This window comes from Hahella sp. NS-SX17, assembly GCF_057367735.1.
Genome location: NZ_CM170632.1, coordinates 57,672 through 169,390, shown reverse-complemented (window position 1 = coordinate 169,390; position 111,719 = coordinate 57,672). Strand labels below are relative to the sequence as shown.

At 56.1% G+C, this 111,719-nt stretch carries 119 protein-coding genes and 1 riboswitch (2 of these 120 cut by a window edge); of the genes, 49 read left to right on the top strand and 70 right to left on the bottom strand.

Annotation, left to right across the window (positions count from 1 at the left end; all coding sequences use genetic code 11):
• The 25 genes from AC2IBB_RS00845 to AC2IBB_RS00725 form a co-directional block, all read right to left on the bottom strand.
• Positions 1 to 726, bottom strand: the start of a protein-coding gene (locus AC2IBB_RS00845; RefSeq protein WP_486331035.1) for a phage tail protein. The gene continues 1,461 nt to the left of window position 1, outside the view; the window shows 726 of its 2,187 coding nt (coding positions 1–726); its start codon is at positions 724 to 726; its stop codon lies off the left edge, out of view.
• Positions 716 to 931 (bottom strand): hypothetical protein, encoded by a 216-nt coding sequence (locus tag AC2IBB_RS00840; RefSeq protein ID WP_486331034.1) that lies wholly within the window; start codon positions 929 to 931, stop codon positions 716 to 718. Before AC2IBB_RS00840 ends, AC2IBB_RS00845 begins: the two co-directional genes overlap by 11 nt.
• A complete protein-coding gene (locus AC2IBB_RS00835; RefSeq protein WP_011399368.1) occupies positions 928 to 1,161 on the bottom strand; it encodes a hypothetical protein in 234 nt (77 codons plus the stop codon). The genes AC2IBB_RS00840 and AC2IBB_RS00835 overlap by 4 nt, the downstream gene beginning before the upstream one ends.
• 9 nt (positions 1,162 to 1,170) lie before the next feature.
• Positions 1,171 to 1,980: a phage BR0599 family protein gene (locus AC2IBB_RS00830; protein ID WP_486331033.1), complete on the bottom strand. Its 810-nt coding sequence runs from the start codon at positions 1,978 to 1,980 to the stop codon at positions 1,171 to 1,173.
• The gene (locus AC2IBB_RS00825; RefSeq protein ID WP_486331032.1) at positions 1,977 to 3,668 is read right to left on the bottom strand and encodes a hypothetical protein; all 1,692 of its coding nucleotides are present in this window, start codon (positions 3,666 to 3,668) and stop codon (positions 1,977 to 1,979) included. Before AC2IBB_RS00825 ends, AC2IBB_RS00830 begins: the two co-directional genes overlap by 4 nt.
• 2 nt (positions 3,669 to 3,670) lie before the next feature.
• A complete protein-coding gene (locus tag AC2IBB_RS00820; protein WP_486331031.1) occupies positions 3,671 to 4,603 on the bottom strand; it encodes a hypothetical protein in 933 nt (310 codons plus the stop codon).
• Positions 4,603 to 5,847, bottom strand: a complete 1,245-nt coding sequence (locus AC2IBB_RS00815) for a discoidin domain-containing protein (protein WP_486331030.1) — start codon at positions 5,845 to 5,847, stop codon at positions 4,603 to 4,605. Before AC2IBB_RS00815 ends, AC2IBB_RS00820 begins: the two co-directional genes overlap by 1 nt.
• Before the next feature lie 9 nt (positions 5,848 to 5,856).
• Entirely contained in the window at positions 5,857 to 9,066 is a 3,210-nt protein-coding gene (locus AC2IBB_RS00810; RefSeq protein ID WP_486331029.1) for a tape measure protein, read from the bottom strand.
• Between the two features lie 2 nt (positions 9,067 to 9,068).
• The gene (locus AC2IBB_RS00805) at positions 9,069 to 9,716 is read right to left on the bottom strand and encodes a DUF6441 family protein (protein WP_486331028.1); all 648 of its coding nucleotides are present in this window, start codon (positions 9,714 to 9,716) and stop codon (positions 9,069 to 9,071) included.
• Complete coding sequence (locus AC2IBB_RS00800; protein WP_486331027.1) at positions 9,706 to 9,897, bottom strand: hypothetical protein; 192 nt, start codon at positions 9,895 to 9,897, stop codon at positions 9,706 to 9,708. The genes AC2IBB_RS00805 and AC2IBB_RS00800 overlap by 11 nt, the downstream gene beginning before the upstream one ends.
• Positions 9,894 to 10,283: a hypothetical protein gene (locus AC2IBB_RS00795; protein WP_486331026.1), complete on the bottom strand. Its 390-nt coding sequence runs from the start codon at positions 10,281 to 10,283 to the stop codon at positions 9,894 to 9,896. The genes AC2IBB_RS00800 and AC2IBB_RS00795 overlap by 4 nt, the downstream gene beginning before the upstream one ends.
• 111 nt (positions 10,284 to 10,394) lie before the next feature.
• Entirely contained in the window at positions 10,395 to 11,147 is a 753-nt protein-coding gene (locus tag AC2IBB_RS00790) for a phage tail tube protein (protein WP_486331025.1), read from the bottom strand.
• A 2-nt stretch (positions 11,148 to 11,149) separates the two neighbouring features.
• Entirely contained in the window at positions 11,150 to 11,329 is a 180-nt protein-coding gene (locus AC2IBB_RS00785; RefSeq protein ID WP_486331024.1) for a DUF7210 family protein, read from the bottom strand.
• A 136-nt stretch (positions 11,330 to 11,465) separates the two neighbouring features.
• Positions 11,466 to 11,783: an STAS domain-containing protein gene (locus AC2IBB_RS00780; protein WP_486331023.1), complete on the bottom strand. Its 318-nt coding sequence runs from the start codon at positions 11,781 to 11,783 to the stop codon at positions 11,466 to 11,468.
• Between the two features lie 118 nt (positions 11,784 to 11,901).
• Positions 11,902 to 12,216: an STAS domain-containing protein gene (locus tag AC2IBB_RS00775; protein WP_486331022.1), complete on the bottom strand. Its 315-nt coding sequence runs from the start codon at positions 12,214 to 12,216 to the stop codon at positions 11,902 to 11,904.
• A gap of 48 nt (positions 12,217 to 12,264) precedes the next feature.
• Complete coding sequence (locus AC2IBB_RS00770) at positions 12,265 to 12,576, bottom strand: STAS domain-containing protein (RefSeq protein ID WP_486331021.1); 312 nt, start codon at positions 12,574 to 12,576, stop codon at positions 12,265 to 12,267.
• Between the two features lie 86 nt (positions 12,577 to 12,662).
• Positions 12,663 to 13,088 carry a hypothetical protein gene (locus AC2IBB_RS00765; protein ID WP_486331020.1) on the bottom strand — a complete coding sequence of 142 codons (426 nt, stop codon included), beginning with the start codon at positions 13,086 to 13,088 and terminating at the stop codon, positions 12,663 to 12,665.
• Positions 13,085 to 13,384 carry a head-tail joining protein gene (locus AC2IBB_RS00760; protein ID WP_486331019.1) on the bottom strand — a complete coding sequence of 100 codons (300 nt, stop codon included), beginning with the start codon at positions 13,382 to 13,384 and terminating at the stop codon, positions 13,085 to 13,087. Before AC2IBB_RS00760 ends, AC2IBB_RS00765 begins: the two co-directional genes overlap by 4 nt.
• Positions 13,381 to 14,382 (bottom strand): major capsid protein, encoded by a 1,002-nt coding sequence (locus AC2IBB_RS00755; RefSeq protein ID WP_486331018.1) that lies wholly within the window; start codon positions 14,380 to 14,382, stop codon positions 13,381 to 13,383. The genes AC2IBB_RS00760 and AC2IBB_RS00755 overlap by 4 nt, the downstream gene beginning before the upstream one ends.
• 22 nt (positions 14,383 to 14,404) lie before the next feature.
• Complete coding sequence (locus AC2IBB_RS00750; protein ID WP_486331017.1) at positions 14,405 to 14,776, bottom strand: head decoration protein; 372 nt, start codon at positions 14,774 to 14,776, stop codon at positions 14,405 to 14,407.
• Positions 14,777 to 14,779: 3 nt separating this feature from the next.
• Complete coding sequence (locus AC2IBB_RS00745; protein ID WP_486331016.1) at positions 14,780 to 16,003, bottom strand: S49 family peptidase; 1,224 nt, start codon at positions 16,001 to 16,003, stop codon at positions 14,780 to 14,782.
• Between the two features lie 7 nt (positions 16,004 to 16,010).
• Positions 16,011 to 17,483 carry a phage portal protein gene (locus AC2IBB_RS00740; protein WP_486331015.1) on the bottom strand — a complete coding sequence of 491 codons (1,473 nt, stop codon included), beginning with the start codon at positions 17,481 to 17,483 and terminating at the stop codon, positions 16,011 to 16,013.
• Positions 17,483 to 17,686, bottom strand: coding sequence for a phage head-tail joining protein (locus AC2IBB_RS00735; protein ID WP_216740652.1), 204 nt, complete (start codon positions 17,684 to 17,686; stop codon positions 17,483 to 17,485). The genes AC2IBB_RS00740 and AC2IBB_RS00735 overlap by 1 nt, the downstream gene beginning before the upstream one ends.
• A 7-nt stretch (positions 17,687 to 17,693) precedes the next feature.
• The gene (locus AC2IBB_RS00730) at positions 17,694 to 19,661 is read right to left on the bottom strand and encodes a phage terminase large subunit family protein (RefSeq protein WP_486331014.1); all 1,968 of its coding nucleotides are present in this window, start codon (positions 19,659 to 19,661) and stop codon (positions 17,694 to 17,696) included.
• Positions 19,658 to 20,170, bottom strand: coding sequence for an elements of external origin (locus AC2IBB_RS00725; RefSeq protein WP_486331013.1), 513 nt, complete (start codon positions 20,168 to 20,170; stop codon positions 19,658 to 19,660). The genes AC2IBB_RS00730 and AC2IBB_RS00725 overlap by 4 nt, the downstream gene beginning before the upstream one ends.
• 105 nt (positions 20,171 to 20,275) lie before the next feature.
• Here AC2IBB_RS00725 and AC2IBB_RS00720 point away from each other — a divergent pair, with 105 nt between their 5' ends.
• From AC2IBB_RS00720 to AC2IBB_RS00700, 5 genes are all read left to right on the top strand, one after another.
• Positions 20,276 to 20,788: a DUF3489 domain-containing protein gene (locus AC2IBB_RS00720; protein WP_486331012.1), complete on the top strand. Its 513-nt coding sequence runs from the start codon at positions 20,276 to 20,278 to the stop codon at positions 20,786 to 20,788.
• Positions 20,789 to 20,864: 76 nt separating this feature from the next.
• Entirely contained in the window at positions 20,865 to 21,140 is a 276-nt protein-coding gene (locus tag AC2IBB_RS00715; protein ID WP_486331011.1) for a hypothetical protein, read from the top strand.
• Positions 21,141 to 21,199: 59 nt separating this feature from the next.
• Positions 21,200 to 21,481: a hypothetical protein gene (locus AC2IBB_RS00710; RefSeq protein ID WP_486331010.1), complete on the top strand. Its 282-nt coding sequence runs from the start codon at positions 21,200 to 21,202 to the stop codon at positions 21,479 to 21,481.
• A 163-nt stretch (positions 21,482 to 21,644) separates the two neighbouring features.
• A complete protein-coding gene (locus tag AC2IBB_RS00705) occupies positions 21,645 to 21,995 on the top strand; it encodes a hypothetical protein (protein WP_486333910.1) in 351 nt (116 codons plus the stop codon).
• 95 nt (positions 21,996 to 22,090) lie between these two features.
• Positions 22,091 to 22,447, top strand: coding sequence for a hypothetical protein (locus tag AC2IBB_RS00700; protein ID WP_486331009.1), 357 nt, complete (start codon positions 22,091 to 22,093; stop codon positions 22,445 to 22,447).
• Here the strand turns inward: AC2IBB_RS00700 and AC2IBB_RS00695 are convergent.
• The 17 genes from AC2IBB_RS00695 to AC2IBB_RS00615 all read right to left on the bottom strand — a co-directional run bounded on the left by AC2IBB_RS00695 (position 22,423) and on the right by AC2IBB_RS00615 (position 35,984).
• Positions 22,423 to 23,679, bottom strand: a complete 1,257-nt coding sequence (locus AC2IBB_RS00695) for a DNA modification methylase (protein WP_486331008.1) — start codon at positions 23,677 to 23,679, stop codon at positions 22,423 to 22,425. The two genes, AC2IBB_RS00700 and AC2IBB_RS00695, sit on opposite strands and share 25 nt — an antisense overlap.
• Complete coding sequence (locus AC2IBB_RS00690; RefSeq protein ID WP_486331007.1) at positions 23,658 to 24,077, bottom strand: HNH endonuclease signature motif containing protein; 420 nt, start codon at positions 24,075 to 24,077, stop codon at positions 23,658 to 23,660. Before AC2IBB_RS00690 ends, AC2IBB_RS00695 begins: the two co-directional genes overlap by 22 nt.
• Before the next feature lie 874 nt (positions 24,078 to 24,951).
• Entirely contained in the window at positions 24,952 to 25,347 is a 396-nt protein-coding gene (locus tag AC2IBB_RS00685; protein ID WP_486331006.1) for a DUF6362 family protein, read from the bottom strand.
• A complete protein-coding gene (locus tag AC2IBB_RS00680) occupies positions 25,340 to 25,552 on the bottom strand; it encodes a hypothetical protein (RefSeq protein ID WP_486331005.1) in 213 nt (70 codons plus the stop codon). Before AC2IBB_RS00680 ends, AC2IBB_RS00685 begins: the two co-directional genes overlap by 8 nt.
• A gap of 13 nt (positions 25,553 to 25,565) precedes the next feature.
• Positions 25,566 to 26,114 (bottom strand): antA/AntB antirepressor family protein, encoded by a 549-nt coding sequence (locus AC2IBB_RS00675; RefSeq protein WP_486331004.1) that lies wholly within the window; start codon positions 26,112 to 26,114, stop codon positions 25,566 to 25,568.
• Entirely contained in the window at positions 26,111 to 26,578 is a 468-nt protein-coding gene (locus AC2IBB_RS00670) for a crossover junction endodeoxyribonuclease RuvC (protein WP_486331003.1), read from the bottom strand. Before AC2IBB_RS00670 ends, AC2IBB_RS00675 begins: the two co-directional genes overlap by 4 nt.
• Positions 26,575 to 26,859: a hypothetical protein gene (locus AC2IBB_RS00665; RefSeq protein ID WP_486331002.1), complete on the bottom strand. Its 285-nt coding sequence runs from the start codon at positions 26,857 to 26,859 to the stop codon at positions 26,575 to 26,577. Before AC2IBB_RS00665 ends, AC2IBB_RS00670 begins: the two co-directional genes overlap by 4 nt.
• Before the next feature lie 149 nt (positions 26,860 to 27,008).
• Positions 27,009 to 29,294 carry a phage/plasmid primase, P4 family gene (locus tag AC2IBB_RS00660; RefSeq protein WP_486331001.1) on the bottom strand — a complete coding sequence of 762 codons (2,286 nt, stop codon included), beginning with the start codon at positions 29,292 to 29,294 and terminating at the stop codon, positions 27,009 to 27,011.
• A complete protein-coding gene (locus AC2IBB_RS00655; protein WP_486331000.1) occupies positions 29,291 to 30,037 on the bottom strand; it encodes a PD-(D/E)XK nuclease family protein in 747 nt (248 codons plus the stop codon). Before AC2IBB_RS00655 ends, AC2IBB_RS00660 begins: the two co-directional genes overlap by 4 nt.
• Positions 30,034 to 30,318 (bottom strand): DUF6511 domain-containing protein, encoded by a 285-nt coding sequence (locus AC2IBB_RS00650; RefSeq protein ID WP_486330999.1) that lies wholly within the window; start codon positions 30,316 to 30,318, stop codon positions 30,034 to 30,036. Before AC2IBB_RS00650 ends, AC2IBB_RS00655 begins: the two co-directional genes overlap by 4 nt.
• Before the next feature lie 238 nt (positions 30,319 to 30,556).
• Positions 30,557 to 31,417 (bottom strand): P63C domain-containing protein, encoded by an 861-nt coding sequence (locus AC2IBB_RS00645; RefSeq protein ID WP_486330998.1) that lies wholly within the window; start codon positions 31,415 to 31,417, stop codon positions 30,557 to 30,559.
• A gap of 10 nt (positions 31,418 to 31,427) precedes the next feature.
• On the bottom strand, positions 31,428 to 32,039 hold the full coding sequence (locus AC2IBB_RS00640) for a hypothetical protein (protein WP_486330997.1): 612 nt from the start codon (positions 32,037 to 32,039) through the stop codon (positions 31,428 to 31,430).
• Positions 32,036 to 32,911, bottom strand: a complete 876-nt coding sequence (locus AC2IBB_RS00635) for an ATP-binding protein (RefSeq protein WP_486330996.1) — start codon at positions 32,909 to 32,911, stop codon at positions 32,036 to 32,038. Before AC2IBB_RS00635 ends, AC2IBB_RS00640 begins: the two co-directional genes overlap by 4 nt.
• Entirely contained in the window at positions 32,908 to 33,378 is a 471-nt protein-coding gene (locus AC2IBB_RS00630) for a hypothetical protein (RefSeq protein WP_216740102.1), read from the bottom strand. The genes AC2IBB_RS00635 and AC2IBB_RS00630 overlap by 4 nt, the downstream gene beginning before the upstream one ends.
• A complete protein-coding gene (locus AC2IBB_RS00625) occupies positions 33,375 to 33,590 on the bottom strand; it encodes a helix-turn-helix transcriptional regulator (RefSeq protein WP_216740101.1) in 216 nt (71 codons plus the stop codon). The genes AC2IBB_RS00630 and AC2IBB_RS00625 overlap by 4 nt, the downstream gene beginning before the upstream one ends.
• Positions 33,591 to 33,858: 268 nt before the next feature.
• Positions 33,859 to 34,812, bottom strand: coding sequence for a hypothetical protein (locus AC2IBB_RS00620; protein ID WP_486330995.1), 954 nt, complete (start codon positions 34,810 to 34,812; stop codon positions 33,859 to 33,861).
• Positions 34,809 to 35,984, bottom strand: coding sequence for a hypothetical protein (locus AC2IBB_RS00615; protein ID WP_486330994.1), 1,176 nt, complete (start codon positions 35,982 to 35,984; stop codon positions 34,809 to 34,811). Before AC2IBB_RS00615 ends, AC2IBB_RS00620 begins: the two co-directional genes overlap by 4 nt.
• A 251-nt stretch (positions 35,985 to 36,235) precedes the next feature.
• Between AC2IBB_RS00615 and AC2IBB_RS00610 the strand changes: the two genes are divergently transcribed.
• Both AC2IBB_RS00610 and AC2IBB_RS00605 read left to right on the top strand, forming a co-directional pair.
• Positions 36,236 to 36,571 (top strand): helix-turn-helix domain-containing protein, encoded by a 336-nt coding sequence (locus tag AC2IBB_RS00610; RefSeq protein ID WP_486330993.1) that lies wholly within the window; start codon positions 36,236 to 36,238, stop codon positions 36,569 to 36,571.
• Positions 36,572 to 36,864: 293 nt separating this feature from the next.
• Entirely contained in the window at positions 36,865 to 37,776 is a 912-nt protein-coding gene (locus AC2IBB_RS00605) for an NYN domain-containing protein (RefSeq protein ID WP_486330992.1), read from the top strand.
• Positions 37,777 to 38,120: 344 nt separating this feature from the next.
• On the opposite strand, the gene AC2IBB_RS00600 is transcribed toward AC2IBB_RS00605, so the two are convergent.
• A complete protein-coding gene (locus AC2IBB_RS00600) occupies positions 38,121 to 38,279 on the bottom strand; it encodes a hypothetical protein (protein ID WP_486330991.1) in 159 nt (52 codons plus the stop codon).
• A gap of 35 nt (positions 38,280 to 38,314) precedes the next feature.
• Here AC2IBB_RS00600 and AC2IBB_RS00595 point away from each other — a divergent pair, with 35 nt between their 5' ends.
• The 4 genes from AC2IBB_RS00595 (at position 38,315) to radC (ending at position 41,557) form a co-directional block, all read left to right on the top strand.
• Positions 38,315 to 38,806, top strand: coding sequence for a DUF2924 domain-containing protein (locus AC2IBB_RS00595; protein ID WP_486330990.1), 492 nt, complete (start codon positions 38,315 to 38,317; stop codon positions 38,804 to 38,806).
• Complete coding sequence (locus AC2IBB_RS00590; protein WP_486330989.1) at positions 38,803 to 40,158, top strand: recombinase family protein; 1,356 nt, start codon at positions 38,803 to 38,805, stop codon at positions 40,156 to 40,158. Before AC2IBB_RS00595 ends, AC2IBB_RS00590 begins: the two co-directional genes overlap by 4 nt.
• Positions 40,155 to 40,592, top strand: a complete 438-nt coding sequence (locus AC2IBB_RS00585) for a LacI family transcriptional regulator (RefSeq protein ID WP_486330988.1) — start codon at positions 40,155 to 40,157, stop codon at positions 40,590 to 40,592. Before AC2IBB_RS00590 ends, AC2IBB_RS00585 begins: the two co-directional genes overlap by 4 nt.
• Before the next feature lie 413 nt (positions 40,593 to 41,005).
• On the top strand, positions 41,006 to 41,557 hold the full coding sequence (radC, locus tag AC2IBB_RS00580; RefSeq protein WP_486330987.1) for a RadC family protein: 552 nt from the start codon (positions 41,006 to 41,008) through the stop codon (positions 41,555 to 41,557).
• Positions 41,558 to 41,626: 69 nt separating this feature from the next.
• On the opposite strand, the gene AC2IBB_RS00575 is transcribed toward radC, so the two are convergent.
• On the bottom strand, positions 41,627 to 41,869 hold the full coding sequence (locus AC2IBB_RS00575) for a hypothetical protein (RefSeq protein ID WP_486330986.1): 243 nt from the start codon (positions 41,867 to 41,869) through the stop codon (positions 41,627 to 41,629).
• A 239-nt stretch (positions 41,870 to 42,108) separates the two neighbouring features.
• On the opposite strand from AC2IBB_RS00575, the gene AC2IBB_RS00570 reads away from it, so the two are divergent.
• The 6 genes from AC2IBB_RS00570 to AC2IBB_RS00545 all read left to right on the top strand — a co-directional run bounded on the left by AC2IBB_RS00570 (position 42,109) and on the right by AC2IBB_RS00545 (position 47,363).
• On the top strand, positions 42,109 to 43,518 hold the full coding sequence (locus tag AC2IBB_RS00570) for an ACT domain-containing protein (protein WP_486330985.1): 1,410 nt from the start codon (positions 42,109 to 42,111) through the stop codon (positions 43,516 to 43,518).
• A gap of 42 nt (positions 43,519 to 43,560) precedes the next feature.
• Positions 43,561 to 44,013 carry a hypothetical protein gene (locus tag AC2IBB_RS00565; protein ID WP_486330984.1) on the top strand — a complete coding sequence of 151 codons (453 nt, stop codon included), beginning with the start codon at positions 43,561 to 43,563 and terminating at the stop codon, positions 44,011 to 44,013.
• A gap of 30 nt (positions 44,014 to 44,043) precedes the next feature.
• On the top strand, positions 44,044 to 44,997 hold the full coding sequence (locus tag AC2IBB_RS00560) for a DUF4123 domain-containing protein (protein WP_486330983.1): 954 nt from the start codon (positions 44,044 to 44,046) through the stop codon (positions 44,995 to 44,997).
• Positions 44,998 to 45,007: 10 nt separating this feature from the next.
• The gene (locus AC2IBB_RS00555; protein ID WP_486330982.1) at positions 45,008 to 45,670 is read left to right on the top strand and encodes a hypothetical protein; all 663 of its coding nucleotides are present in this window, start codon (positions 45,008 to 45,010) and stop codon (positions 45,668 to 45,670) included.
• Positions 45,671 to 45,706: 36 nt separating this feature from the next.
• Positions 45,707 to 46,306, top strand: coding sequence for an Imm5 family immunity protein (locus tag AC2IBB_RS00550; RefSeq protein ID WP_486330981.1), 600 nt, complete (start codon positions 45,707 to 45,709; stop codon positions 46,304 to 46,306).
• 436 nt (positions 46,307 to 46,742) lie between these two features.
• Positions 46,743 to 47,363: a hypothetical protein gene (locus AC2IBB_RS00545; protein WP_486330980.1), complete on the top strand. Its 621-nt coding sequence runs from the start codon at positions 46,743 to 46,745 to the stop codon at positions 47,361 to 47,363.
• Between the two features lie 506 nt (positions 47,364 to 47,869).
• Here AC2IBB_RS00545 and AC2IBB_RS00540 read toward each other — a convergent pair.
• Both AC2IBB_RS00540 and AC2IBB_RS00535 read right to left on the bottom strand, forming a co-directional pair.
• Positions 47,870 to 48,064 carry a hypothetical protein gene (locus tag AC2IBB_RS00540; protein WP_486330979.1) on the bottom strand — a complete coding sequence of 65 codons (195 nt, stop codon included), beginning with the start codon at positions 48,062 to 48,064 and terminating at the stop codon, positions 47,870 to 47,872.
• Between the two features lie 136 nt (positions 48,065 to 48,200).
• The gene (locus tag AC2IBB_RS00535) at positions 48,201 to 48,362 is read right to left on the bottom strand and encodes a hypothetical protein (protein ID WP_486330978.1); all 162 of its coding nucleotides are present in this window, start codon (positions 48,360 to 48,362) and stop codon (positions 48,201 to 48,203) included.
• Between the two features lie 1,165 nt (positions 48,363 to 49,527).
• Between AC2IBB_RS00535 and AC2IBB_RS00530 the strand changes: the two genes are divergently transcribed.
• The 4 genes from AC2IBB_RS00530 (at position 49,528) to AC2IBB_RS00515 (ending at position 52,160) form a co-directional block, all read left to right on the top strand.
• On the top strand, positions 49,528 to 49,944 hold the full coding sequence (locus AC2IBB_RS00530; protein WP_486330977.1) for a hypothetical protein: 417 nt from the start codon (positions 49,528 to 49,530) through the stop codon (positions 49,942 to 49,944).
• A gap of 106 nt (positions 49,945 to 50,050) precedes the next feature.
• Positions 50,051 to 51,001 (top strand): endonuclease domain-containing protein, encoded by a 951-nt coding sequence (locus tag AC2IBB_RS00525; protein ID WP_486330976.1) that lies wholly within the window; start codon positions 50,051 to 50,053, stop codon positions 50,999 to 51,001.
• Between the two features lie 99 nt (positions 51,002 to 51,100).
• Positions 51,101 to 51,511 (top strand): hypothetical protein, encoded by a 411-nt coding sequence (locus tag AC2IBB_RS00520; RefSeq protein ID WP_486330975.1) that lies wholly within the window; start codon positions 51,101 to 51,103, stop codon positions 51,509 to 51,511.
• Positions 51,512 to 51,797: 286 nt separating this feature from the next.
• The gene (locus AC2IBB_RS00515; RefSeq protein WP_216740223.1) at positions 51,798 to 52,160 is read left to right on the top strand and encodes a hypothetical protein; all 363 of its coding nucleotides are present in this window, start codon (positions 51,798 to 51,800) and stop codon (positions 52,158 to 52,160) included.
• Between the two features lie 24 nt (positions 52,161 to 52,184).
• Here AC2IBB_RS00515 and AC2IBB_RS00510 read toward each other — a convergent pair whose 3' ends face one another.
• Positions 52,185 to 52,670: a DUF433 domain-containing protein gene (locus tag AC2IBB_RS00510; RefSeq protein WP_486330974.1), complete on the bottom strand. Its 486-nt coding sequence runs from the start codon at positions 52,668 to 52,670 to the stop codon at positions 52,185 to 52,187.
• Positions 52,671 to 53,625: 955 nt separating this feature from the next.
• On the opposite strand from AC2IBB_RS00510, the gene AC2IBB_RS00505 reads away from it, so the two are divergent.
• Complete coding sequence (locus AC2IBB_RS00505) at positions 53,626 to 55,059, top strand: aminotransferase-like domain-containing protein (RefSeq protein ID WP_486330973.1); 1,434 nt, start codon at positions 53,626 to 53,628, stop codon at positions 55,057 to 55,059.
• A gap of 6 nt (positions 55,060 to 55,065) precedes the next feature.
• Here the strand turns inward: AC2IBB_RS00505 and AC2IBB_RS00500 are convergent, their stop codons facing one another.
• Positions 55,066 to 55,671, bottom strand: coding sequence for a hypothetical protein (locus AC2IBB_RS00500; RefSeq protein WP_486330972.1), 606 nt, complete (start codon positions 55,669 to 55,671; stop codon positions 55,066 to 55,068).
• A 106-nt stretch (positions 55,672 to 55,777) separates the two neighbouring features.
• Positions 55,778 to 56,053, top strand: a riboswitch (cobalamin riboswitch).
• A gap of 78 nt (positions 56,054 to 56,131) precedes the next feature.
• Here AC2IBB_RS00500 and AC2IBB_RS00495 point away from each other — a divergent pair.
• The 6 genes from AC2IBB_RS00495 to AC2IBB_RS00470 all read left to right on the top strand — a co-directional run bounded on the left by AC2IBB_RS00495 (position 56,132) and on the right by AC2IBB_RS00470 (position 64,184).
• Positions 56,132 to 57,013, top strand: coding sequence for an ABC transporter substrate-binding protein (locus tag AC2IBB_RS00495; protein ID WP_486330971.1), 882 nt, complete (start codon positions 56,132 to 56,134; stop codon positions 57,011 to 57,013).
• Positions 57,003 to 57,974: a FecCD family ABC transporter permease gene (locus tag AC2IBB_RS00490; protein WP_486330970.1), complete on the top strand. Its 972-nt coding sequence runs from the start codon at positions 57,003 to 57,005 to the stop codon at positions 57,972 to 57,974. Before AC2IBB_RS00495 ends, AC2IBB_RS00490 begins: the two co-directional genes overlap by 11 nt.
• Entirely contained in the window at positions 57,971 to 58,753 is a 783-nt protein-coding gene (locus tag AC2IBB_RS00485) for an ABC transporter ATP-binding protein (protein WP_486330969.1), read from the top strand. Before AC2IBB_RS00490 ends, AC2IBB_RS00485 begins: the two co-directional genes overlap by 4 nt.
• Positions 58,750 to 59,535 carry an energy transducer TonB gene (locus tag AC2IBB_RS00480; protein WP_486330968.1) on the top strand — a complete coding sequence of 262 codons (786 nt, stop codon included), beginning with the start codon at positions 58,750 to 58,752 and terminating at the stop codon, positions 59,533 to 59,535. Before AC2IBB_RS00485 ends, AC2IBB_RS00480 begins: the two co-directional genes overlap by 4 nt.
• Positions 59,536 to 59,710: 175 nt before the next feature.
• Positions 59,711 to 60,727 carry a LacI family DNA-binding transcriptional regulator gene (locus AC2IBB_RS00475; protein ID WP_486330967.1) on the top strand — a complete coding sequence of 339 codons (1,017 nt, stop codon included), beginning with the start codon at positions 59,711 to 59,713 and terminating at the stop codon, positions 60,725 to 60,727.
• Between the two features lie 286 nt (positions 60,728 to 61,013).
• Positions 61,014 to 64,184: a glycoside hydrolase family 3 protein gene (locus AC2IBB_RS00470; RefSeq protein WP_486330966.1), complete on the top strand. Its 3,171-nt coding sequence runs from the start codon at positions 61,014 to 61,016 to the stop codon at positions 64,182 to 64,184.
• Positions 64,185 to 64,281: 97 nt separating this feature from the next.
• On the opposite strand, the gene AC2IBB_RS00465 is transcribed toward AC2IBB_RS00470, so the two are convergent.
• On the bottom strand, positions 64,282 to 65,652 hold the full coding sequence (locus AC2IBB_RS00465; protein ID WP_486330965.1) for an MATE family efflux transporter: 1,371 nt from the start codon (positions 65,650 to 65,652) through the stop codon (positions 64,282 to 64,284).
• 532 nt (positions 65,653 to 66,184) lie between these two features.
• Here AC2IBB_RS00465 and AC2IBB_RS00460 point away from each other — a divergent pair.
• The 3 genes from AC2IBB_RS00460 to AC2IBB_RS00450 all read left to right on the top strand — a co-directional run bounded on the left by AC2IBB_RS00460 (position 66,185) and on the right by AC2IBB_RS00450 (position 69,779).
• Entirely contained in the window at positions 66,185 to 68,413 is a 2,229-nt protein-coding gene (locus tag AC2IBB_RS00460; protein WP_486330964.1) for a hypothetical protein, read from the top strand.
• Positions 68,414 to 68,512: 99 nt separating this feature from the next.
• Entirely contained in the window at positions 68,513 to 69,628 is a 1,116-nt protein-coding gene (locus tag AC2IBB_RS00455) for a hypothetical protein (RefSeq protein WP_486330963.1), read from the top strand.
• A 22-nt stretch (positions 69,629 to 69,650) separates the two neighbouring features.
• Positions 69,651 to 69,779, top strand: coding sequence for a hypothetical protein (locus AC2IBB_RS00450; protein ID WP_486330962.1), 129 nt, complete (start codon positions 69,651 to 69,653; stop codon positions 69,777 to 69,779).
• 1 nt (position 69,780) lies between these two features.
• Here the strand turns inward: AC2IBB_RS00450 and AC2IBB_RS00445 are convergent, their stop codons facing one another.
• The 5 genes from AC2IBB_RS00445 to AC2IBB_RS00425 form a co-directional block, all read right to left on the bottom strand.
• Positions 69,781 to 70,737, bottom strand: a complete 957-nt coding sequence (locus AC2IBB_RS00445; protein WP_486330961.1) for an ABC transporter substrate-binding protein — start codon at positions 70,735 to 70,737, stop codon at positions 69,781 to 69,783.
• 106 nt (positions 70,738 to 70,843) lie between these two features.
• On the bottom strand, positions 70,844 to 71,860 hold the full coding sequence (locus AC2IBB_RS00440) for a hypothetical protein (RefSeq protein WP_486330960.1): 1,017 nt from the start codon (positions 71,858 to 71,860) through the stop codon (positions 70,844 to 70,846).
• Between the two features lie 62 nt (positions 71,861 to 71,922).
• Complete coding sequence (locus AC2IBB_RS00435) at positions 71,923 to 72,906, bottom strand: carbohydrate kinase family protein (protein WP_486330959.1); 984 nt, start codon at positions 72,904 to 72,906, stop codon at positions 71,923 to 71,925.
• Positions 72,907 to 73,229: 323 nt separating this feature from the next.
• Positions 73,230 to 73,991: an SDR family NAD(P)-dependent oxidoreductase gene (locus AC2IBB_RS00430; RefSeq protein WP_486330958.1), complete on the bottom strand. Its 762-nt coding sequence runs from the start codon at positions 73,989 to 73,991 to the stop codon at positions 73,230 to 73,232.
• Positions 73,992 to 74,002: 11 nt separating this feature from the next.
• Positions 74,003 to 75,016 (bottom strand): NADP-dependent oxidoreductase, encoded by a 1,014-nt coding sequence (locus tag AC2IBB_RS00425; protein WP_486330957.1) that lies wholly within the window; start codon positions 75,014 to 75,016, stop codon positions 74,003 to 74,005.
• A gap of 345 nt (positions 75,017 to 75,361) precedes the next feature.
• Here AC2IBB_RS00425 and AC2IBB_RS00420 point away from each other — a divergent pair, with 345 nt between their 5' ends.
• Complete coding sequence (locus tag AC2IBB_RS00420) at positions 75,362 to 76,135, top strand: substrate-binding periplasmic protein (RefSeq protein ID WP_486330956.1); 774 nt, start codon at positions 75,362 to 75,364, stop codon at positions 76,133 to 76,135.
• A 39-nt stretch (positions 76,136 to 76,174) separates the two neighbouring features.
• Here AC2IBB_RS00420 and AC2IBB_RS00415 read toward each other — a convergent pair whose 3' ends face one another.
• From AC2IBB_RS00415 to AC2IBB_RS00405, 3 genes are all read right to left on the bottom strand, one after another.
• Positions 76,175 to 77,275, bottom strand: coding sequence for an acyltransferase family protein (locus AC2IBB_RS00415; RefSeq protein WP_486330955.1), 1,101 nt, complete (start codon positions 77,273 to 77,275; stop codon positions 76,175 to 76,177).
• 295 nt (positions 77,276 to 77,570) lie between these two features.
• Positions 77,571 to 78,461: an NAD(P)-dependent oxidoreductase gene (locus AC2IBB_RS00410; protein WP_486330954.1), complete on the bottom strand. Its 891-nt coding sequence runs from the start codon at positions 78,459 to 78,461 to the stop codon at positions 77,571 to 77,573.
• Between the two features lie 30 nt (positions 78,462 to 78,491).
• The gene (locus AC2IBB_RS00405) at positions 78,492 to 78,905 is read right to left on the bottom strand and encodes a VOC family protein (protein ID WP_486330953.1); all 414 of its coding nucleotides are present in this window, start codon (positions 78,903 to 78,905) and stop codon (positions 78,492 to 78,494) included.
• Positions 78,906 to 79,009: 104 nt separating this feature from the next.
• Here AC2IBB_RS00405 and AC2IBB_RS00400 point away from each other — a divergent pair, with 104 nt between their 5' ends.
• Positions 79,010 to 79,966, top strand: coding sequence for a LysR substrate-binding domain-containing protein (locus AC2IBB_RS00400; protein WP_486330952.1), 957 nt, complete (start codon positions 79,010 to 79,012; stop codon positions 79,964 to 79,966).
• Positions 79,963 to 80,436, top strand: coding sequence for a hypothetical protein (locus AC2IBB_RS00395; protein ID WP_486330951.1), 474 nt, complete (start codon positions 79,963 to 79,965; stop codon positions 80,434 to 80,436). Before AC2IBB_RS00400 ends, AC2IBB_RS00395 begins: the two co-directional genes overlap by 4 nt.
• Here AC2IBB_RS00395 and AC2IBB_RS00390 read toward each other — a convergent pair.
• A complete protein-coding gene (locus tag AC2IBB_RS00390) occupies positions 80,430 to 81,308 on the bottom strand; it encodes a substrate-binding periplasmic protein (protein WP_486330950.1) in 879 nt (292 codons plus the stop codon). The genes AC2IBB_RS00395 and AC2IBB_RS00390 overlap by 7 nt on opposite strands.
• Before the next feature lie 169 nt (positions 81,309 to 81,477).
• Here AC2IBB_RS00390 and AC2IBB_RS00385 point away from each other — a divergent pair, with 169 nt between their 5' ends.
• Positions 81,478 to 81,933: a GNAT family N-acetyltransferase gene (locus tag AC2IBB_RS00385; protein ID WP_486330949.1), complete on the top strand. Its 456-nt coding sequence runs from the start codon at positions 81,478 to 81,480 to the stop codon at positions 81,931 to 81,933.
• An 8-nt stretch (positions 81,934 to 81,941) separates the two neighbouring features.
• Here the strand turns inward: AC2IBB_RS00385 and AC2IBB_RS00380 are convergent, their stop codons facing one another.
• Complete coding sequence (locus AC2IBB_RS00380) at positions 81,942 to 82,706, bottom strand: zinc ribbon domain-containing protein (RefSeq protein ID WP_486330948.1); 765 nt, start codon at positions 82,704 to 82,706, stop codon at positions 81,942 to 81,944.
• 143 nt (positions 82,707 to 82,849) lie between these two features.
• Here AC2IBB_RS00380 and AC2IBB_RS00375 point away from each other — a divergent pair, with 143 nt between their 5' ends.
• Positions 82,850 to 84,406, top strand: a complete 1,557-nt coding sequence (locus AC2IBB_RS00375) for a cryptochrome/photolyase family protein (protein WP_486330947.1) — start codon at positions 82,850 to 82,852, stop codon at positions 84,404 to 84,406.
• On the opposite strand, the gene AC2IBB_RS00370 is transcribed toward AC2IBB_RS00375, so the two are convergent.
• Positions 84,407 to 85,285, bottom strand: a complete 879-nt coding sequence (locus AC2IBB_RS00370) for a metal-dependent hydrolase (protein ID WP_486330946.1) — start codon at positions 85,283 to 85,285, stop codon at positions 84,407 to 84,409.
• 162 nt (positions 85,286 to 85,447) lie between these two features.
• On the opposite strand from AC2IBB_RS00370, the gene AC2IBB_RS00365 reads away from it, so the two are divergent.
• From AC2IBB_RS00365 to AC2IBB_RS00355, 3 genes are all read left to right on the top strand, one after another.
• Positions 85,448 to 86,431, top strand: a complete 984-nt coding sequence (locus tag AC2IBB_RS00365) for an AraC family transcriptional regulator (protein ID WP_486330945.1) — start codon at positions 85,448 to 85,450, stop codon at positions 86,429 to 86,431.
• 72 nt (positions 86,432 to 86,503) lie between these two features.
• Positions 86,504 to 88,276 (top strand): gamma-glutamyltransferase, encoded by a 1,773-nt coding sequence (gene ggt / locus AC2IBB_RS00360; protein ID WP_486330944.1) that lies wholly within the window; start codon positions 86,504 to 86,506, stop codon positions 88,274 to 88,276.
• 178 nt (positions 88,277 to 88,454) lie between these two features.
• Positions 88,455 to 90,071, top strand: coding sequence for an NINE protein (locus AC2IBB_RS00355; RefSeq protein ID WP_486330943.1), 1,617 nt, complete (start codon positions 88,455 to 88,457; stop codon positions 90,069 to 90,071).
• Between the two features lie 19 nt (positions 90,072 to 90,090).
• Here AC2IBB_RS00355 and AC2IBB_RS00350 read toward each other — a convergent pair whose 3' ends face one another.
• A complete protein-coding gene (locus tag AC2IBB_RS00350; protein WP_486330942.1) occupies positions 90,091 to 90,642 on the bottom strand; it encodes a TetR/AcrR family transcriptional regulator in 552 nt (183 codons plus the stop codon).
• A gap of 131 nt (positions 90,643 to 90,773) precedes the next feature.
• On the opposite strand from AC2IBB_RS00350, the gene AC2IBB_RS00345 reads away from it, so the two are divergent.
• On the top strand, positions 90,774 to 91,214 hold the full coding sequence (locus AC2IBB_RS00345) for a nuclear transport factor 2 family protein (protein ID WP_486330941.1): 441 nt from the start codon (positions 90,774 to 90,776) through the stop codon (positions 91,212 to 91,214).
• Positions 91,215 to 91,217: 3 nt separating this feature from the next.
• Here the strand turns inward: AC2IBB_RS00345 and AC2IBB_RS00340 are convergent, their stop codons facing one another.
• A complete protein-coding gene (locus AC2IBB_RS00340; protein ID WP_486330940.1) occupies positions 91,218 to 92,144 on the bottom strand; it encodes an isopenicillin N synthase family dioxygenase in 927 nt (308 codons plus the stop codon).
• 407 nt (positions 92,145 to 92,551) lie between these two features.
• Here AC2IBB_RS00340 and AC2IBB_RS00335 point away from each other — a divergent pair, with 407 nt between their 5' ends.
• Both AC2IBB_RS00335 and AC2IBB_RS00330 read left to right on the top strand, forming a co-directional pair.
• Positions 92,552 to 93,346, top strand: coding sequence for a DUF4349 domain-containing protein (locus AC2IBB_RS00335; protein WP_486330939.1), 795 nt, complete (start codon positions 92,552 to 92,554; stop codon positions 93,344 to 93,346).
• Between the two features lie 174 nt (positions 93,347 to 93,520).
• Positions 93,521 to 95,176, top strand: coding sequence for a glycosyl hydrolase family 8 (locus AC2IBB_RS00330; RefSeq protein ID WP_486330938.1), 1,656 nt, complete (start codon positions 93,521 to 93,523; stop codon positions 95,174 to 95,176).
• Positions 95,177 to 95,191: 15 nt separating this feature from the next.
• On the opposite strand, the gene AC2IBB_RS00325 is transcribed toward AC2IBB_RS00330, so the two are convergent.
• On the bottom strand, positions 95,192 to 98,314 hold the full coding sequence (locus AC2IBB_RS00325) for a transglycosylase domain-containing protein (RefSeq protein ID WP_486330937.1): 3,123 nt from the start codon (positions 98,312 to 98,314) through the stop codon (positions 95,192 to 95,194).
• A gap of 316 nt (positions 98,315 to 98,630) precedes the next feature.
• Here AC2IBB_RS00325 and AC2IBB_RS00320 point away from each other — a divergent pair, with 316 nt between their 5' ends.
• The 3 genes from AC2IBB_RS00320 to AC2IBB_RS00310 all read left to right on the top strand — a co-directional run bounded on the left by AC2IBB_RS00320 (position 98,631) and on the right by AC2IBB_RS00310 (position 101,447).
• Positions 98,631 to 99,779 carry a hypothetical protein gene (locus tag AC2IBB_RS00320; RefSeq protein WP_486330936.1) on the top strand — a complete coding sequence of 383 codons (1,149 nt, stop codon included), beginning with the start codon at positions 98,631 to 98,633 and terminating at the stop codon, positions 99,777 to 99,779.
• The gene (locus tag AC2IBB_RS00315) at positions 99,776 to 100,543 is read left to right on the top strand and encodes a hypothetical protein (RefSeq protein WP_486330935.1); all 768 of its coding nucleotides are present in this window, start codon (positions 99,776 to 99,778) and stop codon (positions 100,541 to 100,543) included. The genes AC2IBB_RS00320 and AC2IBB_RS00315 overlap by 4 nt, the downstream gene beginning before the upstream one ends.
• A 136-nt stretch (positions 100,544 to 100,679) precedes the next feature.
• Entirely contained in the window at positions 100,680 to 101,447 is a 768-nt protein-coding gene (locus AC2IBB_RS00310; RefSeq protein WP_486330934.1) for a hypothetical protein, read from the top strand.
• Between the two features lie 103 nt (positions 101,448 to 101,550).
• Here AC2IBB_RS00310 and AC2IBB_RS00305 read toward each other — a convergent pair whose 3' ends face one another.
• Positions 101,551 to 102,426: a LysR family transcriptional regulator gene (locus AC2IBB_RS00305; protein WP_486330933.1), complete on the bottom strand. Its 876-nt coding sequence runs from the start codon at positions 102,424 to 102,426 to the stop codon at positions 101,551 to 101,553.
• 113 nt (positions 102,427 to 102,539) lie between these two features.
• Here AC2IBB_RS00305 and AC2IBB_RS00300 point away from each other — a divergent pair, with 113 nt between their 5' ends.
• The 3 genes from AC2IBB_RS00300 (at position 102,540) to AC2IBB_RS00290 (ending at position 106,296) form a co-directional block, all read left to right on the top strand.
• Complete coding sequence (locus tag AC2IBB_RS00300) at positions 102,540 to 103,745, top strand: MFS transporter (protein ID WP_486330932.1); 1,206 nt, start codon at positions 102,540 to 102,542, stop codon at positions 103,743 to 103,745.
• A 66-nt stretch (positions 103,746 to 103,811) separates the two neighbouring features.
• Positions 103,812 to 104,687: a substrate-binding periplasmic protein gene (locus tag AC2IBB_RS00295; RefSeq protein WP_486330931.1), complete on the top strand. Its 876-nt coding sequence runs from the start codon at positions 103,812 to 103,814 to the stop codon at positions 104,685 to 104,687.
• 274 nt (positions 104,688 to 104,961) lie between these two features.
• Entirely contained in the window at positions 104,962 to 106,296 is a 1,335-nt protein-coding gene (locus tag AC2IBB_RS00290; RefSeq protein WP_486330930.1) for a reverse transcriptase family protein, read from the top strand.
• A gap of 22 nt (positions 106,297 to 106,318) precedes the next feature.
• Here the strand turns inward: AC2IBB_RS00290 and AC2IBB_RS00285 are convergent, their stop codons facing one another.
• Entirely contained in the window at positions 106,319 to 106,684 is a 366-nt protein-coding gene (locus tag AC2IBB_RS00285; protein ID WP_486330929.1) for a thiol-disulfide oxidoreductase DCC family protein, read from the bottom strand.
• 19 nt (positions 106,685 to 106,703) lie between these two features.
• Positions 106,704 to 107,153: a tellurite resistance TerB family protein gene (locus tag AC2IBB_RS00280; protein ID WP_486330928.1), complete on the bottom strand. Its 450-nt coding sequence runs from the start codon at positions 107,151 to 107,153 to the stop codon at positions 106,704 to 106,706.
• A 116-nt stretch (positions 107,154 to 107,269) separates the two neighbouring features.
• On the opposite strand from AC2IBB_RS00280, the gene AC2IBB_RS00275 reads away from it, so the two are divergent.
• Positions 107,270 to 108,205 carry a hypothetical protein gene (locus tag AC2IBB_RS00275; protein WP_486330927.1) on the top strand — a complete coding sequence of 312 codons (936 nt, stop codon included), beginning with the start codon at positions 107,270 to 107,272 and terminating at the stop codon, positions 108,203 to 108,205.
• A 6-nt stretch (positions 108,206 to 108,211) separates the two neighbouring features.
• Here AC2IBB_RS00275 and AC2IBB_RS00270 read toward each other — a convergent pair whose 3' ends face one another.
• The 4 genes in view from AC2IBB_RS00270 to AC2IBB_RS00255 are tightly spaced (at most 47 nt apart) and all read right to left on the bottom strand, a layout consistent with a single transcriptional unit that may run on beyond the window.
• Positions 108,212 to 108,682, bottom strand: a complete 471-nt coding sequence (locus tag AC2IBB_RS00270; RefSeq protein WP_486330926.1) for a DUF411 domain-containing protein — start codon at positions 108,680 to 108,682, stop codon at positions 108,212 to 108,214.
• Positions 108,683 to 108,729: 47 nt separating this feature from the next.
• Entirely contained in the window at positions 108,730 to 109,089 is a 360-nt protein-coding gene (locus AC2IBB_RS00265) for a cupredoxin domain-containing protein (RefSeq protein ID WP_486330925.1), read from the bottom strand.
• On the bottom strand, positions 109,086 to 111,698 hold the full coding sequence (locus tag AC2IBB_RS00260; protein ID WP_486330924.1) for a heavy metal translocating P-type ATPase: 2,613 nt from the start codon (positions 111,696 to 111,698) through the stop codon (positions 109,086 to 109,088). The genes AC2IBB_RS00265 and AC2IBB_RS00260 overlap by 4 nt, the downstream gene beginning before the upstream one ends.
• Before the next feature lie 17 nt (positions 111,699 to 111,715).
• Positions 111,716 to 111,719, bottom strand: the final stretch of a protein-coding gene (locus tag AC2IBB_RS00255) for a MerR family transcriptional regulator (protein WP_486330923.1). Its footprint extends 434 nt past the window's final position; 4 of the gene's 438 nt are visible here — the last part of the coding sequence; the start codon falls outside the window, past its right edge — the gene reads right to left on this strand; it ends in the stop codon at positions 111,716 to 111,718.

Genomic DNA, 111,719 nt, shown 5'->3' with positions numbered 1-111,719 from the left:
CACAGTGTTCGGACCAAAAACCGGTAAGGCTGACTGCGTATAGTTGGCCCGCACCAGCTTCAGCACAAAGCGCCCATTGGTGGGAGAGGTCGTCAGAACGCCGCCAATATGATCCAGCACCTCTTTCACAAACTGCTCGATTTTACTTTGCTGCGACCAGATCAGGCTTAACCCAAAGCCTTCCTGATACAACGCATCAGCCGCCGCCCGAAAACCACCGTCATCCAGACTGATGGCGGGATATCCCATGCCCCATACGGAATTGGTCAGACACTCGTAAAGGATATGGGCGGGGTTGGCGGCGCCATCGATTTCCGCCTTGTCGGGATACCAGGCCCTAAAGCAACGCTTCACCCGCACCGCCCAGGGTTTGATATAGGGATTGTTGGCGGCGAGGCAGACCTGCCTGAGAATGAGGCTGAACAATCCGCGATAAGCGGGCTGAGGATCTCCCTGGACGGCTTTAAGGTAGTCATTGGGTTGTTGCGTCTCTTCCCCAAACGCCGCATCCACGGAGCCATAGACGCCGCCCTCACGCTTGTCGCCGCCAAACAACTCTTTCTCGTTGAGCTGAAGTCGTCCACTACTTTTGAGGTCGCCTTTCCAGGCTTGGCGATCGCCGACCTGAATTTCGGTGAGGGCGTCCACCGGGCCGTGGCAGATCGCCAAATGCATCCCGAGGTAGTAGCGATACCCAACGGTGACCGACTTACTGCTACCGCCCATCCTGTTCCTCGTCTTGGCGTATTCGCGCCTGAGCCACAACCGCTTGGGCCATGACGTCGCCGGTGGCCAGCAATGTCCGCGCCGGCACTCCCGCTTCCAAAAACCGGGACCAGTCCAACCCATGGCGAGCGAACCAGGCGCGGCCGCCGCGATTGCAATAGCCCAACGCCCGCATATCGGCGTGGGTGACCGTCAACGACGTCATTTCTTACCGCCTTTGGATTTGATGGGCGTGGTGCGCAGATCTCCATACCAGACCACATTGGCGCTACGCACCAGCACTGTCCCAAACACCACGGGAATGGGACGCCCCTCGTCGGCGGTGGGCGCGTCTAGGTCCTTTAACTCCGCCGCCGGCGGTTGCGGCGGCTTGGGCGCCAGCGCGTACTGAACCAGTGTGGCGACAATCCACACAACGATTTGCATCCAAGGCATGAAAGGTCCTCAGTAAATTGGGCTGCCGCCGAAGGGATTCTTGGAGGGAATAAAGGGAAAGCCGCCGTAATTCAGACTGTTGCCAAACTTGGCGTCACAGGTCGTCAACGTGTGATCGCAGCCTGGGTACAACATCACCGCTGCGCCAACGCGAAGACCCGGCGGCGCAGTGGATAGCGTGATCGCGTCGCCACTCTGGCCGATGATCATGCGCTTTTCCGTCAATCCCTCGGCTGACCAGGTGGCGAATCCTCCCGCGAAATAGCCGTCCGCATAGTCGGCCGCTGCGGCGACGCGAATGACGGGGCCTTCCTGCGCCATCACGTTCCCCTTGATGCGATGCGCCGTGGGACTGGCGCCGCAGGCCGCGCCATAAAGCGCATGAGGACAATTGCGTTGATACAGACGACGCAAGCCTGTTCGCTGCAAACTGGTATAGACAGGCTCGCAATTGAACTCCACTTCAGAGCCGCGCCATTCCGCATTCAGCACCCGTCCCATCCACACGGGAACCGTCTCCGAGTCATCCCGATGCCGTCGGTATACGGTCAACAACGTCACTTCAGAGGGCGGCGTGGAAATAAACGCTTGAGCCACCGCCACATCCCGAGGCAGGGTGACGCGAAAGCCTGCGCGTCCGCTTTGCGCGCTGCGCTCGATGGGACCGCGTTTAATGGCGATGGCGAAATAAACCATGGCGTTATACGCTTCATCCTGGGCCGTACTGGTGTAGCGCCAGGCACGCGTTCCGCGCCGAAACTCATATAACTCAACCGGACTGGCGGCATCCATCGACACTTCGCGTTCTGCGTAACTCATACATCATCTCTAAGGGTAACAAGGGACAGGGTGACTTCCGCCAACGCATCGGTATGATGGGTGATTTCCACCGCGTCGGCGTCCAACCGCACCAGGGTGAGGAAGGAGATCCGTAAAAAATCCGTCGTCGCCATGGCCGAGCCAAGGGGGGATTCCATGGAAATTTGCTCACTCGCAGCGTTCATTTCCGAGGCCCCGAGGATACGTCGATAAAAACGGGTTCCGGAAACGGTGTGAAGCAGTAAATCGCGACGTCCCACCGCGGCGGCGGGCCCAGTCGCGTAGCCCCGATTCTCCACCGTCAGGGACGTATCCTGGGCGCCAACCGGCGCGACCACCACGAGATCGGATTGGAAACTGGGCAGCCAGAAGGGCTTCAAACGCCCAACCCTGGCCGCCAGCCAGCGGCGGAAATCAGAAATGGCGGCGCGCCCGACCAACAACCAGCGATGCGCACGGCGGCGGCGATCCACACCACTGAGGTCATCAATCACCCGACGCCCAGTCAGGTAATCCAGTTCACGCCAATCACGCCCCACACCGCCATCGAGATCCTCGCGCCAGTCCGGAGGCGTGAGCAGCACCGGATAGCCCAGGTAGTCATCCCCTTCCGGCAGCGCCGTCAGAGAACCTTCCTCCTCCAGACGAAACTGAGTCTTGGCCGCAACGATGACGTCGGTCACATACGTCAGACTCTGGTCGTTGCGCACTCGCGCCAGACACACTGGGGCAATACGGGAGCCAACAGGCCATGTTCGTTCCAGTGGCCGTTTAAGAGTCAGCTGATGAGGTTCCACAGACTCGATTTCCGCAAACTCCGCGCGCAGGTCATACATCACTCCCAGCAGCCCACCCACGGCGAAGTCACGGTGTGTGGCGTCCACAGGGAGCGTTCGCGTCCCGGCGGGAATCGCCATCGCCGACGCCACCGCGTCTGTCCACCAGGGCAGACCATAAACTCGCGCCTGCCAGGATATGAGCAGGTTCTCCATCAGCACGCGGGACCGGTCCGTCCCAGTCAGAATTCGATATTCCAGACTTCGCCTCGGCTGCGCCCGCAAACGCACCCGTTGTTCAACGCCTGACTGGGAACGCATTACATCAGTGAGCCACTCCAAGCGTTCAATTACTGGTTCAGACCAGTCTGGCGGCAGCGTCCAGCCCACGATGCGTCGTCCAATCACCCGCAGCGTTGGCGAATCCTGTGCGAACAGGAACTTAAACAACGCATCCATCTGGGGTGGACCGTTGGGAGATACCGATAGCGTATAACGTCGCGCTTCCAGAGCGCCGAAAACGGTAGGCGTCGATGCTGGTCCCGCCAAGGTCACGCCTTCAGACGTCTCACGTTCAACATCACTCAGAACGTGACTTTGAAGGTACGCATTCCAGACTTCAATCTCACGCATCTGCACCGAAGCCACGCTGCCCAGGTCAATGCGCTCAGGCAGAACATGCACCCGGTGATACCAGTCCACGCCAAAGCTTCCGGCGATCGCCCCTTCTCGGGGGATTCGCGGCGTAAACGTGGCGGCTTTGAGTTGGGAGCGTGTCGACGCAGGACTGGCGATCGCGCTCACGTCGGGCGGCCAGGCAGGCAGCGTGAGATGCTCCATGGCCTGCGCCAGGCGTGGGTTGTTCCATACGGCGCTACAGGACGCGGGGATAAAACCTTCTACAGCGGTCATGGTCAGGGGCCGTCATAGCGTACGGCGAAACCAAAGGTGCCCGTCGACAGACGCGACCCCGCAGAACTGCCGTAGGAGCCATTAGGGCTCTGTATGTCTTTTTCCCACCAGGGGAACACTTTCCAGCGCTCGCCCCCTAATGTGAGGATATCCCCGGCGTTGTAGTAATTGAGCCGCAGGCTGCGCCAGTGCTCCAAATGCCCTAACAATGAAATGTAACCGTCTGAGCGCGGCAGCCATAACCACATCGGCGTCATCACCGATTGCTGGCTCCAACTGTTGGGTTGGCGCATCTGAATGGGATGCGCGTACTGGGGAAAAGACGGCCAGACCGTATTGTTGGCGTTCGCGCCGGGCCAGATATTTCCGTCCACCCGACAGTGCAGAAAGCTCGCCCGATAATGCTGAAAGCCGTTGGAATGAGAGTCTGTATTACGAGTGTTCCAAAACGGCGCCGCCGGTGAGCGCCAGTAGCCCGCTCGGTATTGGCCTTCTCCCGCCTGCGTTGGGGTGAAATAGAACCCGTTCGTCGATTTGGCGGCCATGCAGTGGGAGGCCGCAAACCAGTTGCCGCCCTCCCAGGCGCCATACTTCTGAATGTCGCCAAAAGCCATCCACTGATGCCGGGATACGGAGTAATTCACGACACAGAGCATCAGGTCGGGCGACTCATGGGCGAACAAATGGTAAGTGGCGGGCCACGCGGAGCTGGGAAGCCAGATACGCGCCTTTTGCGGACAAGGATCGACGCTCAAATCCGCGCTATTGGCGCCGGCAATGACCACCTGGTCGGGATCAGCCAATGTCAGACTCACATGATTGACGCCTTTACTGAGCGAATCCCCCTGAATGCGCCAGCCATTGGCTTCGGCAAACAGCATCATGGCGTCCTTCAGCGCGGAGTTAGAACCGACCTGACCGGTTTCATACGCCATTACGCCAACCTCAACGCAAAGTAGTCGCGCACGCCTGTGCGAAACACATCCTGGACCACCAGATGCTCGACGCCATCGGCAACGACAGTGTTTTCCACGGCATTAGCGAAGCCCGGCACAAAATACACGCCGTCCAGTTCGCCATAGGTATTGGCGGGATCATTGAGCACAATCGGCATGAGCGGATAATGGCCTTCCGTGTCGCGGGTGATCACGCTGTTATTCCAGGGCCAGCTTTCTGGCTGACGCCATTCGCCGTCGATAAAGCGGAATTTGAAGTTCGCGCGATTGCCTTTGTAGGGTAAAACCAGCGAACCATCCGAATAGCGGGTCAATGCATCGGTGGGAGTCATACCCGCGGCCAGCAAGGGATAAGGAAACTGCCCCGGTGTGGCGTAAGGGAGAAACTTGCCCAGGTAAAACGTCATGTACGACGTATCCACTTTCACCACGCAGACAATGCGTTGGCCGTTGGCGACGAACCAATACGGCATCGCCGCATTCCACAAGGGAAATCCCATCATGGGCGACGCGCCGGGCTGTTTGCTGAAACCATTCGCCTCAACGAACCCCGAAAAACCCATCAGGCGCCAGTTGTAGATATCGGTGGTTGGCGACGCATAGGTTTCCACGCCCACAAAGACAGCTTCCTTACCGGACAGTCCTGGCCCCTGCAGAATCAACTGCGCGGGGACGCCATGGCTGATACGGGAGGTCTCCAGCGTTTCCAGCAGATCAAAATCCCGCAGCCCGCTGTAACCCCAGTCGCCGTTATTGGCGTGAATCAGGATGCGCCAATGGGTCTTCGCGCCAATGCTTGGCGCACTGACGCTGTATTCCCGAAACTGCGCGTTACTCCAACTCTGGTCATTCCAGGTTTCCTGAGCGATCCACACCTCGCCATCGTCCGACCCTTCCAAGGTGAAGGATTTGGGGGAACGCGAGGCTTTGCCCGCCCCCCTTAGAGTGAAGGCCCGCACTTCCAGAGGGCGCACCAGTTCCAGCCCCAAATGAGACGGCGCCGCCTGACTTTGCGCGGTTAACCATTCGCTGGCGCTGTCCGCGTCGAAGCCTCTGAAGGCCTCATAACCGCCCAGTTCGCTGCTGCAAAAAATGCGCTTATATCCAATCCAACGCAGCGCCCGCCAACGCTGTTCAACGGGCGTCATCGTTTGCGTCACGAATTGGTATAAACGCATCAGCAAGTCAATGTAATCGCTCGCCGTGCCGGATTCGTAGGCCATAAAAAAGTCTCAGCTTAATAATTGCCGCACCGCGCCCGCGTTGCGTTGCAGAATATTCAGGATGGTTTTTTCACCAGAGGAGGATGTGAGGTAGTCGGCCGCCATCGCCGGATCGACGACATTCACGATGCGGACAGCGGAGCCGCCATTCGCGCCGGGCGCCCCTGCCGCAGCGCTCGCCGACGGACGCGCGCCAGTGGGAACCAAACCGCCGCTGGCGAAGCCCAAGGCGCCGCCCTGCAGGCGAGGACCGGCGGACAGGCCGTTGATGGAGTGCAATAAACCCACGCCGACACGGCGTACGGCGGCGGCATTGACGACGAACTCCCCGGCGGACAAGCGCGCAGGAATGGAGTCGCTGGTGGACGTTCCAGGTCCGCTGACATAGCCGCCTTGGGCAAAGCCTTTGAACAAGGAAGACAACATCGCGCCGGGACCACTGGCGGAGCCGACGGAGCCAAACAGACCGCCAAACAACGACTCAGCAAGTTTTTGCGAAGCCATGCGTTGTATCGTCCCCAGTACGGAACGGCCAAAATCCGCAAACGCGGCGCTGGCGCTCTTGGCCCCAGAGCCCACCGACTCGAACAGATTCGCCATCCCGTCGCGCAGTGAGCCGTCAAAGGACACCGCCACCTCATCCACGACCTGATTCACCCGGGCGATTTCGTTTTTCCAAGCCTGCACCCGCGCCAATGCGTCCGGCCCGATCGCGGAAGCCGCCGCCTCTAACTTGGGCAACATGGATGTAAGCGCTTCTCCGGTCGCCTGATGCAACGCTAACAGTTCGCGTTGAGCCTGCGCCTCCCCCAATTGTCCCGCTTGCCGCTGCAACTGAATGGCCTGCTCCGCGGCATTCATGTTCGTCAGGGTTTGATTAAAGCGCTGCTCCCAGGCCGCCAAATCCGCCTCCGCCGCCTGCACGTCTATCAGCCGGTTCACCAGGGCGGCGCCTTCCTGATCGCCTTCCGCCTGCAGTCTCGCCACCAGGGACTGATAGCGCTGGGCCACTTGCGCGCGTCTGTCCGCGCTATCGGCGACGCCCGTTAACTCTCTTAACTCGGCTTTGACGCGCGCAAGCTCGTCGCCGAGCTCTTTCTCCGCCTGCGCCGCCCGACGCGCATTGGCGACTTCCGCCTCCGTCCGCTGTCGGTTGAGCAGGGTCAGCTCCGCTTCCAGTTTCACCAGATCCGCTTGCGCCTTGGCGCGCCCTGCAACGTCCTGGTTCGTCTTTAGCAATGCGCTCTGACGCTGTATCGCCGCACGCCCCCGCTCGATGTTCGCGTCGATGTCGCGCTGTGCGAGCCGCGTTTTTTCGGCGTAATACTCCCGCAATGACAGCTGACGTTCCGCCAAAGCGCGATCCAATTCGGCGTTTTCCCGCGCCAACGAATCTTTGAGCAAGCGCAGTTCCGCGTCGGCGCGCGCCTGGTCCAGGGTCAGCCGTGCGCCTTCTGCGCCCGGCGCCGCGCCTGCCGGTTGGTTGCGTCCAAATACGCCCGGCTCATGAGTTTCTGGTTTGATGCGTGACGCGATCGCCCGCGTCGCCTCGCCGACATAGTCCCGGGAGAAGGACTTGCGTAGCTCCCGCGAAACTTGCCGCCCGTAGACGCCCACCTCCCCAAGTTGACGCGTCATGGTCGTCTTTAGAGACTGCATGGAGAAGTCGCCCTTGAAAGCCGCGTTCACATCGCGTCCCAGCGCCCTCGCCATTTCTCCGATATTGGAGAAGGCGCGCCGAAACCTTGTGACCAGAAAAGCCGCTGTGATTCCCGCCACGCGTCCGACCGCCGTAAAGGTTCCAAGCACCAGGTTGATTCCGTTACGGACCGACGCGCCAAGTTCCCGCAGTTCCCTGATCGCCGCCTCACGCACTCGCCGCCAGCCGACTTCGCCTGCGCCCATGAACTGCCCCAGCGCCTCGATGGCGGCGCCGATTTTCTCGGTGACAAGGTCCCAGGTCGCCGCCGCAATCTGCTTGAGTGTGGCGGTCTTGCCGCCGAATTGAACGGTGGCGTCACGGGCGGAGTACAGCATGCCCGCCACCACGCCCAAGGCCGTCACTAAGGCGCCGACGGGGCCGCCTAACAAGGCCAGCGCGCCGCGCAGCCCCGTCAAAACCCGTCCCCAAAGCGTGGCGGAGGCGGCCGCCTGGGCAAACGCGGAAGACACCGCCATCGCCTGGGTGCGGGTTTTCGCCACATCCGCGACCAAGGCCGCGGTCGCCACGCCTTGCGCACGGGCCTGGGTCAATGCCGCCAATGCGCTTTGATGCCGGGCCGCCGCCTCCGCCGCCAGGATTTTCAGGCTGGCCAGGCGCGCTGCGTTTTCCGCCCGGGTGGCGGCAAGGCTCGCCGTCATAGAGGCGATCATGCGCCCCATGGCGGCCACCAGCGCCACGCCGGCCAAATCGATCAACGCCTCCAAATGCTGCGCCAGAAACTGCAGGCTTTGGGCCAGCGCGGCGGTCACGCCGCTATGGGAGTCCCGTTCGCCAAACGCGCGTAGAAACGCGTTTTTCAGGCGCACCAACGCGCCCGACACCGTATCCGGTAAGCTCGCCATTTCCAGCGTCAGGCGCGCCTTTTCATTTTTTAGCGCATCCATGACCGCCTTGGCGGTGATCTTGCCTTCCTGCGCCAGAGCACGCAGTGCGCCCATGGGAACGCCCATGCCATCGGCAATCGCCTGCGCCAATCGCGGCGTCTGTTCCACGACCGCGTTAAACTCCTCGCCGCGCAGCTGCCCTGACGCAAACGCCTGACCCAACTGCAGCAGCGCCCCGGCGGCGGCTTCGCTGGAGGCGCCGGATAAAGCGACCGCCTGACTGATGGTCTCCGTCACCGCCAAGGCTTCGCTTTGCTCCCGCCCCAGAGCGCGTACGGAGGGCGCCAGTCGCGCATACAGCGTGACCGTCTCCGCCAACGGCGCGCGGTTGCGTTGAGAGATCGCGTAGAGCTCGGCGTCGGCGCGATTGAACTCTTCCTGCGAGGTGACGGCGAGCTTGAGTCGCGCCTGCAGGTTCTTATATTGGTCGGCCGTCTCCGTCAGCTCGCGTACGCCCAGTCCAAGCCCGATCAATCCGCCCAGGCGGGAGAGCAGATCCCCTAGCTGGTTGGCGTGTTCACGAAGGTGCGAGAGGCTGCCGTTGACGGAGGTGAATGCGCGCCGCGTATCATCGACGGCGGAGATAAGGATTTGAGCCCGTGGTGAAGCCATGGTCAGAGTCGTTTAAGGATGACGCGCAGCGACGCGGTCAATCGGGGCAGTTCCGCGCGCACTGACTGCTGCAGGTCGAAGCGCTTTTTCAAGGTGACGTTGGAGACCAGGACCGCGATGGGAATGGCTTCGCTGCGGGTCAGTCGACGAACGCCTCGTCGCTCACGCTCGGCGCGCCGAAAGCGAGACAAAACCCGCGACGACTCTGGCGTGCTGTGCGCCATCAGAATCAGTTTGCCGTGACGCTTAACGAAGGCGGTGAGATTGGCCCGTCGTAAGTCGTCAACCAGGCGCGCGAAGGCCTTGCGTCCGATGCGTTGATGCGCGGGCAGCAAAGGGATCAACATGCGTCCCCGTATCACCTTGCCGCGCTCATGAACGCCCAGCCAGGGAATCTTGGACCCCACCCACAAGGCGGGTAATTGGTTTGATTTGGCGTCATACACTTTGGCGCGCACGGAACGCAGCAGCGCCGGCGATGTGCGTGAGAAACCGCGACGCATGTCATCACGCACCCGCGTCACCATATCCCGGCCGGAAGCGCGCATGACTTTGCCCACCGCCGAATGCACCGCTTGACGCTTTTCTTTGCGCCAGGCGTTAAATCTCCGCCGATCCAACAGGCCATCCGCGACCAGATCAATCCGCAAGGCGTAACGCCTCTCGCAAACGACTCACATCCTCAGGGCCGCCCTGGGCCGCGATATTCAACACCGTCAAATGCGCCAGCATCCGTTCGTTTTCATAACGCTGGTCCGCAATAAGAAAAGTCTGGATTTGGGCGGGGGTATAGGTGAGCAGATCCGGGTAGCGGTGGCCTGCGCGAATCAAACGGGCGATGGCGTCGCTCCAGGTAATCGGGCGGCCAGTCGTTGCGCCAGCCGGTCGAATCCCGGCGCCACCCTTTGCATGAAAAAATCGGCGTTCACCTCGAACAGCGCCGCGGCTAATTTCAAGGCGTCATCCAGCGCCAACGCCTCCACCCAGGGTAACGGTTGCCGGCTCGCTATCGCCAGCGCAGTCAGTACCGACTCGCCGTGATCGCACAGTAGCGCCAGCCAATCCGGCGCAACGCCAAGCTGCGCGATAAAAGGCCTTACCGACCTTATCAACGAGGGGAGTTCACCCAACGTCAATGGCGAAAGAGTCAACGTATCCCCTGCCACGTCCAGCGTTTGAACGGGCGGAGCCAGTACGTCACAGTCAAAAGGCGTCATAAGACTTCTCCATCGTGTAGCAGTTAATGGAAGTGAATGTGTTATGACAATCTTTGGGAGTATATGGACCAGAGGCGGTAAAACTCATCACACATTCAATCGCCCTTCTCGTCATAAGAGTACGATTCTGCCGAACTGACCCAGGTCGCCCTGCGCTGACTTCAGCGTGTCCGCCAATACCTGGCCGGAAAGTTCGAATTTCATCAGTTCGTCGGTAATGATCGACAACTCTTTGGCGGGATTGATCGCCACCCGGTACAGGTCGATGACGACCTCGCGATTGCCGTCGGCGGTGTTCAGTCCCTCAAAGCGAATCCAGCGCTCGGGCAGCGGCTGGGTGAACATGGCGGTGCTCTGCGCCGTTCCGTAGCTGTAATCCACCTTGAAGGGCTCGACAAAGGGGCCATTCTCGGATTTATCGAGCACTGTCAGGGAGCCATGTTTGGCGTTCACGCGGTATTGCGCCTGCGCCAGGGTTTTCACTGGCGAACCGGAGTCTTTGATCACCACTTCGGACAGATTCTGCTTCGCCAGCAGGTATAACTCGCCCGGATTCAACGGATTCGGCAGTGTCTCCGCAGTCACCGTGCCGGCGGTTTGCTCCGTGGAGACGCCATAAAGACCTAACGCCAAGTTGGACGGAATCAACTCCTCCAATGTGCAGGCGAATTCGCCTTTCTTGGTTTTGATCAACTGCAGATCCGTCAACCGTTGTCCGCTGACGGATTCCTGATGTTCCAGAGTTTCCACCGACAGCGACACTTTCAGCTCAGGAACGTTGCCCACGTAGCTGAGTCCTAAGGGATGGCCGAGGGGATCGCGTGCGCCGATATAGACGCGCCCCTGGCCGGAGAAATACGACATGTTTAGTTTCCTTTTGGGTGGGGAGTGCGATCTTTGGCCTGGGCCGTTTTCGTCGATGTGATGGCTTCAGCCACGCCAAGCTCGATCAGCCAACGGGCGGCGGCCGCATCGACCTCGATACAGTCGCCGGGGCCATAGGCGACGCCGGCATGGATGTGCGGGCATAGAAGTTTTAACTTCACAGAGAGTTTTCCCCTGTCAGGGCTTGATGTAGGGTTAAGAGTGAAATGGCTATTAGCTGGGTCTGAAAAGGCGGAAGAGCGTCATAATGCCCTTCCTATTTCATATGGATTTGTAAAGATCTGGAACAAGTTTTATTCAAGATTTAGGAATGAAATCTATCGAAAACTTACTGCCAAACTTTGCTATTTCAAGGATTTTCTGAATGTAAGTATAACTGGTGATAATACTAACCTTGGCGCGATTCCCATCTAAATAATTGTGCATATTCAGCAATATGCCTAATGCAGAGCTATCCATGTACTCTGTATTACGCAAATCTACAGAGAACTTAGTGTCCTTGGGGAACGCTTCATATGAAGCTCTAAACTGATCAAGCAGGTAGATATCAAAACGACTATTAACGATGATAGTGACAACAGAGCCATCATCTGACACGGATGTCTTAATTTTCATAGTTCCCAACCAATAATATTTAACTAACTCAGCTCATCTTAGTTCTACCGCTTAAAGCATTGGGGAATGGTTTAATCCCCTGCGTCAGATAAGCGCCAGGAACCGGATCAGGTTTACATCACGAAGCGATCACTGATTCTATTAAGAACTTCTTCTCGAATTTCGCCATTTCAAAAATCTTTCGAATTTCAGGCGAGCAATTGATGAGTTTGATTTTGGTCCTCTCCGCGTCGAGATAGTTGCGCATATTCAACAACATCCCCAATGCGGAGCTGTCAATATGCTCAGTTCGCCTCAAGTCGACGCAATAGCAACGTCCTTGCGCATGATCCTCGTAGGCTTTTCTGAACTGATTGACAAGGCTGAAGTCGAAATATCCGGAAATGCTGATCGTGACCAAGCCATCAGTCGATAATTTTGTCTCCACGCTCATAGTCGCTCCTTGCTTCCGCGCACTGCCCTTGCCGGTTGCTAGGTTAGGTTATGCAACCGATTTTATAGAAAATTTCTTGTCAAACCTCGCGGTATCAAGAATTTTGCGAACGCCGGGAGAACAGTTGATAATTTCAATTCTGGGACTGTTCTGACCTAGACGGCTATGCATACCCAACAACACGCCCAGCCCTGAGCTGTCGATGTGGTCGGCTTTTTCCATATCGATTCGGAAATGGGAGGCTTGCAAATTGGCCTCATAGGCGTCCCTAAACCGATTGTAGAGAAAGATGTCGAATCGACCACTAATAGCGATGGTGACGACAGAACCACCCGCCGAGGCGGTGGTTTCTATTTTCATGACCCACTCCTCAGCTTCCAGAAAGTGTTATCTTCCACATAAGAGGCGCTATCTCGGACTATCTGCTCAATTATAGAACAGTATTCTTACTCATTCCGGGTCAGATCGTGAATATGCGTGCGATACCGCACTTCATAACGCAATGGCAGTGCGACAGCCCCGGCATCGGCGTCTTCCGCATCCCACTCCGCGTCGATTTCCAGTAATGCGTAAGCCAGTCCGCCCACATTCGCGTCGCGCATCAGCGCCGTATGGGCTGCCACCGCCAGTCGATCTGCTTGTTCAAACGCATCCCGGCCGCGGGTGATCGCCACCAGACGAATACTCAGTGCGCGTTCAACCCGGTCATTCACGCGGGCGAGGACGATGTCCGACTCCGTCATCAGCAGCAGCGCAGGGCTTGCTTCCCGATTGATCGGGGCCGTGGGATAACGCCAGACAGGGACTGGAGCCAGCGCCTTCTTGAGCGTGTCCAGGCATGTGCGTTGAATGCGTTCACGAATGGAATTCACCTGAGCGGCTCCAACCGGGTCAGATCCGCCCGTCGTTCAGCGCCATCGCCCACTGCCCGAATATCACGCACCTGATACCAAACGCCTGCGACGACGATTTCGTCATCGATAGCCAAAGTGGGAAGCGCCGAGACTGGGTAGCGAATGGCGTAGTCGGCGGACAGCGCCAGTCCCTCGAGCACGGGCTCATCCGGCGCCCGGAACTCCACTGACGCCGAGCCCCCGTCAGTCTCTGCGCGAACCAACAGGCCTGCTCGATCAGCGGCGTCATACAAGGCCTCCAAACGTGTGATCATGCGGCTAAGCGCACCAGGACGCCTGGGCGTCGGCACATTGGCAACGGATTGGACTGGGTGTGCAAATCCGTGCCGCGGCCAAACTTGCGCGGCTCATGTTTCGCATACAGCGGTTTACCGATGGTATTGACGGTTTCATTGAAGTCCGCTGGCGCGCAATGTGTGGCGAAGGTGTCGATCGTGCCTACCGGAAACGCATGCGCTTCGCCGGGCGCGATAAAGCGTCGCGCGGCGCCATCGATATCGTTGGCCTGGCCGCGATACTCTTCGAAGACGATGCCGCCGAAGGTGAATCCGGAGCGCACGTCGTTAATCAATATCGCGCCGTCCTGCCAACGCTCGTAGGCTTTCTCCACTTTGGCGTGGCCCGTCAGCGCCGCGAAAAACTCCGGTGAGCATAAGCAATGCACCCCTGTCATGAACTCACCGCGAAGGTTGTCCTCAATGTGAGCCAACACTTTGATGCAGCGATCCTTAACCGCCGTACCGGCATTGCCCAGATTAAAAGGGATGGTGGTCGGAGCGATATCGAACTCGTCGTACAGGTCGTACAGCACCGATCCGTCGGCGTCCAGAATGACGCCTTTTAAGGCGCCCATCCGCAGGTGCTCCAGCGTGATGGCGTGCTTGTTGCGCATGGTTTGCAGGTTGCGCGCCATGATGCCAGCGATGGTCTCCATATCGGTTTCAGATCCGAAGGCGCGCACGCCTTGCACCTCATCCGGCAACACGACGTCGTCATGGGGAATGTGCGGTATCACGAAAGAACGCAGCGAGCGCTTGCCGCGACGTCCCACGGTGCCGGGCGAACCCGGCGGCAGGGTCGGCAACAGGTTCAGCACGCCGTTCATTTCTTCCACGATGATCTGACGCGTGCGAACCGGCTGCATCGGCATGAGCTTCATCGATTCCAGGCGCCCATATCGGTTGGGCAGAATATTAATGGCCGCCGTCAACGCGGCCATGGAAAAGGCGGGGGTATCAAAGGGATTCAGCATGAACTCTTTCTCAGGAGGGACGTCAGGCGCTCGCGCGCACCAGCACGCCGCGCGCTTTCAGTTGCGCCATCGCAGCGGCTTTTTGTTCGGGGGTAATGTCGGAAGGCCAGATCAGCGCATCACTTGCGACCACCGCGTGACGGGCGATAAAAAGCGCGTCATGTCGCTCCGCGCTGGTGGCGTCGATGCTTACGGCCAGAACGCCGACGGCCGTATCGCCGCCCTCGGCCGCTGGCGTCAGCGCTTTCAGTCGTCCCTCCGCATCCAGAGAAACAACCGCTCCCAGCGCCAGCTTTTGTCCGACCGCTACGCTGGCCACATCGCGGGAATAGAGATTAGGGGCTTCGAACTTGAGCAGATCCCCTAGATTGTTGGTTTCGTGAATGGCGGGCATTGACTACGCCTCTCCCGCCAAACGCTTGACCGCGGCGACAACCGGGCTGTGCTCAGGACGCAGCTGCGTCCCGGTTTCCGCTGTAATGCGCGAGGCGATTTCAGGCTGCTCCGCCCGCGCGCTCAGCAAGACCTGCCGGACCTGCGTCTCACTGCTGCCCGCGGCGAGAAACTCGGCGGTGCGTTGGGGAACGCCAGCAATCAAACAAAGCTCGGCAATGGCCTGCGCCTGGGCGTAAGGCGGCGCCTGCACCGGCGGCGAAGCCGGCTCGATAGACGCTTCCACGACAGGATCGTCAACGTGAGTGGGTAAGGTTTCTGGGGGGACTTCAGACACAATAAGCTCCTTGGACGAGCGGGGGTAAGCGTGCGCGTTGCGACGTTCACGAGGCGTGAGTGCGCCTTGACGTCGTAGCGCATCGGTGAATTCAGAGAGGGTTTGATCAAAGCTTGAGACGGCGTCCGCCAGTCCCAACGACACGGCTTCTTCGCCAAAGAACAGGCGCGCTTTCGTATTGCGCACGTTGTCCTCGCTCAGGTTGCGCATCTGGGCGACCTGGCTGACGAAAATCCGGTACAGACGATCCACTTCCGCCTGAAGAGAACTGGCGGCTTCCGGCGATAGCGGGGCATGGGGAGACAGATCGTTTTTATGCTCGCCGGCGTACAGCGCCGTGTACGCTAATCCGTCGCGGGCGTCTTTCGCTGACTGGTCTACGTGCAGCGCGATCACGCCCACCGAGCCCACGCCTGCGGTCTGCGACAAGCTGAGCCGACCCGCGCTTGCGGCGATGGCGTAGGCGGCGGAGAAGGCGGAGTCATTGGCGTGCGCCCAGACCGGCTTGCGGGCGTTCGCCGCGCGGATGCGTTCAGCCAGCTCAAAGACCCCGCCGGCCTCACCGCCCGGCGAATCAATGTCGAGTAAAACACCCGCCACCTGTGGGTCGGCCACGGCGGCATCCAGGCTTTGCGCGATCTGGCCATAGGAAGACAGACCGGACGCGGCTTCAAGGCCCAGCGTGCGCCGCACCAGCGAACCATGCACGGGGATAACCGCAATGCCGGGCGCGCTGTCTTTGCGCGCTCGCGGCGCCGGCGGCGTGAGACTCACGCCCGGGTTGGCCAGTCCTATCCGACCACCCACCACCGCCAGGATCACATCCAGTTTGCAGCGGGCGATCAGTAGCGGCGTCCCGATCAAGCGGGACGCTAAATGAATCATGGGCATATGTGGTTTAGTCTTCTGAGGAATCGGAAGGGGCGGCGTCGGTCGCTGCAGCGGATGGTCTGGGATCGGAGTCGAACGTCAGACCGAGTTCGTCTGCGCGCGCGTTATCAGCGGCAATTTCTCTGTCGATGGTTTCCGCGTCATAACCAAACGCGGAGATGGCTTCAGAGCGGGACAGTAACCCGGCGCGAATGGCCACAATCAGCGCATCGAATTCTTTCTTGGGATCGACCCACTGCCATCCCTGGGGCACCCATTTGACGGCGAGATAGTCACGCCGACGGTTGGCGAAATCGGGCGCACGCAAAGCGCCTTCCAGCACCGCTTGAGTCATCCATGCGCGCCAGATGGGACGGCAGAGCTGATGGACAATGACGCCGTGTTGAATCGCTTCGCAGCGACGTCGAAACTCCAGCAGGCCGGCGCGGATCGAGGAGTAATTTACCTGGGTCAAATCGCCAGTGAGCATCTCGTAGGTGATGCCCATCGCTGCGGCGACGGCGCGAAACTGTTGACGCATGAAGTCCGCATAGCTGGCGCCGACGTCCGCCGGTTGCGAGAACTTGATGTCCTCGCCAGGCTCGAGAATCTGCAACGCCCCGGGCTCCAGTCCCGCCAGCGCGGCTCCCTGTCCGTCCGGCGCGCCTTCGCCCATCAGGTTGTCCTCCGGGCCGATGCGCGTGATGAAACCGGCGAACATCGCCGCGGTTTTCTTGCGCACCAGTTCGGCGTCGTCGTATTGATCCAGCTCGTTGAGCTTGACCAGGGCGCGGGCCAGCCAGGGTTCGCCGCGGATCTGACCCGGTCGCAGCGGCCGGAACACATGTAGGATTTCGGTGGCGGGAACCCGCACTGTTTCCAAGTCCGTCGCGCCGGACGCTGGGGCGAGCAGACCGTCTCCTGGATGCGTGCGATACAGATGGTAGGCGACACGCCGCCCCAGGCGATCGAACTCAATGCCGGCGCGTACGGTATGGCCGTTGGGGAGGTCCTGATTCAGCGTCGGGTCCAGATGCTCCGGCTCCAGCACCTGCAGTTGCAGACCAACCGGCAGATCGTCTTCTGGACGGCGGTAACGTAGCCGCACCAAGCACTCGCCGCCCTCCAGCATGGCGCGACACACCAACGCCTGCAGGCCATAGAAATCCGTCAGTCCGGCGGCGTCGGCGTCTTCGCACCAGTCGCGCCACAGCTCATGAATGGCTTCCCGCAAACGAGGATCTTTGACCAGGGACTGGGGTTTGACGCCGACGCCGATGGCATTGGCGACGTAGGCTTCGACGCCCGCCGCGGCCCAGACATTGCGGCGGGCCAGATCCCGGCTTTTGGCGCGCAGCTCATTCTGGGTGAACGCCAACGCCGCCACCGCACCGGGATTGCCCACTTGCCAGGCGAGCGCCCGACGGCCGCCGCCGACCCCGTCATAGGTTGGCGCGGTCTGCCCGAACAGCCCTTTGCGCAGACGCGCGAACCAGGCCATCAGGCGCCTTTGCCCGTCGTCATATAAATCCGTCTTACCCGCGGCGTATGTGCGTGTCGGGAAATCTCCGCCTCCACAGTGCGTATCGCCGCCTGCAGCTCGGCCACCGAACGGTACTCCACCGTTTTGTCGCCGAAGCTCACCCGGCGCTCGCCGGTGGCCAACGCCCGCTTCAAAACATCAAGTTGCTCTTGGGTATACATGGGTCTCTTATCGTGTCAGCCACGCGCTCTGAATGCGGCGTCGACTTGGGGATCGGGATTTAGAAACGACAAGGCCGCCTTCGAGGGCGGCCTTGTCGTCATAACGCGCCATAGGAGGTTCTGGCGTATCTGGCGGACGCAGTGTTTTTTCGAGCTCGCGCCAATGGCGTTCTTCAAAGCGATCCAACCCCGCCGCACAGGCCGCTGCGCGGGCGTATACATAGCAGTCCAACGCTTCATTGCGCTCACGCATCTTGCGCCATTCGCGCACCGGAAAACCGTTGCGGTCCCGGCGCGTCACCAGCTGCTCCGCACAGAGCTGCTGCAGGAATTCGGCGTCGACCCGGGGTAAGTGAATGTAGCCGGCCGGATAGACGGGAGTGACCCCATCCTCCGCCATGTCCGCGTGTTTGCGCAGGTTGTTGTATAACTCCAGTTTGGCGATGCTCACCGCCACCGAGAACAGTTTGACGCCCCGACGCAATTTGCGACCGCCCTGGGTGACATCCACCGCCGTGGGCGATCCGACCAACGCCGCGCCACGCGCTCGTCCTTTGACGGCCATGAGACGTGGATCGCGACGGGCGCGCACGAACGCATAGGCTTCCTGTGTGGCGAAGCCGGTATCCAATGCAAATCGAGTCAGGGGGATTTGCGCGCCATCCTCATGGCTCCAGGTTTCATCAAGTAACGCCGCCAAACGTCCCCAGACGTCCTCGCGCGCGGTATCGCCCATCAGCACGCGATGCTCAACCAGCCACGCTGTCTTGCCGCGACCAAAGGCCCATATCGACGCTTCGATGCGATCCTGTTGTACGTCCGCGCCTCCCACCAGCAGGAGGCCGCCGGCGGGTACGCAGCCGATTGGATAATCCTCACGCCGCTCGGCCAGCTGTTGCCAATCTGGCGTTTCGCCTTCCTCCACCCAGGTCTCGCCAAGCTCCGTATTTTTAAAGGTCTTGATCGCGGCGTTGGAGCCTGACTCTTTGTTGACGGCGCTCTCCCAGGCGTAGGCGATATCCGCCCAGGTGCGCCAGCCTATCGGGCTGTACAGGGAAGATAAGTGAAAGCCTGCAGTCTTGGTTCCGCGCCCGGGCGCCATCGCTCGCCACTCGCCACGCTCCAGCATCCAGGTTTTGTGGTGCTCGGCGATGGGGACGGCGCACGCTTCGCACACGTAGGCGGCAGTGTCGGGACGGCCACGCTCCCATCGCAACTGCTCAAAGCGCAGCCACTGCGGGTGGCTGCAATGTGGACAAGGCACGACATATCGCCTTTGGTCGGACGCCTCGTATTCGCGCTCAATCGCGCTGGCTCCGGCGATGGTCGGTGTGGACACAATGAAGATCTTGCGGCGGGAGAAGGTGCGCGTGCGCGCTTCCGCCAGAGTGATGGCGTCGCCTTCGCCCTCCACATCCACCGGGTAGGCGTCCACCTCGTCCAGGAACAAATAACGCACTGGCATGGAGCGCAGCCCCACCGCGGAGTTGGCGCCGGTCATGACCAATACGCCGCCGCGATACTCCTTCGACAAGATGGTGTTGCCTGAGTCTCTTGATCTCGCGGGGGCGACCAATTCAGTCAGCGCCGGCGTCTCCTCCAGCAAGGGATCTATCCGCTGCTTGGAGCTCCGCTTCGCCATATCCACGGTGGGCCAGACCGCCATCATGGGACCGGGGGAATGATGAATAACGTAACCGATCCAGTTAGTGCCCGCCTCAGTGCCGCCGACCTGCGCGCCTTTCATAAACACGACACGTTCAACTGGCGAGGTCGGGGAGAGACAATCCATGATCTCTCGCAGGTAGGGCGTGCGCTGGGTGCGCCAGCGCCCGGGTTCCGCGGAGGCTTTGCTGGACAGGACCCGGTGGTGATCGGCCCACTCCGACAGGGAGAGCAATCGCTCTGGGGTCAGTCCCTCACGCCACGCCCGTTCGATATCCGCCGCCCCGTCATAATCCGGGCCCGAAATCATCCATCCACTCGGGGACGCAGCTCGCCAAGTTCTTGCAAATGCTCGCGCACCGCCGATTCCAGCGCCACATGGAACGTATGTGGATCAACGCCAAGATGGGCCGCCATATGGGGGGACACTCGCGAGGGCCAGTTCAGCCAGGCGTCGCGTTCGGTGCGCGCCAACTGAAACACATGGGCGATCGCCTGCGAGCGATCCACCAATTCACCTTTTAGTCGCGCCAGGCGAACCTTGTTCGTCTGCGCCTTGACCACCTCATTGACGGTGCGCGCCTGCAGAAGAGAGGCATTCCCGTTACTAGAGATTTCTTCGGGCGTTCGCGCTTTGACGACGCCCCGGCGCGATCCAACCTTGGGCGATTCGGTATTGCGCTCCCACTCCCGATCCGCCTGTTCCTGATCCAGCGTTCCGTCTTGCTCGGGAGTAATGCGCCCCGTCTGAATCGCCTTACGAACGGCGGTATCGGAGACGCCTCGATGACGCGCATAGGCGCGAATGGAAATTCCCATGAGCTGTATCAATCACATCGAAAAAATAACGCTGAATCCACTTGGCTTCCTTCTCGAATGAAGCGTTCATGTCGGCGTCTTAACCCACTCGCCAAGGAGCTTTTTATGAGTCACACATTGACGCCCACACAACACGCTGTTTTGTCCCACGCTATCGATCACCGCGAGGGTCGCGTCGACTGGTTTCCAGGCCACATCAAAGGCGGCGCGCGTAAGAAAGTGCTGACCAGCCTGATGAGGCTAGAATTGATTCACGCTGAGGGAGATACATGGCGAATCAATGACGCCGCCTACGAGGCGCTGGGACGCGCCAAGCCAAGTCCTGTAGAGCCCGCGCCTAACTCCCTCGACATGGAGCGGGACGAAGCCCAAGCAGAGCCACAGCGCCAGCCACCCCGCCTCCGCGCTAACAGTAAGCAGGCCCTTGTTATCCAGATGCTAGAGCGCCCGGAAGGGGCCACCATCGACCAGCTCAGTCACGCCACTGGTTGGCAAAAGCATACGGTGCGCGGAACCCTCTCAGGGGCGCTGAAAAAGAAGCTGGGACTCAACGTGATCTCAGAGAAATCCGCAGATGGCGAGCGCATTTATCACATCGCCAAAACAGATCACCCATAACGCTCTAAATCACTTGCTAAGCCGGCGCTATGAAGCGTTCATAGCGCCACACGAACCACCCAAAAGGAGCGAAAAAATGGGAACCTGGAGCCAACCCAACACCGAAGAAAAAGCCGCCAAACTGGAACGCCTGATGGCCAAGCCGCTGCTGAAGAAAGACGCCAGCGACATGCTTTACCACCTGACCGGCGACGATGACCTTTTTGATTTTTTTGAAGAGTTTGAGGAGGACGCGGATGTCCGCCTCCTGGTGCGCTTTCACCTTGAGCGGGCGCTGGACAACCTGCACCTCTCCTACGTGACCTGGGACGAGGCGGCCATCGCCATCTGCAAACGCATCATCGACGCCTGATCCAAGCATTTACCCGGCGGCCCAACACAGCCGCCTTACCCCAAAAAGGAGAAGCCCAAATGGAAACCATCCACCAACCACACACCGAAGAAAAAGCCCTTGCTCTGACGCGTCTGATGTCGGAGCCGCTCCCCAAGCGCGAGGCGATCACCAAGCTGCAGGGGTTGCTGATCGATGAACGCCTTGCGCGCTACCTGAGCAAACTTGAGGAAGACGAAGACGCCCGGTTACTGATCCGGTTTCATCTCCTCGGCCTGCTATCGGACGCTAGCCGCCTTATCGCCCCCTGGGAGGACATCGCCTTAAAGCTGTGTTGGCGGCTGATTGATCGCCCCTCCTGAACGCTTACAGCCGGCCTCTGTCGCCGGCTTTTTTCGTTCGCCGCCCCTGACGCAAAAAACCGCGGCTATCCCTCCAGATTCAACTTGGCTTTCCGCTCATATGAAGCGTTACTAGGGGCGTCAAGATTAACGACGCAACACAAGGAGAAAGACTGTGAAAACCATGACCCTCACCATCACCCGAACCCCTCGCACTCTCATCGTTGACGGCGCCAGCATTGAGGTGGAGGAGCTGGGCGTCCGTTTGCCCTTCGCCAGGAAGCCGGTCGATCTGAACGAGGTCGGCGGTTACGGACAACACAGGATCTACGTTACCGAAACCCGGGAAATGACGACGATTGAGTTTGACGTGTTCACCAACCACCTCAGCGCACGTCGGGATTGGCTGCGCGGCAAAGGGGGAAGCGTTCACGGCGGTGAGCTTTGCATCGAAGTCACCGCCCCGGGCCGCCCCTACCTCTACATCAACCCCGATCATGGAGATTACCCTCGCTACGTCGCCAGACTTGGGTAGCGATTTACTCAAACGGAAGCCGAGGATTAACTTGGCTTCCCGCTCATATGAAGCGTTACTAGGGACGCAACAAACTGACCCAAAGGAAATCAAAGATGGAACGATCAACACCCATGCCCACCACCCAAAACGTCGCCTGGGGCTTCTTCGGAACGATGAATGAGGAGGCCAATGTCGCTTGGCCTCTAGCCATGACAGCCATTTCGAAGGCGACGGGGCAACCGCTTGAATCCATCCGAAACTTTTTGGATAGCCGCTACGGAAGACGCTTTGCGGATGAGCTTCGAGGCAATCAGCTAACGGGGCTTACTCTTGAGGCCGGCATTGACGCAACCACCCAAAGCTGGATGAAACGCACCATAGGACGAGTCACCAGCGTACAGCGCGGCATCCCTTACGGGTTGCCTGAGCTGGTTGGGTATGTCATTCATTGCGAGGTGGTTGAGGCCTGATCATCAAAGGCCGTCCCATCACTCTTGCGGACGGCTTTTTCACCCGTCCAATCCTGCCAGCGGCGCACGATTACATCCACGTACTTGGGATCAAGTTCGATCAGACGCGCGACGCGTCCGGACTTTTCCGCTGCGATCAATGTGGAGCCTGAACCGCCAAATGGGTCAAGCACCATATCTCCCGGTCGGCTGGAATTGCGGATGGCGCGCTCCACCAGTTCCACCGGCTTCATGGTGGGATGCAGGTCGTTTTTCGCCGGCTTTTTAATTTGCCATACGTCGCCTTGATCGCGATCGCCGCACCAGTGTCGGCGTGCGCCTTCCGGCCAGCCGTACAGAATCGGCTCGTATTGGCGCTGGTAGTCTGAACGTCCCAGCGTGAAGGTGTTCTTGGCCCAGATGATGAACGTCGACCATTTGCCTCCCGCTTCCCGAAACGCCGCCTGCAGGGTGTCCAGCTCGCTGGATGACATAGCGATGTAGATTGCGCCCCGACAATGTGCAAGGGTTGAGCTCAACGCCGCCAACAAGAAATCGTAAAAGCCGTCGCCGAGATTGTCGTTTAAGATCGCGCGATTCTTACCGCGCAGCTTGTCTTTGGCGCTGTTCGCGTAATTCACGTTATAGGGAGGATCGGTAAACACCATATCCGCCTGCTTCCCATCGCTGAATAATTCGGTGTACGCATCCGGTGAGGTGGCGTCGCCACAGAGGACGCGATGTTCGCCACACAACCAGACGTCGCCGGATTGGGAGACTACGGCCGCTTCCTCTTCGGGAACCGAGTCGTCGTCAGTTTGACCCACTACCTCGGTTTCCTCCGCCTCCAGCAACGCCGCCAGATCGTCCGCGTCGAATCCGGTCAGATCCAGGTCGAAGCCCGTTTCGGAAATTTCCGCCAGCTCCAGTGCAAGGAGCTCATCATCCCATTCGGCCCAATTGACCGAACGGTTTGCGAGTAGGCGGAATGCTTTGATCTGGGTGTCGGTCAGTTCATCGGCGAGCACCACTGGCACACTCGTGAGATTCAGCTTCCGGGCGGCTTTGAGGCGAAGGTGGCCGTCTACGACCTCACCGTTGCTTTGCGCCACAATCGGAATTCGGAAACCGAACTCGACGATCGCGGCCGCCATCCGATCAACGACATGATCGTTTCTGCGCGGGTTACGCGCGTAGTCGATCAGCCGGTCAATGGGCCAGTGCTCTAGTTTTAAATGGGAAGATGGGTCCATGTCTTGCCTTTGATTGCGTCAAACGCGGTGGCCTTGGCTATGCCGTAGGCATGGGCGATGTCAGTGATGGAGCCCCCTTGTCTGTAATGGGCGCGAAGTTCCAGAACGATTGAGTCTGTCAGGATGGCCTGGTGATGCTTTTCACCTCTCAACAAGGTCCAGCGACCGTGTCGGGCGCGATCAGCTGCGTTCTCGACTGGTGTTGCCCAGCGCAGATTTTCCAGATGGTTGTTTAACGGATTGCCGTCGTAATGTGCGACCTCATGCGCCGGTGTGGGCGGAGGTCCAAGAAAGGCGAGCGCCACCAGGCGATGTACGCCGACCCAAGAGGGACGCCCTGCTTGACTTAACGTGACCTGCAAGTATCCGAACCGAGTCAGTTTGGGCTTGAGCCGCATTCCGGCCGGATAGTGCCGGAAAGGTGTTTTACGGCGGATCTCACCTTGATTGGAGACTTCGTAGTTTGGATGCCCGGGAATGGACAGCCAGATGCATGTTGTCTGTTCGCCATGTTTTGCCGAGTCCTCATTACCAGCGACAGACGCTTTTTCCTCACGGCGCCCGACTTGGAGTGTGGTCAGAATGGGGTCCTCAAATAAAAAACCGCCGACGGAAAACCGTGGACGGGTTCGTGAAAATTCAGGGGTGCGAACCTGTGATTACAGGCGTCAACTTCATGGGCTTGCAGGGCCTGATTTGCGGTCAGGTTTGCAGGCAACATCCAGAAAAAAAGAAACCCGCCGGTGAATCGCTTCACGGGCGGGTAAAGGGAAGTACGTTGGAATCGGACCTGCGAACCGCAAACCCTGCAAACCTCGTTTTTAGCGCTGACGCTAAACAAACGCGGCGCTCACGCCCCCCGCTTCAATTCATGGCCAGGAAGGACCCATCGGGAGCCCAAAAGGCGCCCAGATAGGCCAAATAATCGCCTGGCGGCTGCCATAGCGGGGAGGTGCGCCCACTGTTACGAGGAGCGGCGCTTATGGTAGCAAAACCACACGCTCGCGCTACCTCTAATTTCACGCCAACCCTGCAGCAGCCTTACGCTTTCCGCGGGAGCCGTTTAAAACTATCTCAAACTAATTCTTTCCTCGGAATCGTAAAAACGGTCGGTCGTCCTAGAGTGCGGCTTGTGTCCAGGACGACGCGACGCGCTGTTCGTTCTTCTCCAACAATAGCGCCAATACTAGCAAAAAACCGGGCAAACGTTACACCCCTGATTTTGCGCCAATCCCGCGCCAGCACTACGTTTCCTGCAGGAACCGTTTATAACTATTTATAACTAATCCTTTCCTCGGGATCGTTAAGTCGGACAGCCACCGCGGACAAGACCGCCTTCCAGCGACGCCATCCCGTGGTGCGGTCCATACCGAAGTGCGCGCAGACTTCTTTCCAGGGACAGCCATCCGCCCGCATCCACACCAGGTGACGTTGATCTTCGCTCAGCCATTTCACCCAACGAAAGGTCTCAAGCATGCGATCAATCGCCGCCGGATCGGGCGGCAATCGCTTCACCACAGGCTCCGCTCCCATGTTCTCCCAGGGCTTGCGTAGAATGGCTGGCCAGCTGTTAGCGTATCCCTGCACCCGGACAGGGGGCAGCCGTTGCGCGGTGATAGCCGCGTCGGTGAAACGGTCAGCCACGCGCTCCAATGTCCAGTCAGTCATGCTTCGGTTCCCCTGCGCCGTAGAGGCGCTCTCCAATCCGACACAACAGCTCGCTCTCCATCCAGTTCAACCGGTCATCGTCGGGCGAGATCACCAGGATGCGTTGACTGCGCCACCCCTCGCGTTTGATCTTCTCAGGGTCGGGACCGGAGTCAGGCTGGAGGCGGGCCAGAGGACCGCGGTAATAAGTTTTGGGTATTTTCATGATCGCTCTCCTTTCACTTCGCCCAACTCGGGCGGTAGCCCGGCGGTAGTAATATCGGCTCCTCGGCGTCCAATGCGCGACGCAGCAACGCCTCTCGTCGGGCGTGAAAGACCGCGTGGATCTGTTCCGACGCCTCCGTCCACGCCTGGCGGTTGATCGCCTGACGTTTGGCGCGGGATAACGCGACCGTACGCTTTGACGGCAAGGCGCTCTCCCTCAGTTGTCGCAGGCGCTTCTCACATTCGATAAAGTAACGGCGCGCCCATCGTCCCCGCGACGTGCGCTCCACCATTGCGACCTCTTTGGCCGTATCCAATGTCAAAAAGTACTCAGTCTTCGTCGAACTCCTTGTGCTTCCCTGGTGGGGAACTTGCTCCACCGTTTGGTGGATCAAGTAGTCCACATTCTCCTCAAATCCATATTTACGGATGCGCCGTTTGATCCAGGTGCTGTAATCCTGGGCGGATTCCAGGAATTGATGCAGCAACCGCGCGTCGACCAATTGGGCCGAGGCCCCGCCAAGTCGGCCAGCCACGATGGGAATCAGTGTCGTCTCACTCATAGCCCGCCTCCTTCGTGCTCCATCGCCCAGGACAGCAACGCCAGGGCATCCGACTCGTTATCATCCGCGGGGTTGAATCCCCGTTTCCGTACAGCCGCTATCACATCCTCCTTGCTGGCATTGCCTTTGCCGCTGACGTGACGCTTGATGGTTCCCACAGGCACGCCTTGGTAGGGGATCTCATGGTGTTCACACCAGGCGGTCAGCGTCGCCAGAAAGCCGCCATAGGCATGCGCGGAATCCGTGGAGACATGCCGGCGCACTTCCTCGAAATACAGCGCGTCAATGCCATTCGTGTGCGACTTCAACTCGGTCAACCAACGTCTGAAACGCAGGTAGCGCATGCCGCCGCCTTCAAAGCGCCGGGGCTTGAAAGATTCAGAGCCGCTGGTGATTCCGGATGGCTGAGACAACGCCCAGCCAGTCTGCGTCCCGAGGTCCAGGGCCAGGGTCGTTTCCATCATGCGTCCTCCCTGTTCAGCGCCACACCGCGCCAGGCCCGCACGGTGCCGGATCTGAGCTGCGTCGCCACCAATCCCTGAAAGCGCAGGAAGATTCCCAGGCGTTTGGGCGTCGCTGGATAGCGTTCATGCTTCAAGGCCCAAGCGGTCCAACTCTCCCACAATGCGCGACAGGTGGCGGAGCCGTCTTCCTCGAGCCGGCAACGATCCTTGAACCAGTCCCTCATGGCATAGGCGGTGTCGCGGTCGCCAGGATAGGCGAACAAGGTATCCAATGTGTTCATCGTAGTGTCTCCAATGAGTATCGGTGACAGTTTCAGAGGACACCGGAGGGTTTAAGGATTATTCCTATAAGGCGCGCACGCGTAGGGGTTAATCAGTGAACCCTCCGGGAACTCCGGAACCTGTCACCATAAATGGTTTTCTATCGCGCTCAGTCGTCCAGGTAGGGACGTCCAAAGCCGTGGTTTGACGGCCTTAGCCCAATGCCGGCGAAGGCGTTTGAGTTATTGGACAGCCGGCATTTCTCGAACTGGCGCGTCGTCATCATTTCCGAGAAGCGTTTGACGGAGCCCACGTATTCGCCCGCGCGCTCGGCCCACTCACGCCAGTCGGCGAACAATTGCGAAACACCCTCGCGATGCGCCTTGGAAAGCAGGCAGCGCTCCTCGATCCATTGCCCCAGGGCGTCTTCCGCCTCAAAATACTCCTCCGTCGCCGCCCGCACGCACTCTGGAGGTTTGAGGCCGATGCGCAGCCACTCCAGACATCCCTCCACCGCCCAGGCGAGAATGCCGTCGCGCTCGGCGAGCAGTTTGTCGGTCAGGCCGCCATCGCGCTTTTCCGGAGGCACGGTCACGGTGAACGGAATCAGATGCAGCCGGCGCTTCATCGCTTCGTCGACATTACGGATAGCCGGCTTGTGATTGCCCGCGATCAGCAATTTGAACTGGGGGACATACTCAAAGAAATCCTGGCGCATGAAGCGCGCGGAAATCTTGTCGCCACCGGTGATGGCTTTGACCTTGGACTCGTTCCAGCGACGGCCTTGCTCGGTCTCGATAGCCGACACGAAGCGGGAGCCGCGTAGACCAGCCAAGTCCGTTGGGTGCCGATCGCCACGCGCCTCCATGAACGTGTCCATAGGCGCGTTGGCGGCGTAGTCGCCCAGAATGGCGACCACCACGTTCACGAACACGCTTTTGCCGTTGGCCCCTGTGCCGTAGAGGAAAAACAACGCATGCGCGCTGGTGGCGCCACTCAGGCAATAGCCGACCACTCTTTGCAAATACGCTTGCAGATCGGCGTCCTGTCCCGTCACGTCCGCCAGAAAGCTCCGCCAAATTGGACATTCGCCTTTAGGCGTTGCGGTGGTCGACTTGGTCATGCGGTCCTCACGCCTATGGGGACGCATCTGCCCCGTGCGCAGTTCAACCACGCCGCCCGGCGTATTCAATCCCCAGATGTCCGCATCCCATTCATCGGTAGTGGCCGCGTGCCGGCGGTCCGCCCGCGCCAACCGCTCCACGCCGCCAACCGTGCCAGAGCTGGCGAGTTTGGCGGCGATCCTGGGATTGTCGGCGCGCACGGCGGCATGACGACATACACCGCGGATCAGGTCGGTCGCCGCCAGCGTGTCCTCGGTGCGCCAGCGGAAGCCATCCCAGACCAGCCAACGGCCCCATGTCGCCACGTATCGCCAGTCCTGGTGGTAACGGCGCGTAAAGGCCAACGCCAGCGCATCCTCCGTGCCCCAGACGGATTCGTCGCCGCTGATTACCGGCTCGGCATCTTCGGTGACGGCGTGCATCTGCAGACGTGGGCCATGAGCCAGGAAAGCGCCGACGTCGAAACCTTCGGACACGGCGTCCGCCGCATCCCAGCCCTCGGCGGCGTCTTCGGGCGGGTACAGGACGTGGCAGGACTTGGCCCCCGCGCAGAGGATGGCCTGCGCCGCGTGCGTGGCGTACTCCCAGCCTGGTTTATCACGGTCAGGCCAGATCACAACCTGCTTGCCCGACAGCGGATTCCAATCGGTTTTGTCCACTGGCGCTTTGGCTCCATTCATCGCCGTGGTGGCGCAGATACCCACATCGATCAGCGCCTGGGCGCATTTCTCGCCTTCCACCAACACCACCTGTTCCGACTGCGCGATGCCGGGTTGGTTGTACAGGGGACGTGGTTCGGGCGGCGTCATCTTGCGACGCTTGGCGTCCCAGGGCCGGAATTCCTTCCTGCGCCCGGGAGGATCGTAGCGATACACCACACCTAGAAGTTTTCCAGCCGCGTCCAGATAATCCCACTTGGCCGTCGCCGGACCGAGATCATCCATCGGCGGCGACTTGCTTCGCTTGCGTGTGGGCTGGGTGCGAGAACGACCCAACAACTCGACGGCCAGATCAAGAACCCTGGAAAAGTCCGCGCATGCGTCAACGTGGTAATACCCGGCAATCATGGCGTAGATATCGCCGCCGACGCCTTCCGCCCGATCAGTCCAAAGACCGGCTTTTTCGCCTTCCAGGACCACTTCCAAACTTTCGCCAGGACTGCCCAACACGTCACCAATCAAGAACAGATTGCGGCGACGTTTACCCGCTGGATACAGCGTCGTCAGCACCGACTCCAGATTGGCGATCAGCTCAGCGCGAATCGCCTCCCGCTCGGCATGGAGATCGCGGCTTTCCAAGGGGCGTGCTACAGGGTCATTAAAGTCGATCATCCAGTCGCCTCCCCACTGGTCCAGCACCGGTTACGCCATGCGCACATCCGACACTCCCAGTGCTCTTCGTCCAAGAACGAGCGCGGCAGCAACTCTCCTGCATCGGTCGCCAGGATGATCTTCACCGCGCGATCGGACATGCGCTGCGCGAGTTCGCCGTTATAAGGGACAAGCTCGGCGTAGATTTCCATCGTGTCGGCGTTCAACGCAGTAAACAGCGCAGGCGCTTCATGCAGCCCCAGATAGGCTTGGTAGATCGCCACCTGAGCCGCATAGATCGGCTTTGATTTGGCCAGACGATGCTTTTCCAGATCACGCCATGACTTGGCGCCAAGGCATTTGTGCTCCCACAACGCGGGGTAAACGAATCCCTCCGGCCCACTTACAATAACGCCATCGACATGCCCCTGAAGGCGCTCGTCCACAGCGGAAAACCCAAACTGTTCGCCTACCTCATTGCGGGTGAGAACCGTGAAGCCGGCTTTTTCCAGCCAGTTCAGCATGCAGTCCTCCATGACATGACCACGCTCAAAGATCCGCAGAATACGGCCCTGCGTTTCGCGTCCCGGATCGACCGGAGCCTGAGCGTATTCAAACTGCAGCGCCCGTTCGCAGGCGACGCCCAACCGCGACGCTCCCAGGTAGGTCCTTGGCGATTGCTCATCCCTTACTTTGCGTAGCCCGATATCGACCAACGCCGAAATCCGTCCGGAGAAGCTTTCGGTTGAGTTGAAATCCATCATGCTGATTTCTCCCAAGGCAGTTCTCCCTCCAAATCGGAAAACAGATGCGCCTTTGGCTCTGACCTCTCGCCAGGCGAACGAACCGGAGCACAGCGGGTGGACTCGTGGTATTGAGTCATCGCCGCCACATATCCACCCACAATCGCCTCGACAACCGTCATCGCCTCCGCCTCGGAGTAAACGCCTAGCGGCTTGTCAAAACCGATGGCGGTCGCCGCATCGCCGAAGGGCTTCAGACACTCGCGCAAAGCGGCTTTCTCAATGTCGGTGGTATTTAGCATGACTTCCTCCTTTGTTCCTTTCAGCCAGCCCGCATACAGCGCGTGAAAGGCTTTCTGACATCGCGCCGAGCAGAACCGCCAGTCGGTGGGATAACGCTTGGGCTCGCCTGGCCGATGTTGTGTGTTCAAGTGACCAAACCCTTTGGCCTGGCGAGCGCAGACTCGGCATTTCATGAGATGAGTTCCCCTTAGCCGCCCCTTGGGCGGCGTTTGCGTGACTCATATGCTTTTCCATGGGTCAGGCCGCCTCTCCAAGTTCATTCGGCAGCAGCCCCAACTGCAGCGCGCCGCCGGCGAAGGCCGCCTCGCAGCGTCCGCGGAAATCGCAGTAGCTGGCGGAGCTGCGCGCTATCGCCGTCACGGCGTGGATCTGGGTCTCCAGACGGGCCAGCCCATGCTCCGACAGCCATTGGTGGTGTTTCTGCGACAGCCCCTTGCGCAGGCGGATCTCCTCCACCAACTCCACAGGTAGCGTCGGGCCGTATACCCAGCGCGCGGTGATCTGTCCGATCACGGACGGCGGATTCTGGGCGTGGCCCTGGTAGGTCCAGCCAAAGAGCCGGTACAAGGCGCGGTAGTAGTCCGGATGAAAACGGCGTTCCCAGGCCGCGCAGGATTGCCGCAGCAGCTTGCCGATCAATTCCTGCAAAGCGTTCGGCGCACGGCGGTGCTGATAGCCGGTCGCCTCGTCAATGAGCGCCACCTCGCCGGTAGTGGCGAGCGCGGACAATATCGCCCGGCAGTGAGGAACGAGTGGCCGCCGTTTGGGGTGTAGCTTCTCACTCAAAGCCGCGTCAATTACTCCCAGGGCCATTTCACCTACAATCCCTGCGGGAAAGAAGGTTCCAGTCTGGCCAGTGGGCAAACGCACCTTTGCGTACCCTTTTTTATCGAATAAAGACAATGACTTAGGCGCGAATTCAGCGATAAAAGCGCCAATTTGCGTACCCGGACTTTTTTTCCGAAACCCAAGAACCTGGGCGAGTTGACGTTGGATATAGCCCCGGCTACCGTCCGAGAGCACCACGGCCTCGCACTCCATATCTCCAAAACGCACCACCCCGTAATGGCTGGCGCGAAGCGGCGTAATATCGGTCATAACGTTCTCCTCACTGCGCCCAGGACGGCTTGCCGGCGACCGCCGGTTGCATTGTTGGTGGCGCGGCGGGCGCGCCGTTTCCTCCGGCCGGCGGAGTCTTATTCGGAACCGCCCCCGCCATCCAGGCGGCGTATTCAGGATGATCCGGCTCCAGCGCGTTCTTGATCACATTGCGCTCTCCGCCCTTGGCGTCTTTTTCAACGTCCACCCGGGCGAGAAACTCCAACCCATCGAGCTCCCTGAAGCCATGGATGCGACGTGCGGCGGCCGCCTGGGGCGAGTTATCGTTTGGGTTGACCCGTCTGGCGCTGTTGAGCGCGGCGCGGATAAAACTTCGTCCCATTTGCGCCCAGGTCGGTCCTTTCGGCGAATACAGACCGATGTTGCTCCACAGTTTTCGCTTGGCGTACTCACCGCCAGTGACGATGAACTCCGCCGCCAGATAGACCGCTCCGGTATCGTTTGAATAGGTGGCGTAACCGCCGTCCCAGCCTTGACTGGGGTCGTCATAACCCCCGGGTTGCAGCGACATGCGTACCGGCACAACCGTTCCCCTGGGAATCACATCGAATGCGGACTGTTGTGGATCGGCATCGTTAAAGTCGTTCCATGCCTGGTTCATAGGGCTTGCTCCTTGGCTTCATTGAGTTGATCGACAGCGGGCGGCTGCGTGTATTCCAGTCGCTCCAGAGCCGGTTTCACGGGCCCTGCGACCTTTTCCATAAGTCGTCCCAGATGCGGTTCTTCCACCGCCTCCAGGCGGCCTGAACGATCCTTGGCGGGGTATCCCCAGGGATTGAGGGTGTGACAGACGAACGCGCGATAGCCGGCGCCGTCGTCTGACTTCAGTTCGGCCAAGGTAACGACCTCGTCGACAATGCCTGGCAGTTCCAGTCCCGTTTTTGAGCCGTCGATCTGCAGGGAAAATACGCGGCGGTTGTAATCATCGAGACGTTCATCAAGGATGCCGACGAACCAGACGTTTTTGTCCCGTGTGTGCTGCAGATGGGTGAGCCAGGCGATCATCTCCTGGCCCATCAACCCGTATGCGCCGCGTGCGTCAGGCTTGCCGGTTCTCTCCGAATGGGCCTGCGGCTGCCCCTTGCACCACTGCATACACAGACGGCCCGCCACGGTAATGGAGTCGACAAATAAGGTATCGTACTTGTCTAAAATGGACGGGTCGCCAAAGCGCTCACACACCGCCTGAAAGTGAGCTTGGCTGAACGGCTGATCCTCGCGTAGCGCCGGATTGGGTCCTCCAATGAACACGGCGAAGTCTCGGCACTCCGGCCAGGTGCGTGGGCGAATGGAATCGCCTTTCCATCCCTCAACAGCGAGATCGCCTGCCTCCAGATCGAAAAACAGCGTGCGCTGGGCGTCGAGCGTCCACAGTTGAGACGTCTTGCCGATGCCGCTTTTGCCAATCAACACGCCTTTGACGCCGCGCTTTTCAGCCAACCTTTGATCGGCGGTGATGATGGGTAGGCTCATGAGCGCGCCTCCCGGAGAGACAAACGAATCGACGGCTTGCCGGGTTTCCGAATACGCGCCGGCTCGAAAGAGCGTCGCAAACTCTGCGGCCAGGCGTTGTACTTGTCCTCGCTGACGATGTAGGTGATATCCAGAAAGTCGGCGGGATCACCTCCCGATGCAGCGATGCGTCGCGCCATCTTCGCCAGGGCGTCCTGGCGCCATTCCACGCGCTCGGATACGCTGGCGTGAACATCCACCGCGCCGTCCTCAAAACTCACGGAATCGGCTTCTTTCCACCGACGTAACGCCTTAGCGCGCCGGCCGTACTTAATCTCCATCGCATAATCAAGGTGGGCCACTAATACCTTGGCGGCGGCGAGCATGATTGACGCTTCCGTTCTGAGGCGGCATAGCGTTTCCCCTGAGCACTCCGCCAGTTCCGGGGCGGACATCGCGATCAGTTCCTCCACAGCATATCGGCTCATGCGGCGTCTCCATGGTCACACAAGCGTTTGGAGGTGCTCTTGCGCAGGCTTATCTCCTCAAATTCCTCCACATCCTCGATGCGATACAGCACCCGTCCGTGCAGCTTCAGGTAGACGGGACCGCGGCCATCAATGCGCCAGCGCTCCAGACAGCCCCGGCTGACGCTCCAGCGCCTGGCCAGCTCATTCTGACTAAGGTGTTTGATTTCCACGATTGGCTCCTTTTAGGTTGTTGCGGAATCGTGGAGCTATCATGCAAAACGAGCGGTGGGAAAATCGGGGGTGTCCTGGTGGGGAAACCGGTGGGAATTTTAAAATGAGGTGGGAATCTGGAAATATGGTAGAGGAGTAGCGGTGAAGTTATCGCCAAGACACGCGCGTGGATAAACCAGATGCAAAATCTAATGATGCGACTTGGTGGGAGTCAGGTGGGAAAATTGAATTGAGGGGTGGGAAAAGCAAACCACACTGGATGGGGCCTCAGCCCACATTCAGGTGGTAATAACCATTGCCTTCATTGACGATCAATGTGTTCCATAAAGGGTGCGGAGCCCATTTGCCTTGGATCTTGTTACGCATGATTCGGTGCAGTTCCTCCTCCGTATCCGCCGAGGCGCGCAAAAGGTCTTTATGGGCGCGTCCGCCCTCTCGATGCAGCGCTTCCATCACTGCGGACTGCTTCTTGGTTAAAGCGTAGCTCTCTCCATTCCAGTACACGCGACGATAGTCGGAAGTGAAGCTCAAGCCAATGCCGCCTTCTTCGCTCATCGCCACGGAGGCGCCTCGCAACAAGGCTCGTATGGACAGGTCATCCAGAAAGCAGTGTTCATGGGATCGGCTCATCAAACTGACCAGTGGCTCCAACGCCATGTCCCTTGGCAACCCCATGCGCTCAGGCAGACGGGATGAAGAGCACACCACTATGGCTGGCGCTCGCGAAGCCTCCCGCTCCAACGCGCTCATAAACGTCAGCAGTCTCTCCGTAGAATCCAGGCTCCGCACAAAATACACATGAGTCAGGCATCCATGAAATCGAGCGGAGCCAAGATGCCAAAAGCGATCCGGGATCAACGACGTTATCCGATGGTGAACCCCTATGCCGAACAAGCCCTGCAGCCAAATCAGCAACACAGCGACGTCCACCATGTAACGATTGATGCGTTCGGCGGAGACCTCCACCCAGCCCGCGCTGACGGAAAAGTATCGATGCCGACGAATTTCCGGACACCAGACCAGATCGGCGAAGCCTTGGTGCCCATCAGTGAGATATCCCAGGCATCCAGTGGGTTTCAGAAACAAACCGCTTACCAGTTCTCCCGCCACCGCAGGAAACTCTTCAAACAGCAAGCTGCCAGAAATGCCCGGAGAGGGACTGTTTAACAAACGCAGCAATAATGCCAGGGCGTTCAACGTCAGCAGGGTTTCCGTCATCATCCATGAATATCGTTCAACAGCCCCCACTGTTTGAGGTATTTCTCCCCAATCAGTCGCTCTTTATCCGTCCGGCTACGCAGGTCGCAGCCATTGGGCAGGGTAATGCGCACAGGCAGCGTTTTACTGCGAGCGCTGCCGTTATCCGGATGAAAACGAATCACCAGTTTCGCCTGTGTGGGCACGAACCCACCGGACGTCAGCGGGCTATGTTCGCTGAAATATTCCCGGGCGTATTCATGCAATCCCATGATGCTTTTCGCTGGCGTCTCTATTTGCAGGCGCCCCAAACCCGCCAGATCTTTTAATTTGAGCATCACCAAATGAACGGACGCAATGCCATCGGATGCGTCCCAGGTCAACGTCTGATTCGTCATCAGCGGTTCCAGATCGTATCGCCGCAACGGGGTGCGCTCCGCTTCCACGCCACGCGCCAGGAGGGCTTCGGTGAACGCCCGCGCGATCGCGTCCCTTCGCTCCGCTTTCGCGGCGACCACCTCGACTGCTCCATTGGATTCGCAGTAAATGATCGCGTGCTCGGAGATAGGACGCCTGATTCGGGAAACGATGTCGTTTTCTCCCTCGAATTCGAGGTAGGAGTCCGGCAGCCCTTCCTGATACACCATTATCTGGAAAACTTGAGATTGACCGCCGTCCTCCGCAGCCAACACTCGCCGAAACAGATCCACTTTGACTTTTTCGCCCAGTCCGAACAGCGAACGAACCCTATCCTTAAATACTTCAAGGGACATTTCGTCCGAACGCAGCCTTAGACCGGTCTCAACCTGATAACCGCTCCAATTACGCCCATGACGATATTGATCGGCGTAGCGAATATCCTCAGCGTGACGGAAACTTTCAGACTCATGCAAATAGGTCCAGAGACTGCGATCCTGGGCGGACGGTAAGCTTTTTAGTTTCGTCACATCTCGGACCGCTCCCAACAGCGCAGCTTGTCCCACCTCGTCGGACATCTGCTGGACACGCTCCATATCGACACGCAGCCGAATTCTTTCCTCCGGCGTAAACGTGTCCACCCATTGGGTCAGCGTGTGTAATAAAGTGGACCGGTCTTGTGTCCAGTCCATCCCGTCAACGGGGGCTTTTTTTCGGCTAAAATAATCACGCAAAATCTCGACCGACGCATGTCGGACGAATTGGCGAATGATAGGCATGAACAACAACCTTCACTGGTAATATTAACGATCAAACATAGGACGCCGAGTGGTGGAAGTCAGGAATGCGAGCTTCGCGGCATGCGTCCTCGTGGCGCCAGGTTTCCTCCCTGTTAAGTGCGGAATGGCGCGCTTGGTAGGCCAAAAGGATTATTCCCAGCCTTGAAACCCCTGTCAAGTAGTGCGTACTCGTTCAGTATCATGCTATTATTCTCTGAACGATGGTCAATAAATACAAAAAGGAGCCTAACGTGCCAACTCACCTCGGCGCCAAAGTGCGCGCGCTACGCATCCAACACAAGCTCAGTCTGGAAAAGCTCGCCGAGCTGACCCAGTCCAGTAAAAGCTATCTGTGGAATCTGGAACATCAGGAATCCATCAAACCCTCGGCGGACAAGGTGGAAAAAATCGCCACGGCCCTCCACGTCACGCCAGACTTCCTACTGGACAAATCCGACGCCACTCCCGACCAGGACATCCTTGACGCGGCCTTCTTCCGCAAGTTCCGATCCTTGCCGGAGGCGGACAAAAGGAAGTTCCGTAGAATCATCGATGTCTGGGCGGACGACGCAGCCGGGCAAGCCTAGTCGTCAGCGCGCGTCCTCAGGGCAAAAATCGGCCATCTTGACTTTCCATTGTATTACAATTGGTTAGACTGAAAATAAGTGAAAGATCAGTCAAAACGGCCACCCTGGAAAATCGCGGCCGAAGGCGATGAGGGCAGACGTTATCCCCTGCGAAGAACGCGCTCTCGGCGCCTGAGAGACTTTTTCCAGGACGTCCCGAGCCATCCCAGGGTTTTCAATTGGACGCCTCCGAGACTCTGAAAAAGTCTCTGATGGGCGATTTCCCTGTAAGTGATTCTGAGTGGAAGAGACACATGAAATACGATGGGCTCAAGGCCGGGATATTCATCGACAACGACAATTTGATCTACGGACAGGATCGTGAGGGGCTGGACTACAGCGCCATCATCAAGTTTGTGGAAGATCTCGGGATGATTGTCATTCGAGCCAATACCTACATGGCGGTTGATGAAGACAGGGAACAGAAGGACGCCAAATACCGGCAGGAGCAACGAAAGCACCGCAGTGATATCCGCAATGCCGGATTCAGGGTGTTCGAAAAGCCTTTGAAAAAGTACCAACAAGAAGACGGGACCGTCTACGCAAAAGGCAATGTGGATCTGGAGTTGGCGGTGGACGCTTTGCTTCAGACCGATAACCTTGACTATGTGCTGCTTGGAAGTGGAGACGGTGATTTTTGCCGCGTGGTATCCGCATTGCAACACAAGGGGAAAAAGGTGGAGGCATTCGCTTTCGACAATATTTCCACTGAACTGAGCCAAGGCGTGGACGCCTTTTACCGTCCCGATGGCGAGCATGGCCATAAGATCAACGGTTTTCTGAAAAGAAACCAGGCCGCTCACAAGCAACCCACCAAGACGGAAAAGAAAGAGAGAGCCGCGAAGCCCGTGCGTGAGATCGCCACCATCAAGGCCGGTTCCTGGAGAGAGGACAAGGGCTTTGGCTTCCTGACCGTTAAGGAGGAATCCGGAAAAACGAGCGACCTCTTTTTCCATGTATCGCATGTGCGATTTTCCGGGGGAACTCGACCTACCAACTCTGAGATGACAACCATTGCCAAAAGTGGGTGCCAAGTGGAGTTTGAGCGAGGGGTAAGTGAAAAAGGCAACAAGACCTGCGCCGTCAAAATCATTCCCGTCTCGGCGGAAGGGGAATTTGTGGAATACCTTTCCTTGCGTGATATCAGCTCCAGAGTGCTGGCGTGACAGCCTCTGGCTCGGTGGTTGTAGGAGGTCGCTCCTAATAGTCACCATCAACCATGCCTTGCGTACCCTTTTTTATTCTTTATTAATAAGGCGCTACGCGTAAATTCTCCGTTAAAACCCTGAATATGCGTACCCGCCTCGAGGGCGTCGACGTTTGGCTCTCGGATGGCGGTCGCCTCAACATTAAATTTTTCCGTCCTTTCCGCAATCGCCTGCAATCCCCCGCAACCGTTCGCAGCGGCCTGAAACTCCCTCATGGCCCGGATGGAGGTCCGCGCCGATAATAGGTGCTTCATCAAGTAGTTTGAAAATCGGGACCGCCTAGCATGCCGCCACACTCGCTTTTACCCATCCAAGCCATTCCGCCAGAGAATATGAACGCCGAACAACGCCGTAGGGAAGTCGCCCTCATTCTCGCCCACGGGCTCATCCGTCTGCGTGAGACGAATTTTCAAAAAGAGAGCAGGGTGGGACTTGTCTTCCGGGACGAAGGAAGCGTTCATCCAACTCCGTCAAAAACTGAAAGAACGGAGAAAAAATGAATCCTTTGGAAATGAAGAAAACACCGTCCATCGCCGCCCAGGTGGCTGCTCTACCTAATTTGTCTCTACAGGAGCTCCGCGAACTTTGGCGCGAGCTATTCGACAAAGAGGCGCCAACTCATGTGAAGACCTATCTTGTGCGCCGCATCGCCTATCGGATTCAGGAAGTGGAGTTTCGCAAGCTCAACCCTGAACTGCTGGACAACAATCGGCGACGCATCGCCGCCCTGGCGGAGGCGACCGATCAATCCAGAAAGTCTCCCCTCAACCGGCTCCCGGCCGGCACGGTGCTGATCCGTGAATACAGGGAGGTTGAGTATCGGGTGGTGGTGACGGTTGACGGACAATTCGAGTTTCAAGGGCGTCTCTATCCGTCCCTGTCCATGATCGCCCGGGAGATCACCGGGACACGGTGGTCTGGACCGACTTTTTTCGGAGCGAAGTCAGCCTCGAAACCAAAAGGCGTGCGCAAGGGAGGCAAACGATGAGTGATGCTATTAAACGTCGACTGCGCTGCGCCGTCTACACCCGCAAGTCCACCGAGGAAGGCCTTGAACAGGAGTACAACTCCATTGACGCCCAACGGGACGCGGGGCACGCTTACATCGCCAGTCAACGTGCGGAAGGGTGGGTTCCTGTTGAGGATGACTATGACGATCCCGCTTATTCCGGCGGCGATCTGGAGCGCCCCGCTTTACAGCGCCTGCTTGACGACGTGGAAGGCGGCAAGGTGGATATCATCGTCGTATACAAAATTGACCGCCTCACCCGCAGCCTTACCGACTTCTCGAAAATCGTGGACGTCCTGGATCGCAGCGGCGTGTCTTTCGTATCCGTAACCCAACAGATCAACAGCGCCACCTCAATGGGGCGACTCATGCTGAACGTGTTGCTTTCCTTCGCGCAATTCGAACGTGAGGTCATTGGAGAGCGCATTCGCGACAAAATAGCCGCGAGTAAGCGCAGAGGGATGTGGATGGGCGGCATACCGCCGCTTGGCTATGACCTGGATGGACGTTATCTTGTCCCCAATGATCGTGAGGCAGAGCTGATCCGTCATATTTTTCAGCGTTTCATCGCATTGGGCTCCAGCACTTCCCTCATGAAAGAGCTGCGCCGGCAGGGCGTTACCGCCAAGTCCTGGACTACCAGCGATGGCCGTGTTCGTGAAGGAAAACCACTTGATAGGACGATGATCTATCGAGCGCTCACCAACCGGGTCTACCTCGGTGAAATCAGGCATCGGAAAGCTTGGTACAAGGGAAAGCATTCTCCTCTCATCAGTCCTGAGTTGTGGGATCAAGCTCATGAGATTCTACGTAAAAATCACCGCTCTCGCGGAAACACCTTGCGCGCCAAAGTGCCCTACCTGCTGAAAGGCATTATCTTCGATTCCGAAGGCCGGGCGCTGACGCCTTGGCACACCACTAAGAGAAGCGGAAAGCGTTATCGATACTACATTCCACAACGAGACGAGAGGGAGGGCGCCAGCGCATCAGGATTGCCTCGCTTACCCGCGGCCGAACTCGAGTCCGCTGTACTGGAGCAATTACGCGGCTATCTGCGCTCCCCCACGCTAATTCAGGATATTTCATCGATGGGCGCGCACCTGGACCCTGAGCTGGACGAGGCCAAGGTCACTGTCGCGATGACGCAACTGGACGCCATTTGGGAGCAGCTGTTTCCGGCGGAGCAGTCCCGCATCGTGCGCCTGCTGGTGGAGAAAATCATATTCACGCCCATGAGTTTAGAGGTGAGACTTCGCATGAATGGCATTGAACAAATAACCCAGGAGCTGTGCGCCAACACCAATCATTTCACAGAGGAGAATGTGGCGTGAGTGGAGGAAGCATTCAAATCACAGGACGCACCAGCACCATTTTAGCGAGCAATGGCGCTCCAACCTTGTTTATACCCATTCGGATAAAACGCCGAGGCGGACGTAAATTAGTCACCCTTCCTCAAAGCGAGAGCGGCGATCGCCCCTGGGACACAATGCAGACGCCATTACAAATGGCCTTGATCCGAGGGCATTGTCTGGCGGCCCGTCTTGAATCGGGAGAAGCGCGCAATGTCAGCGATCTGGCGAAGAAAGAAGGCATGAACATCAGCTATTTAAGCCGCTTTCTGAACTTGACCATACTGCCCCCTGATATCGTGGCGGCCATTCTTGATGACTCGCTGCCCAGTCAAATATCGTTTACCGGTCTGACAATCGATCCACCGTTGTTGTGGGAGGAGCAAAGAGAAAGGGCAGGGATGGGAAAAGTTTGAAAGAGTCGGCGTTGGGGAGCCGAACCCAACGCCGACGGACCACGATAAGAACACTGGGGTCATAGCGGTCCCTTGGGAGTTTAGCAGTTGAACGCGAAGCTTGAACAGGCGGCTGGAAGCTTCGAAGCAGCGAGCGGGAGAACGCCTACCTTTCTAAAAGCGTGGGCTGAGCGGGCCTTTCCAGCGCCGACTCGCCATCACAGCGACCTCGACGTCGTGTAGTGGTTAGAGCCGATCGGACATGTATGAAAGGAAGAAGATTTTCAAGGTTCAGGCCGACGTGTGCATTGGAGAGGTAATCCAGTTGCAATCCCTCGCGGATTACGCGTTCATAGGCCACCTCTAATCGCCGGCGCAGGGTGCTGACACACCCAACGCCGACTAACCAAAACCAACTTACACGGAGTTGATCAATGGCTGACATCGAGTCTACTACGGCCACGCTTCATTTGAACAGGCGCACCGGGGAATTTACCCTATCCGTGCCCCTGGATTCGGACATCGTTTTAAAGGCCGCCAAACGCGCTCTGGCGCAACGGTTTAAACGTCATTCCTGCCACATGGATGACCCGGGCAAAGTGAAAGAGTATCTGATGATGCATCTGGCGCCGGAGCCGCGCGAAACGTTCGTGGGACTTTTCCTGGATACTCAGAATCGATTAATCGCCTACGAAGTGCTATTCCGTGGCGCGATCGACGAGGCCCATATTTATCCTCGCGAAGTGGTGAAAGCGGCCTTACGCCATAACGCTGCGAAAGTTATCGTCGCCCATAACCATCCCTCAGGCGATCCCAAACCTAGCGTTAACGACCAGCTCATTACCTACCGTTTGCTACAGGCGCTTATGCTCGTTGAAATTCCACTCGTCGACCACTTTGTGGTGGGAGGGGATCAAGTTGTAAGTATGGCGGCGCAGGGTATTTTCGGGAAACGACCACGGAAGCTGCCAGAGCCAGCAATGTAAAAATACTATGACGACGGGAATAGACACGTCCCGTCGTTTCACTCGCTACCCTTTCCAATAGCTAAAAAGTCACCAGCCCCGTGATTTCATTCGCTTAAGCTGATACTCCATTGACGATTGGCTCATTAGTCGCGTGATCTCTTTTAAGCTCAATCCACGATATGTTTTGGCTTCTTTATGAGAGATTTCGCCGCTTAGTAATGGCGTTTCAAAACTACCGCAAAGTGCAGCGTCAGGCACATATTCAGGGAGATATCGACGAATCGCTTCTTCAGCAATTTGTTGGGGAGATTTTTGACTGCGCGAGTCCATATGCAATGTCCATCCTAGAGTACAAGTTAAAGCAAGTCCCATAATGTTTGTTTTATGATCGCCTCGTCAAGCTAGTATTGACGGCTAGTTCAGACTTCCTATACCAATAGACTTATACACCCAAATGTCTCTGAATAGTAAAATATTCTTGCATTGTAAAAATACGTAACACTTTTTTAGCTCTGCGTCATCTCCGCCTCAAGGGTTAGGAAAGGCGTAATACAAGGGATGTTTCCTGCATGTACTCCACCCGCTCTTACGCGTTTAAGCATTGGTCTGATATCACTGTCGCCGACCTTCCATTTATCGAATCTCCTTTTTTTGCAGCGAGCTTTGCCGACCGTTGCTTGAGCAACGACTTCAAGGTCAGCGATGTCGCCAGCAATTTATGCGGCTATCACTTCCGCTCGGGGTTTGGGGCTTTTCCTGGGCGTGGTTCTGCCCACTTCAGAAAGTGGAGAGATGATTTTGTCAGAAGCGTTGAACGCGGTGAGGTGTTGCTAGTTTTTACCGACAAGAAAAAGCCTTTCTGTCCAGTTATCAACGAGAGTGAAGATGGACCAGTACCTACCAGTTCGGAGGTAAGACTTGCCGAGCGTTTGATTACTCGCGCTAATCCAGCCCCACCACCACCGCCTGCGTTGACAGGGGAGGTAATGGACGTTACTTCGCTAAGTGGAAACATTGGCTGGTCTAGCGCACCTAAGGAAGCTAGAAATACCTCACCTCCTACTACGACCGTTAGTTCCCCTACGCCAGTTCAACCATCGATAAAGCAACAGGATTCTGAGAACGCCCAAGCCCATGGCCATATAGCTGCGGCCAGCGAAGCACAACCCTTTTGTGAAGACTGCGCATCCAAGCCAAAACCAGCCACACCAAAAGCTCAGCCTTCAAACGAAACGGAGTTCAACCAACCTGAAAACTGTAAAGGATGGGGGTTAACAACTGATGAGTGTGTCGGCGAATATACAGCTGAAGTGAAAGATGTATTCAATCGCTGGGGCACTCTATCCCCCGAAGAAAGATCAGGCGCACTCAGCGCCGCACTAAATAAGCAATTAGCAAAAGAAGGGATTCCAGCAGTATCGATTATAAGCCGGCCAATAAAAGGCGCACTGTTTGACTTCAAATACTGGATAGTATTAGTTGATAAGAGCTTGCTCATGCAGCCATCACTGGCTCAGGCCGAGCAGATGCAGCTGGCAGACCATTTGCTCCATGAAGCAAGACACGCAGAACAATGGTTTGGTATGGGGCAGCTTTATGCTGCTAAAGGTGGCGACCCTAACGATATCGACCTGCGCGCCGACGTCGCTGAAGTGGCCAAGATGAATCCTCTTGACCCAGAGTCTGATAAGGGACAAGCAATCGACAAAATGTTCCAATATGTCTACGGTGATAATTTTGATGATCGTGACGCTGTGTATGACCAACTAGACAAGACTGAAGAGGTATTAAAAGCCACAGTTGATAGACGTGATGCGCTACGACAAGATCCAAACGCATCAACAGAGGCTATTGAATTGGCGCAAGCAGATGTCGCTGGCGCGAATCTCCAATACATGAAGGCAGTTAAAGCGTATCAAAACTTACCAGAAGAAGCTGACGCATGGGCTACCGGCGCCAAAGTACGAAAAGCTTGGTAGAGACGCGAACCAGTTATTAACCCACTACCTGGATGATTTAAGATGGAAGTGCTTAAAGAGTTAGAAGAAATTGTAGACCTATATCTAAGCGGAAAAAGTAATGGTCTTGATTTACTGGCAGTTATCGCAATAGATCATGATAAAGAGTTCGCGTCTTTAGGCGATATTTCATTTACACCTTCCAACACCATTTTTGATTCAGGGTTCCTATCCTTTTGCACAGAAAAAAACCCCTCAACAGCAGAATCACTGGAGTTCCACCTCTCACCTGAAACAGCTATATCTCTAGCAGATTTGAGCAAATATTGGGGGGATTTTAGAAGAGTGCCGACCAGCCCGGGTGGCCGCCCCTACAACTATGCCTTCCCCAAGGTATTAAAGCCGTCATATCAATATTCAGGGTATATTCGCGCACAACTAAGCGCTCCAGTCGACACGCCGGATTCCAAAGTGATTGTTATTATGATTAGTCGTGATCCTATTTCTAAAGCGTAACAATCGCATGATTCAAGATGTAATAACTTTATGAATACGACAGCCACTATTGAAATACTCAAAGATCAGTGCCCTAACTTCGAATATTACTATGCAATTGTGGATTGCGCCCAAGATGAAGGACTCTTTGAAAAAATACAATTGAGTGGATGTCAATATTCTACGTTGTTTTGGCCTGAAGCTAGTGAGGAGTTGCTTCGTGTTTCACCGCATATTATTGAGCTTCAAGACAATGACTTCTGTGCATGGCTTCAGAGTCAGGGCTGGGGGAAATCTTGGGCAATTTATATAGCCAGTGAACGCCCCATAGGCTACCTAATACGGCATTTTAGAAAATTGGGAAAAGTGATTGGCCCCAATCACCAAAGCTGGTTCTTTAGATATTACGACCCTAGAGTTTGCCGAGATCTGTTACCTATATGCGACACCCCACAGCTCGATAAAATCATTGGTGAAACAGGCGTGTTTTGGATGGAAGGCGAAAGTGTCTTCACTACTAAGAAGTTCTATAGAGAAGCTGACGAACTACATTGCTGCACATATAGTGTCAACAATGATGGCCAAGCTTTCAAGAAAACCGTTTACTACCCTGGCAACCAATTGCCGTCAGGAACTGACAGATCTTTTTTAAAATTTCGCCAAGACCAATGTGATACGTTAGGGGAAGTTGTGCATAGAAACTTCATTTTAAAAATGATCAGGGTATTCTCTGAACGCTATCCGCAAAAATTAAAAGTGTACGATCACGAAAAGCTAATAGAATACATCGAATTTGCTCTGACTCAGATGACAGAAATAGGGGGATACGGAAGGCGTTCAGCCTTTTGCTTTATCAATACCTGCTTCGTGTTCGGCTGGGATTTCCTCTCCAATCCCGATTATCAATGGATCAAAGAAAACTTCCTGACAAACGGTTCAATAGGAACTGTAAATAAACGCTTAGAGGCGCTTTTCAACTTCTGCTGCAGTCGATCATTGGGGTAGTGAGGGAAAAATGAACGATAGTGAATTAAAGAGTATTGTCGACAGCGAAAGTCAAAACGATACTAAAGCAATATCCAGTACATGCCCCAACACAACGCCTAGTGTTGACGCCAATACGCTGACAAAACTAAACGCCGCCAGAAGCGCTTATGATCGTGCGGCAGATGCGAAAAAGAAACTACCCAAGAAGTTCAAAAAGAAAACTGTAGCAAGCAATGGCACACTTACCCTGAGTGGTCACAAAGCAGATGAGATACTTCCTCCTGGCTATACAAGAACAACAGAAATTCAAGTGCAGCCAATGCTAGAGTACTCTTCAACACTACCTAATTACACTCCTACAAAAACTGGAGCAAATGACCCCAAAGGGCTTCCTGGTGGCAACGCAGCGACTCACGCTGAAAAACAGCTTGCAAGATACCATCAAGTTGAGGAAATAGACCAACCGATTGGGGTCTCGGAGGAGCAATGTGGTGATTGCCGGGTATGGTTCAAGGAACAAGCCAAGAGTACAAATAAAGAATATGTGGTAGCTGATCCTGAATACACGCGAATTTATAAATCCGATGGTAGCGTTGAGATTTATAACCAGTCAAATGAGCACTTAGAAACTGTTGACGCATCAACACCACCGAAAGCCAACATTACAAACTACCAGGGGGTTATCTGGTAGCATTGGTAAACATGACACGCAGCAGAGATCGAGTAGATGAAACAATTACTGGAACACGCAAAGCTTTCTATCGAAAATGACCCAGAGCATCATTTACAACTTCCCATTCGGAAAAAACTCTGGTTAGCAATAGGGCCTGTCGAAGAAGACGCAGATGGACATGCAATAAGAAGCCCTGCCTATAAAATGCGGGTAAAACTGGCGCTTGATACTTGTCGGAAGGTTCTCCCAATTTGGGAAAGGCACCTGCCTGCCTCGGATATTGCTCCCAAAGCACTGAAACTAGCAGAGGCCTATCTCCAGGGCACAGTGGATTACGATACGGCTGATAAGACTGCCAGCTCTCTATTGAGTGGGTTAAATAACACACAAGGTCTATCAGATGAGCAGCTCAATGCTGTTCTGGTTGGCTGGGCATGTGTTGACGCCTTATATATTTCTCTGATCGATAATTACTGTGACGACTTAGAAGAGCTAGACGAGGAACTTGATACTTGGGACTACTCAATGTATGCAGCAGGCGCCTATGCTGGCGGATATCCATGGCAAGAAGAAGGGCCTTTTAAGAGTGATCCAGAGAAGCTGAAGGAGTTCTGGAATTGGTATTTAGAGGAGGCCGCAAAGTTAGCGGAGTAGCCTCTCATCTTAAAGCATGAATGCGACAGCTAGATTTTTCGCGGGAACTCTTGGACTGATACTGTCGTTTTAACGTCTAACATTCCCCCCACTGAAAGGCGCTCGGCCAGATATCTCATCCTCCATCTGGCCGCCTTTCAGACCCATAAAGCAAAAATATAATCTCAAACAGTCATTCTTGAATATCCAAAGAGGGCCGGAAAAAGGACTATCAGCTCTCTTACTATAACCACGTCCCTACCACGGCATTGTCTTGACTGAAACGACTCCACGGGGCCAAGTGGGCAAGATATATACGCATGCTCGTTTTTCCAGCGAGCCACAAGGGCCGATTGCAGTAGTTTTCCAATGGAATCATGGAACTGGAGGATGTATCTTCAGTAAATGAAATTGGAAAAACGCGCATGCGCGATATACAAATGTTAGGAGTCACCAGATGACAGCCGTTTTACGATCAGTTAGCGTCGCTTTGCTTGGCGCATTTGCAGTGCCAGTCGCAGGTATAACAGGTATTGCCACCCTCATTTCGCTCCTTGTCCTTGTTTTTTCGTCGGAGCTGAGATCATTTGGTCTCTTTCTGTTCTTTTTATCCGCTGCAGCCATTTGCTACTTCGCAATCAAAACGCTGCAAAACATTGCGAAGCGTGGCCGCATTTTGGTCGAGAACATCAATGTAAAAGAGTCCTTGAACCTAAATCCAGAAAACATGCTTGGCTACCCAAGCCCAGCTTTCTTCGTTTTCGACAGGGTGAGCCGAAAGCTCGCAGTGTGCAATAGCGTCACCGGAGACTACAAAGTTCACGATTTTGGTTACGTGCTTCAGTGGTACTACGAATGGGGGACTGGGACGCGCATGGATGTAGGCATTACTGGCGGCGCATTCATTCCTGGAACAAATATGCGAGAGCCAACAATCACTCACAGTGAATACAAAAAGAACTTCACATTAGTTCTTGAAGTTGCTGATGAAAATAATCCATTCTTCAAGTTTCCCATGCAAGGTGAGGCTCCAGCAAAACGGTGGTGCGCAAAACTCAATGCAATATTCAACGGGTAAACTCCTAACAATTCGTTTCAGCGGATTGCCAAAAGCTGCGCTTTTGTCATCCGTTGAACTCAAACGTTAATTGGCATTAGGCGGATTCAACCCAAAATCGCTACAAATGCTATGTCTGCATTGGGTCGGAAGCAGTCTTTTACCATTCAACACAGTCGAAAAAGATAGCACGTGCACGAATTTCTGCTTTGGGTGATCGGCTAATTATGGCATTACCCATTTAATCTGACCTTTCAAAGCACCCGCACGGCTCGCTGGCCGCTATGGCTCCCACTGCTTGATGGCGTCCCGCTTCCTCCTCCGACATGGGTGTGGCACGCTGTTGTAGCCGCTAACTCCTAAACCACTACACAGGCCTTTACATAAGAGTATAAAGAAGCCAGTAACTGCGCCTCGAATATCATGAGAAAGTTCGTTCATATGTATTTACGCATAACGCTCGTAACACTTGACCGAAAAAGCGTAGCTTTTTAGGGTCAAGTGCTTACGCTTGTTATGTACACACACTATGGGGATACCTCATCCTCGGAGAATCCACCTATTACAGCTCCATCATCTAAAAGAAGACGTATACTCACAATATCAGAATCAATGCCGTAATCACTATAAATGGATAGAACTTTTCCTTCTTTTCCATCGTATGGACTACCTTTCTTTGAAACAAATAGATACTCACCTATTTTTATATATTTAATATCCATTATGCTTACTTAAATAGAATTGTTTGAATTTACTTTCTCTCATATTCATAGTCAAATATCGTTTCTGCCTTTATGACATACTTATCTATCACTTTATCCCAATGGCTTGGCTGACCAAGAACCACGGGATTAGTTTCTACATGCCTTCTGAGTGCTCTCTCAAATCTATGAGAGTTTCAATTTCAGATACCACCCAACTCATTGCTTGATAGAAACGCTTTTGGTCTAGTGGGTGTCCCGTATACCAGGTAGATACACCAGCCCAGCTTTTGATGAGACCATATATTTTATCTTCCATGTGAATCTCCGAATATTGGCAAAACATAACATTTGTATATCGCACATGCGCGTTTTTCAATTTCAAGACTTCGAAGATACCCCCCCCAGCTCACTGATTCCAGTGTAAAAATCCCAGAAAAATGTCGTGCATGAGCATTTACACTTTTATTTCGGGCTCGTTATCACAACAAGCTAGAACCCAAGTTTTTGAATAGAAGCACTTTTCAGGACAACATCATCGGAAAACCGAGCCATTCGGTACGGCAAAGCGTGGAAGTGTCTTGACTGCTCCGTTAGCGAACACCCTGTACCGACACCATCCCCGTCACAAAGCGTGATTAACATTATTGAAAGCAGCGAGCTATGGTAGGGGAGCTGCCCTCCATGTGAGGGCGTGGATTGAAACGTGTCGTCTAGAGATTAGGGCATGGAGACAGCGGTTGTCGCCCCACGAGAGGCGACTTTTTCTCTCACTTACAACTCAAAACGCCTCAAAAACTTTCAATAGATGAATTTCAGCCCTTCCGGCATGAGGGCTTCTCCATTTGCCGACTTTCCCCACATAAAGTTTTCGCAAATCCCGCAGGCGTGGGGTGGAGTGAGTTTTCGCTCCACAACAGCTTGCGACTGTAGCGAGAGGACTGCATGGTTTTTGGGCGGATGAAAACTTGGGACCTGTACAGATAGAGAAGGGCACAGTGCTTACTCGAAAGCAGACGCTAGGGGGAAGTGCTACTTTTTTAGTCAGTATCAAATAGCGATAGACCGCTTTCGGCCAGAAGCGGACATTAAGAGTTTTACTCTGACCCTGGATATTCCTTCTTACCGACTCCCTGATCAGGCTTTCCTTTCATCACTTTCAGCGCGAGGCCAAGTACTGCTTGTAATTACAGTATTTTTATTAGTCATCAAGAGCCGTGCTCGTTTTGCCAATACCACTGGCACGGTATGTCATCTTGTTCTATAAGAAAAGTTAAGGAATTCAATAAACCGTATGCCGATCCATTTAAATAACGGGACCAAGTGGGCAAGATATATGCGTGCTCGTTTTTCGGCGAGTCACAAGAGCCGATTGCAGCGGTTTTCCAATGGAATCAGGGAACTGAAAGATGAATCTTCAGAAACTAAAATTGGAAAAGCGCGCATGCGCGTTATACAAATGTTAGGCGTACAAGGAATTCAGCGTGAAATTAGAAACACAAGTAACTGGCAATATCGGTATGTACTATGCCTGTTACAAGCTGTCTTGTATGGGTTGGAATGTGATGCCAACGGCAAGAAATGCACGAGGCATTGATATAATCGCCTACAACAAAGAAGGCACTAACTTTATAGGTGTCCAAGTCAAGGCACTTTCAAAGCGTAATCCTGTGCCACTTGGGAATTCTCTTGATAAAGTAATGGGTGATTTCTGGCTCATCGTAAACAACGTTTCAAAAGAGCCAAATGTATTCGTGCTGCTTCCAGAGGAAGTAAAGTCATTGGCTCATCGCGGAGAAAAAGATGGGCGCATATCCTACTGGTTGCAACCAACATCATATGATCAGCCACAATTTAAAGAGGCTTGGCAGCGTATTGGGAGCGGCCATGAAAGCGCCTAACAAGTTGCTCAAGTACACTCCGGCCACAAAAAGCGTGGCCTCCGTGGGACAACCTACGCTGTGCTTCGGTTGCCACTTGGCAAGGCGTTAGGACTTCGGAGAAACGATGAAATATCCAGGACAACCTGAATCACCTCCAAGTTGGTATAGAGACCGGAGGCAGTCATACATCGAGAAAGAGTTTAGTAAGGAGCTGGGTGACTTAGCAGATGCTATTGAAAATGAACATTGGTTTGGCGATCCCGAAAAACACAGCAGGTATCGGGTTGATTTTATTCTAAAAGATGCGCGCTTGATCGTTGAGTTAGATGGCTATGCTTACCATTCCACGCAGGAACAGCTGCAGAAGGACGCTATTCGACAGCGATACTTGTCTCGAGCAGGATATACCGTGATTAGATTTACCGGAAGGGAGATCAGTCAAAATCCATCAGTGTGTGTGTCCGAAGTTCGTCAAATCTATAAAGAAAGAATCCAGCGATCTCCGGCAAAATACAGAGTTATGTACATAGACTATCCCTTTATCTGCAGGGAGACAGCAAGAGCAATTGGTTTCTTCAAAAAACTTCATCCTGATCGATGCTTTACCGATGTGGCTTTAGAAGATTTCATTCCTCATGCAATTCAGTGGCTCCATGAAAAATCTTTCATCGCCGTTTTTGTATTTCATCCTGAAGAAGATGCTCATGAGATTGCTCATTTAGATGGATATGTTAAAGAATACGATAAAGGCGAGGTTCGTATAAATACTATATCGGAAGAGTGGTATAGCCTCGAACTTGGGAATCATATGGTGGCTTTCTCTCACTTGTTTGATGAGTTCTTCCTAGTGGCAGATGATCCTGTGTATCTGGAGCCTATGAGAGCAGTACTACCAAAAGAGTTTACGCCGAGACGATCAGGATCATTCGAAAGTGAATATCTTGCCAACGGCAAGCTGTTAAGAAAGGGTAACGAGGAAACTGCCTTTTCAGGTACGGATTTGGCTCGGGTGCTGTGGCAAAACATTTGGTACATCATTGGTGCGTCGCGAGGTCTGGAAGTTCATGAGATGTAAGTCTAACAATCGCAGGCGCAGCGACGGCTTTTCCAATTGCGGTTACGCCTCCATTCCAAAGTCACGCGTGCTGCAGGCGTTATGTGAGAAAGGGAAATCATGAAGTCATTTAAAGAGTTCTGCGCTGAAAAACGGATGTGGTATACGTTTGAGTCTGAAGAGTACGTTATCCATGTGTGGCTGGATTCTGCCGCTCTGCAAATAATTGATGAAGCAAAATATAAAGGCACTCCGTTAGGAGGACAATATTCAGCTCAATTACATAAGGCTCATTCATCTGTTGGTCAGCAACACTTGCATGTATATGCAAAAAATAATCAATTATTTTCCCTCAATAAAGATGGGAGTGCCCATGATAGAAGTCATGGCGTGACAATACCAAACAAGGTGGCAAAGGCAATTAAGATCCATTTTCCTTCGTTCACAGTACCACAAAACAACGTCATTGAGTCAGCTCCAAAAGCCGTTCAGCTACTTTTCAACTTACAGGTAATTAATGAGGCTCTGTAACCGCATAACAAGCAAAGGAAGCATCGCCTTTCGGGCTGGACGCGCTGACGCGCGCAGCTACTTTTGGCGTTATGTTTATTCGGTTTGTAGGGAGCATTAATATGCCAACAATATCTTTATTTGACACTGAATGTATTAATTGCCGTACAAATATTGATTTGAGTAGTGATAAGTTCACTCTATAGGCGCGCCTAAGCTTAAGTATTTTATACGCTTTACGTAGGACACCTCGCCTATCTAGGCTTGTAAACACACAATATTACTTCTTAACGGTAAGGACACCGGTATGCCAACATTTGAGGACGAACCTCTACCGACATATCAAGAGGCAAAACAGCGAATCGCCACTCGTGTTGATCCATCAAATCTAAGAGGGGCTGAACTGGCTTTATGGATGGTTTTGGAAAAAGATTTTCCATTAAATGTCGCGTTATCTAGCGCTCAGAGGAAGCATGGCATCGTGAAAGCTAAAGTAGAACGAGCATTAAAAGAGGTCATTCCTCAAAGCTTCTTTCTGGAGAGAAGAGCCAAAGCGCTTAGCCAGATGGACAAGAGCAAAGTCGGTCCTCCCAGTGCAAAGTGGCGAATAAAGCAAGAGGAAGAAAGAGCCCACAGACACATGCGGGAGATTACGGCGGAAGATGGTTAATCTGGAAGCAAGAGTTTTGGCCTGTTAATCGTGGTTCGCTATATCTCCGCTTAATCTTTCAGCTGCATACAGCAAGGCTGTTCGCACCTTGGCGGCGGTAAGACTGGGAACATCTTCCAGAATATCCGCGACAGACATCCCGTCCGCCAGGAAAGTCAGCACGTCCGCGACAGCGATTCGTGAGCCCGAAATACAGGGTTTACCCTGTCTAATATGAGCGGTCACGCAAACGCCCGCCCTTTCGCTTTCCCGTATAGGAGCGGACACACCTCCGCCGCAAGGCATACCGCCAAAGTAAGTTAGGATAGCATTGAGTTTTTGTTTCGGCGTCATGTTGGCAAACAGGTAATTCATACGTTTACAACAAGCGACCTCGTTGTCTCGAGAATTATCTCCGCCGAGAGATTTAGCCAACACATGGTCAATACTGGCATTTTCAGCCTCGAGCGGATTTCGGCAGTAAAAACATCTGCCACCTTGTTCCAACAACAAACCTTGCAATGAAGCCATATTTCCCTCTTGTACTGTCTACTATTTGAGTGACAAATAAAGGCTTCAATATAGCAAGGAGAAATAATAATGCGCAGAAGCTCTGCAGGATATTGTCTGTGATAAACCAATAAAAATGATAACTATCGAAATATATGCAAACAATTAAATCACTTATCACTTAAACTGATGGTGATGAAGGAATCACTGACATTGAGGCTTGTAATAAGCCTCTTTTTTAACTCACTGGCCTTAACCGTATTCTCGAATACTGGCCGAAACTACCGCCTGAAATCGCTTGCTCTCAGGCGGTGGCAGCAATTGTGTGGGTTTAACTACTTACCCTTAGATGGCCCATTGCCACGTCCTTTGCCAGAGGGATTACCTGTAGTGCTAGGCCAGTTCCCACCCGGGAAACCAGTTGATGGGCGGCCTTTACCCCCACCTTGTGAAGAGCCTTTACCTTTTGACATAAACACCTCCATCCATGTGTTGGTATTAAGCAGAAAGCTGCTGATTGGAGCATCCATCAATAATACTTACTTGTCTGGATGCTTCATGAGCAATTTTATAACAGAGAGATAGCTAAATCGAAGAGTAATAGCAATGTAAGCTTCAAAATTAATCTCCTCTATCTTGTACATTTTCCCCAGCGAATCAGCTATCAAACCGCTTGATTTGTACGCCTCGTAACATGCTGTTTACAAAGGGGAAATATTTTTCCAAAGACTGGTACACCAACTTAACGACAGAACGTAGGAGGGGAGAGAATAGCCCAGGAGAGAGGGAATTAGGGCCAAATAACATAGGTCGAGACGCTCCGCCAAGTACGCGAGAACCAGCAGGAACCCGCGCCACCCTGCACAAACCTACACTAAATAATACGACGTAGAGGGTGTATTGTAGAAACAGCGTCTGTACTGGTATATCGATGAAGAACTGTACTTGTTTATGTATGAATGAGGCGGCGACCGGCATGAGCAAAAAGCGATATGAAGAAGTAGCTGACGCTGTGGCGGGACGCATCCGTCAGGGCATGTACGCGGTGGGAGAGCGTATTCCGGGCACCCGGGATTTAGTGGAGCACTTCAGCGTCAGCGTGTCCACCATCATGGCGGCGCAACGCCTGCTGGAGCGACAGGGTTGGGTGGAGGCGCGGCCGCGATCCGGTTACTACGTGCGCCGTCGCAATCAGAATGGTTTGGCCGAACTGGAGGCGGCGTTGCCCAAGGTGACCGGATTTGAAGGCGCGCCAACCCTGGTAGACACGCAGCAGACCATCATGAGCCTGGTGCAGGCGACTCAATCGCCGGGGGGGATGAATTTCGCCATGGCGGCGCCGGCGACGCAGTTCTTGCCGGCGGCGGCGATGGAAAAAGCGTTCCGGGCGGCGTTGCGCGGGCCCAGTGAAGAGATTGAAGCGTATAGTTTTCCTCCTGGCGCGCTGCGTTTGCGCGAGGCCATCACGCAACGCATGAAGGACGCCTGGTGCGATCTGGAGCCGGACGACATTCTTATTACCAATGGCTGTCATGAAGCGCTGACTCTGGCGTTGAGGGCGGTGACGCAGCCGGGAGATGTGGTGGCGGTGGAGTCGCCAACGTACTTTGGATTGCTGCAAGTCATTGATGCCTTGGGGTTAAAGGCGCTGGAAATTCCCGCCGACCCGAAAAGCGGACTCAGCCTGGAGGCGCTGCAACTGGCGTTGGAGCAATGGCCGGTCAAAGCCTGCGTGGCCATGCCCAACTTTAGCAACCCTCTGGGGTGCCTGATGCCGGATGAGCGCAAGGAGCAACTGGTGCGCTTGCTGGAAATCCGGGGCGCGCCCTTGATCGAAAATGACATATACGGCGAGTTGGGCTTTTCCGGTCTGCGGCCGCGAGCGGCGAAAAGCTATGACCGCGCCGGCGGCGTGCTGTATTGCTCGTCGTTTTCCAAATCAATCGCCCCCGGTTTGCGGGTGGGATGGATGGCGCCGGGGCGCTGGCGGACGCGGGTCGGTTACCTGAAATTCGCCAGCACCCTGGCCTGTCCAAGCTTGCCGCAGATGGCGGTGGCGCATTATCTGGCGCAGGCGGATTTCGACCGCCATCTGCGGCGTATGCGCCATGAGTTCGCGGTGCATGTGGAGCGCATGACGACGGCGGTGCTGAGGCATTTTCCTGCAGGCGTGCGAGTATCGCAGCCAGCGGGTGGGTTTGTTTTATGGGTGGAGCTGGAGGAGGAGTGCGATACGGTCGCGTTGTATCGCAAGGCGCTGGCAGCCGGCGTGAGCATTGCGCCGGGAACCCTGTTCAGCGGCGACGGCGACAAGTACAGACATTGCCTGCGGCTCAATTGCGCGGCGCCCTGGACGGCGGAGGCGGAAGACGCAATCCGCCAGTTGGGCGTCTGGTTGCGCGCAGGCTAGGCGGGATTACCAGCCGAAGCTGAACGTGGGATCAATGAAGAACATGACGCCGCTATAACAGGCGAGCATCAGAAAGCTGCTGATAAAGCCGTGAAAAGCGGTCCTATAGCCGGCTTCTTCGTCTTTCTTGATAAGAAAGCGATAGCCGGCGAAACAGCTCAAGCCAATCACAAATAACGCCACCAAGGCGAAACCGCCGTTGATGACCTGCATATTAATGATGAAATTCTCCCGTGCGGTCGCGGCCTCCGGCGCCTCGTCCGGATACTGGATAAAGGAGCCCGGCAGTAAGGGGTGGGCGGTGGCTTCAATGGTGTAATGATAGAAAGGCCAGAAGCGTCCACAGCGGGCGAGCAGGCGATCGCCTTCTTGGGCGCTGACCACGGCGTTGGCGGCGAATAGCGGGCCGCCGCAAAGATCGAATTCCTTTTTCACCTCTTCCCGGCTGTGCAGTTCGACACTGCGTTCGGTGCTCACCGGCGACCAGCCAGACAGATTGAAAACCGTATATTCCAACAGGCTCAAGCCATAGGCCATTCCTGCATAAATAAACACGAGGAACAGCAGGCGTTTCAGAATGAGTCCATGGCGGGACAAAGGCGCGTCGGTCATACAGTCTTATTCTTTTCGGTGATTACGGGAGCGTAAAACTGACACAATCTTGCAGACAGGTCCAGCGCCCCTCAGCGGCTTTCTGGACTTAAAATGATCAATTCACGATAATGTGGGCCGCAATGGTTCCAGTTGCTCAAAGTTCGATCACTTTCGATGAGAGCAGGATTAAATGGGAATCCGGTGGGCGCCACTTTATGCGCGCCCGATCAGCCGGAGCTGTCCCCGCAACTGTGAGCGAAGAGTTTGTCCCGGATAACGCCGCCCCTCCTTATCGCGACGTTATCAAAGGCCACTGCGTGGAGCTCGTCTCCATGTTCGGGAAGGCGGGACAGGACTACGAAACGCAAGCCAGGAGACCTGCCATTGTTCGACTCCCATTCGGAGCCTGTTTTATCCGACCGTAAACGGGGAATTTACGCCGGATTCGCACCTCGCATCGATTCAAGGCGGCATCTGCATGTTGGTTAAGGCTTTTCGGGCCCTGGGATTGCTATCAGCGCTTACTTTCACTCTTTCGGTCAACGCGGTCGACGCGCGTGCGGCTGAGCCCACAGTCATGTCGGTCAACCAGTGCGTTGACCAGATGATGGGGTATCTCGCCCCGGAAAATCTGGTGTCGGTCACCTGGCTCAGTCATCAGCCCTCTGAGCTGGAAATCGCGCCGACCTTGCGCGACATTCCCGCCAACTTTGGTTTTATCGAGCAGGTGCTGGAACTCAGGCCGGATATCGTGATGGCGGGCCAGTATGGCGCGTCCTCGCTGAAGCCGATGGTGGGAAAGTTCAATATGCGATGGGTTGAGATTCCCCTGCCGCAATCCCTTGACGACCTGCAGGCGAGCTGGCGAATGGTGGGGGAGGCCGTGCATAAGCCTGAGCAGGCGGCGGACATTGTCAGAGGATTGCGCGATTACTTCGCGGATGTTCATGGAAAGATAGCGGATAAGCAGGTAAAGGCGCTGGTCCTTAACGCCAATGGCTGGATCGCCGGCGAAGGGAATTTTCAGGACGCTTTTCTGGACGCCATCGGCGTGATTAACGTAGCGAGTGAGCAAGGCGTGCAAGGCTGGGGACAGGTGGATCTGGAGACGCTGGTGCGCTGGCGTCCGGACTTATTGGTGCTGGTCAGCAACAGCTATGATAGCGAGGCGCTGGCCACTAATTGGGTGGAGCATCCGTTGCTGAAGCATCGACCCTCCCGCTATAAGCCACTCTATATTCCCGCTGATTGGCTGTCCTGCGGAACGCCCGCCATGACGTTGGCGGCGCAGAAGGTGGCGGATCATATCCTGGCGCAAGAGCGCAAAGCCTCCGACGGGGAGGCCGCGGATGACTTATAACCGCCTGCTGTGGGTATTGAGCCTGACCTTGGCCTTTTTGTTCGTCCTATCTTTGTGCACCGGTCGGGTATCAGGGGTAAGCTGGCCGGGATGGGACCTGGAGACTCAGCTGATTCTGTGGGAAGTGCGTCTGCCGCGGACACTCTTGGCGCTGTTATGCGGAACCGTATTGGCGCTATCCGGCGCTGTGTTGCAGGGCCTGTTGCGCAATCCGCTGGCGGACGCCGGCGTACTGGGAGTGTCCTCCACGGCGGCGCTGAGTTCGGTGTGCGCCATCTATTTTGGATTTTCCGCCAGCGGCCTGTTTACGCCGGTGGCGGGCATTGTCGGCGCCATGTTGGGACTGCTGGCGCTGGTGGCGATTGTGGGATCGGAAGCGGGCATCGTGATGATCATTCTCGCCGGGGCCGCGATTAACTCGTTCAGTTCAGCGCTGACGGCGCTGGCGTTGAATATGGCGCCAAACCCTTTCGCGGTGCAGGACATTCTGTTCTGGCTGATGGGCTCATTTGAACATCGCACTTTGCAGCACTTCTATCTGGCGGCGCCCCCGGCGCTATTGGGCATGGTCTTGCTGTTCAGCGTATCGCGTTCCCTGGATGCCTTATCGCTGGGGGAAAATACTGCCCGCTCCATGGGCGTGCGTCTGCAGAAGGTACAATGGGTGGCGGGTCTGGGCGTGGCGTTGGCGGTTGGCGCCAGTGTAGCGGTGAGCGGCGTTATTGGTTTCGTGGGGCTGGTGGTGCCTCATATGCTGCGACCGTTTACCGAGTGGCGGCCCGGACGATTGCTGCTTCCCAGCGCCCTAGCGGGCGGGAGCCTGATGTTGTTGACTGATATTGCCGTGCGCTGTCTGCCGCCGGGACCGGAGTTGCGAGTCGGCGTCATTACGGCGCTGCTGGGCGGGCCGTTTTTCCTGTGGCTGTTGCGTCACCTGCGTAAAGCGGAGGCGTTGGTATGAGCGACGCGCTGAGCCTGGAGCTAAGCGGATTGCAGGTGGGTTATCCTGGCGCTCCGGTTCTATCCGATGTCAGTTTCCGTCTTCCATCCGGTCAACTGACGGCGATACTGGGCAGCAACGGCGCAGGCAAGTCCACTCTGTTGAAAACCATTGTCGGCCTGATTCCCAAATTATCCGGCGCCATGCGATTGCAAGGTCAGGATTTGTGTGAGATGGCGCCGAAACAGCGCGCGCAGCATATCTCCTATCTGGATCAGGATACCGACTGTCATTGGCCTTTGAGCGTAGAAACCCTGGTCAGTCTGGGCCGCTTTCCAGCGCAAACCCATCGCAGCAAATTAAGCGCGCAAGATCAGGCCCTGATTCAGAACGCCATGCGGCAAGCGGATGTCACGCATCTGGCGCAGCGCACCGTCACTCGCTTGTCCGGCGGCGAGCGCGCCAGGGTGATGCTGGCGCGGGCGCTGGCGGTGGACGCTCCCGTATTGATGGCGGATGAGCCGGTGGCGGGCCTGGACCCGCAGCACCAGATTCAGGTGATGAGTCATTTACGGGAGTGGGCCCGGCAAGGACGAATCGGCGTGGTGGTGCTGCACGATCTGACCCTGGCGCTGCGGTTTTGCGGACAAGCGATGCTGGCGCTGCCGGATGGAACCCTGGTGGCGGGCGACACTAACGAGGTCTTGAGCGATGAGCGCATCCAGCAGGCGTTTGGCGTCTCAGTGGTGCGAGGACGACATGAGGAACAGCCTTATCTGCTGCCCTGGAGTCTGAAGTGAGTGATGACTCCGTCAGCGCCAAATATCCGCCATTATTATGGATGGCGTTGGTCGTCTCCGTGGCGGCGCACCTGGGGTTGATGCTGCATTTCAACGCGCCTCAGCCCACTAGAGACCGCCTCACCTCGACCACGATGACCGTGGCCATTCAGGCCCCGGCGGCGCCAACGCCAGTTTCCGCGGCGCCGGCACAGGCGCAACCTGCGGAACCGAGGCCGACTCCGCAGTCGGCTCTAAAACCTGCGCCACAACCTCAACCCGCCGACACGCCAGAACCTGTATCTCCGAAGCCCAAACCGGTTCCGGAAAGCAAGCCTGTAGTAAAAGAGAAAACGCCCAAGCCAACGCAGGTGGCGCACAAATCTGCTCCGCCGCCTGTTCCACAAACTACGCCGGCGCAGCCTCAGGCTGTGAGCAAGCCCGCTCAGGCGCCCCCGACGCCAGTGTCAGTGGAGGCCGCGCCAGTCGTGGCCGTAGCGCCCGTTTCTGCGCCTGTGGCGGTCAGTGCGCCGGCGGAGCCCAGATATCAGTTGGGCGAAGCCAATACGCCCAAGCCCGAGTATCCTGGCCTCGCCACCCGGCGCGGCTGGCAGGGTACGGTCATGGTGGAACTGTTGGTGGACGCCTTGGGCAATCCCGTGAAAGTCTCCATCAAGCGCTCCAGCGGCTACACCGTGCTCGACAAGCAGGCGCTGAAAACCCTCTCCGGCTGGCGTCTGGCGGCGGCGGATGGAATCGACCGAGAGACCATCGTGGTGCCGGTGGTGTTTCGTCTGAATTGACAAATTTCCCATACTGTCGCATAACTTCCTGCAGACTCCCGTTGTAGCTATGCCTGCAGGCGCGGGCTGCAAGGGAGCTTGTTAGGCTATCGCCTAGTTGACATGCATTGCCTGCTTCTCCCATGATGGCCGGCTCTGAAAGCGTTTCCCCTTAAGCAAGGTGCCCGTCCTCCGAATGATTACAATAAAAGAAGTCTCCGACCGCGCGAAGGTCTCGATATCCACAGTCTCCCGTGTGATTAACAACACGGCGCCTGTTAAGGAAAGCACCCGTAAACGGGTATTCAAAGCCATGAAGGACCTGGGGTATCGTCCCAATTCATTCGCTCAGGGACTGGTCACTAACCGTTCCAATAATATCGGTCTGGTGGTGACGGATCTGCTTGGCGTATTCTTCGGCCCCCTTATTTCCAGTCTGGAGCGGGCGCTGCGGGAATCCGGCTATAACCTGATCATTTCCGTAGAAAATTACTCCTCCGATGAAATCAAGGAGACCATCGACATGCTGGCGGGCCGCCGTTGCGACGCCATCATTCTGTTTCCCTACTGCCTGACGGACGAAGAGCTGATCGCCCTGAAAGAGAAGTCGCCGCCCTTGGTGCTGCTGAATCGCTATGTGCCTGAACTGGCTGGCGAGTGCGTCATCGTCGACAATGAGCAGGGCAGTCATCTGGTGGTGGAGTATCTGGCGTCCATCGGCCACAGCCGCATCGCCTGTATCAGCGGACCGTTAGGAAACGAGGAAGGTCGCGCGCGTCTGTCCGGTTATCGTCGTTCGCTGGAAAACCTGGGCATGCGCTATGAAAAGGACCTGGTGGTGGAAGGCGACTTCACCGTGGAGGGCGGCTATGTCGCTACTCAGCGCCTGTTGAAGCGCAGCCGCGACTTCACCGCCATATTCGCCTGTAACGATCAGATGGCTGCTGGCGCAATGAAGGCTTTGCGCGAAGCCAAGTTGAGCGTTCCTGAAGAGATTTCCCTGGTTGGCTTCGATGACGTGGAATATGCCTCGTTGCTGTATCCGGCCCTGACTACAGTGCGTCAGCCGGTGAACGCTATGGGTAAACGCGCCGCGGCGCTGGCGATTCAATCCATTCAAGGCGAACGCCGGGCGCAGCCGGCGCCTATGTTTGAGCCGGAACTGGTGTTGCGCGACTCTGTCGCCCCTCCAAAAAACTCCTCAGCATCTTAAAACCCCGCTTCGGCGTTATTGCGTTCTATTGACAATAACGCCCGAATTAGGGCAACTTATGAAACCGCTTTCATCATGGCGCGAGCTGTTATACGGTGAATTTACCGTTTAGCGCCGACAAAGCTGGCGAACGCCCTGGTTTTCGTTAGTAAAGGGCCGTTGTTAAGGCCTGGATACTCAGCAAATTATTACGCATCAGGGAATATCGCTGATTTTTTTAAATCATAAATGAAAGCGCTTTCATAAAGTTTCGGTCCACTATCGCTAAATATAAAAAGGTGACCACATGTACGTATCCAGACGCCTCAAGCTGAAGGCGCTGTCGACCATGATGATTGTCGCGGCGCTGACGGCATGCAGCAGTGATTCTAACGATAACGACGGCAACGATGGACCGGGAACGCCTGACCCGGTGGCTGGCGTTGATTACATCACTACATTCAGCGATTGGCCCGCTATTCAGAGCGCCATCGCCAAAGACCCGCAGATAGAAGCCAGGATCGTTGAGATCATGGCGACCATGTCTCTGGAAGAAAAAATTGGACAGATGATCCAGCCGGAGCTGCAGCATCTGACCCCGGAAGAAGTAAAACAGTATCACATTGGCTCCGTGCTGAACGGCGGCGGCTCCTGGCCGGGAACAAATAAGCACGCGACGGTGCAGGAATGGCTGGATATCGCCGATGCGCTGTGGGAAGCCTCCATGGATGAGAGCGACGGTAACGCCGCCATCCCCATTATCTGGGGGACGGACGCGGTGCACGGTCACAGCAATGTAGTCGGCGCGACTTTGTTTCCGCACAACATTGGCCTGGGTGCGGCGCGAGACTCAGATTTGATCCGTAGAATCGGCGCGGCGACGGCGGCGGAAGTCGCGGTGACCGGCATCGACTGGACCTTTGCGCCGACCCTCGCCGTCGTGCGCGACGATCGTTGGGGACGCACTTATGAAGGTTACTCCGAGGACGGCGAAATCGTCTTTAACTATGGCGCAGCCATGGTGGAAGGCCTGCAAGGGAATCTCGATCAGTCACACGTAGTGGCTACGGCCAAGCACTTCATCGGCGACGGCGGCACTGAGAAAGGGAATGACCAGGGCGACAATCTGGCGGATCAGAATACGCTGATCAATCTGCACGGCCAGGGTTACTACTCAGCCCTGCGCGCTGGCGCTCAGACGGTGATGGCCACGTTCAACAGCTGGCAGGGTGAAAAACTGCACGGCAGAAAGGACCTGCTGACCGATGTGCTGAAAGGCAAGATGGGCTTCGACGGCCTGATTGTGTCTGACTGGAACGGCATTGGTCAGGTGGACGGCTGTACGGAAAGCAACTGTCCGCAGGCGGTTAACGCAGGTATCGATTTGTTCATGGTGCCTTACAAGGCGGATTGGAAGGCGTTTTATCAAAACACGATTGATTCAGTTAACGCCGGCGCTATCGAGATTGAGCGTATCAACGACGCCGTCGCGCGTATTCTGCGGGTCAAACTGCGCGCAGGCCTGTTTGATAAGCCCAAGCCTTCCCAGCGCGCTTTGGCGGGTAAAGTGGAAGTACTGGGCTCCAGTGAGCACAGAGAGCTGGCGCGGGAAGCGGTGCGTAAGTCGCTGGTGCTGTTGAAGAATAAAGACGGCATCCTGCCTCTTAGCCGGGACGCCCGGATTCTGGTGGCGGGAAAATCCGCGGACAGTCTATCCAATCAAAGCGGCGGCTGGACCATTTCCTGGCAGGGAACCGGTCTTGATGAAGCGGAGGACTTCCCTGGCGCGACCTCCATCCTGAAAGGCATCCAGGACGTTGCCGCAAATGTGACCTATGACGCTGACGGGGCTGACGCCAATCCGAACCTGCATGACGTGGCGATTGTGGTGATCGGGGAAACGCCCTATGCGGAAGGCGTGGGCGACCTGGAAGGCGCCAAGACGCTGGAGCATGCCCGTAACTATTCGCAGGATCTGGCGGTGCTGGAGAGTATTCGTAACGCTGGCGTGCCGGTGGTGACGGTTTTCCTGTCCGGTCGTCCGTTGTATGTGAATAAAGAGCTGAACCGCTCTAACGCCTTTGTCGCCGCCTGGTTGCCCGGCAGTGAGGGCGAGGGCGTGGCGGACGTGCTGTTCGCCAAAGCCGAAGGTGGCGTCAACCATGACTTTGTTGGCAAGCTGTCCTTCTCCTGGCCCAATTCCGCCTGCCATACGCCGTTGAACAAAGGCGACGGCAGCGATGCGCTGTTCGCCTATGGATATGGTCTGAGCTATCAGGACTCCGATAGCCTGGGCGACGATCTGAGTGAAGAAAGCCAGGCCTTTGGATGCGACCAGACAGATCCTGGCGACGGCGGAACCATCAACGTGAATCTTGATCTGTTCACCAGCGGTCAGAATCAGGGCGACTGGGTTATGCGCATTGGCGGCCCTTCCAACTGGGGCGGAACGCCTGTCAGTATGGACCCGGCGGTGACCACGGCGCTGGAAGGCAATGAAGTGAGCGTTTCCACTGAAGACGGCGCCATTCAGTTCAGCGCCAAGCGGGTGACATGGACGGATGTGGGCCAAGTCTATATGCAGGCGACGGAAGACAGCGAAGGCAAGGACTTAACGCCCTATTACAACTCAAAAACCACCGTAAAATTCCGGGTTAAAGTGAATGAGGCCCCAGCTGGCGACGTCAATTTGTCGCTGCATTGCGTATACCCCTGTCTGGGTGAAGTGGCGGTTGGCGACTTTATGCGTGGCCTTCCCGTGGGCGAATGGACGGAAGTGAGCATTCCATTCCAATGCTTTGTGGACGATGGCCTCGACTTCAGCAACGTCAATACGCCGTTCCTGCTTTATTCTGGCGGCGCCATGGACCTGTCTCTGGAAAATATCCGTTGGGAGCCCAACACCGCCGCAGACACGCCGGATTGCAGCAGCTTCGCTCAGGAAAATGTCGCGCTGACGGACACCACCGATGTCTACACGGACGGCGTGACGGATACGGAATTGTTTGCTCAACCTGGCGTGTGGGGAGTCTCCTCCTGGGACCCTTATCAGGAAGACGCCAGCTTTGTGACTCTCGACGCGGCCCTTGTTGACGGCGCGGGAACCGTGGTGGATGCGCAATACGGCGCTCCGGCGGCGGAGCATGCAGCGAAAGGCGTTGTGCTGTTCAAGTCCGCCAAGCCGCTTGATGTTTCCGCCCTGAGCAAACTCACTTTTGATGTGAAAGTGATCGACTTCGCCGCCTCTACTGGGCTGATGGCGAAAGTGAACTGCGGCGCCGATTGCGGCACGGGAGACATCGCCATTCTGGACAGCTCCGCTGCACTGAATGTCTGGCATCCGGTGGAGATCAACTTTGCCGACTATGATGACCTCAACACGGCGGAAGTGACTTCGGTTCTGGAGATTCTGCCAGTGTGGGATTCGGAAATGCGCAATGTGCATTTCCAGGTGGATAACGTGCGTTTGGTGAAGTAAGTCCTGCGTAGTCGTTAACCTGTCGGATAGCGACAGGGATGCGCCAGCCATAAAAAAAGCCCGGGTAACCGGGCTTTATCGTATCAATTGGCGAGCGTCAGGCGGGAACTTCCGCCAGGCCGCTGTTATCCGTGTCATGGCGGATGCCTTTGCTGCGCCACTTACCAGTGCGCCAGCGCCACAGGTTGATGATCGCCCGCAGGGATTCATCCACCACAAAGCACATCCACACGCCGAGCATGCCGTAGCCCAGATCGATTCCGATCCAGAATACAAAGGGGATTACCGCCCACATGAAGATCATGCTGCTGACGGCGGAGAAACGAGCGTCCCCGACGCCTTTCAACCCCATACCGGCGATAATATTCACCGCTCGCGCCGGTTCCATGATGATGCAGGCCGCCAGCATCCACTTGCTCAGCTCGATAATCTGCGGGTTGTCCGTGAACAGGGTCAGCAGACTGTCATAGATCCACACGAACGTCAGCATGTTAATGAAGGCGAACCCGGACGCATAGGCCACTGACTTCCAGAAAATGCGGTTCACCTCTTTGAAGTTCTCCGCGCCCATGAAGTGAGCCATCAGAATCTGGCTACCGGCGCCCAGGGCGAAGGCGAAGGTGATTTCCACCACCAGCACCCGCAGCACATAGGTGTTGGCGCCCATCGCCTCCAGCCCCAGACTGATCACCGCCATGGAGACGACAATCTGCTGCACGGTGTAGCTGAACGGCTCCATCGCGGAAGGGACGCCGATTTTCAGAATCGGACGCATTACGCGGCGAATCGGGCCGGACATGCCTTTGAAGCGAAAACGGATCTTCATCGGACCATGCACCACCCACATTACCAGCAGCGCGCCCACAGCGAAGGAAATCGACGTCGCCATGGCGATGCCCAACAGCCCCATCTTGGGCAGCCCGAACCATCCCAGGAAGAACGCGGCGTTCAACACCACATTGAGCGCGTTGGTGGCCAGCGCAGTGGCCATGTTCCAATGGGTCATGCCCCGGGACGCCAGAATAGAGGCGTAGGAGAAACGCACGGCAATGCAGAAGAAGCTGAACGACACCGCCAGAAGATAAGTCTCTGAATGTGCGTTCAACTCCGGCGTCATGCCCAGCCACAAACCGACGCGGTCGGCGTAGATGAAGCTGACGATGAACATCAGCAGCCCAAGCAGACTGCTGATGCCGATATTCGCCATGTAGGTGGGCAATATATGCTGCGTTTGTTTTGCGCCCATATATTGCGAGGCGACGCTGGTGCCTGCAGTGGTGAACATCGGGATGATGAAGAACCCTAACAGCAGCACTGGCAGTAGCACGCCTACTGTAGCGGCGACTTCGTCGGAGATTCTGCTGAGGAAATAGGCGTCAGCGAGGAACACCAGTCCGCCGGTTATTTCTTCGATAAAGATTGGCCATGAAAGCACCCACAGGTTGTGGGACCTTAATTCGTGGTTCATAGATTGTATACCCTGGCTGTAAGCCTACAACTGGACTCCGGCGCAGAAAAAGCGCAATCCCGGTGAAATACGGGAGTACCCGAAGACCTATGTGTTTCTGTCAGAAAGTATCAGTAAGGACGTCGCCGATAACGCGCGTTATACGCAATGCGCTCTAGCGCGATAAATATCAGCCGGCCTGGAGCGTTCTTCGTCAGGCGACGAGAGGAATGATTTTAATTTGCATGGACGCCAGGCCTCCTTTGGGTCGGAGTTGATGAGAGCCGGTCAATATACACCCACATCTTAAAAATGCCAATAGCGCTAAACACTTACGCGGGAAGCTAAAAAGTTGGTAACAAATAGTCACGATTTATCCTGTGACCCAGGAGGTGCGCTGGATCTGCTGTGCTTTACTTATTTACTGCGCCCTATGCGAATTTGGGTCGGAGACAGACTCGATCTGGTCATATTGAAAAGGGGATTCCGGCGCTGGCGCAGGCGGAAGTTAAACGAAAAATTCACAGGCTACGGCTATCGCGAGGAGGAAAACATGTCCAAATTCGATAGGTTCAAAAACAATCTGACGCCTCTCATGCTGGCGGTCGCTTTGACTGCATGCGGCGGAGGGGGCGGTGGCGGCGATGACGACGACGGAAGCTCGCCCAGCGTTACAATGAGCGGGGCTGCTTCCAAAGGCATTATTATCGGCGGCCTTGTGCGCGCCTATCCGGTAGTCAATGGCGCTGTAGATACATCCAATGTGTTGGGGCAAGCCACCACGGGCGCAGATGGAACTTACAATCTGACGTTAAGCTCAGGCTACAGCGGACCTGTCGTTGTGCGCGTAACGCCAACCACTGGCACGCTGATGCGCTGCGACCTTAGCGGAGGATGCGGAAGCGGCGTGGCCTTCGGACAGGATTACGCTCTGACGGACAGCGGTTTTGCGCTGAATGCAGTCGTTCCCACAGGTTCGTCGAATATATCGGTCAATATCACTGTGTTGACTGATGTCGCCACTCAGGTGGCGCTGAATGATATCACCATGGGCGGCGCCACCAGTGCGACTGAAATTCAGGCGGCGGTGACGGCGGCGAACTCGAAAATCGCCAATCGTTTCGGTGTGGCGGGCGACCTGACCAAGATTGCTGTGGTGGACATTACAAATCCGACAGCGGTGGCCGCCGCGGGTCAGGGCGGGATCAAATATAACACGCTAAGTGCGGCCATTGTGCAGGCGGTGCGGGGAGATTCTCCTGGACTCAGTATTGAGCAGGCGGTCGCGGCCTTTGCGGAGGACTATGCAGATAGCGGCATCGCAGACACGGCGGACACAGATGACGCGAAAACGACACTGCAGGAAATCCTGGCGAATACCCTGGATATCCTGAACGCCGCAGTGGCGGCGGATGGGGGCGGCCAACTGGATTTGGGAGGGCTGATCACTGTCATCACCGCGGAAGAGAGCGACGCGCGCAATAATGGCTCTTCCGATGAGTCCCAGGGTGAACCAAGCGATACCGCCAACGCGACGGAACTGGCCCAGGCCAAAGCGATGGTGCAGGATATCCGCAATTTGGGAACCGGCATGCTGTTGAGCGCTGAAGATCGGGTTACGTTGGATGCGTTTGCGGATCAGATAGCGGCGGCGACCTTTGCTTCAGATGACAATCTGGCGCAAGTGCTAGACGTCATGGCGATCGCGCTGGAGCAAATTGCGGCGTCATACATGGCCTTTGCGGAAGACGGCTCAACCGATGGCTCTCCGATTGTGACTGTCAATAACCTGAGCGACGGCGCTTCATTTACGGTAAATACCACCATTGAAGGCGTAGCTGTGTCGCTGACCGCTACCGATGCATCCGTCGTGGATGTCGGTGATGAGGTCGAAACCCCGACTACAGGGGGAACCAATACGACCCAGGAAATCTCCGCTGATGTCGACTTCTCCATTAATGGTAGTGTCGCGTCCAGTTCCGTTTCGCTCACCATTAATAACGGCAGTAGTGTCGAAATAATGGCTTCATTCAATAGTAGTGAAGATGAAACGACTAATGGCGACACTACGACCACCGAGTTGGAGGAAAATTTTGTCGTCAACGATATGGACTTGAGCCTGAGTGTAACGTTGTCGGAAGTTGGCGTGGCTGACCCCGTTTCATTCACAGGCAGCATGGGCGTTCAGTTGTCGTCCTTCACTGCGGACATTTCTGAAACTGATACGGAAACCAGCTCCAGCTACGAAGAAACCTGGACGGAAGTCTTTACGGCGGGAACATTGAGCATGACCCTGGCGGGTGAGTTCAGCAACACCACAGGCGAAGCTTTCAGCGCCTCTCTTTCTGTTAATGCTGACGCTACTGGTTTGACTCTGACTTGCGAAGGGAACGAGACGAACGGCTCTTTCTCTGAAAATTGCACGGATGAAAGTGAGGATGGCTACGTAGATGTGAATATCGGGTTGGCGTTTATGGCGGACATCAATGGCGTATCCGATGCCATTTCCGTTATTTTGTCAGCGGAACGGACCGGACTGGAATCCGGACAGGTAGGAGTGAACCTGTCCTATGACGGCACTACGCTGGAAGCGAGTTTGGATTCCGAAGCGGAGACGTTGACCGTCACGAACCAAGATAACGTTACGTTGTCCGTGGAGGAAGGGGAAGACGGCAAAGTGACCGGGACCATCACCAACAATGGAACCCAATACGCCACCATTTCCGAAGTCAGCGGCGTGGTGTTAGTGCGGTTCAGCGATGGTGACTTTGAATCGTTTTAAACTAAGCTGAATACAGCGTGCAAACGTATAGGGAGGCTTGTCCTCCCTTTTTAACGCATGGCGTTTACAGAGAGAATCACTAAAAACGGAATCTGGCTTTTGTCTGATTATGGAAAACAGGTAAGGCGTATTGCGCTGATAGGCGCGCTAGGCTGCTCGCTGATCTATGGAGAGATAGTTGCGGCGAGCGATGACGGCTGGCGGCTGTATACGGAGGTGGAAAGCTTTTCCTACAGCAATGCGGCCCCCATATACCAGATCGCTCATGACCTGAAAGGCGATCCGGTGGCCCGGGGCGATGTGGCGTACACGCACGATCATATCGAGATTGGCGCGGAGTATCGTCATTTCAGCCTGTCCTTCTTCGAGCGCTACGATTACCACCTTGAATTCACTCCGGATACAGCGGCATTGGTATACCTCTACAACAATGACCTGCCTCATAAAAGCGATGCGCGCTACGACCTGTATCTGGCGGCGAACCAACTACGCGCCAAAGGAGTTAAGCTGGGTTACCGGTTCATAGTAACGGATGCTTTCAGCGTCAGGCTTGCGCTCTCTTATTTCCGCGCTGACGAATTGACCGATGGTTATCTGCGCGGCCATTTGAGCACGCCAGACGATGCTCCTGCGGGAGAGCTGGAGCTGAATTACGCCTACACGGAAGACCTTCTGCTGGACCGGCAGCCGGAAAACGTCAGCGGAGACGGCTTTGCCGCTGACATTTATCTGCAATGGCGGCCACACCCGCAGTGGGAAATGCGGCTGGCGTTGGAGGACGCATTCAACCGAATCTATTGGGACCGCGCCACTGCGACAGTGGCCCGAGCCACCTCCGATACTATTGACTATGACGAAGACGGCGCTTTGGACGTGTCGCCGGCCCTGAGCGGCAATGAAGGTTATCGCGACCATGTGCAGGAACTGCCTTTACGGGCGTTTCTCTGGAGTGAATATCGGGTAAATGATGCGATTAGTCTGGGCGCCGGGTGGCGGCGTTACGATGTTTCGAATCTGGGGCTTGTAGGGGCAGCCTACCGTTTCAACGAGAGGTTGAAACTGGAGGGGCGCTATTATTTCAACGCGGAGGCCCTCAATCTCAACCTGCAGGTTTATGACCTGTATCTCGGCGTGACCATGGATCGTCTGCAGTGGAAACAGGCGAAAACGTTAGGGCTGAGTCTGTGGTGGAGTTATCGTTTTGGCGGCGCTTAATGCGATCTAATGGGACGTTGTTATGGCGTTGCCTGAAGAAATAACGCAGTCGCCGCCGGGCTGGTTGATTCTGCTGTATATCCTGGGCTGCTCAGTGCGGAGAGTGTTTTCCATGGAAATGTTGCGTTGGTTGCAAGGCGGTCGCGATTGACTCAAGGCGTCGGCATGGGCTTCAGCAGGCGAACCCCGGTGTCGGTGAAGGGCGGGATGGTTTTCCCTTTGATGAGCTCAAGCGTCCGCTGTACCGCGAGGTAGCCCATGTATTCCGGGTTCTGCACCACCAGATTGCTGATCTCACCTGCGTACATGGCGGCTTCCAGCTCTTCGGTCTGATCGAATCCAATAAAACTGAATTGCTTTGACATACGTGACTGCCGAATCGCCACCAGAGCGCCGATGGTGGTGGATTCATTGGGGGTGAACAAGCCGTCGATGGTTGGCAGTTCCTTCAACAGGCGCAACATTTCGCTGCGCGCGGAGCCGCGATCGTCTCCCACATAAGGCGCGGCGGCGATGCGGATCATGTCGTAATCCAGCATGACATCCATAAAACCTTGTTCGCGCTGGTCCGTGGATGAGTTGCCCGCCCGCAGTCGCAAAATAGCCACCTTACGGATCCGGGACAGGTCAAGCGTGGCGATCAAGGCGCGGGCGGCCAGCTGGCCAGCGGCGTAATTGTCCGTGGCCACGAAGCCTTGGTGCGCGTCGCCAGCGAGATCGGAGTCCACCACCAGCACAGGAATATTCCTGGCGCGGTACTGAGCCACGCTGGGGGCCAGCTCTTCGGCGGAGTTTGGGGCCAGGATCAGTGCGTCTGGCGGTGACTGGCTAAGATGGTAAGTCAGAATCTGTATTTGTCCCGGGATGTCGCCGTCATCCTTGGTGCTGCGATGCAGCAAGGCGACGCCGGCTTCGTCGGCGGCTTTCTGAGCGCCCAAAAAGACCTGGCGCCAATAGGCGTTGCTTTCGCCTTTGAGTACGAGAAGAAGCTTGGGACGGGCGACGTCAGCCCAGGAATTCGGACAGGCGATGAAGCACGCTAACGCCAAAAGCGTGGCGCACACGACAAGACATCGAGCGGCTCCGGGCGAACGGAGAACGGAAGGCATAAATCTGGTCGGTCTGTTGGATATATATGACTTAAGTTTAGACGGGCTTTTGCATTCGCCAATGAAAAAGGGCGGCCAGGCCGCCCTTCATGCCTGATCGAAGAGGTTATTTGCGGCTCATTTGTTCAGTGAAAACATACTCTCGGGACTGCGTCTCTATCAGATCCTGCACCAGAGCCAGCACTACGGCGATGGCTTTCTCCACGCCAGTGTTGTGCTGGGACAGTTGCTGTTTGATTTCTTCGTCGGCGTCGTGGTAGCCCAGCGCAGGACGACGCACAGGGTGCTCGCCGAGAAATAGAGCGTGGCGCAATCGGTAAAGCTCCTTGAAGCAGTCCGCAGACTCGGGCGGGCGGCCCAGCGCCAGACTGACCCGCTCACGCAGGCGCCGCATGTCTTCGTCGTTGCGGGCGCCCATCAGCATTTCCAATTGATTCGCCACCAGCATGGCGGTCCGGGCGCCGTAACGATAGCGCTGCTGAGCGATTTTCAGCATATCCACCAGTACCTTATTCGCGGTGGAAATCGCCGTATTGCGGTGGCTGGTTCCCAACATTTCGAACCAGTCCCAGACTTTGGCGAAACTCAATTGGCCGATACGCGGCCAACCATGATCCAGGGCGCTCTGACTGGCGTCATAAAAAGCCTTGGAGTCGAAGTCCTGGGCTTCAAAGCGATGCGCCTGTTCGCCGAGGAACTGCGTAGCCAGAAACTGACAGGAGCCCGGCAGTGCGATGTTCATACCCAGCATCAACTGCTGAATGAATACGCTGGCGGCGTGATAGATGGAGTAGGGCTCGGTCAGGTCATTACGGGCGACCACCTTCAGGTTTAGCGTGGCGCCCAGGCTAACGCTGCTGTCTTCCGCATGCTTGCGGCGATAATGGTTGAAACTGCCGGAGCTGTCTTTGGCTTGTTGCAGGGCTCGAACCATGTCCGAGGCGTCCAGAGAAATATCGTACTCGCCGAGCTTGCCGCGATAAGGGTCTTCCACTTTAAAGGGACGATCCTTGAAGAAACCGTCAATCTGACGCCATAAGTCGATGCACAACGTCGTCTCTTGGTCGCCGCCGCTGGGAACCGCGTTTTTGACTTCCAGTTGAATTGTTTCTGTGCTTTGCATTAAAGAGGCTCCACTGTCGTGCTATGCGCTGCTGGGCGCGTCATTCCGACGCCGCCGGCGAGTTATAAATTCAGTGTTTCAATATATCTACGGGTTCTGGCTGCAATATCCCGCAGTTCCGCTAATGGTAACAGCTTTTCCTTGGCGCCTTTATGTTGCAGGACAGATTCCGAGTTTGTCATGGCGTAATGGAGAGCTGTCGCGGTATTCTCGCCGAGAATAATGGCTGCGGTAAAGGTTGCGGCGAAGGCGTCGCCGGCGCCGGTGGTCTCCTCCACCTGCAGTTCGGTCAGAGGGCGGGCGTAGTACAAATGCTCGCGATCATAGACGTATGCGCCTTCGGCCCCATCGGTGATGGCGAAAATGGCTGGCGGCAGCTTCGCCAGTTCCGGAATCAGGTCAGGAACCGAGGGCGACTTGAAGAAATTGAGGCCGAGGAACTTGCAGGCTTCTTCTTTGTTCATGACGAGAATTTCCACTCGATCAATCAGCTTCGCCAGCTTGGCGTAGCCCAGTTCCGCTTGATAATTGCTGGGATTGAACGCTAGCTTGAAGCCATTGCCGGCGACCAGATCGCAGACAGTCTGAAAGCTCTGCTCCAGCATGCTCGACAAGTATACCCAACGGGTCTGAAAGGGTTGAATATCCGCCGTCTCAAGGTGGTCGTTAGCCCCTTTGTAGGCGAGAATGGAGCGGTCGTCCTTGATGCTGTTCAGGATGACGGAAAAGCCGGTTTGCCCGCCCCGGGCGCCGATGAAGCTGATATGTTCTTCGCGCAGTTTGTCGAGCACGAAATCACCGTTGGCGTCATCCCCGATTTTGCCCAGAAAGCCGGTGTTCAGACCCAGTCGGGAAAACGCCACCGCTGTGTTGGTGCCGCCGCCGCCAGTAGTGGTTCTGAGCTCTTTGATTAAAAGTTTACTACCTAGCGGAAAGGCGATGAGTTCGGAATGACTGGTGCGCGTGTCAATGCGAATCAGCTCGGAGTCCGTATCAGCAAAGTGATCTACGGTGGCGCTGCCGATGGTGACAACATCAAATGTCATAGGCAATATCCTTGTTTATTGTTAGCGGAGTTTCGGAATATTACTAGGATAGCTCTAGCTAACGCTATCTTGCTGACTCAAGTCAAGTGCGCGGAAGGCATCGTCATTCCTCCTTGCATCAAACATCTTCTGATACCAAAGAATAGAGTATTTATGCGTGAGACATGACCTTCAGGGGGGGGGAGCGAGGCGTGATTTTGAACAGGCGTTCGGCGCGGCGATTGGCTTAACGATCTTGGTTCGCCCCCCGCGTCGTTCCTCAAGCTGACGAACGACGCGGGCATTTCTATGGCGGGATATTATTTGCTATGTAAGGTGGTGCTTCAGGCGGTCAGTCCGCCATCCAGCGCCACCGCCTGTCCAGTCATGAAGCTGGATTCGTCGGAGCATAGCCAGGCGATCATACGTCCTATTTCCGTCGGCTCGCCCAACCTTTGCATCGGATTGGCGCGGACCACTTTAAGCGCCTTTTTCTCATCCATCGCCTGTAGCGCGCGCTGCACCATGGGCGTGTTGATGAAGCTGGGACAGACCGCGTTGATGCGTATGCCGGAGCTGGCGTACTCGACTGCGGCGGACTTGCTCAGCCCCACCACGCCGAATTTGCTGGCGGAGTATGGCGCCAGAGACGGCGCGCTGCGCAGGCCGGCGATGGAAGCAAGGTTGATGATGCGTCCGTCTCCGCGCGGCAGCATACATTTGATCTGCTCGCGCATGCACAGAAACACCCCCTTCAGGTTGATGTCGATCACCTGATCCCAAGTGGCCTCGTCAATGTCCGCCATCCTGGCGTTGGCGTGCTCCACGCCCGCGCTGTTGACGGCGCAATCGAGCCTGCCGCAGGCTTCCATTACGAACCCATGTAGCTGGGCGACCTGCTCCGCCTGCGTCACATCGGCGGCGCAGAAATGCGCCCGGCCGCCCTGATCGCGAATCAATGCGGCGACGGCGTCTCCCTGTTCCGCATTGATGTCAGACAAAACCACTTCCGCCCCCAGCTGCGCCAGCAGGATAGCGGTTTCCTTACCAATGCCGGAGGCGGCGCCGGTGATCAGAATCACCTTGTCCTGCAGATCGTAAGCCATATCCGCGCTCCTTAGTTATCCGCGACCTTGAGCACCAGCTTGCCGAAGTTGTCGCCGCTGAACAGCATCATCAGCGTGTTGGGGAAGTTTTCAATGCCTTCCACTACATGCTCTTTCGCTTTCAGTTTGCCGGCTGCCAGCCATCCAGCCATTTCTACCGCCGCCTGCCCGTAATGCTTGCTGTTGTCGAACACCACAATGCCTTCCATGCGGGCGCGATTGACCAGCAAGGACAGATAGTTGGATGGGCCTTTCACCGGTTTGGTGTTGTTGTATTGGGAAATGGCGCCGCAAATGACAATGCGCGCATGCAGATTGATGCGAGCGAGCACCGCGTCCAGGATATCGCCGCCGACATTGTCGAAGAAAACGTCGACGCCATTGGGGCATTCCCGCTTCAGGCCGGCCATGACGTCTTCATTTTTGTAATCCACCACACCGTCAAAGCCAAGTTCTTCGGTCAGATAGCGGCACTTTTCCGGGCCGCCGGCGATGCCTACGACGCGACAGCCTTTGATCTTGGCGATCTGGCCGACCACGCCGCCCACTGCGCCCGCAGCGCCAGAGACTACGACAGTCTCGCCTTCTTGCGGCTTGCCGGTATTCAACAGTCCAAAGTAGGCAGTCATGCCTGGCATGCCAAGCACGCCCAGATAGCGGGGAGCTGGAGCGATACGCGTATCGACTTTATGCAATTCTTTGCCGTTGCAAATGGCGTATTGCTGGACGCCCAGCATACCCACCACCATGTCGCCGGGGCTGAAGTCGCTATGATTGGAGGCAATGACTTCGCCGATGGCGCCGGCGCGCATGACGTCGCCGATCTGCACCGGGGCAATGTAGGATTTGCCTTCGTTGAGCCAGCCCCGCATAGCGGGATCAAGGGACACATATTGAATTTTCACCAGTACTTCATCAGCGCCTGGCTGCGCGACAGGTTTCTCGCAGAATTCCCAGGTATCGTCGCCGGGTTCGCCCACTGGTCGCTTGGCCAGACGATATTGCTTATTAAGCAGTTCGCTCATGGATGTATTACCTTTATTGTTGATTGCGTCTACTGTGTTTCAGATAGCCATTGGAATTTTCAGCGTCGCATACGACGACTTGGATTTACACTGGCGTATATGACATAAAATGGGTTGTTTTCGCCATATCTTTGCCTGTACACGGCGTCTTGGGAATCTCGGCCGACGCTCAGTCGCTTTTGGCCTGGATAGTTGCGGGGACTTGCGAACTCTTAATTTGAGAGGGGTTAAAAAGCGTCTCGCAGGGGCATAGAATGGTTCAGGTTTTACTTGCTCGTTCAGGGCGCCGCAAAAAACTGTGTAAGCTCCCTTCAGAACAGCGTTCAGCCACAAGGGATACCGCTGATGATGACGAAAACTTCCACTTTGATCAGAATTACCATCCGTTGCGTCATACTGTGTTTCGCCCTGACGGGCGCCTGTCGCGCGACGGACGCTTTGAACATGATGACGGAGGATTACGCTCCGCTGAACTTTGCTGAGAACGGTCGCCTGCAAGGCGTATCTGTGGACCTGATGGAAGAGATGCTGCAATTGGCCGGCTACTCTCAAACCCGCGCCGATATGCTGCTAATGCCTTGGGCGCGTGCCTATACCCATGTGCAGCAAAGCCGTAACGCCGTACTGTTCGCCATGACCCGTACGGAGCACCGCGACGGTCTGTTCAAATGGGTGGGACCTATTATCCCTTCTCATATCGTGATCACCGCCCGGCGCGATAAATCCCTGCGCGTTGCGTCTCTACAGGACTTGAAGACGCTGCGCATCGCCACCGTGCGCGACGATATCGGCGAGCAGTTGTTACTGAATAACGGCGTGCCCGACAGCGCCTTACGGCGCACCTCCAGCCCTCAGGTGGCCCTGGCGATGTTGAGCCTTGGACAGGTGGACGCCTGGGCCTACGGCAGGCTTGGCGCGGCATGGTACATCAAACAGATGAAGCTGAAGCCGGCGGACTATGAAGAGATCTTTACCCTGAAAGATTCGGACCAGTACTTCGCGTTCAGTCTGCAAACGCCGGACGAAGTGGTGCAGAATTTCCAGCAGGCGCTGGATCAGCTGAAAAACAACGGTCGCCATCAGGCCATTGTAGACAGGTATCTGGAAGGGGCGTTGTAAGCGGACCCGATGCATTTCTCGGGCCCGTCTTCTCTCAGTTTAACGTTTCAGCACCAGCGCGGAGAGGCGCGCCGCGCGCATATGAAAATTCGGCGCGGTGTAAAGAAAGACGCCCGGGCCGCGGTTGGTGAGACGCCAGATAAACAGCGACAGAGCGGTGACGCCGAGGGTCGCAAGAGTGGGGTACAGAGCATACCAACCGGTGACCGCCGTACTGCTGTCGAATACGCCAGCTTTGATCAACGCCGGCGCCAGCCAGACTCCCGCCATTTCAATAAATATCCGATGCAGGACATAGATCTGCAGCGTGTTCTTGCCCATCCAGCGCAGTACTCTGAAATCCGCTAATGACTGCGTGAATGCGAACCCCATGATGCTGATGCTCACCAGCAGCAGGCTGGTGAAAAGAAAGTGCTCCCAGTGCAGCAGCTTCAGGCTCAGGGACGCCAGACCAAAAACCGCCAATAGTCCGATACTGCGCAGACTGATGCGGCTGAGCAGGGAAAACAGTTGGCGGCCGTAGAAGCAACCCAGTCCGTAAAACACGCCATTGGCGATAATGCTTTTGGTAGGCCAGTCATGGACAAAAGTTTGCCCGATAAAATGCCCCGTCAACAACACCAGAATCGCTAACGGCCAACGACTGGACAAGAGTTTGCAAATGGTGAAGTACCAGGGCAGGGCGTAGAGATACCAGAGGCTGCTGGAGCCGGTCAGGGTCAGGGCGATGAACTCCGCCGGATTGGACGCATAGAGGGCGTTGGTGACTTCCGTCAATTGTTTCTCGGAGCCTCCCGCCCAGTTCACGAGCGTGACCCCCAGCCATTGCAGGGCGCCCCAGAGAGCGAACAGATAGACCAGATTGTAAATACGTTTCTGCGCTACATCGCTCCAGCGGTACTGAGTTATCGCACGATGCACCAGAAAACCGGAGATCATGAAGAACAGAGGCATGCGCAACGGCGCCAAGTAGACGCTCACCAGATGGTGAAAGTGTTCGAAAGCGGCGGCGGTGGAGCCCAATTCGAGCCCGGGTAACGCATAAGAAGTAATAATGACGTGGTGAAGCACCACTAACAAAATACAAACGCCCTTAGCCGTATCAATCCAATCTATATTGTTTTTTGCTTGGTTCTCCATGTTGTAATCCTTGTCCATAAATGGCGGTAAAAAAGTGAAGCTTTGGAAAGTAACAAAAAATTTTCATACGTCATATAAGCCATATATGGCATGCCATAAAAGGTGAGTAAGTGCCTGCTTTTTTTGTGTTTTAACAAGATAAAAAGTCGTGTTTCCGGCGCCTGAAAATAGCCCCGAAATGAGGTGGAAAATGTGGCGGAGACCGATAATGAAGCGTATGCAAGGCGCTATGCTATAGCGGGGACAGGTGCGGCTTAAACTAGGTTTGGAGGGACAAAAAATCGACGAGGCGGGCTTAGTTGAGCGCTCGCCTTTGCAGAATATCCATGATTTCCCGCAACGCCGGCTCGATCTGGGTCGGAGCGCTTTGATGCGGCGTCGCCCACACTTTGGGGTGGCTCCATAGCGGATGGGCGGCGGGCAGGGGCTCCTGTTGGAATACATCCAACATGGCGCCGCGTAAATGGCCGCTGTCTAAGAGCCCAAGAAGGGCGTTTTCGTCGGTCACCGCGCCACGGGAAACGCAAACCACGGCGGCCCCTTGCGGCAGGCGGGAGAGACGGTCCCGGTTCAGGAAGTTCTCCGTTGCTGCATTATGAGGCAGCATGTTGATGAGAATGTCGCATTGTCCGAGAAATTCATCCAGCGCCGTCCCGCCAGCATAAGCGGCGACGCCGGATATCGCTTTCCCGCTGCGCGACCAGCCTGACGTTGGATATCCCAACTGACTCAGGTATTGGGCGACTGCGCCTCCCAGGCTGCCCAGTCCCAGTATGCCGATGCGGGTGTCTCGATTGGCGCGGTAAGGGCTGTTACTCAGCCAGACTTTGTTCTGTTGCGCTTGCCGAAACTGGTCGAAGTTGCGTTGAAAATGCAGGACGGCGTAGGTGGCGTATTCGGACATCGCCTGACGCATGCCGGCGTCCCGCATACGCTCTACCGGTACCCCCGCTGGCAGGCGCAATTGTCGAATCAGTCCGTCTATGCCGGCGCCCAGACCGATGACCAGCTTCAGATTGCGCGCCTGGGTCCAGTCCGTCAGGGTGGGGCGCCAGATAAGCAGAACATCGATCTCTTCGATAGCGACGTCTTCCGGCGCCAATAGCTGGAAACCCGGACTGATGGTTTGCGCGGCCCGCCGCCATTCCTGCAGGTCGAACGCGCCGCTGTGAAATACGATATTCATGAAGATCTCTACGGTTGTTTGGAAGTGGGATCAGGTTCTGAAAATATCGGCGTCGCTGTTGAAGTATTTAAATTCCAGGACATTGCCGGAAGGGTCGCTAACGAAAAACGTGCCTTGTTCTCCTGGTTCGCCGACGAAGCGGACCTTGGGCGCCAGCAGAAAGGTGTCGCAACGTTCGGTGATGCGGTTGCGCACTTTCTCCCATTCGCTTTTATCCAGAATAACGCCGAAATGCGGCACGTGAATGCTGTCGCCGTCCACCGCGTTGCGGCCGGCGTCTTCCTGGGGGCTTTCCACGAGGTGGGCGGTGATCTGGTGACCGAAGAAGTCAAAGTCGATCCAGCGCTCTGCGGTGCGACCGATGGCGCAGCCGAAACGATCCACATAAAAGGCGCGGGCGGCGTCCAGATTCGTCACGGGAAAGGCCAGGTGAAACGGCCGCATACATACCTCCTGAAATAAGTGATAATTGAGCTGTGTGCAATTATCACTGTGAAATTAACGATTAAAAAGCGATATTAATTCAATTTGGTTGAGGTTTTCTCACTATGAGGATGCTGCCTCCCTTAAATGCGGTGCGTACGTTTGAATGCGCCGCCCGTCACCTCAGTTTCACCAAGGCCGCAGAAGAACTCTGCGTGACGCCCGGCGCCGTGAGCCGCGCTATCGCCGGGCTGGAGGAGCGCCTGCAGACGCCATTGTTCAGTCAGCACAAGCGCCGCCTGCAACTCACCGCCGCCGGACGCGCCTATCTGTTTCATGTCACACAAGCGTTGGACCGCCTGTCACTGGGCACAGATGAATTGCTGCAACATCGAGGCGAGGGCGGCCTGCTGACCATCGGCGCGTTGCCGACGTTAGGCTCCCGCTGGCTGATTCCCAAGCTACAGGACTTTCAACTGCGTTATCCCAATATTTCCGTTGAGGTGAAGACAACGCCTTCCGATTTCTCCAAGGCGTTTACCGAATTGGACCTGAACGAGCATGGGCTGGACGTGGCGCTGTATATCGGGCAGGGCGACTGGTCTGGCGTGCGACGGCATAAACTGTTCCAGGAGCGCTTGCTGCCGGTGGCGGCGCCATCGTTAAGGGAGGAGTTGGAGGCGCTGGCGCGGGGCGAGGCTGACCCTGGTCGTCTGCTGCTGCACTCTACCCGGCCTCATGTGTGGTCGCACTGGTTCGAAGCGCAGGGCTTTGATTTCACTACGCCAACCTGGCGCGCCCGCTTTGAACACTACTACATGGTGATCGAAGCGGCCATGCATGGACTGGGCGTCGCCTTGTTGCCTGAAGTGCTGGTAGCGCAGGAATTACGCTCCGGCGCGCTGCTGGCGTTGAGTCATCGCGGGTTGCCGCAACCTGAAAACTACTATTTATTGCATCATCCGGCGCGCAGTGAGGAAAATAAAATCCGGGCGTTTAGGGACTGGTTGATGCGGAAGGAAGGCGCAAAGGAAAAAACTGCTCAAGTTCTGCAGGCGGACTTAAAAAAGGATGGTGGATGAAAAACATTACGCAAAAAGTGTTTAAAGTGTTGTTGGGAATACTGTTTATTCTGCCAACGACGGTGTTGTACGCCATAGGAGGAGCTCTGATCATCGAGAACTCGATATCAGATGAGCGTTTACCTCCTCTTGGTTCGATTGTGTTTTTAGCAACGGCTTTCGTGGCGCTTTTGTCATTGATACAGCTATGGATACGACATCCAGATTACTCTCTCAGAGATGTCCCAATTTGGATATGGCTGGGTTTGGCCACCGGAAATGGATTATTTTTGTATGTCATTAGCGACACTGGTCCCCTTGGCTTTAATGCCATGATTGACAAGCTTATGGCGGGTCGCTTAAACGTATTGTTATGGCTTTGGATCTGTGGCGGCGGGCCTGCGATGCTCTCATGGTATTTGCTGTATAAGGTATACAGGCAAGGCGTGCGTCCATCTTTACAGGAGAGTTCGGCTGCCTCTTCTCAATGAGCGGGAATCAGTCGGCGGCTTTTTAACTCGCCTTCGTACTCCAGAACTTCCCGGAAGCCGTGACGGGTATAGATATCCTGCAGGGTTCCGTCTGTTCTGAGCTGCTTCAGACCCGCATTAAAGGCGGCTAGCTGGTCTTCATAGTCCGGGGCTCTTTTGGAGAACGCCACATACAGACGTTTGATCTCCAGAGGCGGCTCCAGAAAGCTGAGGTCGCGCAGGTATTGCGGATAGTTCTTTTCCAGCAGGTAGCGGGCGACGAACTTGTCGATAAAGATGAGCTGCACTCGATTGTAGTAAAGACGCTGCAGGTTGGTGAGATCATCAACGACATCTTCTTTATACAGGAATGAGGCGCTGTCGAAGGCGTCAGTGTTCAGATATCCGCGCACCACGCCGAATTTGTAGTGGGATAGCGCCTGCAACGCCGCAAGTTGATTCTTTCTGGGGTCCACGGTGAACTGGATGTCGCTGTCATTGCGCACGTAGAAGCCCACAGGGCCGCCGAGGAAGGGATCGGAATAGACAAAATCCTCCAGACGGGAAGAGGAATAATATTCCGGAAACAGCGCATCCATCTCCCCCCGCTGCGTCATGTCCAACGCCCGCGCCCAGGGCAGGAACTTGACGCTGGGCGAATAGCCGCCACGCATGAAAGCTGTCGCCACCAGTTCATAAACAAAGCCGAAATTACGCATTTCTTCGCCCACGTAAGGCTCCCAGTTAAGCGTGGCGAGCGTGGTGGTCGGCCGTTGCGCCGCCATGACGGAATGACAGGGAAACAACAGGATCGCCAGCGCCAGTGTTACGTTTGCCAGCTGCGTTGATCCTGAAGCCCGAAAAAGCCGTATCCAGTGAGAACGCCGTGTCATTGGACATCCGCCAGGGTGTTTGAAATTTATCCGGTGCGCTCTATAGCTTAGGTTAGTCCTCCCAATTTGGCCAAATTGGCGCAAGCCGCCGTCTGCTGTCTGGGTAGCGCTAAAGCCGGTGAGCAGTAGCGGTAATATCAGGCTATGCTTGTTTGAGAGGTAGTAAACGATGAATGTAGTACTGCGACCGGCCACCGCGGCTGACGCCGATACCCTGACCGATATTATGTTGGCGTCGCGAAAGAAGTTTCTGGCTTATGCTCCCATCGCTCACTCGGAGCGGGAAGTCCGCGGATGGGTGCGCTATCTATTGCTTCCCCGCGAATCTGTGACTCTCGCCGTGGCGGATGAGCGTATCGCCGGCTTTCTGTCACTGGATCAAGGCGATCGACCCACCTGGCTGACTCAGCTTTATCTCGCTCCAGAGTACGTGGGCCGCGGTATCGGCGCACAACTGCTGGCCCATGCGCTGTCGCTGGCGCCGAAGCCGGTCAGGCTCCACTGCTTTCAACAAAATCTGGACGCCCGGCGCTTCTATGAACGTCACGGCTTCGTTGCAGTCCGGTTTACCGATGGTTCTGGCAATGAAGAGCGTTGTCCCGACGTGCTTTACGAACTGGCTTAGAGGCTGGGTTAGTCCCGTTCCTGCATTAGCTTGAACTGGCTATATAGCAGCACGCCGCCCCAGACCACCGCTGCGATCATGATCAGGCTGCCGAGCAGGTGCGCGCCCTGGGCGATACCCTGGTCGAAGCGCAGCAGTCCGGTTTCAGTCAGTAGATATTCCCAGTCATGAAAGCCATAGGGAGAAGAGTGGCCGAAGTTGCCGCCCAGCAGCGGCAGCTGGCCGGCGCGGGCGTCGTTGATGTAGGGCGCCATATCAAGGAAGTTCTCCCCGAACCACCAGGCGCAAACGGCGGCCCCAAAAGTATTATGGTGCTTGAACAGCAATACGCCGAAACAGATGGCGGGCATGATCAGTTGTCCCAGACTGCCCCCCAGGGAGGCGATGAACTGCCCGAAGGGGCGAAAAATCACATGCCCGGCCTCATGGAAAGGCAGATTTATCAGATGGAGAAATGATTCTCCCGCTGCATTGGACGCGATGGAGGAGGTCATCAGCCACACCCCCCAGATCGTCAGCGCCGCCAGCAGCAACGTGCGTCCGCCCAAAGAGATGGGGTCAGGGGAGGCGTCTCCGGGGTACAGTAATATGTCCCGCCAGGACGCTTTCTCTTCAATGTCTTCCGCATCCTGCTTGGCTTCCTGTGAGGCGGGCGTCTGGTCATTCTCTTGCGTCGGCGGGTGATATTTGAAGTACTTTGCGAAAACAATGCCGCAGCTTTCGCAGTCGACGTTGTTATCCCTTTGTTCAAAACCGCATTTGGGACATTTCATATATCAGTGGGGTCACTTCGTTAGTTTTCCCTGTGATTCTAGGCCAGGAAAGATCCGAAGCAAGCAATGGGGCGTAATCATGACGATACGTTCGCAACTGGCTTGGCGAGCGGCGCTTCACCTTTTGTCGTACAGGGGCCGATATGTCCGCCAATTATCACACACTGAGGCTGTTGCTCGGCGACCAGCTCAACGCCGCCCACAGCTGGTTCCGGGAACCTGATCCCGGCGTACTGTACGTGATGGCGGAGCTGCGTCAGGAAGTCGACTACGTCGTGCATCATGTACAGAAAGTCTGCGCCTTCTTCGCCGCCATGCAGGCGTTCGCCAACGCTTTGCGCAAGGCCGGTCATGAAGTGCTGCATCTGACGCTGGATGATACTCATGAGCACTCCGATTTACCGGCGTTATTGAGACATCTGAGCGAACACTATCGGGTGCGCCGCTTCGAGTATCAGCGTCCGGATGAACACCGCCTGTTGCAGCAGATGGAACGACTGCAATTAGGGGAGGGGATCGACATCGCGCAGGTGGACACGGAGCATTTTCTGCTGCCCTTTACGGAGATCTCCGACCACTTTGTGCGCGGCGAACATCTCACCATGGAGAATTTTTACCGACGTATGCGCAAGCGCTTCGCCATCCTGATGCAGGATGGCGCGCCGTTGGGCGGCAAGTGGAACTTCGACAGCGAAAACCGCAATAAAATCAAAGCGGAGCAGTTGGCGGAGATTCCCGCCCCCCTGTGCTTCGACAATGATGTCAGCGCTATTCTCGAACGCTTGCGACGACATGCCGCGCAGACTTTCGGTAAAACCCATGAGCGCCTGCTATGGCCGGTAACGCGGCGTCAGGCGCTGCAGTTATTGCAATACTTTTGCGAACGATGTCTGCCCCAGTTCGGTCGCTTTCAGGACGCTATGACCGATGCGGTGGCGGCGCAGTGGAGTTTGTATCACTCCCGCCTGTCGTTCGCCTTGAATACCAAAATGCTGCATCCCATGCAGGTAATTCGTGCGGCGCTGGAGAGATACGAACAGGCCAAGGGCGATATCAGCCTGCCTCAGATCGAGGGCTTTGTGCGGCAGATTCTGGGCTGGCGCGAGTGCGTACGCGGCGTGTATTGGGCGAATATGCCGGAATACATGCAAAGCAATGCGCTCAACGCAGACAGAAATCTTCCCCGCTACTTCTGGGATGGCGACACCCATATGCGCTGCGTCGGCAAAGTGGTGGGGCAATCATTGCAATACGCCTACGCCCATCATATTCAACGACTGATGGTGACGGGTAATTTCTGTCTGTTGACCGGGATCGATCCGGATCAGGTGGATCAGTGGTATCTGGGCGTCTACGTGGACGCCATCGAGTGGGTGGAGGCCCCCAACACTCGCGGCATGAGCCAGTTCGCCGACGGCGGCCTGATCGCCACCAAGCCTTATGTCAGTGGCGGCGCTTATATTCATCGCATGAGCGATTACTGCAAAGGGTGTCGCTATGACGTCAAAGCCAGGACCGGCGCCGACGCCTGTCCCTTCAACAGCTTTTACTGGCGCTTTATAGAACGGCATCGGGATCGGCTCCAGCACAACCCCCGGCTCGCCATGATCTACCGGACCTGGGAGCGTTTCTCTCAGGAGCAGCGTCGGGAGATCCTGACGCAGGCGGAGGACTACCTGGATAGGATCGAAACCCTGTGATTAAGCCGCCTCAGTCGGGCGCTCATTACTATTAAGCCAGCGCGCCACTTCCTCTCGGTCATCCACTTCCCAGGGGTGGAAGTCGCGACGTAAATAACGCAGAAACTGAGGCAATGACTGGCGCAGCACGCCGGGTTTTCCCCACAGAAAATTCAGTCCATGCAACCAGGTTTTCAGGTCCCAGAATTTGCCTTCTGTGTTCAGCATCGAGCAGGTGTTGAGGAAAGTGAAGCGGAAGAACTGGAAGGTGACGATCCAGAACGCCACGAAGCGCATGCGGTAAAGGCCGACCTGGCTTTGGTACACATCGAAAGCCACGGACTTATGTTCGATCTCCTCCACCGCATGCCAGCGCCATAACGCCTGCATGGTCGGGCTGGCGCCAGCCATCCAGTCCGGGTTTTTCAGGACGCCGTGGGCCAGTACCGCGGTGTAGTGTTCGGCGGCGCAGGTTCCCGCCAGACGGCGACTGCGTTTGAATCCCCCGACAAACTCCATGTGTTTGTGAAAGCGGGCGTTCATTTTGTTCAGGTTGTAGCCGCGTTGCGCCAAGGCGTCGTTGTAACGGGCGTGCTCCCGGCTGTGCATGCCTTCCTGCCCGATAAACCCTCGAATGTGCTGCTGTAGCTGGGGATCTCTCACATTTTTGCGGTAGTCGCGCACGGCCTTGATGAACAGGTGCTCGCCCTCAGGAAACTGCAGGGAGAGCGCATTGAAGAAAGCGGTTTTGAAGGCGTCGCCGCCATGCCACAGCGTTTTCAATTCGGCGTCAACGTCGAAGCTGAGATTGCGCGCTTCGACGTTGACGTCCGGCGGCGTGCGGCTGTCGCCCGCTCCGGCAGTGGAATGTGGTGTAGAGGTTGTGCGTTGTTTTGTCATGACGGCGTCCCCGTTGACTGATGTAACCTGATTACAATCTATATCCAGGGGGGACGCGCAAACAGGTTGCGGCCCGTCGATTAGCGGGTCATTCTTTGTCACAAAGACAGACTTGGCGCGGGACGCCGCCAACAACAATAAACCAGAGCGGATAAAGCTGTCATGAGAGGTCACTACGTTGCGGTGCTGATCGACTTGTTAGTGGAGCGGGGTGTTGATCGCGCTGAGTTTTTACGCGATTGCCAGTTGCAGGAAGAAGAGTTGAGCGCCGACACGCTGATCGACCAGCGTCGTCTGGAGCAGGTCACCCGGCTGGCGGCGGAGCGGGTGCGGGAGACTGGCATAGGGCTGCTGGTGGGACGACGCCTGAACGTGAACACTCATGGCGCGCTGGGTTACGCCGCCATGGCCAGCGCCAGTTACGAGCAGGCGCTGCAACTGCTGGTGAAGTATTACAGGGTGCAGGCGCCCAAGGCGTATTTTGAACTGCGAACGCGCGACGACTTTTACGAACTGGCCTGCGAGTCCAGCTTCACCTTGCCTGAGCGCCCCTGGGTGACTACGGAATTTCTGATCAGCAGCATCTACACCTCCACCGAGTTTCTTTTGAGCGGTCGTATGCAGGGCGTGGAAATCCACCTCAGTTACGCGGAGCCTCCTCATGTGAAGATGTATCGGGAGATGTTCCAGGCCCCGGTGAGATTTGAACAGACCTTTACCGGCATCCTCATTCCCTTCAGCGTGGCGCGGCAGCCGTTACCCTCGGCGGACCCTCTGGCGGCGAGCCTGTTCACCAAACGCTGCGAGTCCATTCAGCATGATGATCGGGATGAACAACTGCCCCGGCGGGTGAAGGAAATGCTGTACGCTGGCGCAGGAGAATTCCCCAGTCAGACCGAGCTTGCCTCACGACTGCACATGAGCGTCAGCACCCTGCACCGTAAGTTGGCGGAGCAGGGCGCTACCTACAAAGCGCTGCTGGCGGAAGTGAAGAAAGAACTGGCGCTGCAACACTTGCGCGACAGTCGTCTGACCGTGGATGAAATCGCGCAATTACTGGGTTTCAGCGACGCCTCCAACTTTCGTCGCGCCTTCGTTGGCTGGACCGGCGAGACGCCCAGTGAATTTCGCAAGCGAAGCTTGTAGGCGCTTGTTATTACTGGCATGTTATTGGCGTACAAGAACGGCATTGTCCATTCACCAATAAGGAATGTTGTTATGCTAAGCGAAACAAAAAAAATAACCGACGCTCGACCTTTTGGCTTCAAGTCTCTCGTATCCATTCTATCGAAACCTTTCCTGCTCACTCTGACCCTGACGGTCGCCGCGCCGACCCACGCCGAATTCATTCTGGAGGGAGACCGCAGCGTCCCCACGGAGGCGCATCACGGCATGGTGGCCACCAGCCATACGCTGGCGACGGAAGAAGCATTGAAAGTGCTGAAAAACGGCGGCAACGCCATTGACGCTGCGGTCACCGCCGCCTTCGCCCTGGCGGTGACGCAACCCCGCTCCGGCAATATTGGCGGCGGTGGTTTCATGCTGATCTCCTCGGAAAGCCGCAATGAAGTCATTGCGATTGATTACCGGGAAAAGGCGCCGGCGGCGGCCACCAGAGATATGTATCTGGACAAGGACGGTGAGGCGGACAGCAATTTGAGCCGTTTCTCACACAAAGCCGCTGGGGTGCCCGGCACGGTGGCGGGACTGGCTATGGCGCTGGAGAAATACGGCACCATCTCGCTGCAGGAGGCCCTGGCCCCGGCTATTCGACTGGCGGATGAGGGCTTTATCGTTACGCCCCGTTTCAGTCATGGCGTGAAAGACAGCGCCGAAAGACTGCGCAAATGGGATTCTTCCCGCAAAATTTTCTTCAAACAGGACGGCTCTTTCTATGAACCTGGAGATCGCTTTATCCAAAAAGATCTGGCGGCGACTCTGAAGCGCATTTCTGAGCAAGGGATCAAAGGATTCTATGAGGGCGAAACCGCCAAACTGATTGTGGAAGAAATGAAACGCGGCGGCGGACTGATTACGCTGGAAGACCTGAAGAGTTATCAGCCGGTCATGCGCGAGCCCGTTCACGGGACCTACCGGGGCTTTGATATTTATTCCATGAGCCCGCCCAGCTCCGGCGGCATCCATGTGATTCAGATTCTGAACATTCTGGAAGGCTATCCCATCGGCTACCTCGGGCATAACTCCGCACAGACGATTCATCTGATGTCGGAAGCCATGAAGCGGGCTTATGCGGACCGTTCCAAGTACCTGGGCGATCCCGATTTTGTGGCAGTGCCGCAGAAAGGGCTGATGTCCAAAGACTATGCGGCGAAGCAGCGTAAAGACATCCCCATGAACCGCGCCACGCCCAGCGCTACGCTGGCGCCGGACAACCCCCTGCCTTATGAAAGCAATGAGACCACCCACTTCTCCGTCGCCGACAACAGGGGCAATGCGGTGTCCACCACCTACACCATCAACTTCAGCTACGGATCGCATATTGTGGTGGATGGCGCCGGCTTCCTGTTGAACAACGAAATGGATGACTTCAGCGCCAAACCGGGCGTACCCAACGCCTATGGCTTGCTGGGCGGCGAGGCCAACAAGATCGAAGGCAATAAGCGCATGCTCAGCTCTATGTCGCCGACTATCGTGAAAAACAAAGGCAAGAACTTCCTGATTACCGGCAGCCCCGGCGGCTCGCGCATTATCACCACTACCTTGCAGGTGATCATGAATGTCATTGATCATCGTTTGAATATTCAGGCGGCGGTCAATGCGCCCCGTATTCACCACCAGTGGTCGCCGGATGAAATTCGCGTGGAAGAGGGACTCAGTCCGGACACTGTCAAGTTGTTGGAAGGTATGGGGCATGCAGTGAATCAAAAGGCGGCGATGGGCGCCAGCCAGAGCATTCTCATTGATGAAAAAGGCGTGTTTTTCGGCGCAGCCGACCCTCGTCGCAGCACCTCATCCGCCATGGGTTTTTGACCCTTCGGGCTTTTAAACTATCCTTACATCCTAGTACTATGCGCCGCTTTTTCTTAACGGAGAAGCGGACGCTTCTCCCATCTCAGTTTTGACCACCACGTCGTAGAACGAACTCAGGATGGTCGTATAATAGCGTAGTATCAATCACTTAGCGGCTGTAAGGCTGACAGGAATAGTCGTGTCTGAATTAAAATTCGATGTTGTTTTATTGGGGCAGTGCCAACAGGGCATGAACCCGGATGATGTAATAAGCAAACTGGCCGCCTTGTTCAGGACGGATGTGGACAAGGTGGAAAAAATGATGGTGAAGAGCCGTCATGTGATCAAGAAAGGCGTTGATAGCGCAACCGCTAAAAAATATAAAGCGGCGATAGAGCAAGCTGGCGGCGTATGTGAACTGGTCAAGAGCGCAGCGGCGCCGGCGTCGAACGAACCTCCCCTGCGCGCCGCGCCTGCGGCAAAGCCCAGCGTTCCCAAACCCGCTGCAGCCAACCAGGCGGCCACTGATGCCGCGGTGGAAAACGCGTATCGTGCGCCTGTTGCGCCGGTAGTGAAAGATCAGATTGTTTATTGTCGTCAGTGCGGCGCGCATATAGCCGCTTCCCTGACGGAGTGTCCTCATTGTCACGCCAAACAGGCTTCCACCAGCGCCAAGAGCAAAGTGACGGCGGGACTGCTGGCGCTTTTCCTGGGTGGACTGGGCGTGCACCGGTTCTATCTGGGTCAGTGGTGGGGCATTTTCTATATGTTGTTCTGGTTTACATGGATTCCCAGCCTGGTGTCGTTGATTGAGGCGATCGTCTTTTTTGCGTCGTCGGAAGACAGATGGCAGGAAAAATACGGTCAGGTTCGCGGCGGCGGCGCGGCTATGGTTGCCGCGGCGGTTGTCGGATTATTTGTAATGGTGGCCTTTATCGGCATCTTGGCGGCGGTAGCGATTCCCGCCTACCAGGACTATGTGACGCGGTCTCAAGTCCAGACCTCCATGCCGTTTGTTAAGGAAAACCAGGACAAAGTCAGCGCTTTTATCCAGCGTACAGGCCTCTACCCCAACCAGAACCTGGACGCAGGGTTGCCTGAGGAGCTGCGCGATAAAGTCGCGAGTATTCAGTTGCAACAAAACGCCCGCATGGTCGTGACCTACGACATCAAGAGCCTGCGCGAAAATAACACCATTGACTGGACTCCTGCAGAAAGGAACGGTCAGATTGAATGGACCTGTATAGAAGGCTCCATGCCTGACCAATACCGCCCGACCAAGTGCCGGGGAGGAAGCCACACCAGCAGCGGAGACCGGCGCGTCTCCGCCGCGTCGGAGGCATTGGACAAGGTGCTGCGCAGCGCTGATGGACGTTTGTCCCTCAGCGTGCCGGGACGCTGGAAGAAAATGGATGACCTGAATGAAGAAGCGTCCCTGGGCGCTGGTAATTTATTTGATGACGCTTATGCTCTGATTCTCGAAGAGCCCCGCATCGATTTTGAAGACGGTTATACGTTGACGGACTATTCTGAGCTGATTGTGTCCCTGATGCAGGAATCCCTGGAAAACCCCCATACGCTGGGAGAGTGGCGCCCTGTGGAGATCAATGGCCTGCCTGCGCGCCAGGTGGCGCTGACTGGCTCTACCGGGGGCGTCAAAGTGACCTATCTAATCACCACAGTGATGGGCGACGCGCATTTTTACCAGGTGCTGGGCTGGACGCTGGCGTCCCGCTACGACAGTAAGAGCGAGGTGCTGCAAGCGGTGGCGACCAGCTTTAAGGAGCGCAAGAATAGCGGCCCGGTGGCGAACTGACGCGGTTAGTTTTAACCGCTTAAACGCGCAGCATCGCCGCGCATAAAGCCTGCGCCGTCTGGGCGTATGCCGGGTCCCCAAAGCATTGGGCGCGAATGATAGCGCCATCGATCAACACCCCGATTTGCCGCGCCAGGTTCCCATTCTCCACGCCTGCTTGCTTCAGCCACTGGTCGATCTGTTCATCCATCACCTGCTTATGTCGCCGCGCCAGCTCCCGCTCCGGCTCTTGGGCGTCATAGATTTCCGCTGTCACATTCAAAAACGCGCAGCCGCGAAACTCTGGGTCGTCGAACCATTCCTGTAAGGCGTCGAAGATGCCCAGCACCCGCTCTTTACCTGGAGAGTTGAGCGCTTCCACTCTACCGGTGAACCATTGCATCCAACGTTGGTGACGCTCCCGCAATGCCTCCATCATCACATCCTGTTTGCTGGGAAAGTGCTTGTAGAAGGTGCGTTTGGCCACCTCGGATTCCTGAATCACTTGATCCACCTGAGTGGCGCGAAGCCCTTGCTTATAAAACAGGCGATAGGCGCTTTCGATAATTTTTTCTCGTGCTGAAACTTTCATAATCAATCACTTAACAAATAAGTAGACGGATTTGTCTACTTTTTGATTGCAAAGGTAGACTGGGTTGTCTACTCTCTCCTGTGTAAGTAGACAATATAGTCTACTTTTGGACGAAAACAGAGAGGCGATTCATGTTTATTGAAAGAAACGGCAAGCAAATTCCAGTTCCACCTTTTACTGAAGCGTCCGCCCGCGCCAAGGTTAAAATGGCGGAAGACGCCTGGAATACCTGTAATCCAGAGATTGTTGCATTGGGATACACGGAGGATTCGGAGTGGCGTAATCGCGCTGAATTTTTCCAGGGACGGGAACGCATACGGGCGTTTTTGGCCTGTAAATGGGAGCGGGAAACCCGTTACAAGCTGATGAAGGAGTTATGGTGCTATCAGGACAACCGCATTTCCGTGCGTTTTGAGTATGAATGGTATGACGCGGAAGCGAAGCAGTGGATGCGCACGCATGGTAATGAGCATTGGGAGTTCAACGAAGAGGGACTGATGGCGCGGCGCGATATGAGCGCCAATGATTACGCTATCAGTCCCTCTGAGCTGCGTTACGCAGTGGCCGGCTGAGACTTACTTCTTCAGCAGACCGATCTGGCGCAGACGCTCAACCAGATAGTCGTGAGACAGAATCGGCTCGTCGCGCACTGGATTCTCTTCAGTGACGCACTGCGGCAGAGCGGTCAGCCACACATCCGGATTGGGATGCACGAAGAACGGAATCGAGTAGCGGCTGTGTCTGGACGCTTCGCCTTTGGGATTCACCACCCGGTGAGTGGTGGAAGGCAATAGGTGGTTGGTCATGCGTTGCAGCATGTCGCCGACGTTACAAATGATGGTTCCTTCGATCATGGAGATCGGCGTCCACTCGCCTTTCTTGCTCAACACTTCCAGGCCTTCCTGCTCGGAACCGACCAGCAGGGTGATCAGGTTGATGTCCTCATGGGCGGCGGCGCGCACGTTAGGCAGGGAATCATCGTTGATCGGCGGATAGTGCAGGGGACGCAGGATGCTGTTGCCGAAATTGATTTTCTCACGGAAGAAGTCTTCATCTTCGCCCAGGAATAACGCAAAGGCGGACAACATGCGGTTGGACAGGTTATCCAGAGCCTGATACATCTCCAGCATGGCGGACTTGAAGTCCGGCAGCTCTTCCGGCCAAACGTTGGGAATCAGTTGCTCGTAAGGCGGTTCGCCTTGCACTTCCCGGCCTACGTGCCAGAACTCTTTCAGATCCACCACGGCGGCGTCTTTGGCGATTTCAGTGCCGAACGGGGTATAACCGCGTGCGCCGTAGTTATCCAGGAAATATTTTTTCTTCACCTCTTCCGGCAAAGCGAAGAACTTTTCTGCGGCGCGCAGGGCGTTGAAGATAGTTTCTTTAGGTACGCCGTGTCCGGTAATTCCCGCAAAGCCCCATTCTTTGTATGCAGCCCCTAGATCGGCCAAAAACGCCTGCCGGTCTGAGTCAAACCGGGAAATATCGAGAACTGGTATCATAAAAAACCCTTCTGTTTAACTGTTATTGTTAGCGGGAGTGTAATAGAAAACTCGACCATTTGGTTAAGAAATTTAATGCTGCCGCTTAAAACTTGCGATGCGTCAAACCCGGCGCACAGGAATGCGGCGGCGGTGAAAACACCCGCTACATTGGGGCGGGCCGCCAGGGTGACGGACAAATCGGGGGCGCAATTTTAAGCGCCTGTATGACGATTTACTAACACTTCCTGTTCGATAGTCCTTAAGATGACGGCGGCCGTTAAGATTCGATCGTCAGGGAGGATTCTGCCGCCGCGGTATTGCGCCTTCTTCCTTCTCTGCATCAGGCACGCGCTGAAATCGGCGCTTCGCCCTTGTTCGGTCTCTGTTCTCGTTCGTCATCCCTGTACCAGAAGGAAGTGATATCTATGCAGAATTTGATTGTGCGCCGCGTCATGCTGGCGGTATTCATGCTGACGCTGGCTGCCTGCAGCCCCACCGAATACTCCGGCCGGGCGGAAGGAGACGCTTCTTTACGGGCGGAATCCGCGCAGCGGGAATCTAACCCTTATCTGGCCTATGAGCATTCCGTCCGCGCGCGTTTGCAGGAAGACAAGGTCGCCGCGACGCATCAGCAAATCATGGACGCCTGCGCGGCGGACAGGGAAAATCAGTGCACCCTGCTCGACGCCGACCTGAACCGGGAATACGCCCGCGCCAGTTTGCGCCTGCGCATCAAACCCGCAGGCGTAAAGCCGATTCTGGAGCAACTGGCGCAGGCGGGAGAAGTGACGCAGGTGAATACTCATGTGGAGGATCTGGCGGCGGCCATCGTTGATGCGGAAAAGCAGGTTGAAATGCTGACCAGCTATCGCGATCGTCTGCTGGAGTTGGAGAAGCGCTCCGCCGACAACATTGATTCATTGATCAAGATCGCCTCACAACTGGCGCAAACCCAGGCGGAGCTGGAGCGCGCCACAGGCGACAACGCCTACCTGTTACAGCGGGTGAACATGGATATCCTCAACATCTCCTTTGACGCAGAGCACAATGAGTCGTTCTGGAAACCCATCAGCCGCTCGTTGTCCTCATTCTCGGAAGATCTGTCGGAAGCCATCTCGGAAGTTATCACCGCCTTCGCCTACTTGCTGCCGTGGCTGGTGATGCTAAGCCTTCTGTTCTTCCTTCTGCGATTTATCTGGCGCAAGTTACGTAAGCATTAACCGGGCGGAAAACAGCGTCCTTTGCAATTTTAGCGCTCTTTATTGCAAGAGCGCCTACTCCAAATCCCCTGTCGGAATACGCCGGTATTTACTCCATTCGGGTGATCGTTTGGGAACGATTCCCATCCTAGACTCGGGCGACAACCTGAAAAAAACGAGTAAAGGAAGCGGACCATGACGCCTGATACATTTCGAATCGCGCCTTTGGCGGCGCGGGTGATTCTTATCTCTGGACTGACTCTGGGCGCCCAGACGGCGCTCGCCAGCTGCGTTGACTCCACGGCGGCGCCAGCCAGCGCTGAGATGAATACGGTGTGTCAGGAAGCCCTGGCGCAGCAGGTTCAGGCGGTGCGGCCTTTTCCGCAGGCGCTTGAGTTCGCTGGCAAACTCAAGCCTGACCATGTTTCCCAGGCGCAGATGAATGCGAAGGTCGCCCAGTTTTATGACTACTGGAAAGGCGCTTATGTGAAGCCTTCCAACGGTAATACGCCCGGTGGCGGCTATTACGTCAACATGAAAGGCACTGGCGGCGATGGCAATGAGATCACCACATCGGAAGCCCATGGCTACGGCATGATATTGTTCGCTTTGATGGCGGGCCACGACAGTGAGGCGAAGCAGTATTTCGACGGCATGTACAACATGTACGACAAGCATCGATCCACGCTGAATAATCATTTGATGTCATGGGTTATCGACGCCAGCGAAAATACGAGCAAAGATTCCGATTCCGCCACTGATGGCGATATGGACATCGCTTATGCGCTGTTGCTGGCGCATTATCAATGGGGCTCCGGCGGCGCCGTCAATTACCTGCAACAGGCGAAGCGCATCATTAATAATGGTCTGAAAGGCGATGACGTGCACCGTTCCTCTAAGCGCACCATGCTGGGGGACTGGGATGACAATCAATGGACCACGCGTTCGTCAGACTGGATGACGGACCACATGCACGCCTATCAGCAGGCTACCGGCGACGCCTTCTGGGGCGAAGCGGCGGACACCGCCTATGCCATCATCGACGCGATGACCAAGAACCACGCCAGCGCCACAGGGTTGATGTCAGACTTTGTTATCGACAGCAATCCCCGTCCGGCGCCGCCCAACTTCCTGGAAGCGGACACCGACGACGACTTCTCCTGGAACGCCTGCCGCTATCCTTTGCGCATCGCCATTGATGCGGCGCACTTCGGCGACGCGCGCGCCAGCGCCGCCATGAACAAACTGATGCAGTGGGCGAGCAACGCCACAGGGGGGAATCCCGGCGGCGTCATGGCGGGTTACAAGCTTAATGGCGAACCGCTGGTGGGTTATTCCGCGATGGCGTTCACAGCGCCGATGGTGGCGGCGGCGTCCGTCACTGGACATCAAAGCTTTCTTAACAAAGGCTGGGACCTGATCAGCGACAGCCGCTCTGATTACTATTCTGACTCCATCAATCTGCTGTCCATGCTGTTCATTTCCGGCAACTGGTGGGCTCCGGTGGACGGGAATGATGGCGGGGATGATGGCGGCGATAACGGAGGGGATGATGGAGGGGATGACGGCGATGACGGAAACGACGGCGGCGATCAGGATGCGCCGGCGCAGACTACTTTGCACAAAACCCATGATTGGGGCAGCGGCTATTGCGCCAATATCAGCGTCTATAACCCCAATGACAGTGCGCTGGTCTGGTCGGTCTCCCTGCCGATAGACGGACAGGCGTACACGGTGTGGAGCGCGGAATGGCGTCAACAGGGGAGCGCGCTGGAGGCGTCCGGCGTTAACTGGAACCGGGAGCTGGGTGCGCAGGAGAGCACGGAGTTCGGTTTCTGCGCCAATCGCTGAGCGACCTCTCTGAGGCTATAACGACGGAAGCATCTCCACTTCCGTCTGCGCCAGTTCCTGGTGCGGCTTCACAGTATCGATGCAAAGCGTTACGTCGCCGGGGGTGAGGTAGGGCTCCAGAATCGGCGCCATCCCCCGCAATACCTGCACCGGCAGCGCGGAAGTGAAATGGAAGTCGCTGGCGGCTTTGCCGGGTACGTAGGCGGTAAGGGTTCCGAAATGGTTGCCGCCCAGGTAGAACACGAAGGTGGCGGTGCGGTTAAGCGCCATGCCGCCGCTGCGGTGGCCATTATCAGAGATATTGAAGATGCGGTTGTCGCCGGTGCCTGTCTTGCCGCCCAACGCCAGCATGCGTCCGTCGGGTAGCGTGAAGCCGCCTTGCAGACGCCGTGCTGTGCCGGCTTCCACTACGTCCGACAGAGCTTCTCGCAACGCCGCCGCCACATAGGGGTCCATTACCCGGTCTGCAGTGGTGCGATAGTGTCTCAATTTCACTTCATAAGGCGTTTCCGCGGCGAAATGCAACTGATCCAGGCGGAAGGTGGGCAGGCGCAGGCCATCGTTGAGGATGATGCCCATCAGCTCCGCCAGGGCGGCGGGACGGTCGCCGGAGCTGCCCAGGGCGGACGCCAGCGACGGAACCAGATGGTCAAAGGGATACCCCTGGCGTCGCCAGCGTTGATGCAGGTTGGCGAAAGCCTCCACTTCAAGCATGGTGCGGATGCGGGAGTCCTGGGCGTTTTTAGCGCGGGTGCGGAACAGCCAGCCGTAGACTTCCTGACGATGCTCGCCGCTGGCGGCTGAGATATCGGCGAACTGCGCCTGTGGATGCTTTTGCAGGTAGGCCAGCAACCACAGCTCCAGCGGGTGCGTTTCGGCGATATAGGCTTGATCTGGAAGGCTGAAGGCCCCAGGGGCGTAGCGTTCGAATAACTCTTCCATGCGGGCGGCGCTGGGGCGGTCATGAGGCAGTCGCTGCGTCAAAAAAGCTTCAAAGGCGCGCAGATCCGAGTAGGGGAAAATATAGCGGTGCACCGCCGCCAGCCTTACCGGATTAAGGCGCAGGCGATCCAGAAATATGTCCAGTTGCTCCTCGCTGCTTTTACCCTGATACGCGTTCCAGAACCGTTGCAGGAAGATCAATCCTTCGCGATCAGCGAAGCGCGCAAGGTATTCATGGCGACGGGGATCGTGAGGGTCGCCCAGTAATTGCCGGCTGTTCTGCTGGTTGGCGTTGATTTCATGACGCACCAAATCCTGCAGCAGGCGTACGAAAGGCAGATTGATGGACTCTCTCAGAGACTCCCGTAAAGTGGGAAAGCGATGATTATCCTGGCGACTGAAGTTACGGAAGGTATGCACGCCGCCGCCGGTGAAGAATATCTCTTCCGGATTGGCGGAATAACGTCTCTCCAGCGCCGCCTGCAGCATGGGCGGCAGGGATTTGTCCTCCGTCTGGTTCAGGTACTCCAGGGCCCAGGCGGTGATGGGATCATGCGACGCCTTGGCGGCGCGGCGCAGGACTTCTTCGTCCTCGGCGGCGTAAGTCAGGTGCAAGGTGGCGACCAACTCCAGATAGCTGGCCAGCACCCTCAGCTTGGCGGTGGAGCCCAGCTCCAGCTTGCTGCCTTCGTTGATGTCGAAGGGCTGCCCGGTGTTGTCGGTCTGCACCCGCACCCGGTTGCCAGTGGCGGAACGTTCGAGCAGGGTGAAGCTGTAATACACCTCTCTAGCCTGCCCCTCTGACAGTAAACGCGGCCCTACCAGTCCGGTGGCCTTGGCGAATTCAGGGTCGCTGAGGCCGCGCAGGTAGGCGGATACCTGATGCTGCAGACTGCCCTGCAAAGTGGAGGAGGCGATCAGGTCAGTGCGGTCCAGATCGTAGAGGGATAGATTGAACATTTTCGCCAGCCTCAATCGCGTTACATTGACGCCTTTGTCTGCGTCCACTGGCGTGACCACTCGGGCTTCCATGAAATCGCGATACTGGGTGCGCTGCGCCAGGGCGGCGTCCCGCAACGGCGCGCTGATCTCGCCGCCGTTGGCCATCAGACGCAGGTAGCTGTTGGTGAGACTTTCCAGATTGGCGCGCCCCTGCATCAGATAATAGGAAGGACGCCGGTGCGCGATCATTAGCGATAGAACCTGACGCAGCGCCTGAGCCTGTTTTTCCAATAGCTCTCCTTCGGCGCCGTTCATGCTCAGTAAGTGGTTGGACTCGTTGAAGTCCGCTCCGAACCAGACCCAGAGACCGTCGCCGACGCCATGCACCTCTCCTTGGCCCGGCGCAGCGGCCAGCGGCACGGTGTTAAGGTAGGACATCACCAGTTCCTTGCGGGCGGTCAGGGTCTCTGGACCGGTCTGATAGGCGCGCACGCTGGCGGACAGCATTTGCAGCAGTTTATCCCGGGGTGAGGAGGTGAGCCCCTCGGCGGAGTGTCGATACTTTTCTATCTGCGTGGCCAGAGTGCTGCCGCCCATTGAGGAGAAGTCGCCGCCCAGGGTATTGCCGATACGCACCACAGCGGCTTTGCTAAAGCGGCTCCAGTCCACCGCAGGATTGATCAGGGGATGGTCTGTGTCCAGCAGGTCGCGATTTTCGATGAACAGCAGGGTGCTCGCCACCAGCGGCGGAACCGATTCAAAGTTCTTGTAAACGCGCTGTGGATAACGGTTGCGGTACATCACGTCGCCGCGGCAGTCGAGAATATCCAATCCTGCCTGCGACTTCTCCCGATAAGGCGGGAACAGGCCGTGGGAGGTGTATTCCATCAACGCAGGGGAGAAACTGGCCTGGGTTTTGATCTCCCAGTTCTGATGATCCAGTTGTTGTAAGTAGTTCGGTAGAGAGACGTAACCCAGACGTTGGTCGAAGGGGCCCTCATGGGGATAACGCACAGACTCAGCCGGACCCGCATTGAGGTTGTAACTCAACTGACCGGCGTAGCGCGAAAACAGCCGCGCCTGGATGCGGGAGGTGTGGCTTTCAAAGTAAAAAAGAAGCATCCCCACGACCAGAAAGGCCACGGTAACACGCAACAGTACCCGCTTAATCCCTCCCCCTTGCTCACCCTCGACAAAAGAGGACAGAGAATCCGTCTGGGACTCGGGGTCAGGGAGATGAATATGCGGAAACACGCCCATCTTTGAACCGAACGCAAGTACTGTTGCTGATTGTGACGACGACAAGGACTGTCATAGATCTGCGCCGTATTACTACTCCCCGGCGGGCCTACGCCTTCACTCTCAGTATAGTCCACCGCACCCCGGCGCGTGCGGGCGGTAACGAAATTTTACGGATTCGGATGTGGGGGGCGATAGTGTTTCAGTGAAAAATTACTGAGTTAACCTAGGGATGACACCATCTCCCAATTGGACTCGGCCATGAGGTCAATAGGCAAAGGTGTGTATATTGCTAGGATTATTGCTTTTACAGCCAGCTCAGGAAAGTACCATGCAAGAAAGCAATATCCCCGCCCAGCACCAATTACTTGATCTTGAAAATCCATTGCCGTCATGGAATTTAAAGAAAAAGGCCACAGGTAAGAAATTGATGATCACCAAGGAGGCTGACACCTTCATGCGTGGTTTGAACCTTTACGAAAAAACAAAGGTTTATAATGAGGTGCTAAAGCTAGCCAGCGAGGGGGGATATGGGCGGTTTAGTAAGGGTTTCAGGAAAGAACCCATGTTCATGAGGCAGAAGAAGTGTTCAGGGGGAATTAGCTTCATGTATAGCGTGAATCCTGAAATGATAATTATTAATCGGATGACCGTCGAGCTAGAGGCGACAGACCTTCTTACACCAGTGAATAAACAGCAAATGGGACTGTTTGAAGTCAAGCGAGCATCGGGTATTCGATGGCATGAAGGTTCCACTAGGGAGGATGCGCAAAAATTGGAGAGTGCGTGGGGAGACCCTATGCCGGTAGCGTCTATAAAAACCGAACATGTCGCAATCAACGGAATGTCAAACGATCTAAACAAAGCTAGATGGCTAATGGGTGTGCATATGGACACAGCATATTGGGACGATAATGCAAAAGCCTATACACTCGTTTACAACCCTACCCGTGGAAAAAAGGATATTTTTGAGTGCATTCAAGACAGGGTCTCAACCTCTAAGCTTGCGGAGTTCCTGGCAATTATGTTGATAGAAAGTCAGCAAAAAGGCGCGAAGCGTAAATGGACGGCCCATAGTCAGGGTGGGATTATCATGACCCGAGCAGTAGAGCTGGTGAATATGCGTGGAGTAAGGTTGGAAGGGCAGCGCGTTTCCATTCATGCTGGCGGAAACTACAAGACGCGAGCAGAGAACGCATTTACAAAAGCAGGGATGATCATCGACGAAATCAGACGGGACCACCCAGATGATTTTGTGCCCAACCTTTTAGGTTTTAACGATCTGTCTCTCGGTTCATTTATTCGTGGCATACGTAGCAGGAAACTCGTAATAGGTGATGACCGTCCTGTTGAAGTTAGTCCGCATACACTACCTTACCTTGGCAGAGAGTCTGCTATCCGTCATCTACAGATGAATGGTTATCATAAAAAGGCGGAAAGGCTGGCGAAGCTAACCATGAAGGAACTCGACTTGTTATGATTAAACAATTCGTGAGGCCGCTTATTACTGGTAAAGGGCCGAACTTTTCAGAGCTGAACGTAAAGGAGTGCGGAATTGGTGACTACCAATTACGGTACAAGCTGCCGGGGAATACTATTGATGTTGGTATGCCTGACGCCCCAGTTCCATCTAGGCTTAATTTAAACGCAGACCTATTTGATTCGTATGGCCCCAAGAATCTATATAACCGTACTTTCGTTCAAATGGAGTTCGAGTGGTGGGCTTACAGAGGGTTTATTTTACAGGGAGATTCTGGGCTGCTAAGCAAGATGAGCTTGCATATCGACGTTAACCGAATAAATCCCAATTCACCCCTTGGTGGAAGTGATCTCGAAAGTCTGGAGACTTATCTGAGAGAGGACTATTGGGATTACTACGAAGCAGAAAAAAATATTGATGGAGTGCCGGGAAGCAACTGGCAGAAGCGATATGATTTTGATAACCCTGACGAGGTAAGAGCTAAGGGTTACATCCCTGTCAGGAGATTGGTGTTAGTACTGCTACCAGAAATCTACGTTAAGGAACGGATCAATGGTGTTGAGTGGTTACACTATAGCATTGATGGAGAGGGGATTGCTGGCACCAATATTACATATTATTGGGCCTATCCATTGACCAATAATTATTACCTTACGTTTAGCTTTCGGACGACGACTGAATTAGGTCGTAATGAACAGAGATATCAGCGAATGCTTGAAGACGCTAAGCAAATCATGTCAATGGTAGAACTGTGTAAAGGGTGATTCACTCCGAACATGTCGCAAATGCCTGATTAGCGCCGGAGAGATTGCTCTTGCGATATCAGGCGATTCTATCTGTAACCAATTTCAGTACTCCATTCAGTCATACGTGTCTCCTATATAGGAATTCGGCCTAATTATGATCAAAAAAGTGATGAGGCCGCTTTTGACAGGCAAAGGGCCGAGCTTTTCAGAGCTGATTGCAAAGGAGTGCGGAATTGGTGACTACCAATTACTGTATAAGCTGCCAAGTAATCCTATTGATATTGGTGTGCCTGACACTCCTGTTCCTTCGAGGGTTAATTTAAATGCGGACCTATTTGATTCGTATGGGCCAAAGAAGTTGTATAACCGTACATTTGTGCAAATGGAGTTTGAGAGGTGGGCTTACAGAGGGCGCTTTTTGCAGGGAGACTCAGGGCTGCTGAGCAAGATGAGCTTACATATTGACGTTAATCATGCAGAGCGCCATACAGAGTTTCATGTAGGCGATCTCGAAAACTTGGAAGCGTATTTGAAAAAGGACCTTTGGAACTATTACGAAACGGAACGCAATATTGATGGCGAGCAGGGGGCAAATTGGGAAGCAAGATATGAGTTTGAGCACCCTGACGAAATGAGGGCCAAAGGTTACGTTCCCCCTGATACACTGGTTTTGGTCCGTTTACCTGAAATCTATGAAAGGTCACCTATTAATGGTTTGGAGTGGCTCCATTACCAAATTAGAGGTGAAGGAATTCCTGGACCTAGGCATACTTTTTATTGGGTTTATCCGCTGACAAATAGTTTCTACCTAACTTTCAGTTTTTGGATGACAACAGAAATTGGAAATAGAGAGCTAAAAGTTCAGAAAATGTACGAAGACGCTAAGCGCATCATGTCCATGGTTGAGCTACGTAAAGAGTAATAACGGCGCTGGCCCCTCACTTAATCAGAACCTGTGTGGGGCCAGTTGTTATTAATTTGCCCCTTTTATGACAGTCCATACCTGTCTCCATCTCAAGCTACCCTCAACGCCCACTATGCTCCAATAAAAACTCCACAAAGGCCTGGTTTGCTCGGGAGAGGTAGCCGTTGCGGCGCCAGGCGATGCTGAGGTCGAGCCAGATGGGGGGATCGAAGGGGATGGTGACGAGGCTTTCGTTTTCTTCCACTACCATTCCCAGCAGGGTGGAGATGCCGAAGCCTTGTTTGATGATGGATTTGATCAGTGGCAGCAGGTTGGTTTCGAAACCGATGTTGGGGGTGACGCCAGCGGCTTTGGCGAGTCTGTCGACCACTTTGCGGTGAAAGTAGCCTTCTTTGAACATCACCAGCTCCTCTTGGAAAAACTGCTCCGGCGTGACGCTTTTCTGTTTGGCGAACGGGTGTTCCTGGGACACGGTCACCAGCATTTGCTCTCTTAGAAAAGGACGGGCCTCCAACTCCTCCGGCACAAATTCCGCCACGATGACGCCCAGATCCAGTTCCCCTTGCTCCAGCATTTGCTGCAAACGCCAGGTGCCGCCTTCGATCACCGATAGATTCAGTGTGGGATAACGATGGCGAAAAGCCATCAGGATGGGCGGAAAGTAGAACGAGCCCAACATACTGGGCACCCCCACGCGCACTTCGCCGCGAGTCAGGCCTTTCAACTCGCTCATCTCCAGCGCCGCGTCGTCCGCGGCTCTTAGTATCTTTTCCGCATGGCGATATAGAATCGCGCCCTCGTCAGTGAGGGATATGCGGCGGTCGTTACGGTGCAGCAGCGTTAACGTCAGCTCCGTCTCCAGTTTGCGCAACGCCATACTGACCGCCGGTTGCGCGACACCGAGGGATTCGGCGGCGCGGGTGAAACTGCCGAGGCGTGCGACTTCATAAAAATAACGCAGGGTTTTAATATCCATAAGCAATCGTTATCAACTGTATAAGCAGCATATATTTTATTGATGATAACTGTAGCTCTATAGTGACCCTGCATCCAGCTTCATTTCAGGAAAGGCGGTTGAGGGGCAGTAGCATGATCGAATCAGGCGGCAGACAATTCTGGTTGGCGACATTGGCGCTGTGTATCGGCTCCTTCATGACGTTCGCCAACGTCTACATCACCCAGCCACTGCTGCCGATGATCGCCGACGCTTTTGACCTGACCGTGTTGGAAGCCAACGGCAGCTTCACCATCACCACGCTGATGCTTGGTCTGTCGCTGCTCATATACGGGCCGCTTTCCGACGCCGTTGGCCGCAAGCCCATCATGCTTATTTCACTGGTCGGCGCTACAGCGTGCACCTTGTTGCTGACGCAGATTGAATCCTATTCCGCCCTGGTCGCGCTACGCGCCGCTCAGGGCTTTTTCCTCGGCGGACTTCCAGCGGTGGCCATCGCCTACATGGGGGACGAGTTCTCGCCCAAGGCGCTGCTGTTCGCCGTGGGGTTGTATATTGGCGGCAACAGCCTAGGCGGCATCGGCGGACGCCTGATAGGCGGTTTTGTGGGTGAAGCGTTTTCCTGGCGATCCGCCTTTGTGGCGATGACCATTGTCAGCGCTCTGTGTCTGATCGTATTCGCTCTGATGCTGCCCAACTCTCGCGGCTTCACTCGTAAACCGCTGCGGCCGCGGCAGATGCTGGCGGACCTGAGCGGGCACCTGCGTAATCCAATATTGCTCACCTGCTACCTGATCGGCGGCCTGAACTTCTTCATTTTCATCAACCAGTACAGCTATATTATCTTCGTGCTGGAAGACGCCCCGTTCAATTTGTCCGCTCAGTATCTGGGGCTGCTGTTTCTGACCTATCTGGCCGGCACGGTGGGATCGTCCCTGTCCGGCAAGATTGCCTTAAAAGTCCCTCAGCCCCTGTGCATCGCCCTGGGCGTAGCCATTCTGATGAGCGGAACACTGCTGACTTTGGCGCAAACGCTGCCCACGATCATTGCGGGGCTGCTGATCAACAGCTTCGGTTTTTTCCTGGCGCATTCCTCCGCCAGCAGTCTGGTTAATCGCAGCGCCCGCGGGGCCAAAGCCAGCGCATCTTCTCTGTATCTGGTGTTTTATTACCTCGGCGCCAGCAGCGGCGGTTTTTATCTGCATCCGTTCTGGAGCGCCATGGGTTGGGACGGGGTTGTGCTGGGGTCCATGCTGGTGCTGACCGGCGTTTTGGGGGCCGCCATCTGGTTATATCGTCGGGAATGCGAACCAGTTGGAGAACCTGACGTCTGCGTGTGATGCCTTCTTCTTTTGTCTATGCTTAACTAAGGGGATTTGCAGGTCAGCCGGACGGGGAAGAAATTTGTGCGTACATTACGTTGGGCGGTGGCGTCCGCGTTATTGTTAATGGCGTTCACGGTCGTTGCGGAAACCATAGTAGTGCGGTATCCGCGACCAGAGGCGGATATTGATAAGCGGACAGAGTATCCGTTGAAACTGCTTGAGCTGGCGTTCCAGAAAATGAGCGTCGACTACAGGCTGGTTCCTACCGATCAACTGATGAATCAGGGCCGCGCCCTGCAGCTGTTGCGATCCGGCGCCAATCTGGACGTAGTTTGGAGCATGACTTCAGAGGAGCGTGAAAAGGAATTGTTGCCGGTGCGCATTCCGATCTACAAAGGCCTGATTGGCTGGCGCATCTTTTTGATCAATGAAAGCGATGTGGAGCGCCTCAGTCGTCCCATGACCGCGCATGAATTGAAACAGTTTCTGATGGTGCAGGGCCACGACTGGCCGGATGCGAAAATTCTGCAGATGAACGGCTACAAGGTCTTGGGCACGCCCAATTATGAGACCATCTTCGATATGCTGGCGCGTCGGCGCGTAGACCTGTTTCCCCGCTCTATCGTGGAAATCTGGGCGGAGCTGGAGAATCATCGCGATATAGGCCTGGCCATTGAGCAGACTAAGATATTGCGCTATCCCACCGCCTTTTATTATTTCGTCGCCCCCGAAAACAAAGAGCTGGAAGCACTGATTGAAGAAGGTTTGTTACGGGCGCTGGCGGACGGTTCTTTTGACGATATGTTCTACTACTACCATGGCGAAATGCTCAACAACGCCAAGCTGGCGCACCGTGAAGTGTACATGCTGACCAATCCCATCCTGCCTGAAAAAACTCCTTTGCACCGGGAAGAGCTCTGGTATCAGGGCTACGAGGACTCGCCTCGGGTGCGTTGAGGCTTTTCGCGCCAGGCTTCCGGCGTTGACAAGGGCGTTTGTTCTCCTCTACTTTGCACAGCGACGACGCTTCAAGCGAGCGTGATCCAGAACCGGCTCGACCGGGCCTGATCCGTTGCTCCGGGGCTACCCCGGGGTTACATGTTGACTGAACATATCGCCGTCCATACGGCCCTACGCCAAGGCGTAGACCTGTATCGACCATGGGAGGAGGGTTGGAGCGTCGTCCTCTTTCCTTTTATTGGCGTCCAATACTCTGCAGGGACTTTTGGCGATGAGATATGACCGCTGGCTGGCCGCCCGCCTCGCCGACGCATACCTGTCCGGCCCGCCGACAACGCGGGAAATGAATCAGCGCGCCGCTCTGTCCCTGGCGCAACACCCTGACTGGCTTTCGCCATTGACGCGCCGGATGCGGGCGCGGTTCCATCTGGCCTGGAAAACCACCTCCGCCCATACGCTGACTGAAGCCATTCTGGCTGACCGGGGTTTTCAGCGAGGCCTTGCCTTGTCTTCCGGTGCTGTTCAACTGCGACAGATATTTTTGCCGCCGCCTCAGGAACTGTCGCCAGATTGTCCGGCGACGCAATGGGGTTTGCCGGCGCTGCGTTGCGCTGGCGACCTGATGCACTGGCTGCGACTGACCCCTGAGGATCTGGATTGGCTGACGCAAGCCCGTGGAGCGCCGCTCAAGCCTGCTTCTGCAGTAGGACATTACTATTATCGCTGGCTGGATAAACCCCGTGGCGGCGCCAGATTGCTGGAAGCGCCTAAATCCTGGTTGAAGACAGTGCAGCGACGTATCCATCAGGAGATACTAGCTCCGCTTCCCCTGCATGACGCCGTTCATGGCTTTCGCGCACAGCGCTCCAGCCTGACTCACGCTCGCGTCCATCTCGGACAGCCATTGTTGCTTAAGTTTGACCTCAAGGACTTCTTTCCGTCGGTAACTTATGCGCAGATTTATCGCGCATTCCGGCGGCTTGGATACGGTCATCAGGTTGCGCGTCTGCTTAGTAAGCTGTGCACTCATGTCACGCCCAATGAGATATTCGGCCATCCTGCGACGCGTCATATGGAACGCGGCGATGAGCTATTCCGTCGCGCGCATTTGCCTCAGGGCGCGCCTACGTCCCCGGCGCTGGCCAACCTCGTCGCCGCCCACCTGGATCGGCGTCTGGGCGCGCTGGCTGACAGTATGGGGCGGCGTTACAGTCGATACGCCGATGATTTCGTTGTATCGGGCCCGACGATGAGCCCCGGCTCGATAGAGCGTTTACAAACGTTGGTCGGCGCTATCGCACTGGAAGAAGGCTTCGTTCTGAATACGCGCAAAAGCGCGGTGATCGGACAGGGTGCGCGGCAGCAGGTGGGAGGCGTGGTGGTGAACGCCAAGGCCAATATTCCGCGCAAGGATTACGATGAGCTGAAAGCGGTGCTGCACAACTGTGTGCGTTTCGGTCCCGTTGGACAGAATCGCCAGGGCCATGAGGACTGGGCGGCGCACTTGAGGGGGCGAATCGCGTATATGGCGGGAATTAATCCGGAAAAAGGGCGCAAGTTGCTGGCGTTGTATCAGCGTATCGACTGGCCGCAGGAATCCGTCTAAGCGTCATCGCTGCAGCCGAAGTTTAAACGCGTCCGCTTTTCTGCAGGCGTTGCATGACGCTACGGCGATACCAGCGGGACAGCCAGCCTTTCAAGCCGGGCAGATTCAACAGCCAGGCCAGGGGACGCAGAATCAGAGTGCGGCGCATGAGCAGGATGTAGGCGTCCAGTTCCCGATGAACATCGCCGTTTTCATCGCGTACGTGCAGCTCTGTCAAGGCGGCGTGAGGGTCGATGCCTTCGCGGCGCAGGTCGTCATCGCGGCTGGTGATATCCAGCCAGCACACTTCCGCGGCGCGGTCTCCCGCCAGTTTTTCGTAATGGCGGCGGTCGCGTACGCAGCGAGGGCAGGCGCCGTCGTAGTAAACCGTCAATTTAGGTTGGACCATTGTCTCCCTCCCGTGCGGTTCAGGCTTGCTTTTGCGCTTCCAGTTTAGCGCGAATGAACTCCGCATGGGGCACATAGATTAACTCCGCCGCCCGTCGCACAAAATGCTCCTCATACTTGTCCAACTGGCCATCAGCGTAAGCCACGCGCCACAGGTTAAGAATGATGCTGTATTTATCCTGGGGGGAGCAGATTTCGTTGATATGCGAGGTGAATTCATACAGGGACGTGGCGCTTTCGGCCTCTTTGGCGGCGGCTTCCATCAGCTCGGTCAACTCGGCGCCGTCCACGTTAAATGCTTGTCGTACATACTTCTCCACCACCTGCAGCTCCGCGTTATCCACGTGCTGGTCTACTCTGGCCAGTTGTATCAACAGGGCCGCGGTGACCCGCTCCAACGCCGGTTGCTTGATCGGCATGCGCGCGTCAGCGGCCAGTTCCTGAAAGATCGCCTGTAACTTTTTCAGCATGAATACTCCCATGATATGATGTGGCGTTTATCGCCGTCGGGCGCTTTTCGACTTGCCCCTGACGGAATTCATACCATCATTAACTGATGGATACTCCGCTAACAACAGGCAAGGCTATGAGTTCAGGGATACTACGCGGAGCTGTCATCGTCGCGGCCATATCTATGATGTATGGTTGCGGAGGCGATGAATCAACCGCGCAGCCGCCGGAGATTCCCGAAAAAGGAATCGCGGCGCTGGTGCAGGCGAACTTACCCGCTTCCGGCGCGCAGGCGCAGGTGGGCGCGGTGATTTTCAAGGATAGCGTACGACAGCCCTTGGTGGGCGGCGATGTGATTTTCGCCGAGAGCGCCATCGACAAGGTGCGCCTGAATGCGCTGGAAAATCTCAGCGGAGATTATCAGGGCTTGCTGGAAGTCGCCTCCGAATATGACACGCTGTATTTCAGCGTGGAATATGATGTGACCGCCGCCCAGGATAAAAACTGGTTCGCCACCGGTCTGCCGGACGTAAACGCCCACCCTGGCGAACTGGTGGGGCTGACTACCTCCATAGAATTCCCTCCGGCCATTCATCTGGCTTCCCCTGCCGCCCAAATGGAATACGCAGCGCGTAGCGACCGCATTGCGTTGCAGTGGGCGCCGCTGGGCGAAGACGATCAGATCCGTTATACCGTGCGCGGCCGCTGCGACTATAGCAACGGCCGTCGGCAGTATTACACCCGCTCTGAAGTATTGGGACGGGAAGACGGCGCTGGCGCGGCGGAAGGGTACGCGGAAATCAAAGTAGGGGACATCATCGCTTCACAGGATGGCGCAGAAAGCGGTTTCCTTGCCGATATGAGCGCGCGTCTGGTCGGCGCCGTGGTGGATGCGCTGACGTTTGGCTCCCCGGAAGTGGACATGCGCAACGGCGAGTTGCAGTCCTGCGAGTTTGATTTGTCGCTGTTGCGCGAACGTATTTCCACGCCCGCGCAGCCTTTCGACGGCGGGCGCATCATCGCCAGCCGCAGCGACACCGTGCGGCTGTATTATCACCCCATCGGCGAGTAACGCGGCTTATTCGTAGTGACTGTAGGGAACGGCTCCGCCGTCCTTGCTCACCAGCAATACGTCAAACTTGGCTTTGACGCCGGGAACCTCCATTCCCGGCACGTTTTCCCCGGCGGGCATTCCTGGAACGCTGAGGCCCAGGGCGTCAGGTTTTTCCTGCAACAAACGCTGAATATCCGCCGCCGGCACGTGGCCTTCGATCAGATAACCATTAACGAATGCTGTGTGACAGGAAGCGAGTTGCGGCGCCAATCCCGCCTGCTGCTTCACCGGTGACACATCAAGGGTTTCGTGCACGGTGACGTCGAACCCGGCGGCTTTGACGTGATCGACCCATACTTTACAGCATCCGCAGGTCGGCGACTTGTAGACGGTCATTTCTTCCGCCGTGGCTTGCTGTGCGCCGGCGAATCCAGCGCTCAGCGCCAGCAGGACGCCGCTGAGGCGGCGCGGCAAGGTTGAGATATTTGTGATCATGATTGGCTCCTTGTGGATCATGCTATTTGTAGCTTTATCGCTGGCGATCAGACAACTTTCAGCGATCCCTGATACATGTTCATCTGACAGTTAAATTTATAGACGCCTTTTTCCTGCGCCTGAATGCGGATGTCCTTGGCGTGGCCGACCGGCAACTCCTCGCTGATATTCAGCCTATCGAAAATCACCATGGCGGCGCAGGGGCTGGGGTCTTTGCGCAGGAAGCGCAAGGTGGCGCTTTCCCCGGCGGGTATTTCGATGTGACTGGGACTGTACACGCCGTCCGCCACCGTGATTTCGATGGCTCCGCCAGCGCTGCGCGCGGCGCTTTGCGGCCGCCACAGCCAGAACCAATAGATCACAAAAGCGATAGCGCCCAGACCTAGCAGATTGACCAGAATACTCATGACGCTTTCTCCTCTTGTTGATGCTGCGCGTTGGCGGTGCTGCTTTTGAACAGGCGCAGGCGATTGGCGTTGCTGACTACCGTGACCGACGACATGGACATGGCTGCGCCAGCCAGCACCGGGCTCATCAGCACGCCTAGCAGGGGATACAGCAACCCGGCCGCCACAGGAATGCCCAGCGCGTTATAGACAAACGCACCGAACAGGTTCTGTTTGATATTGCGCACGGTGGCCCGGGAAACCTCAATGGCGTCGGCGAGACCATGCAGGGAGCCGCGCATCAGGGTGATGTCGGCGCTTTCAATCGCCACGTCCGTACCGGTGCCGATGGCGAAGCCTACGTCCGCCTCGGCCAGCGCCGGAGCGTCGTTGACGCCATCGCCCACCATGCCCACCAGTTCACCCTGCGCGGCCTTCTGGCGCAGGTCGCGAATCACGCGCGCTTTATCTTCCGGCAACACTTCGGCGATAACTTCATCTACGCCCACCTGTTTGGCGATAGCCTCGGCGGAGCGTTTCACATCGCCGGTCAGCATGATGACGCGCAGGCCGCGTTCGCGCAGACGGGCGATGGCGTCGCGGGAGTCGGATTTGATCTTGTCCGCCACGGCGATGACCCCGGCCAGCGCGCCATCGGTCGCCATAAACAGCGGTGTGGCGGCCTGTTCCGCCAGTTTATCCGCCGCTTCCTTGAGCGGGCTGGCGTCAATGTGATTAGTCTCCATCCAGCGGCGATTGCCAAGCAGCACGGTGACGCCATCGATTATCCCAGTCACGCCTTGGCCAGACTCGCTATGAAAGTCGACGGGATCGCTCAAGGTCAGGGACTGTTCGCGAGCGGATTCCACAATCGCCATGCCCAGGGGGTGCTCGGAGGCTTTCTCCAGACTGGCGGCGAGACGCAATAGTTCAGTTTGATCGCGTCCGTCGACCGCCTGAATCTCCAGCACGGAAGGCTTGCCCTCGGTAATAGTGCCGGTTTTATCCAGCACCAGGGTGGCCAGCTCGCCCGCCTGCTGCAGGGCGCCGCCGTTGCGGATCAACACGCCGGCTTCCGCCGCTTTGCCGACGCCGACCATCACTGACATGGGTGTGGCTAGTCCCAGTGCGCAGGGACAGGCGATGATCAGCACGGTGGTCGCCGCCACCAGCATATGCGCGATCCGGGGATCGGGACCGAAGTTATACCAGGCAAGGGCGGCGATGACGGCGATGATCAGCACCACCGGTACGAATACGGCGGAAATCTTGTCCGCCAGTCGCCCTAGCGGCGGTTTGGCGTTCTGAGCTTTTTTCACCATGGCGATGATTTGCGCTAACGCCGTGTCCTTGCCGACTTTCACCGCGACATAGGTCATGGAGCCGGTTTTATTGAGCGCGCCGGCGGACACCTTGTCCCCCTGCTTTTTCTCCACAGGAATCGGTTCGCCGGTCAGCATGGACTCGTCCACCAGACTTTTGCCGTCGCGCACCTCGCCGTCCACCGCGATTTTTTCGCCGGGGCGCACGCGCAGAAGGTCGCCTTTACGAACGTTCTCAATGGGAATGTCTTTCTCGTCGCCGTCACGAATGACGCGGGCGGTTTTGGGCTGCAAGTCCAGCAGTCGTTTTATGGCCTGGGAGGTTTTACCGCGGGCGCGCACTTCCAGCGCCAGGCCCAGGTTGATCAAGCCGATGATCATGGCGGAGGCCTCAAAGTAGACATGCCGCGCCATTTCCGGCACAGCCTGGGGCAACACCGCCACCGCCATGGAGTACAGCCAGGCGGCGCCGGCGCCGGTGGCGATCAGGGTGTCCATGTTGGCTGAATGATTCTTGAAGGCTTTCCAGGCGCCGGTGTAGAAGTGGCCGCCGGATTTCGCCATCACTCCCAAGGTGATCAGGCCGACCGCCAACCAGGCGAACTGGCTGAGTCCCGTCTGCACCATCATTTCCCCACCTAACAGCCCCCAGGCCATCAAGGGGACGCCCAGGCCCAGAGCCAGCCACATATTTTGCAGCAACTGTTTGTAGTAGGCCTGCTCCGCCTTCTCCTTGGTTTCCTGGTCGGCGGCGTCATCCGTCGCCGGGGTGGCGCCGTATCCGGCCTGCTCCACTGCCTGGATCAACGCGTCCGTATCCGCATTACCTTCCACTGTGGCGGTGCGGTCGGCGAAATTCATGGCGGCGCTGTCGACGCCGGGAACACCCTGTAACGCCTGCTCAATTTTACTGACGCAGGCTGCGCATTTAGCGCCGGTGATATTTAATTGAACGGCGCCGGTCTGACCCGTCGACGGTGGTGACGCGTTTTGTTCAGGTGAGGATTCCGGTTTCTCGGCGCTGAGTTCGCAATGGGCGTCAGCGGCGCCATCGTTATTCCGTTTGTTCTCTTTATCCTGGTCGTTCTCTTTCAGTTCCGCCGGATAGCCTAACTGGCGGATCGCCTCCAATGCGGCGGGAATATCCACAGCGGCGTCGATGGCGACGGTTTGTTGCTGCAGATCCACCGATACTTTGTCTGTGTCGGTCAGGGGAGCCAGCGCGTGTTTGATTTTTTTCACGCAGCTTTGGCAGCCGGCTCCTTGGATCGCGATAAGCGCGCCTTGTTCCGATAATGCCTGATTCATGTCAGCCTCCACTGGCGCTAG

Coding starts and splice junctions, on each gene's coding strand:
- AC2IBB_RS00840 (WP_486331034.1), bottom strand. CDS start 931: ATGACGTCGTTGACGGTCACCCACGCCGATATGCGGGCGTTGGGCTAT.
- AC2IBB_RS00835 (WP_011399368.1), bottom strand. CDS start 1,161: ATGCCTTGGATGCAAATCGTTGTGTGGATTGTCGCCACACTGGTTCAG.
- AC2IBB_RS00830 (WP_486331033.1), bottom strand. CDS start 1,980: ATGAGTTACGCAGAACGCGAAGTGTCGATGGATGCCGCCAGTCCGGTT.
- AC2IBB_RS00825 (WP_486331032.1), bottom strand. CDS start 3,668: ATGACCGCTGTAGAAGGTTTTATCCCCGCGTCCTGTAGCGCCGTATGG.
- AC2IBB_RS00820 (WP_486331031.1), bottom strand. CDS start 4,603: ATGGCGTATGAAACCGGTCAGGTCGGTTCTAACTCCGCGCTGAAGGAC.
- AC2IBB_RS00815 (WP_486331030.1), bottom strand. CDS start 5,847: ATGGCCTACGAATCCGGCACGGCGAGCGATTACATTGACTTGCTGATG.
- AC2IBB_RS00810 (WP_486331029.1), bottom strand. CDS start 9,066: ATGGCTTCACCACGGGCTCAAATCCTTATCTCCGCCGTCGATGATACG.
- AC2IBB_RS00795 (WP_486331026.1), bottom strand. CDS start 10,283: ATGACGCCTTTTGACTGTGACGTACTGGCTCCGCCCGTTCAAACGCTG.
- AC2IBB_RS00790 (WP_486331025.1), bottom strand. CDS start 11,147: ATGTCGTATTTCTCCGGCCAGGGGCGCGTCTATATCGGCGCACGCGAT.
- AC2IBB_RS00780 (WP_486331023.1), bottom strand. CDS start 11,783: ATGAAAATTAAGACATCCGTGTCAGATGATGGCTCTGTTGTCACTATC.
- AC2IBB_RS00775 (WP_486331022.1), bottom strand. CDS start 12,216: ATGAGCGTGGAGACAAAATTATCGACTGATGGCTTGGTCACGATCAGC.
- AC2IBB_RS00770 (WP_486331021.1), bottom strand. CDS start 12,576: ATGAAAATAGAAACCACCGCCTCGGCGGGTGGTTCTGTCGTCACCATC.
- AC2IBB_RS00760 (WP_486331019.1), bottom strand. CDS start 13,384: ATGATCACACGTTTGGAGGCCTTGTATGACGCCGCTGATCGAGCAGGC.
- AC2IBB_RS00755 (WP_486331018.1), bottom strand. CDS start 14,382: ATGCTGAATCCCTTTGATACCCCCGCCTTTTCCATGGCCGCGTTGACG.
- AC2IBB_RS00750 (WP_486331017.1), bottom strand. CDS start 14,776: ATGCCCGCCATTCACGAAACCAACAATCTAGGGGATCTGCTCAAGTTC.
- AC2IBB_RS00745 (WP_486331016.1), bottom strand. CDS start 16,003: ATGCCCATGATTCATTTAGCGTCCCGCTTGATCGGGACGCCGCTACTG.
- AC2IBB_RS00740 (WP_486331015.1), bottom strand. CDS start 17,483: ATGGCCTGGTTCGCGCGTCTGCGCAAAGGGCTGTTCGGGCAGACCGCG.
- AC2IBB_RS00735 (WP_216740652.1), bottom strand. CDS start 17,686: ATGTATACCCAAGAGCAACTTGATGTTTTGAAGCGGGCGTTGGCCACC.
- AC2IBB_RS00730 (WP_486331014.1), bottom strand. CDS start 19,661: ATGATTTCGGGCCCGGATTATGACGGGGCGGCGGATATCGAACGGGCG.
- AC2IBB_RS00725 (WP_486331013.1), bottom strand. CDS start 20,170: ATGGGAATTTCCATTCGCGCCTATGCGCGTCATCGAGGCGTCTCCGAT.
- AC2IBB_RS00720 (WP_486331012.1), top strand. CDS start 20,276: ATGAGTCACACATTGACGCCCACACAACACGCTGTTTTGTCCCACGCT.
- AC2IBB_RS00715 (WP_486331011.1), top strand. CDS start 20,865: ATGGGAACCTGGAGCCAACCCAACACCGAAGAAAAAGCCGCCAAACTG.
- AC2IBB_RS00710 (WP_486331010.1), top strand. CDS start 21,200: ATGGAAACCATCCACCAACCACACACCGAAGAAAAAGCCCTTGCTCTG.
- AC2IBB_RS00705 (WP_486333910.1), top strand. CDS start 21,645: ATGACCCTCACCATCACCCGAACCCCTCGCACTCTCATCGTTGACGGC.
- AC2IBB_RS00700 (WP_486331009.1), top strand. CDS start 22,091: ATGGAACGATCAACACCCATGCCCACCACCCAAAACGTCGCCTGGGGC.
- AC2IBB_RS00695 (WP_486331008.1), bottom strand. CDS start 23,679: ATGGACCCATCTTCCCATTTAAAACTAGAGCACTGGCCCATTGACCGG.
- AC2IBB_RS00690 (WP_486331007.1), bottom strand. CDS start 24,077: ATGCGGCTCAAGCCCAAACTGACTCGGTTCGGATACTTGCAGGTCACG.
- AC2IBB_RS00685 (WP_486331006.1), bottom strand. CDS start 25,347: ATGACTGACTGGACATTGGAGCGCGTGGCTGACCGTTTCACCGACGCG.
- AC2IBB_RS00680 (WP_486331005.1), bottom strand. CDS start 25,552: ATGAAAATACCCAAAACTTATTACCGCGGTCCTCTGGCCCGCCTCCAG.
- AC2IBB_RS00675 (WP_486331004.1), bottom strand. CDS start 26,114: ATGAGTGAGACGACACTGATTCCCATCGTGGCTGGCCGACTTGGCGGG.
- AC2IBB_RS00670 (WP_486331003.1), bottom strand. CDS start 26,578: ATGATGGAAACGACCCTGGCCCTGGACCTCGGGACGCAGACTGGCTGG.
- AC2IBB_RS00665 (WP_486331002.1), bottom strand. CDS start 26,859: ATGAACACATTGGATACCTTGTTCGCCTATCCTGGCGACCGCGACACC.
- AC2IBB_RS00660 (WP_486331001.1), bottom strand. CDS start 29,294: ATGATCGACTTTAATGACCCTGTAGCACGCCCCTTGGAAAGCCGCGAT.
- AC2IBB_RS00655 (WP_486331000.1), bottom strand. CDS start 30,037: ATGATGGATTTCAACTCAACCGAAAGCTTCTCCGGACGGATTTCGGCG.
- AC2IBB_RS00650 (WP_486330999.1), bottom strand. CDS start 30,318: ATGCTAAATACCACCGACATTGAGAAAGCCGCTTTGCGCGAGTGTCTG.
- AC2IBB_RS00645 (WP_486330998.1), bottom strand. CDS start 31,417: ATGACCGATATTACGCCGCTTCGCGCCAGCCATTACGGGGTGGTGCGT.
- AC2IBB_RS00640 (WP_486330997.1), bottom strand. CDS start 32,039: ATGAACCAGGCATGGAACGACTTTAACGATGCCGATCCACAACAGTCC.
- AC2IBB_RS00635 (WP_486330996.1), bottom strand. CDS start 32,911: ATGAGCCTACCCATCATCACCGCCGATCAAAGGTTGGCTGAAAAGCGC.
- AC2IBB_RS00630 (WP_216740102.1), bottom strand. CDS start 33,378: ATGAGCCGATATGCTGTGGAGGAACTGATCGCGATGTCCGCCCCGGAA.
- AC2IBB_RS00620 (WP_486330995.1), bottom strand. CDS start 34,812: ATGATGACGGAAACCCTGCTGACGTTGAACGCCCTGGCATTATTGCTG.
- AC2IBB_RS00615 (WP_486330994.1), bottom strand. CDS start 35,984: ATGCCTATCATTCGCCAATTCGTCCGACATGCGTCGGTCGAGATTTTG.
- AC2IBB_RS00605 (WP_486330992.1), top strand. CDS start 36,865: ATGAAATACGATGGGCTCAAGGCCGGGATATTCATCGACAACGACAAT.
- AC2IBB_RS00600 (WP_486330991.1), bottom strand. CDS start 38,279: ATGAACGCTTCCTTCGTCCCGGAAGACAAGTCCCACCCTGCTCTCTTT.
- AC2IBB_RS00595 (WP_486330990.1), top strand. CDS start 38,315: ATGAATCCTTTGGAAATGAAGAAAACACCGTCCATCGCCGCCCAGGTG.
- AC2IBB_RS00590 (WP_486330989.1), top strand. CDS start 38,803: ATGAGTGATGCTATTAAACGTCGACTGCGCTGCGCCGTCTACACCCGC.
- radC (WP_486330987.1), top strand. CDS start 41,006: ATGGCTGACATCGAGTCTACTACGGCCACGCTTCATTTGAACAGGCGC.
- AC2IBB_RS00575 (WP_486330986.1), bottom strand. CDS start 41,869: ATGGACTCGCGCAGTCAAAAATCTCCCCAACAAATTGCTGAAGAAGCG.
- AC2IBB_RS00570 (WP_486330985.1), top strand. CDS start 42,109: ATGTACTCCACCCGCTCTTACGCGTTTAAGCATTGGTCTGATATCACT.
- AC2IBB_RS00565 (WP_486330984.1), top strand. CDS start 43,561: ATGGAAGTGCTTAAAGAGTTAGAAGAAATTGTAGACCTATATCTAAGC.
- AC2IBB_RS00560 (WP_486330983.1), top strand. CDS start 44,044: ATGAATACGACAGCCACTATTGAAATACTCAAAGATCAGTGCCCTAAC.
- AC2IBB_RS00555 (WP_486330982.1), top strand. CDS start 45,008: ATGAACGATAGTGAATTAAAGAGTATTGTCGACAGCGAAAGTCAAAAC.
- AC2IBB_RS00550 (WP_486330981.1), top strand. CDS start 45,707: ATGAAACAATTACTGGAACACGCAAAGCTTTCTATCGAAAATGACCCA.
- AC2IBB_RS00545 (WP_486330980.1), top strand. CDS start 46,743: ATGACAGCCGTTTTACGATCAGTTAGCGTCGCTTTGCTTGGCGCATTT.
- AC2IBB_RS00540 (WP_486330979.1), bottom strand. CDS start 48,064: ATGGATATTAAATATATAAAAATAGGTGAGTATCTATTTGTTTCAAAG.
- AC2IBB_RS00535 (WP_486330978.1), bottom strand. CDS start 48,362: ATGGAAGATAAAATATATGGTCTCATCAAAAGCTGGGCTGGTGTATCT.
- AC2IBB_RS00525 (WP_486330976.1), top strand. CDS start 50,051: ATGAAATATCCAGGACAACCTGAATCACCTCCAAGTTGGTATAGAGAC.
- AC2IBB_RS00520 (WP_486330975.1), top strand. CDS start 51,101: ATGAAGTCATTTAAAGAGTTCTGCGCTGAAAAACGGATGTGGTATACG.
- AC2IBB_RS00515 (WP_216740223.1), top strand. CDS start 51,798: ATGCCAACATTTGAGGACGAACCTCTACCGACATATCAAGAGGCAAAA.
- AC2IBB_RS00510 (WP_486330974.1), bottom strand. CDS start 52,670: ATGGCTTCATTGCAAGGTTTGTTGTTGGAACAAGGTGGCAGATGTTTT.
- AC2IBB_RS00505 (WP_486330973.1), top strand. CDS start 53,626: ATGAGCAAAAAGCGATATGAAGAAGTAGCTGACGCTGTGGCGGGACGC.
- AC2IBB_RS00500 (WP_486330972.1), bottom strand. CDS start 55,671: ATGACCGACGCGCCTTTGTCCCGCCATGGACTCATTCTGAAACGCCTG.
- AC2IBB_RS00495 (WP_486330971.1), top strand. CDS start 56,132: ATGTTGGTTAAGGCTTTTCGGGCCCTGGGATTGCTATCAGCGCTTACT.
- AC2IBB_RS00490 (WP_486330970.1), top strand. CDS start 57,003: ATGACTTATAACCGCCTGCTGTGGGTATTGAGCCTGACCTTGGCCTTT.
- AC2IBB_RS00485 (WP_486330969.1), top strand. CDS start 57,971: ATGAGCGACGCGCTGAGCCTGGAGCTAAGCGGATTGCAGGTGGGTTAT.
- AC2IBB_RS00475 (WP_486330967.1), top strand. CDS start 59,711: ATGATTACAATAAAAGAAGTCTCCGACCGCGCGAAGGTCTCGATATCC.
- AC2IBB_RS00470 (WP_486330966.1), top strand. CDS start 61,014: ATGTACGTATCCAGACGCCTCAAGCTGAAGGCGCTGTCGACCATGATG.
- AC2IBB_RS00465 (WP_486330965.1), bottom strand. CDS start 65,652: ATGAACCACGAATTAAGGTCCCACAACCTGTGGGTGCTTTCATGGCCA.
- AC2IBB_RS00460 (WP_486330964.1), top strand. CDS start 66,185: ATGTCCAAATTCGATAGGTTCAAAAACAATCTGACGCCTCTCATGCTG.
- AC2IBB_RS00450 (WP_486330962.1), top strand. CDS start 69,651: ATGGCGTTGCCTGAAGAAATAACGCAGTCGCCGCCGGGCTGGTTGATT.
- AC2IBB_RS00445 (WP_486330961.1), bottom strand. CDS start 70,737: ATGCCTTCCGTTCTCCGTTCGCCCGGAGCCGCTCGATGTCTTGTCGTG.
- AC2IBB_RS00440 (WP_486330960.1), bottom strand. CDS start 71,860: ATGCAAAGCACAGAAACAATTCAACTGGAAGTCAAAAACGCGGTTCCC.
- AC2IBB_RS00435 (WP_486330959.1), bottom strand. CDS start 72,906: ATGACATTTGATGTTGTCACCATCGGCAGCGCCACCGTAGATCACTTT.
- AC2IBB_RS00430 (WP_486330958.1), bottom strand. CDS start 73,991: ATGGCTTACGATCTGCAGGACAAGGTGATTCTGATCACCGGCGCCGCC.
- AC2IBB_RS00425 (WP_486330957.1), bottom strand. CDS start 75,016: ATGAGCGAACTGCTTAATAAGCAATATCGTCTGGCCAAGCGACCAGTG.
- AC2IBB_RS00420 (WP_486330956.1), top strand. CDS start 75,362: ATGATGACGAAAACTTCCACTTTGATCAGAATTACCATCCGTTGCGTC.
- AC2IBB_RS00415 (WP_486330955.1), bottom strand. CDS start 77,275: ATGGAGAACCAAGCAAAAAACAATATAGATTGGATTGATACGGCTAAG.
- AC2IBB_RS00410 (WP_486330954.1), bottom strand. CDS start 78,461: ATGAATATCGTATTTCACAGCGGCGCGTTCGACCTGCAGGAATGGCGG.
- AC2IBB_RS00405 (WP_486330953.1), bottom strand. CDS start 78,905: ATGCGGCCGTTTCACCTGGCCTTTCCCGTGACGAATCTGGACGCCGCC.
- AC2IBB_RS00400 (WP_486330952.1), top strand. CDS start 79,010: ATGAGGATGCTGCCTCCCTTAAATGCGGTGCGTACGTTTGAATGCGCC.
- AC2IBB_RS00395 (WP_486330951.1), top strand. CDS start 79,963: ATGAAAAACATTACGCAAAAAGTGTTTAAAGTGTTGTTGGGAATACTG.
- AC2IBB_RS00390 (WP_486330950.1), bottom strand. CDS start 81,308: ATGACACGGCGTTCTCACTGGATACGGCTTTTTCGGGCTTCAGGATCA.
- AC2IBB_RS00385 (WP_486330949.1), top strand. CDS start 81,478: ATGAATGTAGTACTGCGACCGGCCACCGCGGCTGACGCCGATACCCTG.
- AC2IBB_RS00380 (WP_486330948.1), bottom strand. CDS start 82,706: ATGAAATGTCCCAAATGCGGTTTTGAACAAAGGGATAACAACGTCGAC.
- AC2IBB_RS00375 (WP_486330947.1), top strand. CDS start 82,850: ATGTCCGCCAATTATCACACACTGAGGCTGTTGCTCGGCGACCAGCTC.
- AC2IBB_RS00370 (WP_486330946.1), bottom strand. CDS start 85,285: ATGACAAAACAACGCACAACCTCTACACCACATTCCACTGCCGGAGCG.
- AC2IBB_RS00365 (WP_486330945.1), top strand. CDS start 85,448: ATGAGAGGTCACTACGTTGCGGTGCTGATCGACTTGTTAGTGGAGCGG.
- ggt (WP_486330944.1), top strand. CDS start 86,504: ATGCTAAGCGAAACAAAAAAAATAACCGACGCTCGACCTTTTGGCTTC.
- AC2IBB_RS00350 (WP_486330942.1), bottom strand. CDS start 90,642: ATGAAAGTTTCAGCACGAGAAAAAATTATCGAAAGCGCCTATCGCCTG.
- AC2IBB_RS00345 (WP_486330941.1), top strand. CDS start 90,774: ATGTTTATTGAAAGAAACGGCAAGCAAATTCCAGTTCCACCTTTTACT.
- AC2IBB_RS00340 (WP_486330940.1), bottom strand. CDS start 92,144: ATGATACCAGTTCTCGATATTTCCCGGTTTGACTCAGACCGGCAGGCG.
- AC2IBB_RS00335 (WP_486330939.1), top strand. CDS start 92,552: ATGCAGAATTTGATTGTGCGCCGCGTCATGCTGGCGGTATTCATGCTG.
- AC2IBB_RS00330 (WP_486330938.1), top strand. CDS start 93,521: ATGACGCCTGATACATTTCGAATCGCGCCTTTGGCGGCGCGGGTGATT.
- AC2IBB_RS00320 (WP_486330936.1), top strand. CDS start 98,631: ATGCAAGAAAGCAATATCCCCGCCCAGCACCAATTACTTGATCTTGAA.
- AC2IBB_RS00315 (WP_486330935.1), top strand. CDS start 99,776: ATGATTAAACAATTCGTGAGGCCGCTTATTACTGGTAAAGGGCCGAAC.
- AC2IBB_RS00310 (WP_486330934.1), top strand. CDS start 100,680: ATGATCAAAAAAGTGATGAGGCCGCTTTTGACAGGCAAAGGGCCGAGC.
- AC2IBB_RS00305 (WP_486330933.1), bottom strand. CDS start 102,426: ATGGATATTAAAACCCTGCGTTATTTTTATGAAGTCGCACGCCTCGGC.
- AC2IBB_RS00300 (WP_486330932.1), top strand. CDS start 102,540: ATGATCGAATCAGGCGGCAGACAATTCTGGTTGGCGACATTGGCGCTG.
- AC2IBB_RS00290 (WP_486330930.1), top strand. CDS start 104,962: ATGAGATATGACCGCTGGCTGGCCGCCCGCCTCGCCGACGCATACCTG.
- AC2IBB_RS00285 (WP_486330929.1), bottom strand. CDS start 106,684: ATGGTCCAACCTAAATTGACGGTTTACTACGACGGCGCCTGCCCTCGC.
- AC2IBB_RS00280 (WP_486330928.1), bottom strand. CDS start 107,153: ATGCTGAAAAAGTTACAGGCGATCTTTCAGGAACTGGCCGCTGACGCG.
- AC2IBB_RS00275 (WP_486330927.1), top strand. CDS start 107,270: ATGAGTTCAGGGATACTACGCGGAGCTGTCATCGTCGCGGCCATATCT.
- AC2IBB_RS00270 (WP_486330926.1), bottom strand. CDS start 108,682: ATGATCACAAATATCTCAACCTTGCCGCGCCGCCTCAGCGGCGTCCTG.
- AC2IBB_RS00265 (WP_486330925.1), bottom strand. CDS start 109,089: ATGAGTATTCTGGTCAATCTGCTAGGTCTGGGCGCTATCGCTTTTGTG.
- AC2IBB_RS00260 (WP_486330924.1), bottom strand. CDS start 111,698: ATGAATCAGGCATTATCGGAACAAGGCGCGCTTATCGCGATCCAAGGA.